Raw genomic sequence first — 105,964 nt, forward strand, 5'->3', positions numbered from 1 at the left:
GGTCACCACCAACTCTGGACCCGATCTCGGCCGCCCCGTCCTCGCCACCGCCGAATCCTACAATTAGCCAACGCATTTCAGGCGCAGAACACTAGCAGTAGCGCTTACGACGGTGCGGTCCGGTGGTGATCGGCTCGATGAACTTCACGTCGATCTGCACGTGATGGCCCGGCCGCTGCTTCTCGTAGCATTTCCACCGCCGCTTGTGACGTTTATAGCGTTGCGAAGCCGGCAGCCTGTTCATTGCCAGCCGCTTCAAGATCCGCCACACCGCGGACTGGCTGATCGAGACATCGCGGTAGCGCTGGAGATACATCGAGATCTCGAGCGGCCCGAAGTGGTTGTGCTGCCTCAGATGGATGATTTTGCCGACCACTTCGGGCCGGTCACATTCGGGCAGTGCAGCGGCGCGCTGGAACGGTCCTTCAGCCCCTCGAGGCCCTCGTCCTCAAATCGGCGTTTCCATCGATAGAAGACGTTGCGGCTGATGCCGTAGTAGCGGCACGTCGCGGCGACGTTGCCGCTGACCTCCTCGGCATGTCGTAGAACAGCCAGGCGCCGACTCACGCGCCTGATCAAATCCTCCTCACTCCAAACACGTTCGGACATGAGGACTCCTATTCACATTAGGAGCCCGAACTGTCAACAACCATTGTCAGTTTTAGATGACATTGCATTGGCGGAACCGGTTGGGCCCGATACAGATCGCTAGCCGACTCGCGATGTCGGCCTCGACCGTGCACGCAGTACCGGTGCGATGCCAAATCAACCGGTCGTCGTGCATCAACGTGTCACCGGTGTACCCCGGCTCGACGACGAATATGCCCACCCCGGCCTGATGATCCACGTCGATGTCACCAAGTTCGCCAACATCCTCGGCGGCGGCACCCGTTATCCGCTGCAGCCAGGGCAAAATGAACGCTGGCGCGCCCGCGCCCCTAATAGGTGAACGCGGCGCCGGCAACCGACCCGTCATCGGCACGGCCTACGTCCACATCGTCATCGACAACTACTCCCCGGCGAGAAAATCTGCGACTATCGCGTTAAAGGCGGACGGCGCCTCCAAACTCGGGGTGTGGCCGGCGTGGTCGATAGCGGCAAAGCGGCTATGCGGAATAACACTTGCGAGTTCCACCCCAAGAACACCCCGGTCAAAGACATCTTCAGCGCCCACGACAACAAGCGCTGGAACCATCAGTGCGCGAGCAGTATCTGTATAATCGCGACGAAATGCTCGACCACGCAATGCAGCAGCCGCGGCACCCGGATCAGCGCCGGTCATCATCTCGATTGCGCGGGCCGCGATCGTCGGACGCAACCGCGCAGTCCGGTCGCTGAGAACCTGCGGCAGGAATTCCTGAGCATACCGCTCTAGACCCTCCCGATCCAGCCGGTCTGCCAATGCCAGACGCCGGAGGCGCACCTCCGTGTCGTCAAGACCGGCAAAAGTGTCCGACAGGACCAGCGCGCCGACCTGCGTTGGGTAGGCTGCGACGAAATCCAGTACTACCTGTCCTCCCATCGAGTAGCCCACGAGAACTGCTTTATCAATACGCAGCACTGCCAGCACAGCTGCGATCGCTTCAGTGTGTGCGGACATTGGGATGATCGGCCCAACGATACCGGCGCTCTTGCCAAAACCGACTAAATCCACGCAGATCACCCGGAACCCCAGTTCCGCGAAATGATCGATTTGCGGTGCCCACATACTCTTGTCGAACAGAAAGCCATGGATCATTACAATCGCGGGGCCCGACCCGCTATCGGTATAACCCACAGGACCACGCGGAGTGTCAAGGACAGCCACTATCGACCCAATCAGATCTTGGACGGATGCGCGGCAAGTGGAGTTACCTGGATATCCATATACTCAAACAACGGCAGCGCCGAGAGCAGTTGGTGAAGTTCATCGTGCGATTCGACATCGAAGATCGAAAAGTTGGAGTACTCACCCACGATGCGCCACAGGTGTGACCATTTACCCGCTCGCTGCAACTTCTGGCTATAATCTTTCTCACGAGCGACGATTTCAGAACGTCGTTCGGGAGACAGATGGCTTGGGATGTGCACATCCATCCGGACGTGGTACAGCATGGGTGAATCTCCTTCTTGCCTTATGGATTTCAGACAGCGACCGGGTCCAGTACGAAGCCGTAGGTCACAGACTGCGCGCGGCCGTCTTCGTCGGTCTGTGGATCCAGCACCAACTCCGGCTTCACCGCGGAGGCGATATCGTCTTCGTTGTGCTCGTCACCAGGGAAATACAGCTGCGCGGTCAGCAACTCATGACCAGGCGCCGAGACCTTTACGTGCAAATGGGCTGGGCGCCAAGCGTGCCACCCTGCCGCATCGATCAAGCGGCCACACGCGCCGTCGGTAGGAATCTTGTAAGGCGCCGGTCGTACGGTGTGGATCTCGAATCGACCCTCAGCATCGGCAGTGAACGAACCGCGCAGGTTCCATTCGGGAATCCCCGGCGCGAACTGCGAATACAGACCATCGTCATCAGCCTGCCAAAGCTCGACGGTTGCACCGGCTAGTGCGACACCGTCGACAGATGTGACCGTTCCGCTCCATACTAGAGGAACACCCGGTTCATCATCGCGCATGGGAACCCATCCCGCGGAACCTATTTCGGGCGCACCGGGCACATAGTAGGGGCCCTCGATGGTGCCCTTATTCCCACGTCGGCGTTCCGTGGCAACCTGCTCGACGACATGCTCCACCCAGACGTCGAGAAACAACGGCCATTCGCCAGTCTCGCCGACGTCGATCAGCCACGCCTTGACAGCGTTATACTCACCGTAGGTCACCGAATGCTTGCGAATGGTAGCGTGGACTGCATCGATAACTTCGCGGGCGAGCAGGCTGACTCGCTCCTTCGGGGTGTCGACGACAACAGGCTTGTCGGACTTGAATCGGTCGGTAGCGTTCGCCCCGGATCCCGCCGCCGTCGGTGCCGGAATAATACTGGTCATAACAAACTCCTTTTTGCAGGGACTGTGTGGTATTCGGTCAGATGTCGCACCGAAAATGCGCGAGCTTGTCCAGGTCGAGATCCACACCCAGACCGGCGCCGGGACGAACAACTAGTTCGCCCCCTTGAATATTGAGCGGTTCAGTGAGCAAGTCGTCGGTCATGTCGAGAAAATTCGACAATTCACCAGCGCGCCGTGACGTCCTCTCGTAGGCAGCACCGAACGCGACCGTGCACGTGGAGCCCAGTTGGCCGTCGATCTGATTGCCCATGATGACCTCCACTCCGAGACCCTCGGTGTGATGATGGACCCGCTGCGAGCCGGTGAATCCAGTACGCGCTGTTTTGATGCTCACCGCAGTGGCGGCGCCAGCAAGTATCTCGCGCGTGATATCGGCCGCAGTTGGCACTGATTCGTCGGCGATGAAAGGCACGTCCAACCGCGACACCAGCCAGCGACGACCCAGAACATCATCGGCAGGGCATAACTCCTCGGCAAAGGTCAGTCCGAAGCTCGCCAGCTGTCGCATCGCGGCTAATGACTCTGTTGCCGTCCATCCACGATTACCATCGATATAGAGGTCGATTTCAGGGCCTAGATGCGTGCGCAGCGCTTCCACGACAGCCACGTCGAGGTCGATCGGCCGACGGCCGACCTTTACCTTGAACGTGTTGATGCCGTACAGATCTCGCATCTTCTCGGCTTCGGCAACCATGACCGCGGGGGCGTCGAACCCTAGCATGTGCGATACTCGCAAACGATCGGTGTAGCCGCCGAGCAGATCGGTCACGCTAACGTCAAGCGTGCGACCCAATGCATCCCAGATCGCCATGTCAATTGCAGCTTTTGCGACTGGATTTCCGACTGTTCGAGCCATGCGGCTATGCACTATCTCGCGCTGGAACAGGCTCAACCCCACCACTTGGGGGGCAAATATCTTACGGATAACCGCGGTCACGCTGTCCTGAGTCTCTCCGTAAGTGAACGGACGCGGCGGCGCCTCGGCGATCCCAACCACGCCTTCGTCGGTGCGCACTCGCACCAGCACATGCTCAGCTACGTGCACCTCGCCGGATGCGAATCTCAGCGGCTTGCGGTACGGGATAGCGAAGGGAATTGCCTCCACATCAACAATTTTCATATTCAATCCTCTGCGCGTGCGGGGGCTGGCCTCGGCAGTGCGGTACGGCCCTCAGTCAATGTTTCGACCACTGAACGGACGAGTGCGGACTCACTGTCGCGTCGCCACGCCAAGCCAAGTTCGACAGTTTCTGCGTCGACCAGGTCGCGGAAAACCACTCCAGGTAGCGAAAGTGCCCGTGCGGAGGAGGGGACCACTGCTATTCCGAGCCCGCCGGCCACGAGGGCGAGCAGCACGCCTGTCCCCGTTGCCACGAGTTCACGGTTCGGACTGAACCCTGCGTTCCGGCAGCTGCGCAATACTGCGCTGTTGACCACAGAGTCGGAGCCCGCGTAGCTGATGAAGCTTTCGCTGCGCAGATCCGCCATCGCAATCCGGGACTCCAGGGCAAGACGATGCTCGCTGTCCACGGCCAGCACCAAGGGTTCCACATCCAAGATGTGTACAGCGATACCCTCACCGCGAACCGGCGGCCGCAGCACCCCCAATTCGAGGCCGCCGGTCCGCAGTCGATCACATTGTTGTACCGTCAACAGATCCGAATGCACTTCGAGCGCGATTTCCGGAAGGTGTGTGCGTAGGGTGCGCGCAATTCTGGGCAGGTGCGACAGTATGGCAGTGCCGGTAAAGCCGATTCGGACCTGACCGAGCCGCCCCTCGGCGATACGCCGTACTCCGCGCACACTGTCGTTCACGGCGGCAAGGACCCGTAGCGCCTCACCGAGCAAAAATTCGCCTGCCGGAGTGAGCGCGACCTGGCGCGTTGTGCGCACGAACAACGGAGCTCCCAGCTCAGCTTCCATCGCTCGGATCGCTTGGGACAGCGCGGGCTGAGCAATATGTAACTGCTCGGCCGCGCGACCGAAATGACAGGTTTCTGCAACGGTCACGAAGTAGCGCAGGTGCCTCAACTCCATTGATGACCTCCATCCTTCCTGCTGCTACCGCGCCCGTGCATCAGCTACGGTAAGCACCAGGATTAAGTCGAGACAAATACTCATTTTTCACTCATTAATATGTACAGTCAATGAATCCCACCCTGGGTGATCACTGGCCATTCGCCTAGGGTGATCGGAGTCACAGTATGCGACGATCGTGACCAGTGTCGTGACGAGCAGAGCGCTCGTCACGAGCTTGAAACTCGTTCGAGGCTGCTGGAGGACGCCATGACCCCTACATTCGACCGTCTGTCGCAGGTGCTCGCTGATGCGATCATCGACGACCGCGAGGCCGCGGCCTTCCGGGCGAACCGCCGCATCTTCACTGACGAGGAGATCTTCGAACTCGAGATGAAGCATATCTTCGAGGGCAACTGGATCTACCTCGCACACGAGAGTCAGATCCCCGAACCGGGCGACTACTTCACCACCTACATCGGCCGGCAACCGGTGGTGATAACCCGTGGTCGCGATGGCGAATTGCGCTGCCTGATCAACGCTTGTGCTCACCGGGGCGCAATGATCTGCCGCCGCAAGACCGACAATCGTCTGACCTTCACATGCCCGTTTCATGGCTGGACATTTCGCAATGACGGTACGTTGCTGAAGGTCAAGGATCCGGAAGGCGCAGGTTACCCCGAGTCCTTCAACCGCAACGGATCGCACGACATGACCCGAGTCGTGCGATTCGACAACTATCGAGGGTTCTTGTTCGGCAGCCTGAACCCCGACGTTATGGACCTCCGCGATCATCTGGGCGGCACCGTAACCGTTATCGATATGCTCGTCGATCAATCTCCCGACGGACTCGAGGTGCTGCGCGGCTCGTCGTCATATACCTACGATGGCAACTGGAAAGTTCAAGCAGAGAACGGCGCCGATGGCTACCACGTGACCGCAACACACTGGAACTACGCAGCCACCACATCACGTCGCAACACCGGTGCATCGCAAAATGAGACAAAGACCGTCGACGCCGGCAAGTGGGGCAAATCCGGTGGTGGCTACTGGTCGTTCCCGCACGGTCACCTGTGCCTGTGGACCTGGTGCGCCAACCCTGAGGATCGCCCGCTATGGCCCCAGTTGGAACAGCTCAAGCACGAATTTGGCGATGCCCGTGGAGACTTCATGGTCAAGGGCTCTCGGAACCTTCTGCTCTATCCGAATGTCTATCTGATGGACCAATTCAGCACACAGATCCGTCACTTCCGACCGATCGCACCAGACAAGACCGAAGTCACTATCTACTGCATTGCACCCAAGGGGGAGAGCCCCGAGGCGCGCGCGTGGCGCATCAGGCAGTACGAGGACTTCTTCAATGCCTCAGGTATGGCCACCCCCGACGACCTCGAGGAGTTTCGGTCCTGCCAACTCACCTTTCGCGCCACTGCCGCACCCTGGAATGACATGAGCCGTGGTGCTGATCACTGGCTATCCGGCCCCGATCCGGTAGCCGAATCGTTGGGAATGACCGGCGTGGTGTCAGCAGGTGTGAAAAATGAGGACGAAGGCCTTTATACCGTTCATCACGGATACTGGCTCGAAACCATGCGTGCTGCACTCGCCCATGAGCAAACAAACCAGAGCGATACCCCGCGCATTACTGCCGAGGCCTGAGGAGATTACCATGTCTGCCATCGCAGATAATGTCGCCAGCACTGCAAAAATCGCCCACAATGACATTGAACAGTTCCTCTACCGCGAGGCGCGCTACCTCGATGACCGCGAATTCGAAAATTGGCTCGAGTGTTACGCAGACGATGTCGTCTACTGGATGCCTTCATGGGGCGACGATGACTTGCTCACCGAGAACCCGCAGACCGATATCTCACTGATCTACTACCCCAATAAGGGCGGCCTCGAGGATCGAGTCTTCCGCATCCGGACCGAAAGATCCTCGGCCACCTCGCTTCCCGAACCACGGACCAGCCACAACATCACCAACGTGGAAGTCATCGATCGCCGAGGCGACCTAGTCGACGTCCGATTCAATTGGCACACAATGTACTTTCGGTACAAGGCAATCGACCCGTACTACGGGACCTCGTTTTACACGATCGACTTCTCCGGCCCGACGCCACTGATCCGTCGCAAGACGGTGGTGCTCAAGAACGACTACATCCACCACGTCGTCGACGTGTATCACTTCTGACAGCTCCGGGAGTAGACCATGACCTACCGCGTCGCGTTATCGTTCGAAGACGGGGTCACGCACTTCATCACCTGCGCGGCAGACCAGACCGTCGCAGATGCGTCCTACCGCCATCGCATCAACATCCCGCTGGACTGCCGTGACGGCGCGTGCGGTACCTGCAAGGCGCGTTGCGATTCCGGCGACTACGACGGCGGCAACTATATCGATGATGCGCTGACTGCTGAAGAGGCGGCTGCCGGCTATGTGCTGCCGTGCAGTATGCGGCCGAGATCGGATCTGGTGGTGCAGATAGCGAGCACGTCCACAGCTGCTAAAGCTCAGGCAACAAGTTTTTCGGGCACGATCACGTCATTGGACCACTTGTCCCCGACCACGGTTAGACTGGCCGTCGAGATCACAGACCGTGACAAATTGGCCTACCTACCCGGGCAATACGTGAACATCGCTGTACCCGGCACCGAGCACAGCCGGTCCTACTCGTTCAGTAATGCTCTCGCCGACAAGGTGCTTACCTTTCTGATCAAGATCACTCCCGGTGGCGCAATGTCGAGCTACCTCGAAGAGCGCGCCGAAGTAGGCGACAAGCTGAGTTTCACCGGGCCCAACGGCAGCTTCTTTCTGCGCGAATCCGAGCAGCCGGTACTGCTTCTTGCCGGAGGTACCGGACTCGCGCCGATGCTGGCGATTTTGCGTTCGTTGCGTGACGCGGGCTCCCCCCGGCTCGCGCACTTGGTCTACGGGGTAAGCAGTGACGACGACCTGGCGGAATTGGACACGCTGCGCGACCTGAGCGAAGATCTGGGAACATTTACGTGGGAGTATTGTGTTTCCGACCCGGATAGCACAGCGCCGAACAAGGGTTACGTCACCACGCTGATCCGCGAGAAACACCTCTACGACGGGGATGTGGCGGTGTATCTCTGTGGGCCGCCGCCCATGGTGGACGCAGTGCGCACCCACTTTACGGAACGTGGCGTCAGTCCCACTGGGTTCTATTACGAGAAGTTTGCGCCGTCGGGGATCGCCGCCTCGGACTTGGCAAGCCATGTTTCGCCAGTCGGTGAACTGGCAGCGCGCTCATCGGTACTCGACCACGAGGTGCTAAAGCAAGCCGTGCCCATCGCTGCCCTTCCGGTAACAAAGTCGCATATCGAGCCGGTTGCCCCGGAAGGTGGTGTGTTTAGCAAAGATTCAACAGAACATGGTCGCCCCTCGACCGAGACACTGATTGGCGTCGGCCGCGATCTGGCAGGACAGCACATCTTCACTGCCGCGCCACTCAATCCACTACGAGTGGGTCGAAATTCTGAGCACGCAACGACGCAGTCTGCGCCGGGCTGGACAGCGCGGCCTTCAGCGCCCGACGCGAAGATTCGGATGATTGCGGGACAAAGGATCTGGCCCGAGAACGGCAGTAGATCACAAGCGATCGACCGTGGCGATCCGCTGCTCCCTGCAGGGTCAGCCCGAGCAATCGTGGGGCAGCAGATTCTTCCGCCAATTCCACCTGAACTCGTACCCACAATCACAAGCCTGGCGAATGAGACTGATAGCTCTCACACCAGAGGCTATGAGATCGGCGAGGAACATCCACCGATCAACCAATCCGACGCGGTGTTCGAGGCCCGCGAAGCCCTCGAACTCGGTGCTCTCGATATCACCATAGGTCGGTTGAATTCTCAACAGCTGGCCGGCTACCGGTTGCTGGCAGAATCTACACTGCGCTACGTAAACGGAGACCGTTTCACTGATGCTGCGGCATACACCGAAGCCAACGCCGCGTTCCACGATTACCTGTTCACATTGACCGGGAACACGCATCTACTCGAGGCTTATCGCGCGCTTGGCGTCCGGGCGCAAATGGAGGAAACCCTACGCAACGCGACCTGGTGCCACCCGCGATGCGCAAGGGACCATATCGATATCGTGGCCGCCTTCGAGGCGGGCGACCGTCAGGCGGCACGCCGACTAATCAGCGATCACGCCGAACGATCCAAACAAACCATGCGCCGCGCAATGGTGACCCCCGATGCGGCGAAGCGGCTCAAGTTCCTCAGCCCTGGGCGCTTCGACAACAAGGTCGTTGTGGTGACCGGCGCCGCTCAGGGTATTGGCGAGTTCGTGGCCCGTCGCATCGCCTCCGAAGGCGGCTCTCTGCTTTTGGTCGATCGATCCGAACTCGTCAACGAGGTCGCTGCCGATCTAACAGCCCAAGGCAGAAAGACCTTCGCAATCACAGCTGATCTTGAAAGCTGGGAGGGGGCTGAGCGTCTATCAGAATCAGCATTAGCCCATTACGGCAGGATCGATGTGCTGATAAACAACGTCGGCGGTGCTATCCAGTTCAAGCCGTTCACTGAGTTTTCTGCCGAAGAGATCCAAGCTGAGATCACTCGGTCGCTGATGACTACGCTACTGGCCTGCCGGGCCACACTGCCGACGATGGTCGAGCGTGGGCAAGGGGTTGTGGTCAATGTCTCGTCGGTAGCTACACGCGGCATTCTTCGGATCCCCTACTCGGCAGCGAAAGGCGGAATCAATGCTTTAACAGCATCTTTGGCAATGGAGTACGCAAATTCGGGAATTCGAGTCGTTGCGACCGCGCCCGGAGGCACCGAGGCACCGCCCAGACGCATACCCCGCGGGGGAACAGCTCCCCGGACCGATCGAGAGCGCCAATGGTTCTCAGCACACGTGGATCAGACATTGGACTCAGCCCTTCTCCACCGCTACGGCACCCTCGACGAGCAGGCCGCGGCGATCGCCTTTCTCGCCTCGGACGAAGCTTCTTACATCACCGGGACTGTGTTGCCGGTAGGCGGCGGTGACTTGGGTTGAAGGCGCGCACGACGCTGGGCGCCAGCGCTCGGAGATCGCAAGGCGGGTACAAATATGCAGGTGGGCCACAGCTGAGAGTACGGTAGCGGCATGGCACCCTCTGATACGGTGCACGCGCACCCGGTCGCTCTGAGCACCCTCGTCTCCAGGCTACACGGGGTACCCACGCCACAAGCCGGGCTTGTGGTGATCCGAAGTCGACACGGCATGGGCCGAACGACTCTCTTGCGAGAAATCGCGCGTGGCTACGGCGGTCCAGTATGGTGGGCGACCGCTGCCGAATGGGAGGCAGACACACCGCTAGCCGTTCTGGATCAGCTACTCCGGACCGCCGAAATCAACAACGATCTGGCTGAGGCGCCGTCCAGCGAAGCTACTGAAATGTTCGGCTGGCCTCTTTCCGAGTCAGATTCCGATCTCCAACCGAACGTGGAGCTTCGAACTCCGGCGACGCGACTCCTGCAACTCGCGGAGGGGTCCGCGCAAACAGTCCTCATCGTAATAGACGACGCTCACTGGGCAGACCGGCCGTCGCTTCAATCTCTTTCCACACTAATTCGGCATCATCCCAGTCTTCCTTTTCTGGCGATAGCATCAACCGCGACAGGAGACTCGACTGTAGATCCGGTCACAACACGCTTGCTGCAGCAAATCTGGACAGAGGAGATGGAGCTTCTGCCTCTCGACGCCGCCCATACGGAGAAGTTCGCAGCGGCGCGCGGAATCGAGCTCACCCCGGCGACAGCCGAGCGGCTTTCTCGACACACCGGAGGGGTGGTTCGATACATCGCTCAACTACTCACCGAGGTCGACCCGCAGGTGTGGCATCGATTCGATCCGGACCTGCCCGCACCGGTCGAGGTCGCGGCGCATGTTCGCCGGGTTCTAGATGCTAGCGACAGCTCGGTCCGGGCGTTGGTGCAGGCGATATGTGTCCTTGGCGGCGACACCACAGTCCAGGATGCCGCGCTGCTCGCCGGTCTGGACAGAGATCCGCTCGGCCCCCTCGACCAGGCGCTCTCGAGCGGCTTAATCGTCTTCGGCACACACAGCCCGACCGATATCGCCCCAGCCGACTCGATGGTTCGCTCCGCCGTGCTCGACGCGATGGGCACCGTGTCTGCAACCGTGGCTCGCCGTCGCGCCGCCGAACTGATCGACGATCCTCAGCGCAGGCTGGAACTGCTTGTCGCAGCTACTGCCGTCCCCGATCCCGAACTTGCAGATCGACTGGACGCTTTGGCAACCGAACGCGCCGCAGTCGGCGCGTGGGGCGCGGCGGCGGGGTTGCTACGTGCAGCAGGGAGGCTCACCGAGGACCGTCTGCGCCGCGAAAGTCGACTCACCCGCGCAGTCGATGCGCTGATCGGATCGGGTGATGTTTTCGCTGCCTCGGCGTTGGTTCCCGAAATGGAGAGTCTGCGCGAGACGCCTCTGCGCAACGCAGCCCTCGGCTACCTCGCCATCCTGCGTGGTCGACCGGCACAGGCCGAGACGCGGCTTTCGCGCGCATGGGAGCTGGTCAGCCCAGATCACGATCCGGACACCGCGGCATTGATCTGTCAGCGCCATGTACTGCACGCACTGTGCCGATGCCGCCCGCGATTACTGGTCGACTGGGCGGACCGCGCCATTGCCCTTGTCGGCGCAGATACCCCCGCTGGAGTCGAGGCAGCCGCAATTCGTGGGCTCGGTTTGGCCTACGGCCGCATGGATGAAGCCCGCCGCGCCTACGAGAACCTCACCGATCGAGTCCGTCACGGAGCGCAGGTCCAACGTATCGCCGTGGGTCGCGGCTGGCTGCATCTAATTGCCGATGAGCTCGACGAGGCACGCGCCGACCTCGAAAGTTCCGTACCCACGACCTATCTCGGTGGCTCCACTCGCATCTCTTTGTGGGCACGAGCCTGGCTGGCGCGGGCGCAATTCCTAGGGGGCGACTGGGACGATGCTCTGCGCACCGTCCGTGACGCGACGCCGCTGCTAGATCACAGCGGTATTGTGCTCTCTGGTCCGCTGCTGCACTGGACCGCTGCAGCTGTACACTCCATGCGCGGCGACTGGGACGCGGCCGAGGAGGCAGTGCGCCACGCTGATGCGGGCCCGCAAGACTACGAGATTATGCGGGTCCCTTCGGCTCTCGCTCGGGCTCATAGCTGCGAAGCGCGCGCCAACAGCGCTGGGGTGCTGCGGGCACTGCGTCCACTCACCCGGTCATGGGCGTGGGAGGGGATCGAGGATCCGGGTCAGTGGCCCTGGGCGGACATGTATGCCCACGCGCTGATCGCCGAGGGCTATTTCGACGAAGCGGAAAAGTTCCTCGAACATCATCTCCGGCGAGCGGATGAATTGGGCCGGATAGGCGCGAGAGCTCGGCTGAGCGCGGCGCGTGGCCATCTGTCGGGCGCCCTCGGCAATCTCGACGCGGCTCGTGAGGCTTTCGACGAGGCGCTGGATTTGCTAGAACGGAGCCCGTTGCGGTACGACCGGGCGCGCATCGGCTTCGTCTACGGCCAGATCCTACGGCGCGCCGGCAAACGCCGGGACGCCGATGCTGAGATTACAGCCGCTAGAGATATCTTCGTCGCGATGGGCGCTCATGCGTACGTGGTTCGGTGCGATCGCGAACGCAAGGCTGGTGGAGTTCGAGTTCCCCGAAGTGGACGGGGCGCGGATTCTCTCACCCCGCAGGAAGAAACTGTGGCTCAATTGGTCGCACGTGGGCTGTCAAATCGGGAGGTAGGCGCCGAGCTATTCATAGCCGACAAGACAGTTCAATACCACCTGACGAGGATCTACACCAAGCTCGGTGTCCGTTCCAGGACCGAGTTGGCCGCTCGTTTCGGTCCCCCGTAACCCTTACACTGATCGCGAGCCCTCCCGAATAGTTGGACCACCAACGGTTCAGGGCGTGAGTGTTAGAGATCTCGGCGTCCGCTAGCCTGTCGGTAATCTAACGACAAACGCGACAGACAACGAGCAGGCCAGTCCTGGACGGTCACCGATGCGCACCCATCGCGGATCCCATTAATCTATATATAGGCCTCTGAGGCCGCGACCACCATCGGGCAGCCATTGCTTCAGCTGCGGCAGAATGATCTAGCTTTCCGCACCTGAAATATATTGGATAAATCGGGCGAGGGAGCCGAGGACTTCTCGGCGGCCGCGGCGTGCAGACCGCGTTCTGGAGTCGTCGATCGATCGTGCCCGCCGAACTCGATGTCCACATGGCCGGCGACAACCTCGCCACCTATAAAAATCTCGACCGACTCGTGCACGCTTAACATGCCGCATTCACGGGCACCCTAAGGGCCAACGCAGAATCCCGCTCGTCGACCGCGATAATTGAGCGCAGCGCCGGGAGCTGGTGCGGGGTGCGCGGGCCGGCGACGTTACGCCAAACGAACGGTCGGGGGCTTTCGTTCCAGTGCTCGACTCGGGTAGAAATATGCGATGCCCACGATATAAATGCTATCTCCTATCGCATACCGGAACGGCCAAGTTTCAAGCATTCCAATGTCCATCATTGAGGAATTCGCAGGGCCCGAATCCTGTTATAGAGAGTGGTTCGACTGATACCGAGCTGCTCAGCCGCGCGTAGTTTATTACCGTCGCATGCTTGAAGGACTCTTACGATCGCATTATATTCAACTCTTTGTAGAATGGTACCAGTATGCCGCCCTCCAGGCCGGTATCGCTCAGGAAGATCGTTTGGAGTGATACATCCCGCCGACCGACTCTCAAGGGTTACTCGCACAACCGAGCGAAGTTCGGTCAAGTTTCCAGGCCATGGTTGCATGGCAAGCGCCGCAAGGGCTGCAGGTGTGAAAATCACACGATCGCCGGCGCCCAGATCATTGACCATTTCACTAATCAGGCGCGGCAGTTCGTGAGCGCGATCAGATAAATCAGCAAGCTCGACATGGCTCTCGCATATGGCCACAAGAGCTGCCGACGCCCCGGTGAGCTGACTAGCCGGGCATCCAGTAAGTACTACACAGTTCCTAGCAGGTCGCAGCATACGACGCAATCGATCTACGTGCGATTCACTCATAAGATGTATATTCTCTGCGACAAGAACGATCGAACGATCGGCAGAAAGGTTGTCAGACAAAGCCCGCCAATCAAATTCCGCCATCTCGGCGCCGTCCAGCGTAACGATTGAACGAGCGCCGGCTAAATGGAATGCGGTTGTCGTTCGACCAGTTCCCGATGATCCGCTGACATAGACAGGCTGTCCCTCCACCAGCATCGTCGTCTCTGATTTCAATCGACTCGCCTGCCCTGAGCTATCGACCTGTGGTCGTGGCTCCAATTCAGCCAGCACTGCATCGACACCGGGCTCTACAACTCGGAACCGCGCGACGACCGATTGCCCGGATGCCAAGGCGATCGTCTCGATGCGCTCGGCGATACGCTTACCAGGGCGAGACGTCATCTCGACAGCCATCTCACTCACGCGGGCATGGTCGGCAGGGGTAAGCAGCTCTGTCGCTGCCCGGTTCGCGAGTATCAAGTCGGCCGCCACACCGATAAGCGCCCGCTTACTGCCGCTGGCTGCTACCTGAAACTCGGAAAGCAGGCGCCGCTCAGAATAGCGCCCGATTTCCAACAGATTAAGCTCGATCTCCCGAACAGCTTGCGCCACAATTGGCTTCAGCAACTGTGTGGAATCCTTCGACAGACATGTTATGTCGAGGACTCCCTGCAGACGGCGCGTGGCTGGATGGAGAATCGGGTGGCCATAACAACTAAATGCCTTAAATGGCTCCAAGTAGTGCTCTTCCCCGTGTACGACAACACCATGGCGCAGCTCATATGCAGTAGCGATCGCATTCGTTCCGGTTGTTTCCTCTAGAAAAATTCCTCCCACAACAGCGCCCACACCCTCTAGCCGATTCTGAAGAGCAGGCGAACCGATCGGATGCGCAGCAATGCGCGAATCACGGTCAGAAATTAGTACGCAGCACGGTGCGTCGGAGAGCTGATCGGAAAGCCGGTTCAGTACTGGAGACGCAGCAGTCAGCAGGCGCGTCCTTCGGGGCACAGCATCGTGTCCGATCTGGATACTGGCATTATCGGGTTCCAGGCCGCTAAGCCGTGAACGATGCCAGGACAGAGCGATCTCCGGGCGCAACTGCTCGCCAACACCGGTGCGCAAGGCTACTTTTTCAGAGCACATGGGATGTCCAAATCACGTATTGGTGATGGGTACCTAAACGGTGCGTACACGCGGGCAATCGCACCAGTCCCACGCGGTGTTCGGAAGCAGTGATCCGGTTCGGAGATCCCTTTCCGGAGCCCTGTTGACCAAACGATGTCGGAGTTGACTGTGCGACTTGAAACAGCGGAGAAGTCAGTGCTGCCAGCCCGCTCTGACATCTCCGTCTGTGCCACGGCGTAGACTACTCGCTTCCAATCTCAGCCGGTCGCGCTGGCTCACCGGACGACTGGACTGCGTCGGCCGACGTACTGATTTCGTATGGACATCCGCCGGTCACCGACGAAGCTGCGCCACCTCTCGCCGCGGCCGCATCCCGAAGCTTCCTACTCCTGTCCATCTTTCGACGATCAAGATACGTTTCCGTCGGATCGGGTAGGATTTTCTCGCCCATCAAATACATTCCTGCCGTAATGAGCCTGAAGAAACGGATGGCTACACGATTGGGCATGTCGAGCCCAAATGCGTTGACCAGATGATCTGGCAGCAGGCTCAATCCCCACGCACGACCGAAGCCGTGCAGCGGCTTGGGGAAATTCTTGTCCGCAAATTGTTCGATAATCACCTCGGTACACGTCTTCCCGAGCTCGTGAGAAGGAACCTCCTGTGACTCGAATTGGTCCATGAAAGCCATGATGTCATCGAAGGTTTCCGGAAATCCGCTTACAGATTTGCCCGTGCCGATAACCTCGAAGTGCGCACAGATTTGGTTCCAGAATTTCTGCGACGCAGCTCTTTCTTTTTCTGTGAAACCAGGAAGTCCTACCCGGCGCATCAACCTATGAACGCCCGCGGCCTCATAACACAGCGTGTAAAGATAGGTTTTGTTCAGCTCGAAACCCTCGGGGTGCGTCTTCGCAACATGCGCGTGCAACCTGTTCACACCTTCGATGCTCTTAATTGTCAACTCGTGATTAGCCCCGTTCTGCCACCATATGTGCATCTTCCGCATCGTATCGTCAGCACGCTTATCTGGGTCGTTGAGTATCTTTCCGGCACCACTGGAATAGACCGACCTTGCCACAGATTCGAAAAGAAAAAAATGAGGGAAGGTTACAGTGTAGTGGAGATTATTGATGAAATCGTTCGACCGATACGAGGTCATGAGCTTCCAGATTTCATCATAGTCCACTTCAGGATCGAGCCCTGAAATACGATCCGCTATCCATTTACGCGGCATTTTATTACCCTACTTTCGGTAGTCACCGTCTCAAGTGATAAGAATTAATTTTGTCAACAATCCAAAATCAATGGATGACGATCCTCTCCTCTTACAGGAAGCCGGGGCACGCCTCGAAGTCGATTCGAGCATTGCCCTTACTCATAGGCTCCAGTAACTCGATCCGCGGCGATGGAAGCAGGGCTCAAAATGGGTTTCGGGCCACCATCGAAAACGCCCAAATACTTGCCAAAGCCAGGCAATATCGCACAAACCTCAGCATGCGTTTCATCGACTGAAAGCCTGCTCTACTGCAGGAAGGCGACGCGCAATCTTGACCCAACAGGGTTCAGAGAGCTTCTGAGAACAGGCAGCGGACCTGTTCAGTGCGTCCGACCAATCCATTATTGATCGACAGCCTGAGAGAACTTCTCGGAACTGCAAATTTGTGATGCATCATCGCACCCTCCAAGGAACACATCGTGTGACGCAACCGGCATGCTGTGTCCTAGATAACATCGCAGACATCGATCGTCCTGGTCACTAGTGCAGGAGCCGAATTTTCCAGTGCCGGTTAGTACTGGAGTACAGCACCTGCCCAATCATGTCACTGCGCGTCCAACACGACGGGTCCGGCGGAGTCGACCAGCATGAGGGCAATTTCTAGATCTGCGCATGCGTCCGCCAGCGATCGTCCAAGGATCTTCTCGATCCGATTCAGCCGATAGACAACCGTGTTGCGATGAACATGGCTCTGCTCCGCGGCCCGCAACAGGCTTCGCCCCGTGCGAAGGTACGCCCATAGAGTGGCTCGCTGTTCCGACGCTCCCTCACTGTCAGTTGCCAACGGCCCAAGCGTCGTCTTGACAAACCACGATGCCTTTTCAATGTCCGCGCCGAGTAGTGCGACCAGCGAGCGGTCGACCCACCTCACCAGGCGAGCTTCCGCGCGCTGCGCCTGCGCTTCGAAGGTGTCGATCGCTCTCGCCTGCAGATGACTTCGACGGAATCCTCGCTGGCCGGCGGCCAGCTCACCAATCGCACAGCGCAGACCATCCGGAGTCCCCGGTGGAAGGCTGAGGCGCTCAAGGTCCTGCCGCTTCGGCTCCGACGAGGTCGACAGCCACGCCCAGAGTTGATCGTGACCTATCCGAATCACAAGAGAGGATGCGTTGGACAGGTGGGCGGTCATGTCTTCGAAGACATGCTCCAAGTCACTTCCGTAGGTGCCTGGCCTGCAGAGGACGAACCCGATGTGAAATCTCTCTATTTCAACTCCAAGATCCTCTCGAATCTGACCTGGAGTATAGTCCTGCTCATCAATTATTGAGTCAATAATAGTGCGGCGTCGCGCCAGGACGCTATCCATCAGGAAATCGCGCTCTCGCATGTAAGCGACGACGAATCGATTGACATGCCCATCGAACATTTTGGAAACCAGCATCGCCAATTCGCTCGAAAGGGTTTCCTTCAAAGCTTTCGGCGATGCATCTACCAGGCGTGAAAATATGTCACGCTCAAGTACACGTATCTGCTCCATAATGTCTTCGAAGGGTACGTCCCTTTGCGCCGCCGCTGCCGCCATAGGCGGTACCGCGGACGGGCCGAGTAGCTGCTCGTTCGGGGCGAGAACGTCACTGATCATGTCAATAAGGAGCGCCTCAATAGAGGCCCCGATTGCGGCTACGGGCAAATCTGGAACTGTATCGAAGTACTGCGCTACCACCTCAGTGTTCTCCGCTGCGGCATGCAGGGCCCACCCGGCAGGACCTGATCCAATTCGCGATTTGGCGTTGATGACAACCTCTTGCGCCAGGTAGGAGTCAACTTCGCCCTCACGCGTCCAGGAGGGTGCCAGACTTCGGAAGATGCCCATCAAATCGGTGGACGACACCCTGTCACATTACCATTCGTGGGCCCGGAAGGCGCCATCGAAGCGACATGCCGCATCAGTGCGGTTCGCTTGAGGCCACTCCGGGGTTAGACTGAGCGGGCTAATTCCATTATTTTGGGATTCTTTAGCACCGCGGTGACGCCAGTCGGCTCAGAGGCTGAGATCATCAGCTCAGTTGCCGGGATACTGCAATCAACAGTCCGCCTGCGATATTTGCGCCATTCGAATAAATTCTAGGCCAGTTTCGATCCGCAGCGGTATCTAAATTTCGGTGAGAGTAGGTAGATTGTCGCTAGACGACACGATCCATTCGCTTGACCGGCGCCTATTCAGGGCGGGTATTCCAACTCACGCACGCACAGCTGCTCGAGCTTGAGCCAAGACTGCCAGACCTGGCGCCACTCACAGGAGTGACTGGTCCGGATCATGTCGCCAACGCGTAGCCTAATACCGCGCAACTCTCGGCTAGGCGCCGTCGAAGCGGGGCAGATTCAGAATTGGCGGTAGCTATCGCTCGACTGAAGGTTCACACATTTGCGAATGATCGGCTTTACTGCTCGCCGACTTGGCCCCGAGCGCGCGGGCGCCTGCTAGGACAAGATCGACTTGCCGTTCAGCGTCTCCGCGAGTGAAGCGTCGCCCGCCGAGTGTGATGCGGAAATGGACCGGTCCGCAGAGCTGCTCGAAGAGGACCTCTGCGTCTGTGGCGGGGAGTTCGCCACGCTCGATGGCCCGGCGTACGACATTTTCAGCTGCGGCGACGCGACTGCGCCATATTTCACGTCCCAGCTCTGCCACGTCTCGTGCGTCTTCCCGGCTGGATTGGGCGGTGCGCAAGACGGCTCGGCCGGCGTCACTTTGTAGCAACTTGGCGAGAGAAACAAGTATCCGAATAAAATCTTCTCTGACACTGCCGGTGTCAGGCATGGGGACCGCTTGCATGGTGTACTCGGTGATGGCATCACGCACCAGATCGGTCCGGCTGGGCCATCGACGATAGATTGTTGTCTTGTGGACGCCCGAGTCGCGAGCTACGTCCTCGAACCGCAAGCCCTCATAGCCGTTTTCTACGATGAGCGCGATCGTCGCCTCGAGCACCTGCTCACGCACCCGCTGAGTCCGTCCACCGGGCCTTGTCCGCTTCGGCTTGAACTCTGTCGACGTCCTCGTCATGGCAACCCACTTCCACTGTCGCAACGCAAGGCTGCAAGCTGACTGTATCAGCAGTTCAGCCTATGACATGACCCCAAGCCAAAACTAAAGATATAATCAGGGGGTTTCTCGCTGCGGAACTCTGGCCAAGTAATGGTTCTCCATTCGCCAGTGGACCAGGCTGAGAAAGTCAGATGCTTAGGGGCGTGCCTGAATCTTTCCAAGAGTGTGCGCCTAGTTTTCCGCACCTGAAATACACTGGTTGATTGTAGGCTTCGGAGGTGGCGAGGTCGAGGCGGCCGAGATCGGATCCGGAGTTGGTGGTGGCCGAGGCGCAGCGTCGGGAGTTGGTGCGGGGTGCGCGGGCTGCGACTTCGACGGCGTATGCGCTGCGGTGCGGTGCCGGCTCGTGCTGGCGTGCACGGAGCCAGGGACAGCGAATGCGCATGTTGCGGCAGCGGTCGGTGTCATGCCGGCGACCGTGGCGAAGTGGTGCAAACGCTTCATCGAACACAGTCTGCCTGGGCTGGCCGATTAGCCTCGGCCGGGCCGGTTGCCGTCGATCCTGCTGGAACGGATGGAACAGATGCTGGTGTTGACCCCGGGAACAGACACCGCGTGACGCCACGCGTTAGCCGCGGTCGTGGTTGCCCCGCGGACCGGCCTGCCGAAGTCGACGACCGGGCGGATCTGGCGGCGGTTCGAACCGAAAACTCATCTGGTGTACGGGTTCAAACTGTCAACCGACCCGCTGTTCGTGGGGAGAATGGTCGATGTCGTCGGCACGCACCACAATCCGCCCGAGCGGTCCGTCGTTTGTATGTGGACGAGAGACCACGGATGCAGGCATTAGGGTCGTTCCCAGCCGGTGATGCCCACGATGCCGGGTATGCCCGCGCGTCGCACCCCCTACTACGCCCATCACGGCACTACTAGCCTGTTCGCCGGTTGAATATCGCCGACGGCACCGTGGTCGGCGAGCTGCACTGTCCGCGCGGTCGCACAGGCACGATCGCTCGGCCCGAACCACATCGAAAATAACCGTCCGCGACGAGAGCAGGGAGTAGACAGCGATTTCTGCAGCTCCTACCGTGGCCGGAGAGGGTTTACGTTTTCGAACGCTGCTACTCCTCTACTTTCGGGCGGAGCACTGACTCGGACGACACTGATTTAAGTCCAACTTCAGGAATATAGAATTCTTCTCCATAGAAAATTCACTGCAAGAAAGACGCAATTTTCGCCTTGAAGTCAGCGATATCGAATGCATTTACGCTACAGGATCGAAATGACCCACAGTGGCAATTGAAATATAGTCGCGCGCCGCACATTTTCTGACGCCGCCATCGGGTTAGCCACCGATCTGAAAGAATTGTGGAAGCGTTGTTTTCCAACTACTTCAGCCCAAAAACCAGCTATATCGGAGCCCGGGCTCTGAGCGGTGTCTCACGTCGCTATGATTCATTCTCCGTGCCGGCCAAGTTCCTGTGTCGCTGTGCATTGAGCGGTAAGGAGGTCGTTGCCGTGTTCGAGCACCCATAGGCCGAGCGCTTTCATCGGTCCTTCGACCAGACTGGAGCCCAGACCGGTCAAGCAGTATTCAACGCGCGGAGGTGCCTGCGCGTATCTGTGACGCTCGACCAGGCCGTGGCCGAGGAGGCGTCGCAGTGCTTCAGTGAGGGCTTTGTCACTGACTGAGCCGATACTGTCGCGTAGTTCATGGCGGCGGCGCGGCCCGTCGCGCAAGGCCGCCAAGACGACCGGATCCCACATGTGAGCGAACAGGTCGGTCGCTGCGCGCAGTCGACAGTCCGCAACCCATTCCTGGCAGTCGTCGTATCCGCTCATCTCGTGATGATCCCACGTTCGTTGTGAACCGATCGGTGCGCATCGGTTTGTTTATCGTAGCTCTCTGTTGACATACGCAACACGGAGGAGCAACTGATGCGCATTGGGATATTGGGAACAGGCACGCTTGCCGGTGCATTGGGCAGTCGCTGGACCCACGCTGGGCACGAGATCCTGGTCGCCGGGCGTTCGCCGGTCAAAGCCCAAGAGCTGGCCGCGCGCCTAGGAGGCAAGGCACAGGCAGTCAGGATGCGGGAGGCGGTAACCGAAGCGGATGCGGTGCTGCTGGCTGTGACATGGACTGGAGTCGACGACATTCTGCGGAGCGTCGACGCCGCGTCCGGGACGCTGAAGGGCACCACGCTGATAGACCCGACCAACGCCATCGACCATGGTGTCGGCGTCCTGCGCACACCATCCGGGAGCTCGGGTGCGCAGTACATTGCCGACCGCGCCCCCGGCGCGCACGTGGTGAAGGCATTTCACATGTTTCCCGCTGCGCAATGGAATGACGCGACAAACCCTCCTGTGACAGTAACGATCTGCGGCGACCACCCGCCTGCACTGCGAATCACCGAGACCCTCGTGCGCGACGCCGGTGCGGAAACTGCAGTGCTGGGTCCGCTCGGCCGGGCGCGGCAGCTGGAAGAAGCAGCCGGTTTTGTCATCGGCCTCACTTTCAAGGGGTTCGATCCACGCTCCGCAGTCCCACGGGTGGTTGAAGCGCATGCGGTGACTGCAGCGCAGTGACCATCGGACGCCAAGCCGTCTTTCGTGGGTCACCGTAACAGTCTGTGCTGCAGATGTTTTGAAGTGATCAATAAGTTGGTCCAGCATCTGGGGCAAACGAACTGTGAGGGCTGACCGACTGTGTTGCCGAAGTTTCTCCCGCGCAAGCAACGTGATGGCACCACGCCGGTAGCCCAGCCGACTGCATTTACCGCCGTGGTGCATGTGCTTACCAGCGTTTGCGCAAGGCGATGTTGCCGCCGGCGCTCGGTGTGACCGTCCCGATAGCGCATTGCCAGTTTACTGGATGGACTCGCACAGGTCTCTGGCGGCGACGACATCGTGCAGCGCTAAACGACCCAGGCAACTATGACTTGATCGCAGGTCACAAGAGATAATCGACGCGGCGTCGGTACGAGCGAAAAGGGGAAGCGGAATGACCGGACCAAACCCGGTCGACGGCGGCGAGACCGAATACACACTGGCTGACCGTGGAGGAAGTTACTCTGTCAGTGAACATTCCGGCCCCAACTATCGATGTCGGCTAGACGCTGAACCCACTGATAGGCGCGGTCCCTTCAGCGTGGTCGCGAAGCGGGACGCCACGGAGCCGACCGGATGAACTGCATGCGGACAGGGCGCACTACAACTGCGCCACTGAGTCCGGTACAGAGGCATCGTGGTCCAGACCGCATGCAAAGGCAGCGGTCCGCAAACCACCTCAGCCGCCATGATTGGGTGATAGTCGGCACTTCTTCCTCGATCATCGAGGATCGCACAGTATGCGGACTGTGAACGGCTCGCGAGATGGACACTCGCAGTAACTATTTGCGCGCCCGTGCACGATCCGCCTAGCTTGAGTTTTAACCTCTAATCTGCTGTTCTGTGGACTTTCTACGGGGTCGCGGCTCGGCTGTTCGGAAAGGTTTCTTGTCGCTGGCGGTCTTGATGTGCACGTCGTACCGTGGCGCTGGCCGCTTGTTGCGGTGCCCGGCCGGTCGACTCGGTCCGGGGCGGGAGGGTTTCGGTGCTCTGGCCGGACATGCCGCTTTCCGGCGGAGGCGCCGAAACCCTCGACGGACACGTGCGGGTGTAAGCCGTTGCGGGGCTGAAGGTTTCTCCCAGGGTCGCCGGATATCGATGGTGAGTTCACGAGCAAGGCGCAGTTGGGTGTAAGCGGTGAGAAGCAGCCAGGTCCATCGGTCTGCAGTGGCGGGGTCGCGGAGTTTGGGGACGTTCCAGCCGAGGGTCTGTTTGAGCATGCGGAAGGTGTGCTCGATATCGAACCGCCGCAGAAATGCCTGCCACAACACCTCGACCTCGCCGGCGTCCAGGTCGACGACCGAATGCCACAACCACACCGGTGTCGGTATCGCGCCGATGGGAGCCGGTCGACGTCGAGCCGGATCTCCGTGCCTTCGATCACCGGCAGTTTCCCGGCTTGGGCGACCCAGGATGACCGATGTGTGAGCTTGGGGTGCAGGCGATTCCACGACCGTGCTGTGGCAGGGCCGTAGAGGCGGGTTCCGGTCCTGACGGCGGTGTCGGGTTCACCCCAGCTCGCCTGATCGCCGAAGGCGAACTCGTCACCGTGACGTGGTGGACGGCCGGCGATCCCGGGGTGCCATGCTGGTGCTCGGCGGCGCAGGACCCGGTCCGACCGCATCCGGCCCAGCACGGCAACGGGCAGATCGGCCAGCAGAAACGCCAGCCGGGGTGCGTCGTATCCGGCGTCGGCGATGATCCAGACCTCCGGGCCACCGGGGCACCAGTGCCCGGCTTCGATCAGGTTACCGATCACTGTGCGCAGCTGGCCGGCGGTGACGGTGGCAGCATCATCACCGGGCGCCAACCGCACTGCATCCAAAGGTGTGGTCCAGGAACTACGCCCCGATTCCAGAGCAGCGACCACCGAATACGGCCAGCCCGGAATCATGTGCGCGGTGTTCTTCGCACGCCCGCAGGTGTGACACAAGATCCGCTGCGGGCAGGTATGAGCTTCGGGCCGCAACCAGGAGGTGATATCCACCGCCAGCAACAGCCGGCCATCCGCGGCTCGCGGTAGCGGCACCAGCGCCCGCCGGCGGGCGATATCGATCCGTCCACGGTCCAGACCCGCATAGACACTGCCGTGTCATCGGCGATGCTCACCGATCAACGACAGCTCCGGCAGTGACCGCACCGAACCGTCCGCGCACAACACCGCATCAACCACATCGAACACCGCATCCGCCCGCTGAGTCAGGCACCGATACAACTCCCGCCGAAACCCCGAAAGGTCCCCGACCGTGTCGGCGGACCCGGTGTCGTGCACACTGTTCATTGACGCCCGTGGTTGTTGAAAGTCTTTCTATCGCAAGGAGACATGATCAACCAAGGGCTTCACCCCTGATCACCCGGGGTCACAAAACAGCAGCTCAGAGGTTAAAACTCAAGCTAGTACCGGCGGGGTTCGACCCTGGCGTCGTCGCCTCACACCTCACACCACCCGGCACTTCCTGCAGCTCCACCTGGTGGATTCACTGACATCGCGCAGTGCGCTCGCACAGGTGCCGCAAGGTGGTGGCCGTCGTAGCGCTATGAGCAGAAGCGTGACGGGCATTCGGGCTTTGCCGTGTCGGCTCCGGGCAGCAATGGCCATACGAAGAGGCCCGCTCAGCCGTGCTGTTATCGGGGAGATGCTGACGATAGCGGGTTCCAACAGGCATAGTCGGAACTGGCAGCGATCCGGGTGTATTTTGGTGTGGCTCTGGCGTCACAACTTCGGGCCGTTGATCCGGAACTTGCTGCCCCAGAGAGGATGTTGCCGCTCGCGAAGGCCGGCGGCTGGCGCCGAGCCCGAAACAACTCGGGACGTCACTTGCTCGGAGCCATGATCTAAACAAGCCTGGAAGAGAGAAGAACATGGGAGACAAACTCGAGCTGCTTAGCGCGGTGCTCCGGGTGACTGGTATTGCCGCTGGCGAAACCATTCGAGGCCGCAAACCAGTGACCACTCGAGACGAGGTGCCTGCCAGCGTACGACAACTGACTCCCGCGTGGCTGACCAATACGCTTGGGAGCGCGGTACCAGATGCGGCAGTGATCGACTTCGCATTTGGTGAAGGTTCGGACGGAACCAGCTCGCGGCGCGCATTACTGCTGTCCTGGAACGAGGCCGGACGGGCTGCGGCTTTGCCTCAGAGGGTCTACACCAAGACATCTCCGAGGTTGACCAACCGACTATTGATCGGAGTCACCGGCGCTGCCGGAGCAGAAGCGCTATTTTACAATATGATTCGACCACACTTGCCGATCGGTGCACCCGTGGGCTACTACTCGGCATGGAATCCTTGGACCTGTAGGTCAATCGTAATTACCGAGGATATCGCCGCAGAGCGCGGCGCAACATTCGCTGACGCGACCGCGCTCCATGTTGATCGCGCCTCGGCTGAGAGTATGGTAGCCGAGCTGGCGGCGTATCATGGTGCGCTGTGGGACGACCCTCGTCTGGCGAAGGTCTGGAAACTCGATACTGCGGAGATGTGGCAGCGCAAGTTTAACGCCAGGACGGCTTTCGACTCGGGCGCGTTGCTGGGGATTCGGTTGGCTGAGGAGCATGTACCTTTGGAACTGCATCGGCGAAGAAAGGAAATCCGGCCGGGTTTGATGCGCTCACTGAGCCACAACGTGAGTGGACCACACACGCTTCTGCATCAGGATGTTCATCCCAACAACTGGTTCCGGCTGCCTGATGGCTCGCTGAACCTCTACGACTGGCAAGGCATCGCCCGAGGTGGATGGGCACTCGACTACAGCTACGCCATCAGTGCAGGGCTGACACCGGAGAACCGACGAGCCTGGGAGCGCGAGTTACTCGCGTTGTATCTAGATCGTCTTGCATCGGCGGGTGGTAAGCCACCTACTTTCGAGGAGGCATGGCTTGCCTACCGCCAGCAGATGCTTCATGGCTTCATCTTCTGGACTTACACTTTCACGGTTGGAAAGATTGCACCGCTCCAGGCCGACGCGCACGTCCGCACTCTCATCGAACGGACCGGCCAGGCAATGGTCGATCTGGAAACACTCGATGCGCTCGAACGCACACCTCGCTGGAACTCATGACCGCGAATCTCACACCGTACACTCGCTGCAGATCAGTCAAACACTGTGCCAGCCACAACATCATCTCTGCAGCAAGCCCTGACCGTTTATAGGTCCTGCCCTTTCTCCGTCCCTAGCTTATGAAGCCGTGACATCGGTGACGCCGGCAGAGGGGCGGCTGGCCGGTTTCCAGCGGCCTAGTGGGGTCGATAGTAGTTGTAATGGATGTCCCAGATCTGTAGCGCAGGCCGGCGCTGCAGATCCGAGGTCCATTGGCGGGCGGAAGGAATTCTCTTCCAAGATCCGGTTGTAGCGTTTCACTTCCCGTTGCGCCAGGGCGTGGAGGGAACGGTCCGCTGCTGGCGGGCCCAGTGAAGTACCTTCGCGAAGCCATGGGCGGTGCAGCAAGCGCCGTTGTCGGTGACCATCCGCTCGTCCGGGTGATGCCGTGAGCGGCGAAAAATGCTCTGACCCGGAAATGAACGCGATCGCGGTGATCGCTTTCTCGTCGTCGACAGCTTCGGTATAGGCAAGGCAGAATCGCCGTCGACCGCGGTGTGCAGAAACGCATCCGCTAGCGTTCAGCTGCGGCCCGGGCTGCCAAGTCCTGGGCCGAGCCTCGGCCATGGACACGCCAGCCGCCGCCGTCGGGGATACGGTCGGCTTCTTGAAGTCGATATGCACCATACGCCCTGTTCGGCGGGCGATGATCCGGCGTGGTACCGGTTCGGTTCGCCGTTCGGGTCCAGGTAACGACGCCAGTTCAGCCCGAGCTGGGCCAAGTGCCGACCGGCGGTCCGCACCGATATGCTGGTGCCCTCGGCAGCCAGTTCCCGCACGCTTCTGTATGACGACCACTTCCTGGTCCTGCGCAGTTGCTCGATTCGGTTGACAGCTTGGGCGGGGTCGTTGTCAGCTACCGGTGCGGTGCCGGGAATCGGTCGGACAGGTCGAATTCGCCGAACCGGCGGAACCTGTTGACCCACTTCGATGCACATTGCCGAGAGAGACCCAGCTCGCCGGCGACATAAGCGATCGGGCGAGTTCGGCAGCGGTGCACGAGCCGGTGGCGACCCTCGACGGTGAGCGGGGCATTACTATGAGACACAGCGGTTCTTTCGGTCTGAGGTTGATGTGTGAGTTGGCGCTTCGCATCCTGCCGCCGAGAGAAGCACCCTTTCATCTCATCTCATACCCCGCGTCACCAACGTCCCTACACGCAAACACCTAGCACCGCTATAACCCCATCGGCACTATGGGTCCGAGCATGCGCCGTCAAGAGCAATTCTTCAGCCATGCCCGGATCGGGCAGTTCCCGCAGCGCACATGTCGGTTCCGACTGCAAAGAGAGACCTGGGCTGGACCGTTGATCCGCACAAGAAAGCATCGCGGACCGAAACACTGGTCCTTCCACGGCTAGTTACCTGCGCTGAGTGCGCGGTCCTCCGACCCCTGCTCCGAGTCTCAAACCTCAACAATCAATCACCCGGCGCGCACTTGCCTTCGCCACTTACCCCCCACATCGACCAGGCAGGGTTTTCTACGACAGCAACCACACGAAACTCAAGCTCAGCTCGCCCTTGAGTTTCAGCCCAATCAATCATCCGCTGCGTCAACCGAGGTAGCGCGTTATCGACGTGCTCCTACGCGCAGAGTCCCGGGCAACGGTCGGCTCGGGCGAGTCAATGTATGCCGAGAACAAATATGCGGGCCAACTCCGTTACAGAATTCCGAATTATCATCGAGATCAACTTGCCGACCGACGATATGCATCCAGTACGGCGGTCGGTATCCGGCCACGGTCAGGTACTTCATGTCCGTTGCGACGCGCCCACTCGCGCACTGCTTTCGCGTCCTTCTGCCGCCCAGCCGCAGGAGCCTTGCTCCTGTTGCGCCCGCCAACCTTCCGTGCAAAAGGGACCCACTTGTTGAGTCCAACGCGCAACTCTTGTGCATTCGCCTCGGATAAATCGATCTCGTAGGCCATCCCATCGATACCGAACGAAACTGTCTCGGCCGCAGCCGACGCACCGTCCACATCGTCGACCACAGTCACTGTCACCTTGCGCGCCACACGGCACCTCCTCTAGCTCAAGCCCTGCCCGACCCCCGCCCCGATTCGGCATCTTAGCAGGAGCACACTCATACGCTTTCCTCCAACTCGGTGAATCGGATAGACCACTCTGGAGGGCACCGAATGTCCGTATTTGGTTGGAACCTGGACGTGGGGGAACGCAATAGTCCTCGGGCTTGTCTCGAAGTCCGCTGAGACCAGTTCATCGTCCTGCCGAGCAACGGCCTCCCGCACGTTGTCTACCAACCATCTCTCAGTACGTTCGGCGGCTTGACAGGGTGATCAGGTGAACTACTATTTCATTGGCAGACGAACCAAAGGCTTTGCAGCCGTTGAGGACTGTTGGGGTAGCCGCTCATTTCGAGCGCCATACGCCTGCTTGCTTCACCAGCGTCTACCGGCGAACCAGCAAATTCAGTTGAATGTTGCTTTGTTCCGTCATCCAGGCTGTCCTCGCTGTACACCGCGCCAAGGACACGCGGTGGAGAAAGCTCGTTCGTTCACGATTCATGGAAGCTGGGAGATCAGCGATCGGATGTGGAGTAGCCAGGCTGGCCCTCCCTCACCCACTCTCGATCATGCCATCTCCGAACAGATCTCCTCAGCCATGCCATGCTCCGCGGCCGGATCTGTGGGTCACCGCAAACCAATGGAGAGCCCACAACCCGGCGAGGACGCTGTTGGGTCAGCCGTCTGAGCGGCAACCCCCGGTCCAGGGCCACGGTCGACCCTCATGAACACAGCATCCTCACCGGACAGCTCCAGCAGCGCACGTGGCGACCGGATCGAAGCCCACTGATCGGATGAACCACCCGAGCTCATCGCGGCGGCAGCCAAGGCACTACTCGCGCTGCTCCTCGATCATGGCCGCAAGCACCCCGACGACAGGAACAACGACGATGCCGACCAAGCCCAGCGCATGGGCCGCCCTCGACGACCTACTCGGGCTCGAACCCGAGACCAGCGATAACCGCACCGACCAGCAGTTAGCCTTCTACGGCCGCTACTCAACCGACCCCGACGACATCGCTGCCGCCGACCACATCGTCCCGTTGCGCCGCTCCCCACCCACCCCATCATTCGCTCCGAGAAGCCCGCCCACCCGGCCAATCATCACCGTGGACACCTTCGCCGAAGCCCAACTGCTGCGGCGCCGACGAGCGGGCACAGGCGATCGCAGCCGCGGCGCACTCGAACGGACCCGAGAGGGATCCTTGCTGCGCCCCTACCTGCCCAGGGACCGCATCCGATGCGACGCGTGCGGACGCGCCCGCACCCGGGCAGCCGATATCCTCGACGTGCCCGTCGAGTTCTTCGCCGTGGGCCGGCCCCTGGCCCATCCCGACGGCGCAGGCGCGCACTTCCGCAGTCTGCGCCCGACCAAGGCCGTGCAGCGCGTCAAGGCCATCGCCTTCGTCGATGCCGAGCGAGGCAGCCTCGACCGCAGCTGACGCATCAACCAGATCGTCGATCGCTGTGACCACAACCTTGCACACCCGCCTCCACTCCTCCACTAGCCAAACCCTGGCCATCCCACGCCTCGATCCGGCGCCCTGGCGGTGGCAAACACGGATTCTCGCTTCCTGCCGGAGAAGCCGTCAGTGCAGAAGTTCCGACAGGCCTCCTGACAACTACCAAGACCTGTGCCCGGGCATACGCCTGGACACGCGACAACGGAACACTCTCGGGGCACGTAGTGACGTTGCTGATAAGGATGAGTCAGGCTGCGGTACTGCAACTTCGACATTATCTACGCCCGCGAGGGTAGCCAGGGTCAGAAGACAAGAGTCAAGCAGTCGGTTTACTGTCGATGCACGGCGTCGCAATCACAAATTCTCCCCCTGCTTCACTTCCACGGGCCCGCTGATCTCCCGCATATCTACGGCAAGTGGGTGGGGTTGCCCGGTGAGTACCACCAGCGCTTCAGCGCACTCCACCAGAGTGGCCTTGGTGTAGATCGGTGTCGCGGTCGTCCCGGGGTCGCGATGGGCTGCGTACCTGCGAGCCACCGCTTCACCGCAGACTCGTTCGACGAAGGTCAAGGTGGTATGCCGCAGCCAGTGCACGGTCACTCCCTTGGCATCTGCCCACGCGAGATGCCGGTGAAACCGGGCGTGGAGGTTGTCGTAACGGCGATCGGTGATCGGCCTCCCCGACCGGGTCCGCAGTACCCGATGCCCCGCGTCTGCCGCCGCACCACCTCGATCGCGGACGTGCTCCTGTAATCGACGCATGAGAAGAGGGGTGATCGGATGCCATGCCTCCACACCACCCTTGTGACGCAGCAGAACAGTGCAGTCCTCGGCACTCAGGTCATCGACCCGCAGCTCGAGGGCTGCTCGGCGCCGGCAGGCGGTCTCGATGTGCAGGCGCACGATGAGCGAGTCCAGTTCGACATCGTTGCCGGTTTCCGAAGCAATACGCCCCAGCTCGGACACCTGGGCTGGGGTCAGGGCGTGGCGGGTGCTCTCCAGCTTGCGCGGCATCGGCACCCTCATCGCGGGGTTGGCGGCGGCGGTGATCAGGCCGTCCATCTCGGCTAGCCGATACAGCCGCCGGACACCATGAAGGAAGTTCCTCGCTGCGGCGCTGCCCCCGCGCCAGTTCGATCTGACCACCGCGCCGGCCTGGTAGCAGTGCATCAACGCCAGGATCTCCGTCGGAGTTGGTTCGTCCAAGCGACGGTCGCCCCACTGCGCCAGGATCATCCGCCAGTACGCGCCATAGGCTTCACGACGCAGCGCGGACTCCACAACGAACACCCGAGGAATGAACTCATCGAACCTCGGGGCCAAGGTCGCGAGGTTCTCCTCGGGTTGGCGCGCCACCGTCAAACCCATCCGGGACATGGCCTGCAGCAGTTCGGCGACTTCGGACTCCTTCATCGCCCGCGCCCCCAGAGATCGGGGCGGTGCTCCCGCAACGCCGCCGCCAGGGCGCGCGGCGGGTACACCACGAGCACCTCGTCCTTGAGTGACGCCGCGAGCAGCACTCGATCACCGGCACGCAGCCGGCACTGATTACGGACACCGGAGGGCAACACCACGAACCCGGCCGGGGACAACCGGCGGCCGTGGCGTGAACGACGTACCACCACAACACCGTGGTTCACACCGACCGAGACCTGCTGTCCCGCCGCCCATCCGAGTTGCCGCACGCTACCGCGGGCGGCCAATCGACCTCGAACATCCACCACAGTGACCGAACAATGCAACTCATACTCGACGACCTCGGAACCGTCGGGGAAGGCGAACTCGGCCGCGAGGATCTGCGAAGACGATCGTGGAGCGACCACCGCATCGAAGAGGCCCTCGAACAGGCTTCCGGCCACGCTGAACCCATCGTCGTTCACCGCCGACCCGTCCCGGCAACCACAGGGAACCGCATTGGCGGCTCTATCCGATCAACGGACACAGCCATGAGCAGGGGCATCGGGCGACCAGCAGCTTCGGCAACAAGAGTGACTACTTGCCTCGCCCGCGGCGGGGACATCGTGGAAAAGTGAGGATCAACAAAGGAGGTAGGCACAAGGCACCGCTTTCATGCCCCGCCTGCTGATCTTCCCAGTTTTCAGGTTACCTGGGCACACGCACAGTTTCTATCTTCTAATGCGCATATCACAGTACCGAAACTCTATAGGCTGCGGGTCTGGGCTGATTTGGCGCCCACTCCATCGAGCCTTCCGCCGTGGCTCGAATCCGCGAGCGCGCCTCCGAGACCAGCCGGATCGGCAGAGTGCAATCGAGCCCGAGACGGTTTCACCGCGAACGCTAGCGTGGGGCCATGCCCGGCCCACTCCCCCACCTGCAAGAGAATGGCACGCTGCTCGTGCTGCGCGGCAACTCCGGATCCGGCAAATCCACCGTCGCCTGCGCCCTGCACCAGCACTTCGACCACGGCCGATCCACCCTGATCGCCCAGGACAACATCCGACGCACCGTCCTGCGCGAACCCGACACCCCCGGGGCATTCAACATCGAGCTGATCGAACTCATCGCCACCACCTGCCTACCCCGTCGGCAACTGGTCATCGTGGAGGGGATCCTCGACGCCGACCGCTACGGGCCCATGCTCGAAACCCTCGCCACCCGAGCACAACGCGCCTTCTTCTACGCCTGGGACCTGACCTTCGAACAGACCCTCACTCGGCATGCTCAACGGCCACAAGCCACCGAGTTCGGCGAAACCGACATGCGGGCCTGGTACCACGGCTGGCAACCACTGCCCTTCGTCACCGAAACCCGTATCGACCACACCTGGGGCCAGAACGCCACCATCGAACGGATCCTTCACGACCTGCACGAATCAGAGCATCAGGACCGGACCGCGTCGAGCTGAGCTCCGAGCGAACCATCGGACTGCGCCCCTGGGGCCCAAGACCAAGTCTCTCGTAACACCAGTTCGTGGCCCAGGTCAACAGTAATTCATGCCCATACAGGCCGCCGGGAACACCCTGCAGCCCAACGGTATTTCCGCAGCCACCCGACCTGTCAGGCTCGTCCTGGAATCAGCTGCCGCACGCTGGTATGCCTGCAGCACCGTGGAGGGGATCCGGCCCCGCTCGGGCACATCATGCCCATTGCGGCGCGCCCACTCCCACACCGCCTTCGCATCCTTCTGCCGACCCGCCACAGCAGCCTTGACCCGGCTTCGTCCCCCGACCTTTCGCGCGAATGGAATCCACTTGTCCAGGCCCGCGCGCAGATCCCTCGCATTCGCCTCGGCAGTCAGCGGCAATGTCCTGACTTCGGGGGGTGAAGACGGCGCCGTGCGGTGTGTGGGACCTCAGCCGTTCAGGTGACCGCACGACCTGCACCTGGACGATTGACCACCGACACCAGCTCGTGGCCGGGGAGCAGCGACGATTCGCTGACCGTGTCCGCACGGTCTCCCGCCCCGCGGACCGTGTCGTCGGGGGGACCGAGGACGCGCACCTGCACGTCATCGACTCCGGACATCTGACCGCCGATATGGCGATGCCGCCCGGAGCCGACTGGATCCGCTCCACCGCCATCACAGACACGGGGGGTGTGATCGTGGCCTGCGAAGACGGCGCGGTCCGGTGCTGGCGTCAGGGCCACCTCACCACCATCGCCCCGGGACCAACACGGTGTGGTCGGTTACGCATACCCAGGACGGCTGCCACACTGTCCTGGGAGACAGTGTCGGCACACTCACCGTCGCCGACGAGTCCGGCGCCGCGAGCACACTGTCGATCGGACACGGACGCGTCTGGTCCCTCGACTCGGCAGCGCACTATATCGCCGCGGCCTGCGGAGACGGGACAGTCCGGCTCCATTCGACCGCCGAGACCGACCAATCGACAGTGCTGGTTACAGAGGCAAGCCGCATCTGGGCGGTGGCGATAGCACAGTCCGGCGACCGGCTCGCCGCAGCGGGCGACGACGGCCGGGTCCGCGTATGGAATCTTCCCACCGGCACGTTGGCGTGGGATGCCATCACTGATGCCGGGCGGATCCGCTCGCTGGCCTTCAACTCCGACGGCTCCGTACTAGCCGCAGCATGCGGCGATGGCAGCGCAAAACTGTGGAACAGCAACGGAGATCTCCTGATGCAGGCACAGGCCGGACAGGGCTGGAGCCGCACCGTCACCCTCGATCCCACTGGCACCCGCTTGGCTGTCGGCTCCGGTACCGGCGACATCGTCCTCCGCGACACCGCCACCGGCGAAGTCATATGCGAACTCGCGGGCCACACCGGTCGGGTTCTGATGCTCGGGTTCCTCGACGACCACTTGATCTCGGTCGCTGCGAATGGCACGGCGCGATGGTGGAGCCTGACCGGGGAACTCGACGCCGAAGTCCGGGTCGACGCGTCCTGCCAGGCGGCCGGCTTCGATGCTGCCAGCCGGCGTGTCACGATTGCCACCGCCGCCGGAGTGACAGCTTTGACCGTCCCCCCGCCAGTCCGCGAACGGAGCATAATGGCCGCCAGCACCACCACCGTCTCGACAATCGTGTCCACGGAACCGGAATCGTTCGCATGGAGCGTTCTGACTCACCGGCACCCTGCCATCATCAACCAGGTCCGCAACGCCCACCCCTACCCGCCCGACATCCAGCACCGCCTCGAAGCACTACGCGAACAGATCACCACAACCGTGCAGCCACTTCCCGAGGGCAGCCACGGAAAACCTCAATGGGACCAGTGGGGCGCCGAAATCTACGGCAGGCGGTGGCTGGACATCCCATTCCTCTGGGCCGAAAGCTACTTCTACCACCTGCTGCTCGACGCAGTTCGCTACTTCGGGCCCGGCCCCTGGCAAGGAATCGACCCGTTCACCCGAAAACAGGCCGAACTCGACGACCCCGCGCTCGACACCGAGCTGGCCGCAGCGCCGAAACCTGAAAGTCTCTCGCCTGAACAGCGCACTACCGCACTGATCCATGCAGCTCTCTGGGGAAACCGCGCCGACCTCGGGTTCCGTCTGTCCAGATCCCCCGGAGCCGCTGATAACGCGCCCGGCAGCATTTTAGACGACCAGACCGAGGCGGTGGTCGACTATCTCAACAACCACACAGCCGGCACACTTGTCCTCATCGCCGACAACGCCGGCCGCGAGCTCATCCCCGACCTCTTGCTGGTCGACCACCTCCTACAGAGGCACCCAGCGTTGATGGTCGAACTGCACCTCAAGCCACGGCCCTACTACGTCTCCGACGCCACCACCACGGACCTGCTCGCCGCCCTCACCCGCCTCGCGGGCATTCCCGGACACACCCGCTCAGCAGCCGAACGACTCAACGATGCACTGGCCCAGGGGCGCCTGCAGTTGCGTGTGCACGAGTTCTACTGCGCCCCTCTATCGTTCCACCATCTGCCCACCGACCTGCGCGGCGACCTCGCACGAGCCGACACCGTAATCCTCAAGGGCGACCTCAACTTCCGGCGCCTGGTCGGGGACTGCCACTGGCCGGCCACCACCCAGTTCACTGAACTCACCCAGCACTTCCCCACCCGGGTCATCGCGCTGCGCACCCTCAAATCCGACGTCGCGGCAGGCATCGACGGACGCGTGCTCGCCACCCTCGAAGCATCCGAACCTGGCTGGCGGACCAGCGGAGCCCACGGGGTAGTGCAGCTATGCGACAAACATCCGAGCACCTGCTGACCCGAAGGAGCTGTGGTGCCCGAAGCACTGTTCGTGGGTCTATCGACCCTCGATATTGCCTACGCCGTCGATCGATACCCGGGCGAAGATACAAAAACCCAAGCTTCGGATCAGTTCCTGGGCGCCGGTGGACCCGCCGCCAACGCCGCGGTCGCGTGCGCGATTGTGTCGGGCCAGCCCACGACGCTGATCACCGCGCTCGGCCGCCACCCGATCGCCGACCTCGTACGCCACGACCTCACCGACAGGAACCTCACCCTGGTCGACACGACATCTGAAAGCACAGACAAGCCGCCAGTGTCATCGATCGTGGTCGCAGTGGAAGCCGGTTCCCGCACGATCGTCGGTCTCGATGCAGCCCGAATCCAAGCGCCATACTCCCCCAGCCTCGATCGATACGTCGACGAGGCCACGATCGTCCTGATCGACGGGCACCATCCCGAACTGGCGATAGGCGTGGCACGCCGCGCCGCAGAGATCGGAACGCCGGTCGTCCTCGATGCCGGCCGGTGGAAGCGATCCACGACCAACTCCTGCCCTGACCGATATCGTGATCTGCTCCGCGGCCTTAACGCCACCCGGCTTCGAAGGTGGCACCGCAGCGTTAGTCGATCATTTTTGTTCGGCTGGGCCCAAACACGCCGCGGTGATGTGGGGCCCGCACCCGATCGTGTTCGCCGAGGACGGCCGGCAGGGCACCATCGACGTCACACCGGTCACTGATGCGACCGACACTCTCGGCGCCGGCGATATCTTGCACGGCGCGTTCTGCGTCCACTACATCGAAAACCGCGATTTCGTCGACGCGCTCGCCCGTGCGTCGGAGGTTTTGACCTTGTCGTGCCGCACGTTCGGCACGCGAAACTGGGCTACAGCATTTACCTGATCACAGCGTAGTTCCCACCCGTCTCGCGCAGCACAACGTCGGCGCAGTCACGCGTGTCTGCGACCAGACGGGGCGTTCGGCATATTCCTGTCGGCGATCTTGACCTGCGCCTGCTCGATCGTCCTGCCGCCGTGGAGATGGCGGGCGGTCAATCTCTACAAGCCGGACAACGGGTTCACTCCCCAAATATCGGGCTTATGAGAGGCTCTAGGCGGCGCGCAGATCGAACTCCTGCGCGTTGGCGCCTGCGGTGAACGCGGCCCATTCGGTGGGCGTGAAGATCATTGCGGACACCTCGGTGCCCGGACTACGTAGGACGACGTAGCGGTCTGTGCGCTGTTCGATTTCAGGGAGGCCGTCGCCGAGTGGGTGGCTGCTGCCTGCCTTCACCTGGTCGAGGAAGCGTGGCCAGAGGTTGATGTCGATGGCGACGATGGGTTGCGCTGCGGGATCGTTGGCGGGATCTCGGAGGTATCTGCTGTCGCGGATGAAGACCGTCTGGCTTCCGAAGGCGACCTGGACGCATTGGCCACCGTTGGTTCCGCTGTAGCTCGAGGTCCGCCAGTGCAGGCGGTCCCGGGAAGTCATTCCGTTCTCCCTCAAACGTGTAACACGACATAGTTCCCGGTGGATTCACATAAGCCGGAACCGACCACTGCGCAACGACAATGAGGGGACACGTTGACCAACCCGCACTATCCATCCCAGCCCCAGCAGCCCTACGGCACCTATCCGCAGCCTCAGCTGCCGAAGAAGAAGGCCGCGTGGCCATGGCTGCTGTTGATCCCCGCCATCTTCCTGCTGTGCGGGTTCGGTGGATGTGTCGCCCTCGTCGCCAACAGTGACGACGTAGCCTCCTCGGCATCCGAAGGGCTCGAAGACGGTGCCGCCGCTGCGGCACCCGACGCCGACTCCGATATCGCACCCGCCGGCTCGCCGGTGCGTGACGGCAAGTTCGAGTTCCAGGTCACCAAGGTTGAGCAAGGCCAGGAAGCAGTGTCCTGGTCCAGCCTGGTCCAGCGGGAGGCACAAGGGCAGTTCGTGCTGGTGCAGGTGACGGTCACGAACATCGCGAACCAAGCCCAATACTATTTCGGCCAGAATCAGAAGTTGATCGACCAGCAGGGCCGCGAGTTCGAGAACGACACGCTCGCGGAAGCGTACGTGAACGAACCCGGCGGCCATACCGGCGAGATCAACCCGGGCAACAAGATCGACGTCGTGCTCGTGTTCGACGTCGCTAAGGACGCGGTGCCCACCACGATCGAGTTCCATGACTCAGCGTTCTCCGGTGGCGCGCAGGTCGCGTTGAAGTGAGCCACTGAACCCACCAGACGAGGGCGCTCTCGCGGGGGCGCCCTCAGCTATTTGTCGACATCCAGGAGGCACGCATGTTCGGTCAGTTCATCATCATGCTTCTCGCACTCGCCGGCACTGTCTACAGCCTGTTCAACGGTTGGCCGGTGGGGATCCTCGTCGGGCTCATTATTGCGGTTGTGGCGTTCTTCCGACTGGTCGGACAGATGGCGAAGGGCATGGGACCCTCGTCCAACTTCTAACCCCGCTGGCCCTGATTCGCACATGCGTTCGGTGCGGTGGGTAGTGCGGAGCCGGGCCATCGAGCCCGGAAAGCTCTACCGCGCCCCCGAAGGCTGGTCCGATCCGCAGCCCGAGACCTGCCACAACGGGCACCCACTCGGGCCGAACAGGGTCCTTGTGGGTCATGACGCCTGGTGCGCACCGCTGCCGCGCCTACTATCGCTGCCGAATCGTCACACTGCCGCACTGCCAGTGGATTGAGCAGTGAGAGTGATTGGCCCGGTGCCATCTTCACCAGGCCATATCCGCATAAGCGCCCTCAGCAGTTCGATTGGAATGGGAAGCAACTATTATCGGCCGGCGCTGGAGCTGGCGGGAACTCTTCGGTGGGTGTGGGCAAAGGAGGATGCACTGGCTCTCCGATGACCGAGCTGATCGGCTGTTCGTTTCCGATCGGCTTGGGATCGGATTCACCGTCAGGTTGGGCCAACAGCCATAGCCCGCCGCCGAGCACTGCGATCGCGGCGAACGCCGCCGTGGTCTGATACACGCTCCGCCTACTGGCGGAGGCCGGAGTGGATTGCCGTGCCATCACTTGCCGTGGTGCTGTCTCGGTGGGCCTGGTCGGCTTCGGTGAGGCCGGTGGGCGTGGCGCCAAAGCCTTGGCGAGAACCGGTGGTTCCGGTCGTGCAGGACTGGATCGTGGCATCGTCGGCGACGCAGCCGGCGAAGGGGCGGCCTGCCTGCGCGGGAAGCCTTCGGCTGCCAGTTCGGCGACGGTGATGCGGTCGCCGCATTCGAGCGCATCGACCAGTGCGTAGGCCTGCTCCGCAGTCCAAGCGATGCTGCCGGAGCGATGGGCCCTGTGAAACCAGGCCCGCAGTGGACTGTGGTTCTCACACAGCAGCACGGCGCAGCCATCAGGCGCCGATCTCTTGTCGAGCCGCATAGTCGAGTTCCGCGGAGGAACGACAACCACCAAACCCGGGACATACACGCCGCTTCCCACTCGGCTGACCACACGCTTGAGCTTCAGCGCGCTGTCGCGGGCTTGGTCGTAGGGGGTGGTGTCGTTGACACGTACATGGACCGGATCACCCACATAGCCGGGGACCTGCCATCGGCTGTTCGACGTGCAGATCAGCACACCGTCGCCGGGTACGCCTGGCGCGGTGCCTTTGATCTCGACCGCGACGGTGGTGTGCGGGGTGATGATGATCAGGTCGACTTCTTGGCCGGCGACGTAAGCGTTGGTGATCGCGATGCCGGGGATCTTGAATTGCCCTGTCCACCCCTTCAGCCACTCGAAGACGCGCGATTCGGTACCGGATTTGGGTTTATTGGCGATGACGAGCATCATGATCACCCCTCCCTGCTACTGGTGATACCTATACGGTATCGACCGAGTCCGACACGTTGCAGGGAAAACCGTTGCGGCTCCGCCGCTTCCGGACCAACAGGGCGGGTGGGCGTAGCTCAGGGGGCACTGCCAGAGTGTCGGGTACACCAGCGAGGGCGGTGGGCTGCGGCGCGACATGCTTCTGTGGCTGGCTTGAGGCTGCTGAGTCCGATCGGGACCAGGTGGTCGAGCAGTTGAGGCTGGTGGAAAGACAGTGCAGGGTGGTGAGCGTGTCTGGAACTCATGGGGCTCTCGACGCCGCAGACGGCTCAGACGGCGCAGACAGCCCCTACGAGGAGATCGGTGCGCCGGCGCCCCGCCCGTGCCTATCGTGTCCGTACCGGCGGGATGTCCCGAGCGGGATCTGGCATACCGAGGAATACGAGAAGCTGCGCCGCTACGACCGCGAGACCGGCCTGCAACCGGACAGGGTGTTCCAATGCCATCAGGTCGATGCCGATAGCGACCGCCACCGCATGTGCGCGGGATGGGTCGCATGCCATGGCGAGGAGTTGCTCAGTCTGCGGCTTGCGCTGCTTTCCGGCAGGATCAGCGACGCCACCTTCGAGGCTGCGGTCACCTACCGTTCTCCGGTGCCGGTGTTCGATACCGGCGGTGACGCCGCCGACCACGGGCAGGCCGACATCGAGCGCCCATCGGAAGAAGCGCATCAGGCGATGACCAAGATCATCGGTCGGCGCTCCGACCTCCACGGATGAGCTGCTCACGAATTCACCGTTCGATATAGCGCCTCTGATGGCGGCGTCCGCGCTCGGGCAAGTTGGTGCGAGAGGCCTGTCCGCTGCCACCTCACGGAAGTAGCGCGGCGAGTTCTCGGCGGGCGCGTTCGGCGTCGGGCAATGCGAGTTGGTGGTAGATAGCTATAGCCTGTCGCAGCGCGGTGATTGCCTCGATGGTGCCACCGAGATACCCATGCGCCCGGGCGGCACCTTCCAGTGCGCGGGCGCGTTCGAGTTGGCTGTTGATGGAGTGGGCAAGGACTTCGGCGTCGGTGAACATTTGCAGGGCGTTGCGTGGGTCGCCGGTGTCCAGGAGCAGGTTCCCAAGGTTGCAGAGGGCCTCGGTTTCGCCGGTTCGGTGTCCGAGGTCGCGGTACAGGGCGAGGGCTTGAATGGCCAGGCTTGCTGATTCGTCGGTCTTTCCGGTTTCCATTCGTGCTTTGCCAAGGTTGGCGAGTGCCTTGGCTTCGCTGAGCCGGTGTCCGAGCTCCCGCGCATATTGCAGAGCCCTTTCGTGGAGTTCGACGGCTTCGATATGGTGGCCGGCCACTCGGCTGAGGTCCCCGAGTTCGGTGAGTGCGATCGCTTGTCCCAGGCGGTTGCCTGTTTCCTGGAAGATCTCCATCGCTTCCCGGTACAAGGTCACTGATTCGGTGCGGTCGCCAAGGATGCGCTTGACGCTGCCGAGAGTTATCAGAACATCCGCTTCGCCTGGACGGTGTCGGACTTCGCGGAACAGAGCCAGCGCCTGTTGATGCATGTCAACCGATTCCGAGAAGGCGCCGGTGCGTTTGAGTACTTCGCCGAGGTTGGCCAAAGTTCTGGCTCTGCCGATGCGATTTCCCAGTTCGCGAAAGCGCTCCAGTGCCTGCCGGTAGAGGTCGGCAGATTCGGTGTAGTCGCTGGTTTCGCTGTAGGTGAGCCCGAGAATCATCAGCGTATAGGCCTCGCCGACGCGGTTACCGAGAACCCGGTACTGGTTCAGCGCCTGCCGGTGTAGATCGGCCGCCCGCATGTAGTCACCGGTGAGCCGGCGCACGCTGCCGAGATTGGCCAGCGAGTTCGCCTCCCCGATCGGGCTACCCAGCTCACGGTAGCGGGCCAGCGCCTGCTCATACAGCCCAGTAGCTTGAGGATAGTCCCCATTCCACTCGCGCACACGACCGAGGTTGGTGAGGCAATTGGCTTCACCCAGCCGGTCCCCGAGGTGGCGGGCGGCAATCAGGGCGTATTCGTGCAAGGTGGCTGCCTGAGCGAGGGGGGGCCGTCACATTCGAACAGGCCTGCCAGCACTTCGGTCAGCTCCACCACGCGCCGAGGGGCGTGCTCGGCGGCGTAATCGAGACAGGCCAGCAAATTCTCGCGCTCGATCCGCATCCAGGCCAGCGCTTGGGTCTCGTTATCGAACTCGCGCGCTACCGGCGATCGGGGGGCGGCGGCTGGATGGATGGTGGGGCGGGTGCTGCGCGCCACGTACCAGTCAGCGGCGATTGCACTGTCTCGGTAGTAGTCCATCAGCGCTTCGATCACGGAGGCGGTGTCGTCGGCGTGGGCTTGTGTCCTGGCGTAGGCGCGCAGCAGATCGTGCAGGCGGTATCGACCGGACTGAGTTTCCTCTACCAGGTGATCGGTGTAGAAGGCTTCGAGCTGGAGTCGGGCTTCGCGGACCGAAACCCCGGACAGTGCGGCTGCGGCATGTGCGTCGAAGTCGGCTCCTGGGTGTAGGCCCAGACGCCGGAACATTCGCTGGTGCTCGGGTGGCAGGTCTTTATACGACGTCGCGAACGCGACCCTGACGGCCCGCGGACCCGCCTCGAGTTCATCGAGGCGGTCGTGCGCCGCGGTGAAGTTGTCCGCGAGACCGAGAATGTTCCATGCCGGATGGTGGGCCAGCCGCCCCGCTAGCAACACGATCGCCAGCGGCAGGTAACCACAGAGCGCGACGATCGATTCCACCGCGGCGCGTTCGTCGTCAGTGACCGCTTGGCGATGAGCGAGAGTGAGGAACAGGTCGACTGCTGCCAGGGGTTCGAGCACGTCCAATGCCAGCGGGACAGCGTTGTCGAGTGCAGTCAGGTGGCGCCTGCTGGTGATCAGCGTCAGGCACGAACCCGTCCCAGGCAGGAGCGGCTCGATTTGCGCATGGTCGAGAGCATCGTCGAGCACCAGCAGGATCTTCTTGCCGGCGACCCGGTCCAACCACAGATCCCGGCGCCGCACCACGGTCTCCGGCAGGTACCGGGAGTCGACACCCACAGCGACCAGCAGCCTCGCCAGGACATCGGCGGGGTCTGTCGGCGTCTGCCCGGGGGTGTGGGCATGCAGTTCGACGAAGTACTGCCCATCGGGAAACCACGGTGCCAGCTCGTGCGCTGCGCGCGTAACCAGCGCGGTTTTGCCGATACCGGCCATCCCGTCGACGGTATGAACCGATACCACCCGCCCTGGACCTGCGGCCTGGACGATCCGGGCCAGCTCGATGCCTCGCCCCACCAGCGTCCCTACGCCACGTGGCAGGGTGCCGGTCAGCCTAGAGAACGGCGGGGGTGGTTGCTGCACCGTGTAGTGAACCGCCAGGTCACGACCAACGTCGGCGCCGCGGATCGCTACAGCGGAGGATATTTCCGGCGCAGCAGGGTCCCGCCCTGCGCCTACCGCGCCGACGAAGGGAACTGGCGATACCCGCTGCCGGCCCGGACTCCGCTGATGGTCATCGTGCCATCGACCGCGGCGCTCTCAACCACCACACCGGTACCGTCGGAAGCGACATCGGTGATCGCCAGCTCGCCTGCGCGGATTTCGCGCAGTTCGACACCGACCACACCGGCGGCGTGGGGTGCGTGTCGATGAACGGCCACCAACAGTCGGCCCGCGATCGCTCGGAGTTCGTCGTCTTCGCCGGCGCCGGCGCCCTGGAGTTCTTCGGCAAGGACTGCTCGCCTGTTGAACGAATCCGGCGCCCGTTCCACCACATCGACATCCACCGATGCGTACCGTCGTGCGATCAATTGTTTGATCGCCTGATACGAATCCGCGATGGTCTGTTCGGCAGCGCCGCCCAACCCCGCTGCCGCACCTGCTGCGACGGCAGCCACGACCAACGTCACCGGTTCCATACTCGCCCCCTACACCGCAGACCACCCACATGCCCGACGGTGGACGGTCCGGGAGCTCGCTCGCGAGCTTCTCCGAACCAGATTGCTTGAACCTGAGCATATCCCGAAACGGGCCAAGCATTTGAGCTAACGCGAATCTGACCATGGTGAACTGGGTGGCGCCCCTGAGCCGATCCACTCGACATTCGAATTTCCTAGGAGCGCAAATTTGCCTGTCATAGTCGAGCTCGAGTCTCCCACCCTGCATATGCGCAGTACGCGGCTGTCGCACAGAGGCTCTCAGTGGACAGACCATGGCTACCGCATATCCATCTCGCAGTCGCGGCGACCCGCTACGGTGTGCCTCTACGTATCCGTACCCCTGGACATTTTGAATCCTGGAGACAGGCATGAGAGCGCTCCCAGCATTTGCACGTGCAGTGGTGGCCACTGCAGCCGCCATGTGGCTCACGCAGCCCGCGAGCGTAGTGGCCGAGCCGCCGGGCATTCCGACCCCTGACGCCGCTCGCACACTGCTGAATGGGCTTACGGTCGCCGAGGAAGGGTCGCTCAGCGGCTATTCCCGCGACGCGTTCCCGCACTGGAACACCTCCGGAGAATGCACCACTCGTGAGACCGTCCTGCAGCGCGACGGAGACAGCGTGACGGTCGATTCCCAGTGCCGCCCCACAGCCGGGAGCTGGCACTCCCTCTACGACGAGCAGACGACGACCGATCCCGCCGATATCGATATCGACCATGTCGTTCCGCTCGCCGAAGCCTGGCGGTCCGGCGCGAACGAATGGAGCGCCGACCAGCGGGAGCGGTTCGCCAATGACCTTGACAATCCCCAGCTGATCGCGGTCACCGCTTCGTCCAATCGCTCCAAGGGCGATCAAGATACCAGTCAATGGTTTCCGCCGAGCGCCGGATACCGCTGCACCTACGCACAAATGTGGGTGGCAGTGAAAGCCCAGTGGCAATTGACCCTCCAGCCGGCCGAGAAGGACGCACTCGGGCAGGTGCTGCAGAGCTGCTGACGCGGGTGGATGGGCTCGAAGGCTGCGCGTCGACACTTTCGATGCCGAAGAGTTGGACTCGACTGCGCCACCAAGCCGACGTCGTCGGCGTTGCAGTTCGTAGTGGCAGCCTGGCGGCGATCGGTCCTGTTCGGGGTGTGGGAGCCGACCCTCTACAGTCACGGTTTGCGGCCGACCCCCACCAAGATGAGCCCTTCCGCGATCGTCGGGAACTTGCGGACCGGTCCGGTCGGCCACCACTCCCCTGGCACTACCAGACCGGGTTCGAGTACGTGCAATCCATCGAAGAGGGCGGAGATCTCTGCGCGCGACCGGTACCAGCCCGAACCCATCAGGTCGAGATACCGGTCCTCACAGCCTGCGGCCGCAGTAGCCGACCGTGTCCCGTCACCGGGATTCCATTGGTGGGTGAGTAGAAAGTACGACCCGCCAGGTACCGCGTCGATCCAACCGCGCACCACAGCGGCGGGGTCGAGCCCCTCACCGACGTGATGCAGGACCCCGCACAACAGCACACCGATCGGGCGGTCCAGCTCGAGGTAGGTCGCGGCCTCCGACTCCGCCAAGTTTGGGTCGAGCAGATCTCCTCGCACGTAATGGGACTGGTCGGTGGTCTCCAGCAGCACGCGGCCGTGCGCGATACAAACCGGGTCGTGGTCGACATAGACGACCGTCGGGCGGTCCGCCTCCGGCAGCGGGTGCAGATGCGCGGCCGCCTGATGGGTGTTCACCTGGTGCGGCTCCGGGATAGGCAGGCCTGCGCCGATATCGAGGAATTGCCGCACCCCCGCAGTCTCGATGAGGTACCGCACCGCCCGCTGCTGGAACTGCCGGGACGCCCACGCTCCAGCCCGCTGACTGGGTGCGACCGCGTCGAGTTGCTGCCCGATTTCCCGTTCTCGGGCGTAGTTGTCTTTCCCGCCGAGCATCCAGTTGCACAGCCGCGCCATGCTCGGGCGGCTGGTGTCCACCCCGACCGGCGCACGCACCCCGAGCGCACGGGTTTCGGTCATGTCGCCACCGCCCCGATGAACCGGGCCGCCTCTGTGTAGCGGCCGCAGCGGTGCCCGACGTGGACGGCCATCACCTGATGGGCGTGCACGTACCCGCGGATCGGTGCGGTGCTGCGGCAGTGGTGCGCCGGGTAGGTGTTTGATGATGCCCTTAACCGGTAGGCGATCCGTTCCAGTAGTGCGCGGTTGCTGCGTCGGCTGGTGTGCCAGTACCTCAGCGGCGCGGCCTCTACCCAGCGTTTTGGTGGTCGTGTCGGCAGTGGTGGGAGAGTTTCGCCCATGGGGTCACCTCACGGGTCCAGGGATTGGTCGGGAGGTCACCCGGAGGTCGGCGACAGCGGCACGAGGCGACTACCGGGTGACTGGTCACCGACGGTAGAGAACCTCGACCATGCAGGTCCATGATCATGCTCCGACATGCTTGAAAAACTACTTCGCATTACATTACCGGCAACTTTGAGCGATCATCGAATCAGCGCGAGCATAAGCACGCATGACACTAATGGAGGTCACATCATGCGGTTACAGTTCCTCGGCAAAGGCGGCACCGAAGGCGGCGGCTGCCCCAGCCTGTACGCCACCGACCAGGGCAGTTATGTGGTGCAAGGGTGGAAGACCGACAGACCTGGAACGGTCGAGATTCCCCATCTGCTCACTGGTTTCGCCGAGCCCGACACCTATATCGGCGCGCTGCTGACCGACACCGGTCGCGGCACGTTCCATCTGAGTGGGGCGCCGGTGACCGACCCTGCGACGCTGGCTCAGATGGATGTCTACCCGGACGAGACCTGCATCGAGGTGCCCCGGACCGGAAGGGAGTTCTACGGCCATGCTGCTGACGCAGGATGATTCATTTCTGAACTTGTTCCGGGAGGCCAAGCGCGAAGCGTTCCACCTCGAGGTGAAGGACGACTACTATCCTGCGGACTACCCGCCGGTCGTGCGTTTCCTGGCGGGCGAGCCGGAGGACTACGAGTGGTTCCAGCCGTGGCTTGAACACGTCCGGGAGACGACCGCGCGGGGCGTGGCAGTCAACCGGGCCCGGGTCGTCTCTGTGCCGCACAACAACTACACCCGCTATGCCCGGCATGTAGCCCAGCTCAACGCTGAGGCCGGCGAAGACGTCCGCTACCTGTCACGGCATCTCATCGCGCCCGATGAATTGACCACCGATGACTGGTGGCTATTCGATGACTCGACTGTCGCGTTCACCGTGTTCGAACCCGGCGGGCGATGGGTTGGCGGTGCGGTCACCACCGATCCGCAGATCGTCGCCTACATTCGAACGGTGAAAGAACGTGTATGGTCGATGGCGGTGCCGCTACGGGAATACCCCGACAGGTGACGAATTCGATCGACGAGTCGAAGGAGGCTCTCGGAGCTCGGCTCCGGGAGCTTCGCCAGGATGCCGGGCTCACCGGGACCGAGCTGGCACGCCTCGCCGGCTGGCACCAGACGAAAGTCTCCAAAATCGAGTACGGCAAGACCAAACCCGCAGAAGCCGACATCAGAGCATGGTGCGCGCACACCGGTTCGGAAGGGCAGTTGGCGGATCTGATCGCCACGGTCCGCAATATCGAGTCGGCTTATCTGGAGTGGCGGCGGCTGCTCGGCTCGGGCACGAAACGTCGCCAGCAGGCCACACTGCGCATCGAGGCAGAAGCCGCGTTCATGCGGGTCTTCCACCCGTTTCTGGTGCCCGGACTGCTGCAAACCGCGGAGTACGCCGAAGAGATCCTGCGGAACGTGATCGAGTTCCAGGGCGTACCGAACGACGTGGACGAAGGCGTCTCCAAGAGGATGGAACGCCAGCAGATCCTGTATCGGCGCGACCACACATTCCATTTCGTGATCGGCGAGCAGGCTCTGCGCACCACCGTCGGTGACGACCGGATCATGACCGGGCAGCTGGACCGCCTGCTCGCCGTCCTGGGGATGCCTCGGGTGCACTTCGGCATCGTGCCCGGTGAGGCGAACTACCGAGTCCCCAGCTACAACTTCGCGATGTTCGACAACCGGATGGTGATGGTGGAGAACGTGACTGCGGAGCTGACAATCACTCAACCGCGTGAGATCGCGACCTACGGGCGGGCATTCGAGATCCTGGCAAAGCAGGCCATGACGGGGCGCGACGCTCGCGACCTGATCACGAAGGCTCTCGCTCATCGGTCTCGGGAGCAGTAGGTTCCGGAGCCTTGTGACGTTCGTCGACCCAGCCCCGCCATGCCTCGGAGCTGTCTATTGACACACTGCGGTCGCCGGTGAGCGGCGGCTCGTAGCGCAGGATCGGATGCATCTCGAATGTCATGCGGAAATAGACGTTCCGGCCAAGCAGCTGGTTCCGCAAGCTCATACTGCAATGTCGTACCGGGGCGATGTTGGCGCCCCGGTACGACTTTTTGGGTTCTCGTGGTCTTCGCAACACCCCAGCTCAAGGGGTGCGTTGGAATTCGAGATCCGGGAGGGCCGGGGCACCAGTTACGCGTCGATCCTTCCTTGCGCTCCTCCCATAGTCAGCGATCCTCCTTCTCGCGAGGCCCGTCACCCGGCCGGTATCCGCAGACATTGCAGCGGTGGGGTGCGGTGCCCGTGCCGGCCCAGGGCGACGCAGGCGGCCCTTCTGATCGTGGCGCGGCACTTCGCCGGACGATGGCACGTGGGCACACGCACGCTCAAGCCACCAGGAGTCTCACTCTTTGCTCCTCGTCGGGTCGGCGCCGAGATCGATGATCTCAGGCGGAGCCCACGTCAGGATATTGATGCAGTGGTCATCGACGAGGAAGTACTCGCGGATACTGCCCTGCTCGCCCCTCCAAAAAGTGGGGCGCGTGCGCTCAAGCTCCAGCCAGCCGCCTCGCTCGACTTCCCACAGCCATCCACGAGGTTCGCTGTAGGTGTTCCAGTACTCGATGAGGTCTCCCTCATCCAGCACCCGGAACCCCATCACGACCTGGGCGAACGAGAAGCCAGGGCCTTGAATAGCGATGGTGAGATCGCTGTTGTTGTAGCGCAGGTCCCGAACGACCTTCCGTGCATACCGACTCGACTCGGGTACCAGACGACACTCCGGCGTGAACCTCGGAGCGGATTCAGGCTCTTCTGGCCGGCCGACGGTAGGCATGTACTCGATCATGCCGTGGCCCGGGATGGCTCGGCCAAGCGACCAGCATCGACGGGTAGGGCGCACTCTGTCGCCTGGCACCGACGGCTCCAGTAGCGGCGCGACTGTCCAGCGCGAACGTCAGCAATGCCGACACTCGACTCGTCCGGAAGGTCATCCCGCACGCTGTCCTCGCCTCGACGAACTCATTAGCCAGCCGGTATCCCGACTCTGCGTGCCGGCTTCCTGGCCACCTATCACGTGACCGCCCCAGAAGGGACTCTCCAGTGCACGCCGACCCGACCACACCCGATCACGATCTCGATAGTCACCGTGCACAGCAGGCGGCAGTGCGGCCGCCGCGTACGCACACTTTCTTTTGGGCGGTACTCATCGCTGCCGCCGCGGTCAGTATCACCGGCAACGCTCTGCACGCCCTCCTGCACGCACCCACGCTGCCGATGCTGGCGGCCGCAGTCGCGGTCATCCCGCCTCTGGCGTTACTCGCGGCCGTGCACGGGGTGGCGTTGCTGTTGCGTGCACACGCCCGTGCCCGCGGCACGCACCTGGTCGCGACCGCCATGACAGCACTGATCGCCGCGGGCGCGTTCTGGCTCTCTTTCACTGCCCTGCGTGCGCTCGCGGTTACCGCCGGAATCCCCGCCCGAGAGGCATGGCTGTGGCCACTGATCATCGAAGGGTCCATGGCCCAAGCCACCGTTGCCCTGCTAGCGCTGGCACATTCCAACGCACGCACCACCGACACACAGCAACAACCAGGCGCCACAGGACCTAAGCCCGCCCACCCAACGTTGCCGACCACCAGCGGTTTCGGCGCAACGACATCACGAAGCACGCCTGTGCGCACCCCCGCACGCGGTCGGCGCACTCAGCACGCCGGCCGTACACAGCCCAAACGCGTGCTCACCGCCGAGCAGATCACTGCAGTCGCCTACGCCCTGTGCGCACGCGACCGAATCGGCCGCCGCGACCCCGACCTGGTCGCCAAAGCGCTGACCCACCATCACATCGACGGGTGGAACCCGACTCGAATCGCCGCTGAACTGGACCGGAGTCGCTCGACGATCAGCCGTATTCTCCGCGACGCGGATATCTGCGCTACAGAGAACATTCCCAGCTCGACAGCGTCCGACCCCGAGGCACTCGAGGACGGCAATTTCAGAGTGCCGACCGCCCCCGTCGGCACCACCGAAACCGATTCGACGCAGCCCGCAGCGGACCATATCGTCTCCCCCACGACCAGCTTCCTCATCGAATGAGCGCGCGTCGAGACTCGCATGGCATGCAATTCGAGTCTCGACATCGACGAGCGAGCGGTGTTGGATGGACAGGACCAGTGTTCTTCCGAGTGCCCTGAGGTCTGCTTCGCTTCGCTCCCGTTTTTCTGGTTGCCCAAGCGGACAAGGGGGAGGCCCGCATGGAAACCGATATCACCTGCCCGCACTGCAGCAGCCTTGAGCTTGTGCAAAGCGTTCCCGCCCTGCACGCCGACGGAGTATCGACCAGCTACAGCAGCAGCACCTACACCGGCGCCGGCGTCACCACCCACGGGCTTGTCCCTATGATCGGCACCTCCGACACCGAACACAGCCACACCAGTGCCCTCGTTCGCGCCCTACCAATGGGGCCCTCAGAACAACCAATAGGCCGACTTATCCGATGGGGCCTGGTGTTATTAATCCCAGGACTGCTGTGGTTTGCCCCGGCGACAGCAGGAGGGTTTTCCTCAGGGGAGGATCTGTTGAGCAGTCTCCTGTTTGTTGTCTGCTTCCTCGGAATTCTGACCCTTCCAGCCGGAATCCTTTTCATTCTCGCCGCGCTTCGCGCCCACGACAACGCAAAGATTCGACGGGGACGCCCCGCGGCGTGGGCGGTGTGGAGTTCGGCCTGGTACTGCCACCGCTGCGGATTGGCATACTGGCCCATCTCCCCCTCACCCGCGGTGCCGGCCAGGCAGGGGTTCGCCCCACCACAGTTCCAGTGGTTTGTCTGGAACGCCGGACGCTACGCGCGCGCCTGAACGGATCCGACGCCGAACACGGCGCAATCTGGCATCACATCCTGTCGGTGCGGTTTGCACCGTCCGCCTCGGTCGCTTCAGGCTGACCTGTCCTACCTTCACCACTGTCTACATGAGGCACAGACTCCCGCCGCTCCCCTATATCGACCGGTTTCTGCTGTCTTTCAGTACGCTCGCCGCCGGTACTCGTGCGCGCCGCCGTCAGGAGTTGACGGACCTCCCGGGTGGTGATTTCGAGCAGCTCGGCGATCGCCTCGTCGGATTCACCATACTGCTTGATCGCGGCCGCAGCCGTCGCTTGCCGGGCACGCTGAAGCGCCACTTGATGCGCGCATGCATTTTCGAGTTCGGCGATCTGGGTGCGTAGCTTCTCGATCTCGGTGTCACGCCCTGCTATCAGCGCCTTGGTCGACTGCCATGCGTCGATGTATTGCGCGACGGCGGCCTTGATCTCGTTCTCCCGCTGACGCTCCCGCGCCCGCCGTTGAAGTAATCGGTCCCGGGAGCGCTCCAAGCGCTCAACGACTTCCGGTGCGCGCCCACCGCGTTTCTGAGTGGCCATCACGAGCTCCTGCCCAGCCCGCCAGCCTGATCATTCCCGCCTCCCAGTCTACGCCGACGTACACACCGGCGATCTCTCCACCGCTGCGCGCCGCAGCGCTCATCCCTTCCGCTCCTGCTCCGACACATCTGTGCCCAACCCCCGCCCCCTGGAGAGGACCCATGACTAATCAGAACCAACCCGCCAGCGCCGCACCAGACCGAGTTCCGCGGCTCGATGATCCAGGCGAGTTCATCGCTTCGATTCCCGCAATGCTCGGCTTCACCCCACACCGATCCTTGGTCGTGGCTGTGCTGAGCATGCAACCCGACCGGCGGGGTGGCCTCCTCGAAGCCATCATCCGCTGCGACCTCCACGACGCACAGCACGTGGTCGACTCCGTCGAGCAGGCGTGCACCGCCAATGGCGCCGACGCGGTCCTGGCCGTCGTCATCGACGACCGGCGTCGCCCGCCCACTCCTGTCGACCTTGTCCTGCTCGCGCTTCAGGATCGGCTCGAAGAGAGCGGTATCGAGGTCAAAGGCGCCTGGGCAGTGGGTCGCATCGCTACCGGGCAACGCTGGCACAGTCTGCGACCGCCACACCGCGACGGGACTCTGCCCGACCCGACCATGACCCTGGTCGCGTTGAATCGCGTCTACGCGGGCCGACAGCTCCATCCCGACCGTCGTGCGATCGAGGCGCTCCTCACCCCGCTCCCCGACTTGACCGCCGACATCACCCGGCACCTGAGCGATGTCGATGTCGGCCAGGGTGGTGACCCGCAGGTGCGTAGCCGTGCCGGTGTCCAGACCGTGCTCCGCACAGTGGCCGCACTGCACTCCGGCACCGAACCGACCCCACGCAGCCTCGCCGACGTCGCCGTTGCGTGGCACGAGAGCACAATCCGCGATGCCACCCTCGCTTTGGCCGGCACCATCCACGCCGATGCTGCCGAACAGCTGGCCACGACGCTGACTCGCGCCTTGACCGGCGCAGACCGAGCTCACGCCGCCGCAGTCCTGGCGTTCTTCGCGTACCACCGCGGGGACGGTGTCCTCGCCGCCATCGCGATCGATACCGCCCTCACCGCTGACGACAACCACACTTTGGCCGGGCTGTTGCGCGCGGCGTTGGACTGCGCCTTGCCCTCTGGCCGGATGCACACCCTCGCCCAACATGCCCGTGAGGCCATGGCAGCAGACGGCATCGAGATCCCGCCGCTCAGCACTGGTCCTGGCCAGCAGTGAACTGCAACGGCATGTCGCTCAACAGCCCGTCCTGCCGACCCTGCCGTACGGACGTTTCCAATCAGCGGCTTCAGACGTGCGCACGCTGACCCGAGCCACGAACTCTGATCCTCCTAAGAGCTGGGATAAACGACCACCACTTGTGCATACAGCCTTCACCTGTTGTGCTGCAGCCCTTCTCGCCGGCGAGGCACCCCACGCGGGTCGGGGCCACAAGTGTCCCCGACCCGCATCTGGCACACAAATCGACCACCGCGTGCGACAAGGCCCCCGTCCCTACTCGAACCCGTCGAATCTCCCGGGTCTCCAGCTGTTGTGCACCCGTCGGTCTTCTTCAGGACCGGTCGCTGCCCGACCGGCTGTCCGTGTCGCCAGCACGCAACCACGCAGGTGGCCTGGCGTCTCATCGTCTTCCGGAAGGCGCATTACACATGCCCGACACCATGTCCTCGATTCCCTGCCCGGTCTGCCACCGGGCAGACCGCCTCGCGGTGTGCCCGGTCGGATCCGGCACCGACCCCGTCTGCCGCCCCTGCTTTGCCGAACTGCGTTACTGCGCCGGGTGCCGCGAACCCGCACTCACCCTCACCTCGACCGCCGGCAATATGCAACTGTGCGGCCGCTGCGTAGCCGGCTACCTGCCGTGCGTGTCGTGTGAAGAACTCACCGGTCCCGGGGCGCGGACCGACACCGATGAGGCGGTCTGCCATCGATGCGCCGACAGCTTCTTCGACTCCTGCTTCGGATGTAACCGATTCAGTATTTCCAGCAGGTACCTGTCCGGCGGCTTCCGCGCCTGCACCCGCTGCGCCCAGACCCGCTACACCGAATGCCCTCGGTGCGAGACATTGCTGCGCGCCAACGGATCGTGCGACCTGTGCGCATACCCGCAGCGGGTGCGGGCCTACAGCTACAAACCCGACCCCCGCTTCCACGGCGATGGCCCGTTGTATCTGGGATTGGAGCTCGAGGTCATCGTTCCCCAGAACCGCTACAACGATGCCGTCGCCGCGGCCACGACCCGGTTGGGCCGGCTCGGGTACCTGAAGAACGATTCCTCGATCCACCCCACCGGATTCGAGATCGTCAGTCATCCCTTGTCGTATCAGTACGCGGTCGACGAGTTCCCCTGGATCCTGCTCAGCGAACTCGATGAGCTCGGGTGCTGGACCGATGACACGGTGGGGCTGCATGTGCATGCCAGCCGTGCCGGGTTCGACTCCCCGGCCCATGTGTACCGCTGGATGAAGCTGTTGTATCGCAACGAGGACGCGGTCTCCATTCTTGCGCGCCGGCGGTCGCGGTATGCGCCGTTCGATAGAGCCGCTCGGGCGCGGGCGCGCGACACCGTCAAGGACCACAAGCACGCGGCCGGGTTGGACCGGTACCAGGCGATCAACCCCCACCCTCGCCACACCCTGGAGCTGCGGGTGTTCGCCAGCTCACTGGACCTAGGGCAGGTGCACGCGGCTCTGGCCTTCACTGCCGCCTCCATCGACTACACCCGCCACCTGCGCATCCCCGACATCCGGGCCGGCGCGTGGGAGTGGCCACGGTTCGCCGCCTGGGCCGCCAATCGCCCCGAGTACGCGCCACTGGCCGCGGAGATGGAGGCCCTGGCATGTGCCTGCTGACCTACTTCCCCGCCGGCATCGCGCCTGACCCGATGCCGTTGCGGCTCGGAGCGGCGGTCCACCCGCACGGGCACGGGTTCGCCGTGATCGCCGAATCCGAACATCGCATCATCGTCGGCCGCGGGATGCGCGCCGACAAGGTAATCGACCGGTTCCTCACCATCCGCGAGCTCTACCCCACAGGACCGGCGTTGTTTCATTCCCGCTACGCCACCCGAGGAGTGCACGGGGTGGACAACTGCCATCCGTTCCGGCTCGGCGGCGATGCCCGCACAGTGCTGGCGCACAACGGGACCCTGCCCAAACGGGTGTGGCCTCGATCCTTCGACCGGCGCTCGGATACCCGGATCGCCGCGGAGGACTATCTGCCCGCGATGCCGTTCGGGTCGATCGACACCCACCGCGGTGCCCGGGGCCTGGAGTCGTGGCTGGGTTCGAGCAAGCTCGTGCTGCTCACCATCGACCCCTCCTACGAACACTCCGCCTACATCTTCGGGGAACAGGCCGGAGTCTGGGAGTACGGGATCTGGTACTCCAACACCACCTACAAGACCGCCTACCGGATCCGGATGCAACGGGCGGTGTGCCGGTACTGCCTACGCCTGGACCTCGACCGGGTCGGCCGCTTCTGCACCCGGTGCGGCTGGTGCTTCGCCTGCGAAGCCGCATTCCCGCACTGCGCCTGCACTCGGGTGCTCGCGCCACACGCCCAGCCCCACTGACATCGCTTGCGACTCGCCGCACGCACCCTCCCAGCGTTCAGCAACAACCCGCATTTGTTCCGAACCGATCGCAAACCCACGGCCCCGCCGCCACCGCCCACCCCGGGCTTGGCAGCGGGGCTTTGTCAGCTCGGCGCCCCTTCGATCCGCACACCCGAAAGGTCGTGATCTGCCCATGGCCGCATCATTGCTCACCCCGGTCGTCTGTGACGACTGCTCCCACGCCATCCCTCCTGACCAGGACGCGACAGTAATCGACGGTGAATCGTTGTGCCCGGACTGCGCTACCGACGCGGTGTATTGCGACCAGTGCAGCGAACGCACCCGCGAGCCGCTGCGCACCGTCGTCGACACCCAGCTGTGCCCGGACTGCGCCGGTGACTGGTCGGAGTGCGGTGACTGCCATCTTCACACCCGCTCCGTCACCGCCATCATCGGCGGGGGCGACGTCTGCGACGACTGCGCCGACGACTACCCGGTCTGCGACGACTGCAACGACCGCTGCCACGACACCACATCGGTCGAGGGCGGCAACGACGTCTGCAGCACCTGCCGACGCGACGACTACCACGACTGCGAGGACTGCTACACCCTCATCCGGTGGAGCGAGGACTACTGCTCATCCTGCGAACTCGACCACCCCAGCCACGACGAGATCCGCAGCTACGACTACAAACCCGCCCCCGTCTTCCACGGCCGCGGCCCGCTGTTCCTGGGCCTGGAACTGGAACTGAAAACCCCCAGCCGCGGACTCACCGACGCCGTCGAGGCCACGCTCGCGGAACTCGGGGATCTCGGCTACCTCAAAACCGACTCCTCCATCGGATCCTGCGGATTCGAACTCGTCACGCACCCGATGGACTACGCCTACGCGCGCACCGAGTTCCCATGGTCACTGCTACCTCGACTGCGGCTGCTGGGTGCCTACACCGACGACGAGGTCGGCATCCACGTCCACGTGTCCCGAGCCGGATTCGACTCCCCCGCCCACATCTATCGGTGGATGAAATTCGTCTACCGCAACCAGGTCCCCGTCACCACCCTGGCACGCCGCAGCTCCCCCCAGTGGGCCGAATTCGGCGACCACACCCGTGAGCAGATGGCCGGCTATGCCAGGGGCGACCGTCACGGCCTGCGCTACGAGGCCATCAACGTCCAACCCGAACACACCTTCGAGCTGCGGATCTTCGCCAGCTCACTGCACCGCCAGCAGGTTATGGCAGCACTCGCCTTCGCTGACGCGTCGGTCGAATACACCCGCGGGCTGACCGCAGCGCAGATCGCGCGGCGCCGCGGCTGGGAATGGCCCGCGTTCACCTCCTGGATCGCCACGCGCCCGCAGTACGCCGCCCTGTCTGCCGAACTCGAGGACCTCGCATGTGCATCCTGACCTTCATCAAACCCGGTATCACCCCGGACACCGACATGCTGATGCGCGGCGCGCTGGTCAACCCCGACGGCCACGGCTACGCCGTACTCACCGACACCGGAATCGGCGCCGGGCACGGTCTCGACGCCACCACCGTCATCGCCGAATTCGCCCAGCTCCGCGACCGCTACCCCGACGGACCGGCCTTGTTCCATTCCCGGCTGGCCACCCACGGCGCCCAAGACCTCACCAACTGTCATCCTTTCCGAGTCGGTGGGGACGAACGCACGGTGCTGGCGCACAACGGGATCCTGCCCAAACAGGTGCACCCGGCGAACGGCGATCCGCGTTCGGATACCCGCATCGCCGCCGAGGACTTCCTCCCCACCACTCCGTTCGGATCGCTGGACTCGTGGGCCGGCCGCGAACGACTGGAGCGCTGGCTGGGCAGCGACAAGATGGTGCTGCTCACCGTCGATCCCGCCTACAAACACCAGGCTTACATCTTCAACGAGCACCGCGGGCACTGGGTCGAGGGCAGCTGGTACTCCAACGACTCCTACCGATGGGGCCTGTGGGAGGAGTCAGGAGACCGGTGCGAGGCATGTGGGGAGTTCGACCCCGACAAGTTCGGGTCGCACTGCCCCTCCTGCGGGCACTGCGAGGACTGCTGGCGCGAATTCCCCGCATGCGTGTGCCCTGATCTCGACGGCGTGGAGCGCTACGCCGACCTCGACGTGCGCAACTGGCTCAACGAATACGACGCCGCCTGAACTCACACCCGCGCCGGGCGGGTATCGATGCCCGCTCCGGAGCGCGTGCGTTTCCTCTCATCGGATTTGAGGTGCTCATGAATCCCTCGTCCTCTCAACCCACTGACGGTCCCGAGACCGTCCCGGAGCGGTTGGCCTCCGCGCCATCCGCTCGAGGCATGGTCGTTCCCTACGTCGCTGTGGCTCACCGTGACCGGTCGCGGCCGGTGTGGGGTCAACTCGACCGCGCCCGGCTGCTCACCGCCCTGCTCGACCGACTGTGTCAGATATGCGGCGGACCGCTCGAAGACCCCGTGGTGTTGTATCTGCGGCCTGCCGACTACCTGCGCGGTATCGCGGTAGAACCCGCGACCCACCGTGAATGCGGCACCTACTCCACCGCGGTGTGTCCGATGCTGGCCGGACGCACGCACCGCTACAACCCGGTCGCTCGCGACCGGATCACCCGCTGCGACGACCCTGCCTGTGGCTGCCGATACTGGAGCCGCAGCGACCCCGATCCCGGTGAAACACCGCGGGTCGGCCAACCGGCCGAGGCCTGGTATGAGATCGAGATCGGGTTGGCAGACTACCGCCTCGTCGACGACCCCGGCACTGAACGCGCACCAGCGGGAGTCGGGATCGATCTGCGGCACCCGACTTTCCGTAGGATCCGCCGAGTCCGTGACGCTGCGCCGGGCACCGCCGACCGCCAACCAGCAGACCTGCTCGCCACGCTGGTAGCACTCAGCACACTGTTCGGTGACGGCGACGCCTTCCCGTGACCACCGCACTGTGCCGTGATCGTCACCGCGAGCCTCGACTTGAGCTCACACACATTCTCTCGTCCACCGCCAGTCACGCGACCCGCATTGACCCCACCTGCTGGCGGCGATCACAGGTGTTGTCGTCTTCGATGAACTCTGGAGCCAGAATGGCCGATTCTCTTCTCCCGCCCGCCGTCGATCCGCGCCGTCGGGTGGCGTGGGCGGCCGTGGCGCGCGCCGCGCTCACCCATGCAGACGCCGTGCATGCCTTACTGCGCGCACACCCTATCGAAGAAGTCGCGTTGCGCCTCGACTCCGGCGCGGTGCCCGGCCTCTCCGCCGGGGCGGGCGAGCACGCCGAACGCGACCTCGACCGCGCCGACCGCTGTGGCGCCCGGTTGCTGACCCCCGATGACCAGGAGTGGCCTGGTGAATCGTTGGCAGTGCTCGACGCGGCCGGCACGGCCACGACCAGTCCGCTCGGGCTGTGGGTCCGCGGCAGTACACGGCTCGATCTGATCGCGCGGTCCCGGATCGCGGTCGTCGGTGCACGTGCTGCCAGCGGCTACGGCATCCAGGTCACCGCCGGTTTCGCCGGGAATTTCACCACGGCAGGCTGGATCGTGGTGTCTGGTGGGGCGTTCGGTGTGGATGCGGCTGCACATCGGGCGGCGCTGGTGCGGCAAGCGCCCACGATCGCTGTCCTGGCCACCGGCGTGGACCGCACCTACCCCGCCGCCCACACCGAACTGTTCGATCGGATCACCGAGCACGGTCTGCTCATCTCGGAGTATCCGCCCGGCACCATCGCCGCCAAACACCGCTTTGTGCACCGGAACCGGCTCGTCGCCGCGCTGTCGCGCGCGGTGGTGATCCCGGAGTGCGGGCTCCGCAGCGGTGCCCGCAACACCGCCCTCTGGGCCGCCACGCTCGGGCGGCCTGTGTTCGCCGCGCCCGGATCGGTGTTCTCCGCGGCGTCGGCCGGCTGCCACCACATGATCGGCGACGGCACGGCGCGGCTGGCCACCGACTCCGCCCAGATCATCGACGCCCTCACAACCTTCACCACCGCGTCCACTACGCCGCCAGCTTGACCACACCCGGACACGACCCCACCGCGATCCGCCCGCCCATCCCCCGAAATCCGGAAACGGAGGCTAGTTACTGTGCCCGATCCAACCCTCGACACCCTGACCCGCACCGACTACGACCGGCTCGAACACCTCGGTTCAGCCGGTGCCGTCACCACTCTCCCCGACACCTCGACCATCGACCGGTGGCGTGAGCAGTTCCCCGGCTGGCAGGCCCGGCACTGGGTCTACCGCGACAGCAACGACGGTGTCCTGCGCCTGGCGCCGGTCAACGTCGCACGTCGAACGGCCGACCGCGCCGCCGCCTGACACGCACCCGTCCTCCCGAAACACACGCAATGGCCTCACCAGATCCGACGAAACCACCGCACGTCATTCATTCGAAGCCAAGGAGCCCGCATTGAGTTCGACCATCGCCACTGTCCTCACCGACCCCGACGCCACCTCCACCGTCACCCAGTCCGCGGCGGCCGGCGCTGCGTCGCCGCGGCCCGAAGCCGCCTATATGCATCCGGCCGACGTGCTCATCGCCGACAATGTCCGCAAAACGTTCGACCTGGCCGACCATCCCGACGAGGTGGCCTCCATCCGGGAGTTCGGTGTCGGGTTGCCGGTCCGTGCCGAGCGTGAGCCCGACGGCACCGTGTACGCGATCGACGGGCAGCTGCGTGTCCTGATCGCCCGTGCGGTCGGCCTCACCGAGATTCCGGTGTGGATCGTCGAGGCCCCCACCGATACCGACGACAACCAACGGCGCATCAACCGGACGTTGATGCAGATCAACCTCAACGACCGCCGCGTCCCCTTGAGCGATGGCGATCGTGCGGCCGGGATCGCACAGATGCTCGACCTCGGCGCATCGGTCACCCGCGTCGCGAAAGGGCTGCAGCGCAACCGCGCCGAGATCAAGAAGGCCGCGGCCATCGGCCGCTCGGCCACCGCCAAAGACCTGCTCGGCAATCGCCAGTACAGCCTCGACCAGCTCGCCGTGATCGCCGAATACGAAAACCTCGGCGACACCGACGCTGTCGAACGCCTGTCCCACGCGCCCCGCTACAACTTCACCTACATCCGCAACCGGATCGAAGCCGACCGCACCGAAACCCGCGCCCGACTGAACGCGGCCCTGTCCTATGCCGCCTACGGATTCGGCGTACTGACCGAAGAACCCGACACCAGCGGTCCCGCGCCCGCCTACATTCCGGCCGCGAATCTGGCCACCGCCGACAGCAGCGAGGTCGACGAGTCCACCCTCGTCGCCGACGCGCACCGTTGGGTCGTCTACCTCACCGTCGAAGAGAACGCACTGCTGGTCGACCGCACCAGCGGCGAGATCATCGACCACGCCGACGTCGACTGGAGCACTCGCGGCGACAGCGCCGCCGCACCCGTCGACGGACTGCGTCACGCCGACACCGTCGAATACACCGACCGGTGGACCCCGCACTACTACCTGCCCGCCCTCCAGCTCGCCGACAGTGGCCTGCACTATGCCACCGATCCCACTGCCGAGGCCGCCAAAAACACCCGCCTCGCCGCGGAACAGGCGCGCGCCGAACAGGAACAGGCCCGCCACGAGCGGCGCATGGTGCGCGAGCTCAACAAGCGCGGCCAGGGCGCCAAAGACCGCCGCCTCGAGACGCTGCCGCGGCTGGTCGCCAAAGCGACCCCACCCACCGGAGCGACGATCTTCCTCGCCCAAGCCCGCGCCCACACCCTCGACACCAAAGCCCTCGACCTGGCCAGCACCCTGCTCGGACTTTCCGCCGGCCGCGGCACCCTGCTCGCCGCAATCGAGGCCGCCTCGCCGAACCGGGCCACGACGATGCTGCTCGCGATGGAACTCGCCGCCCACGAAACCGACATCGACAAAACACTGTGGCGCCACAGCCCAGACGCCACCAGCCGATACCTGCGCTACCTCGACACGGTCGGCCCCGAATACGACTTCAAGCTCGTCGACGTCGAACAGGCCGCTGTCGGCGACATCGACCACCACGACATCGACATCGCCGCCTGACCCAACACCGTCGCCACAACCTGCACCGCGCTCCAGCCCTGCACCGTGCAGCGGCCAGAGCGCGGCGCGCCATTCGCCCCGCACGCGACAAGACCCCCGCGCCATCCCTCTACGTGCCCACGACATCAGGAAGGGTCGGCGAACACCACCCGTCATTCCCGAAGTAAAGGAGATACACATATGAACGGAGACACAATCCTCACACTGACCGGGAATCTCGCCGCCGATGTCGAGCTCCGTTTCACCCCGGCGGGACATGCGGTAGCGAACTTCACCGTCGTCTCGACCCCGCAGTACTTCGACCGCGCCGCCGACGAGTACCGCGATGCCGAGCCGGTGTTCATGCGCTGCACCGCCTGGCGAGAGACCGCGGAGAACCTGGCCGAGTCGGTGACCCGCGGCTCGCGAGTGATCGTCACCGGACGGTTGAAACAACGCCGGTGGCAAACCCAGGACGGGCAGAACCGTAGTACGACCGAGCTCGAGGTCGGCGAGGTCGGCCCTTCGCTGCGGTATGCAACAGCGAAGGTTCATCGCACCAGCCGCCGCAGCACTGGTGAACGCAATGACAACAGCGGCAGCACGTCACGGAAACCGGTCGGTGCCGCAGGAAGCACCGAGGCCTGGAGCGGCGCCGCAGGGTTCTGAGAACCCGGGTTGTGGTGAGGGGAAGGTAGGGCTGGCCGTCTGGCCGGCTGTCCCGCCTTCCCGAGTGCTACCGGGGTGTGCTCCCGCCACGGCTGCGGGCCCGCGCCCGGGCACCACCGAATTTCCTCAGGGCCCAGCCCGCCACAAACCCACCGGTAGGGCCGGGAGTGCACGGAAATTCGGTGGCGCCCGCATGGGCGCGTTCCCTGCGCCGTGTCGGAACCCCACCCCGGTCGGCCGCACTCAGGCGGGTCAGCCGACCAGCCACCCAGCCCCGTGCCGGGGTTCGTGCCGTTGTGCGCGAGCTGACCGGCGCGGGGCGGTGTCGTTTCTCCGACCAGACAGGACATCGTGATGACCGCTGCTCTCACCCCAACCCACACCATCTCCGACGGCCTTACCGGCTCGCGGTTCGCCGACGCGTTGTGCGAGGTCGACTACCTGCTCGACATCGACCCCGACCGAGCCCGCAAACGATTCACCGACGCACTGGCCCTGACAACACTGGCCGAACGGGAGGTCCTGGAGCGGGCCGCCGACTTGCTGGCCCGCCATCCATGGCCGGTGGCGGCGCGCCAGCTCGGGTGGCTGGCTAAAAGCCGTCCCGAACTGCGGGCCATGGTGATCGACTACACCACCGACACCGACCCAGGCCTGCACTTCCCAGGTATGCCGGGGATCAGCGAGGTCTCGATCGAGGCCGCCGAATGGGTGCGCCGGTCCATCCGAGAGCGCCGCGAGCGTGAGCGCCTTACCGCGACCCCCTCCCCGGCTACCGATGCTGCACGATTGCGCCCCGAGGCCATCGGCTACCGGCGTGCCCGCTCTCCCCAGGCCCCGGCAGAGACGATAAGCCTGCGCCACCGCGAACGCGACCTCCGCACCGCGCGGCGCGGCGAGGCCGAATTTGCCGCCTACGCCGCCGAGCGATGGTTCGCGGTCGACACCGAGACCGACATCCGTGACAGCGCCCTGACTCCGGATCCGCAGAAACCCAGCCACCTGGTGTGGGGCCATGTGCAAGCCGACCTGTGGGATCGCAGCTACTTCCTGCACGTCGCCGAAAACTACACCGACCGCGTCCGCGAGCTCCTCGACCCCGAAACGGCCGACGCCGAGCAGGCCCGATACGGCCGCCACAGCGCGCTCGACGCTGAAGCATCGGAGTTCCTGCGCGCCCACGGCATCGACGCAGGCCCGGTCGATGGCCATCCTTCCCGCTCACGCCGTCGGCGCACACCTGCTCAGAGGCCGCGGATCAGTCCCGCCGACCAGACACGGTTCGCAGCACACCGGACCGGACTCGCGGCCCCCAGAGACTACGACATCTTCCTGCCCTACAGCGAGCTCGATGTTCCCGAGTCCACGTGGCAGGGCTCCGGGTTGGACTACGACCTCGCCGCGATGGTGCCCTACCTCGGCTGGCCGTGTGTCGGGTGCTGGATCGACCGCCCCGAATCCGACCGGCGGGCGGTTCACATCCATGACGGTCGCACGGTCAGCGACGACGGGCTCTGCGATGTCTGCCGCGCCGACGGCCACCCCGGCATTCCCGCACTGCCCACACCGTGGGGGACGCGAGAGTTCGTCGAATCCCGCTGTGCCTACATCGCCGCCACCCACCCTGCGCAGGCGTGGGCCCTGCTGGACCGGATCCGCGCGGCCGCCGCCAACACCGGACCGACCTGGCGGCTCATCACGCGCTGGATGGCGAGGAACCTCAAGGCACCCAAGCGGCGGCCCGTCGCACAGCTCAGCGCAGTCCGCCGGCGGCGGCCTGCCGCACTGGTCGCGGGACAGCGGAGCGGCCGCTGCGACGCCTGCGCGCGGCCAGGGATCGTGCATGCCGATAACTACTGCACACAGTGCCGCCTCGACCTCGGCGTCGCCGCCCCGCGCGCACACGGGCACCGCGCCGCCTGACACCGCGGCCTTCCCTCCATTGACTCCGGTCCGCCGCGGTGTCGACCCCTGCGGCGGACCGGCCGCCACCTGCCACCTGATCGTCAGGAGAACTCGTTGCGTCACCATCTCACTTCCCTCGGCTCCAGAATCTTGTTCCTCCGCCGGCGCACACCCGCCCTCCTCAATCGGCACGTGCGGGTGTTCCTCAACCAGAGTCGCGTCGCCTTCGCCGGATACCAGCCGGGCGCGCCGCTCGCTCTCGCCTACACGCTCACCCTGAACACCGCGCTCACAGCCAGCGACCCCCATGCCCTCGACCGTGTCTTCGCCATGTTCAATGGCCACCCGCTGCGCGACGAAGACGCCGAGCACACCCGCGCCTGGTACGACAGCGGCCTGCGGTCGCTCTCGGTCGGTGACGTCGTCGCCCTCGACGACCGCTCGTATGCGTGCGCGGCCGTCGGCTGGCAACTGCTCGAGCCGCGATAGCAGCCCGCGCCGCCCGGCGACGGGCCCGAGTCCACTCGCGATCCCGGGCACGGACACGGACACGGACACGGACACGGACACGGACACGGACACGGACACGGAACCATCTTCCGTATCCGTGCCCTCCCTTCTCTCCCACCATCCAGCTTCGCCGCACACACCCCGACCCCGCACCTTTCACACCACCCCTTCGCCGCACCTCACCCCAAATCACCTCCTCCACCCGTATTTTCACAAGCAGACCTCTTTCATCTTGGATAACCATTTGGTAACAACCAGAAGGTTTGGCGGAGTTACCACAAAATCAGCGAACTGGGCCCCTTAATTTCATTGCAGGATTGTGCGCTTCATAGGGGTATGACCGCGACAATCCATAAAGTCGTGGCAGGCAACGGCTACGAGTATTACCTGCGCAATGTAGCCGCGAATGACGATGGCTCTCGCGGCCGGTCCAGCCTGGCCGACTACTACTCCGCCGAAGGCGAATCCCCGGGCCGCTGGTTTGGCACCGGTTTGGCCGCGCTCGGCCTCACGGCAGGTAGTGAGGTCACCGAGGATCAGATGAAGTCACTGTTCGGACTGGGGAGGCACCCGAACGCCACCGTGATGGAAGCCGAGGTCTACGACGAACAGATCCGGCGCGGCGCCAAACACAAAGACGCCGGCCGCGCCGCCGAGAAAGCGACCCGATTAGGCAATCCGTTCGCGGTGTATTCCGAGGTACCCGCGTTCCGGAAACGCTGCGCGAACGCGTTCCACGAATACAATTTCGCGCACGGTTTTGACGCGCACGACGCCATTCCCGAGGCGGAAAAAATGCGGATCCGCACCCATGTGGCGTCCGATATGTTCACCGACCAGTACGGTCGAGCGCCGCTGGATGCGCGGGAACTCTCGGGATGGGTGGCCAAGAACTCGCGCCCGAAAACCGCCGCGGTCGCCGGGTTCGACATCACGTTCTCTCCGGTGAAGAGCGTGTCGGTGCTGTGGGCGCTGGCGCCGCGGTCGGTGTCGGAGAAGATCGAGGACGCACACCGGCGCGCGATCACCGACGCGCTGCAGTGGCTGGAACACCACGCGGTCAGCACTCGACTGGGACGCAACGGGGTCCGCCACGTGGATGTCGAAGGCATCGTGGCGGCGTGGTTCACCCACCGCGACAGCCGCGCCGGAGACCCCGACCTGCACACCCATGTCTTGATCGCCAACAGGGTCCGCACGCTCGACGGGCGGTGGCGCACTCTCTTCGGCGCCGACATCTACCGCGCGCTGGTGACGGTCTCCGAGATCTACAACACCCGCTTGGAGCATCATCTCGAACGTCTGGTCGGTGTTCGGTTCGGTACCCGCGCCGATACCGCGCCCGGTAAGCGCCCGATCCGGGAGATCATGGGGATTCCGGTGCAGGTGATCCATTCCTGGTCGCGGCGCGATGCCGATATCACCCGTCGGCTTGAGGAGCTCTCCGCACAGTTCCAGCGGGAGATCGGGCGGGAACCGATGCCCGGCGAGGTTTACGACCTGGCCGAACGCGCCACCCTGGAAACCCGGCCCGCCAAGCACCAGCGTCGGTCCTTGGCCGCGCAGCGCCGTGCCTGGCGCGCCGAGGCGATTCAGATTCTCGGAGGCCGGGAACCTCTCGCGCGCACTATCGTCGCCGCGCTGAATCCCGTCCGCCCGGCTCAAGTGCGAGCTACCAGCGAGTGGATAGCTCGCACCGCCGATCAAGTTCTGCAGGTGGTGTCGACACAGCGCTCGACCTGGCGCTACCACAACGTGCGCGCCGAAACCGAACGCCAGCTCCGCGGCCGGATCGACCTCGACGAATGGGAATGGGTGACCGAAGCAGTCACCACCGAAGCGCTGTCCCCCACCCGATCCATCCCACGCGGTGACCTCGATATCGCCGACGAACCCGAACTGGCCGCGGTGCCGGCACTGCTGCAGCGCCGCGATGGCGTCAGTGTGTACGCCGATTCGGCGCGCCAGCCCTATACCTCGGCGACCGTGTTGTCGGTGGAGCGGCAGCTGATCGAGCTGGCCGTGCAGCCCGGTGGGCGACAACTGGCGCCTGGCCTCGTAGCCACGCACGTACAGCAATTCAACAACACGCACCCGGACAAGCCACTCAACGCGGGCCAGGCTGCAGTCATCGAAGGATTCGCTACCTCCGGTTTACGGGTCCATGCCGCCAACGCGCCTGCAGGATCGGGCAAAACCACCGCGATGCGGGTGCTCACCGACGCTTGGCACGCCAGTGGCGGCACCGTCCTCGGTCTGGCACCTACCGCCGCAGCCGCGGCGGAACTCGGCGCGGCGATCGGAGCGCGGGTAGAGACCGTCGACAAGGTCCTGCACGTCCTAAACCAGCATCGCCCGCACCTCGACAACGCTGCGCGTGAATTTGGTACGCGACCGCCGTTGCCGCAGTGGGTTATCGATATCGACGCCAGCACCCTGGTGATCGTCGATGAGCATGTCAAAGTCGGCAACACCAAGCGCCTTCAATTGCTCCGATTCCTCGCCGATCGGAGCGCGACGGTTCGCTGTATCGGCGACGACCGGCAGCTCCCGGCGATCGACGCCGGCGGCGCGGACGCCGATATGCACGCCGCCGCCCCCGAAAACACTCTGACTCTCAGCCATGTGGTGCGGTTCGCTTCGGTCGGGGAAGCCACCGCCAGCGTCCAGCTACGCGAGGGTGACCCGGTTTCGCTGGGCTGGTACCTCGACCACGGCCGTATCCACGGCGGGCACCCGGGGTCGACCCACGATGACGCCTACACCGCGTGGATCGCCGACCACCTCGCCGGCCGTGACACCATCATGCTCGCCGCCACCCACGACACCGTCACCACTCTCAACGCCCGCGCACGCGCCGACCGCCTCACCCGCACCGGCCCCACTACCGGCACGGAAGTGGGGTTGGCCGATCAACTTCGAGCCTCGGTCGGGGACACGATCCGCACCCGCCGCAACGATTCGAAGCTACGACTCGGTGCCCGGGACTGGGTGCGTAACGGCTATGTCTGGACAGTCACCGCCGTTCACGACGACGGGAGTATCACCGCGACACGCCCCGGCCCAAGCGGGAAACACAGCGGAAGCGTGCGGCTTCCCTCCGACTATGTACGCACGCATGTGCGCCTCGGGTACGCGACAACGATCGATTCCGCACAAGGCATCACTGCCGACACCTGCCACGTCGCGCTTACCGGCCACGAAACCCGCCAGCAACTCTATGTCGCTCTGACGCGCGGCCGACAGGCCAACCATGCCTATATTCCGACGGCGTTGGACGGCAGCGAAGGCTCTTTCTGGACTGAACCGGCCCTGTTCCCGCGCACCGCCGTCGAAGTCCTGCTCCAAGTTCTGGATCGCGATGGGACACAGAAATCCGCGCACACCGCGCTGCGCGATGCCCTCGACCCGCATCGGCGGATCGGCCGCGCCCTCGATGTCTACCTCGACCAGGTCGGTGAACTCGCCGAAGACGCACTCGGTACCGAGGGCCTCCAACGCTTGGACGCCGCTGCGGAAACCGTGCGCGCCCACCTCACCGACAGCCCCGCCTACCCCGTCCTACGCCAGCACCTCGCCCTCATCGCCCTGTCGGACCGCGACCCTGTCGAAGCGTTACGTACTGCTGCTGCGGAACGCGAACTCGACACAGCTGACGACCCCGCAGCAGTGTTGGACTGGCGTCTTAACCTCACTGGCACGCACGCCTGGACGCCCGGACCTCTGCCCTGGGCGCACGGCCTGGCATCCGGACTCGACCATCATCCACTCGCCACCCACGTGCTGGCCCGTCAACGGATCGTCGCCGACCTGGCCACCCAGATACGCGCCGATACCCGCACCTGGACAGCGACGACAGCACCGCACTGGGCGCGCCTTCTGATAGGCGTAGACCCCGTATTGGTAGCGGACCTCGCCGTATGGCGCGCCAGTCTCCATCTCGGCGAGCGCGACCTGCGCCCCACCGGGCCCCACCGCTTCAGCAATATTGAACGTGCGCACCAGGAAATTCTCGACGGCCGGCTCACCGCGTGTCTCGGCGACCGCCATCTGCCGCGCAACAGGTGGTCTCCGATCGTGCGAGAGATCGACCCGCGGATCACTACCGACCCCTATTGGCCAGCCATCGCCGACAAGATCGACGTCGCCCACCGCGCCGGAATCGACATCGCCACGATGCTCACCGACGCTACCTCTACACGTCCGCTACCCGATGAAATGCCCGCCGCAGCTCTGTGGTCACGGCTCGAACTCGAACCTTCCGCCCTCGACAACACTCTCACCGCACGAGGCCTACAACCCGACTGGCTACCGGACCTGCGCGCAATCCTCGGCAACGAAACCACCGATCGGATTGTCGACGACCCGGCATGGCCCCGCCTGGTCGCCTCCATCGACCGCGCCACCAGCACCGAATGGACTCCAGCCGAACTCCTGGCCACCGCGCACGAGCTGCTCGAGAGCGCCCAACCCGACGGCGCCCCCGGGCTGCGGCCCGACCAACTCACCGCCGCCCTCGCCTGGCGCATCAACGCACTGCTGCGCCGTCTCCCCACCCACACACCACCTGTATTCCCGCACACCGACCGCCCTACCGACACCGATTCGACCCCCATCACACCCATACCGTCCATACCTGATCGCGAGCAGGAGCGCCCCATGGACCCCGAACCAGAACACAACCCGCCACAGGATGCCGAAGCCACGACTGCTGCTTCTTCGCGCGATCCCAAAGATGCAGACCTGCCTGATGCCATCGCCGAGGTAATCGCGATTTTCGCAGCCGGCCGAGTCGACGACGCCGTCGCAGCCTTCCGCGAACTCTCCGACACCGCCACCGTCGAGCAGAAATGGGTGATCAGCGCAGTCGCCGACACCCTCTACCACCACGCATATCCCATCGCACTCGCCCGACTGGACTGGGCCGCCAGCCAGTATCCGAACCACGCTGCCCTTATCCGGGCCTGCACACCGGCCACCGATCCCCACACCTACCGACCCGACACCAGCGCCCCCGCACGCCACCGCGAACCACGACGCGAAGCCCCACGCGATCACGAACCCACCGATTCCCGTCCACGACGCGAACCGCTCTCCCCGACACAGCAGGCCGGTCGAGGCCTCGTCCACACCTACCTCGACGACCGCGCCGGCATCGACGACCAACCATCCGTCACTCCCAACCGGGAAAGCCTCGACACCAACTCCTACCGCTACCACGAAGCCCAAGACCCAACCCCCGACGCATACACCCTGGACTTCGACCGCGCCGCCCTACCCGATACCCGCGGATTCGGCTGCGTATCCTGCGGGATCGAACGCGCCCGCGCCGACGCCACCCCTATCCGACCCCGCCGTAGCGACGACGGGCTCTGCGGCGACTGCCGCGACATCGGCCACCCCGGAATCCCCGACCACGAACCCGCCGACCACATCCACGCCCGCTGCACCCACATCGCCCAAACCCATCCCCCAGCCGCCGCGCGCACAATACTGCGCCGCGACTGGCTCGCCACCCTCACACACCGCGCAGCCATCGAGAACTGGGTTGCGGCTTACCCATTCCCTGAGCGGCCCAACCACTCGCCCGGTGAACTCGACAAAACGAATCCCCTGTTGACTCTTTCCGACCAACAACTCAACGAGCACATCGATCAGCTCGAGCTACGCCTGGCCCTCGCCGATACCGAAACCACGATGTACCACCCCAACAACCGGCCAGAAGAACACAATGACGAGATCGACAGCCGCGTCGGCGATATCCACCAGCAACTCGACTCGTACCGCACCGAACAACAACGTCGACTAGACCGCAACCCGGTCCACGGGCCGAACAAACAATGCGAGCGCGAAACTGCCGATCAACGCTACGACGGTGACAATGAACTCATCGAGGTGAACCCACCCGGTCTCAACGATGGCCTCGGGCTGTGACCACTGCCAACAACATCAGCATGCGAGCATCAGACGGATCACTTACTAGCAGCAGCCGCCGCATAGATAGGTCGGATTCGTGGGACTGTGGATTTAACGGTGTTTCCGGCCTGATTCGCTGACCGGATGGTCAGCGGGAAGGTGCCGTAATGACGGCACTTGATGCCGTGGCGAAGAAGAAGGCCGACGCCTCGGCCGAGCAGCCCCTGCTCCAGTCGGCCGTCTCTTCGTTGCTGTCGTCATGGAGTCCGCCAAGGTCGGCATTCGCATCGAGGTGCTGGCGGCACATCGATTTGGGTCGCGGTGTCTGTGTGCGCTATTCCTCGTCCGGGGGTCCGAAGGCCGCATCGATCGCGCAATTGCCGCTCTGACTGGTCGTACGCGGGTCGTCTTTGCCGGAGCCGGGTTCACCACTCTCGGTGCGCGGCCGAATCTGGTGTGGACGTGCTTCGTAGAGGGTGAGGAATTGGTGCATGGCCAGCGAACTCGTGATCATTCTCGCGCGGTGGTGTCACGGGGCGGGAGGGTGATGGGCGGTGCGGGGTGGAAGGTGACCGGCAGTGCGGTCAACGCTCGGTGGAATGGCCCGGGGCGCCATGCCAATTCCTCAGGCAGGACCCTGAGTTCCATATCCGGTACCGCGTCGAGGAGTTGGTCGATCGCGTCCTGCGCAATGACGTAGGCGATGGTGCGGGCCGGGCATGCGTGCGGTCCGGCGCTCCATGACAGGTGGGAGCGGTTGCCGGTGGGGTCGCCATGGGCGACTTTCGGGTCGGTGTTGCTGGCGGCGAGACTGATCAGTACGGGTTGATGGGCGGGCAGCCAGGTCTGGCCGATGAGGGTGGGTGTGCGGGGGTAAGTGGTACAGAAGTTTGCAATCGGTGGGTCGTGGAACAGCACATCGTCGAGCGCATCCCGGGTGGACAGACTGCCGCCGAGGAGACCGCCACCGAACCGGCCGTCGGTCATCATCAACGCCAGCGTGTTGGTGATCAGGTTCAGTTGTGCTTCACCGCCTGCTCCGTAGAAGCTCATCAGCTGAGCGAGTACCTCGGCTTCGTCGAGGTTTTGGGGGTGGGTCAGTAGCCCGGAGGTGGCGTCGTTACCAGGGTGGTGTTGTTTGAGCGCGATCAGTTCGGTCAGCGCGGTTCGCAGCATCGCCATGCCTTCGGCGGCGCGGATGGTGTCGAAGCGGGCGGCCATTCCCGCGGTGACCTGGGCTCCGATCTCGGGCGGACAACCCATGATCTCGTTGAGGACTGTAACGACGAGTGGACGAGCGTAGTCGGCGACGAGGTCCGCGGCCCCGGTCTCGCAGAAGCTGTTGATGAGCGGGATCGCGATTTCTTCTACGGTCGTGTGCAGGGCGTGGCCGTCGATTGCGTCGACGCTGTCTTTCGACGCTTGTCGGTAGCGCTGGTGGTCGGTGCCGCTGCTGTGGCGGGCTGCCGGGTGCCAGCACATCATCGGCAGCACTGGCGAATCGGCGGGCACTGTGGTCTGCCAGGTGCGGGGGTCGGTGGGAAAGTGGTCGGGATCGTGCAGGATCCGGACTGCGGTCTGGTGGCCCAGGACCAGGGTCGCTGGTACTCCGGGGGCGAGTTCGACCGGTGCCAGATCACCGAACTCCGCACGCATCTCGTGGTAGACGCGGTGCGGATCGGCCGCGAATTCCGGGGAATACAGGGGCACGCGGCGACTGGCCGAATCGTGTGGTGCTGTTTTTGCGACCGGGCCTATGCCCAGAGGCGCCGCAGGCGGATAGGAGATTGATGGCGACGTCGACATGTTCCATTTCTTTGAAGAAGGCCAGTGGCTAGGCGTTTCTTGCGCGTGAATAGCCCAGGGATGGCCGGGAGTGGGGTGCAGCAGGTGAAGCCTGCTTGTCAGGTCAGCGTGTTTCGCAGTGTCGAGAACAGTGCGGGCAGCTCTGCGAGGTGGCGACGGCTGCTGATGTAGCCATCGGGTCGGATCACGCACACCACATCCCGATCGGGCGCACCGTAGATATCGTAGACTCGCCGGGAATCAGCGGGGATGGCGCCGGCCGGCGCGGGCCCGTGATACCCGGGTGGAATGAGAACCACCGTCTCGATCCCGCAGCCGAAGGGCTGTGGGGCTCGCGTGAGCAACGCCGAGATGTCCATGGTGGTGTCGGGGTTTCGGTGGCACACAAGCAGGGTGTGTTCGCCGTGGCGCAGTAGTTCGTGCAGCCGCAGTCGTGGAGTGATTTCGATGTCGGGGGCGCGGTCCCCGGCGGCCAATCCGTCCAGTGACGGTTGCGGCGGTGGGCCCGGATGTCCAGTGTGGCGGTAGCCGAAGGCGATGGCGGAGATGTGGGCAACCGCTCGCTCGGTGAATCCGGCTTCGCGGGCGATCGCCAGACGCTGAGCGACCGGGCGTCCATGGTCCATCAGCACCGAGTGCAGCTCATGGGTACCCGCGATCACCTGCTCGGCGATCGGACGCCGCTCGGCCTCGTAGGTGTCGAGCAGCGTGTCCTGGGCGTGACCGTTGACGACTGCGGCCAGCTTCCAGCCGAGGTTGAACGCATCCTGCATCGAGGTGTTCATGCCCTGCCCGCCGGCCGGCGAGCGCTCGTGCCCGGCGTCCCCGCACACGAAGATGCGGCCGTTGCGGTACCGCGAAGTAATCCGCCGCCGTGTCCGGAACACCGTCGTCCACTGCGGTGTCTCCAACCCGACCGCGCCATGGAAATGCTCGACGAGCACGCTCTGGAACGCTTGCGCGGAAGCATCGACGGTGCGAGCGTTACCGGTCTCGCTGATCAGCACCCGCCACAGTCCGCCCGGTAGCGCGGTTGTCAACAGCATGTGATCGTCGGCGACGCGGTATTCCACTCCCCCGACCTCGAGCGGACGGCCTCGGAGCCGCAGCCCCACATCCATCATCCGCATCGCAGTATCCACATACTCGGTGCGGCTGACTTCCGCACCCAATTTCTCGGCGACGGTGCTGTGCACCCCATCGCAGCCGATCAGCCACTCGGGGTGAACAGTGTTGATATCACCACTGTTCGTATCGCGCACGGTGGCGATCACCTCACCGCCCTGATCGAGGGTCACCGAGACCAACTCGGTATGCCAATCGATTGTCCCGCCCAGGGCTGTGAAGTGCTGGCGCAGGATCTCTTCTGTGTCCTTCTGGCTGATCGTGCGGTAGTAGGGGTAGCGGCTGTCAAGACCGGTGAAGTCCAGTCGCACTTTCTCGCCGAAGCCGTGGAAGTGGTAGTCCATCCACTCGCCCCGCAGGCCCCTGTCCTGGAACTCCTCGACGATCCCGACCTGTTCCAGTAGTTCCAGTGTGCGGGCGTGCACGGTGAACGATCGCGACGTCATGACCGGGGCAGACAGCTTGTCGATCACGCGGCATTCCACACCACGGCGTAGCAGCTCGATGCCGAGGGTCAGCCCGGTCGGGCCGGCGCCCACGATGAGAACAGAAACCCGCGTCGAACGCGAAAAAGGCATAGTTGACAACACTCCAAGCAGATCAGAATGAACGATGTGAGCGTCCGTCCCCCAGCGACAGACGCTCAGTGGGCGCCCCAACGCTCGCACCAGGCACGGGTGGCCTCGACGGCATCCAGGCAGAACGGACTAGAGGTCACCGCAGCGCGGCGAACTACCGACAGAAGGGACGAATTCGCATTGGAGCCGGCATGGGCTTGTAGCCGACGCCGCCCAGCATCAGGCGTTCCTCGGGCGACTGCGCACCAGCCGCCGGCCCCGCTGGCCACCAGTTCTCAAGCTCGGTCAGACCAGGCGCGATGAGTTCAAGCCCCTCGAAATACTCGAGCTGCTGTTCGCGGGTGCGATACCAGCCCGAACCCAATCCCATCTCGGTGAATGCACGCTCCAGGTTCCGCGCCAGCTCATGGAGTGCGGGTTCCTCCTCGGCCGGATCCCAAAAGTTGGTAGCCGCCACGTAGGAACCGTCCGGCAGCCGCTCGATGTACTCACCCATCACCCCGGCCGGTTCCAAACCGTCGTCGAGATGGTGCAGCAACCCGCACACCACCAACCCGACCGGCCAGCCCAGATCCAAATACTGCAGGACATCCTTGTTCCCCAGCAGGGTGTTCTCCGCAAGGAAGTCACCTGAGACGTAATGGGTGTTCTCGTTCTGCTCCAGCAGGACCCGGCCGTGCGCGTTGCACACCGGATCGTTATCGACATACACGACCGTGGCCAGTGTTCCTGCTGAACCACCTCATGGGTGTTACACGCCGTCGGCAATCCCGCTCCGACGTCGAGGATCGGGCCGATGCCGCCTGGACCGGTGAGATAGCGCACTACACGGTGTAACCAACGTCGATTCATGCGGGAGACATCGCCCTGCCGTGGTGCGAACTGCCGGACCTGCTCGAATGCTGCACGATCGACGCTGTAGTTGTCCTTGCCGCCTAGGCTGTAGTCATAGACCCGTGCGATGCTCGGTCTCGTGGTGTCGACTCCGGCCGGGGTGCGAACACAAGTCAGCGGTTGTGGGGACATCAACTCCTCCTCTTCGGCCTTGAGGCGTGCAACCGTCGAAGACGCCCGTCGCGTCAGAGATCAGTGGCGAATACCGCTTCGGCACTTCATATGCCGGATGTCGAAGGAGCCCGGAAGCGGAGTAAGACGACCGTATGGCAGCGAAGTGCAGGCGTGGATCGGGTTATCGGCGGCTTCGATTCGCATATTCGGAGATTCATATATTGTTGTCGGCTTGCCGACTCGGAGTGTTGAATCACACTGAATCGACTGATACTCGGGGGTGCATGCATGTATATGACGACTGGCGAGATCATCCGTCGGATCCGCCGGTCTCTAGGTATGACGCAGGCCGAGATGGGAGCCTTGATCAACTTCTCTCAGCCGGCCGTCTCGGGCCTGGAGAATGGAGGCCCGGCCTCGCACGACGTTCGCGTATTACGTCTTGTGGCCCGAGCTCTGAAGGTTCCGCTTGCCATACTGGTAGTGGAGTCGGATGAGGAGGCGGACGTGGATCGTCGCAATTTCTTCAGAGCAGGCGCACTCGGCGGCGTAGGAGCAGCCATGATAGCTGCGCACCCTGACCAGGCACCGATGGATGGGATCAAGGTCGCCGCCGACGACGTAGCAGAAATCAATGAGAGCGTGCAACAGATCCATGAGCTCGACCTCGTCGTAGGCGGCGACCGGCTGTGCCACCTCGCCACCGGTCAGGTGCGATACGTGCGTCAACTGCTGGATGCCGGCAGCTTCAGCGACAGAGTCGGTGAAGCATTGGCCACAGCAACAGCGGAAACAATGACCGCGGCCGGATGGGTGCACTACGACGCCGACCGCCGGGAGGATGCACGCCGCTTCTACGCCGACGCCGTGCAAACGGCCAACGAAGCAGGCGACGGTGTATCCATTGCGCACGCTCTGATGAACTCGAGCGCCCTCGACCTCGACACGACCAGCATGGTCGCAGAGACCGGTTCGGCTCGACGCTCCCGACCACAGCGGGCCGCGCACCTGGCGCAGGCCGCCCAAGATGCCGCGCGCAGGAAGGGCGGACCCAAAGTACGCGCACTCGCCGCTCTGCGTGAAGCACAGGCTCAGGGAGCGATCGACAAGAAGGCCATGGGGCAAGCCATCGGTAGGGCTTACCGCGCATACGAATCCGGCCGGGGTTTCGACCCTGACTGGGCCTGGCTTCCCGAATCAGAGTTGAACGCTCTGATCGGAATCTCCCACATGTTCGCCGGAGAGTACAAGCAGGCCGAGCGACACCTCAGCACCGCCGTGGACTCAGCCGCGAGCTGGCCACGCGAGCAAGTGGCCTGGCAGCTGTACCTGGCGCATTCCTACCTAGCCGCTGGCGAACCGGCGCAAGCGTGCGGACTACTCAACGACAACGCTGTCACTATCGAGAGCGTGTCCTCCACACGTATGCAACGAGAGCTGGATGCAATTGCTACAGCCGTCCGGCCACATAACACGATTCCCGAGGTCAAAATGTTCCTGACGCCGAGATCGCGGCGCGCATGACATCAGGCCGATTGATCCACCTGAGTTGCCAGCAGGATCGCGTAATGGTTCAAGCACCTGGAACACCACTCGCGCCCGTAGGCACCTTCGCCTCAAAGCTGGATTCTTCTTCGCCGAAACCAACCCGATTGCCCTCAGCTGATACGCCTTATCGACTCAGCGCCGGTGTCGTCGCGTGCCTCTGACCCCGCCCGCGTGTGCGTGTGTAACCTCGAATCCACTGGCGTCCCTGTCCTCTGGGTGTTCGGCTGGACAGTTCGGTCCTTCGAGATCGCCGAGCGAACGGCGGTGTGCGATAAATTGAGTCACGCAGGGCCAAGGACAGGGACCGTCGCACTCGGATAACGGCACATACCTTCTGCCAGTATCCACCTGCCGGTCGGATATAGGGAACTCCGACCGCGCTTACGGCTTACAGCCGACACCTCCATAAAATCCGACTTTAGCGTCCATCACTGCTGGCGGCGGGCTCACGGGGTTGCGCCACCGGTGCGGTGGCACAACCCCCGGAGCGACAAGGTCGAGGCCGTCGAAGAATCGTAGAGTCTCTGCCCGGGTGCGGGGTTGAGGGTCCATACCGCTGGCGCGGTAGACCTGCACTGCCGCGCTGGTCGTGCGGGGAGCGAAATCGGCGGTGCTGTGGCTGAGTACCAGGTAGGAGCCGGGAGCGAGGGCATCGAGCAGGGTCGCCACCGCTGTATACGGATGGTGGCGGTCGCTGATGAAATGCATGACCGAAATCAGCGAAAGCGCGACCGGCTCGTCGAGATCGAGCATCTCATGCAATGTCGGGGCGTGGAGGATCGTTGTGGGTTGGGTGACGTCGGCCTCCAGGATCGCCGTCGCGCCTTGCGAATCGCTGGTCAGCAGGCCGCTGGCCCGGGCCAGTACGCCCGGGTCGTTGTCGACATAGACGATCTTGGCTTCGGGTGTCACAGCCTGGGCGATCTGGTGGAGGTTCGGTTCGGCGGGGATGCCGCTTCCGATGTCGAGGAACTGCCGGATTCCGTGTTCGGCGAGGTAGGCGATGGTGCGGTGCATAACTCCCTGTTGACGCGTGCCATGGTCCGCACGGTCGGAGTGACCTTCTCCACCTCAGCGGCCGCGACGCGATCGACCTCGTCGGATCCGGTGCCGCCGAGAAAATAGTGGTAGAGCCGCCCGGGATGGGTCTGAGCCGGCGCGGTGTGGGGGATATGGGACATGACTGCTCCTTCGAGGTGGCGGGTTGAGGGGGTTTGAAGTTGCCGGTGATCAGCGAGAAGGCTCGCTGTGGCAGAGGGTGGGCCAAAGCGGGCTCCGCCGAGGGGTGTTGGTCAGGTGAGGGCGCGGAAGTCGGGGGCGAAGCCGAGATGGTGCACTGGTGTGCTGGCGCCGGGGATGGTGAACCAGTTGTCCGGGACGGGTGCGGCTGGGAGGCCGGGAAGGTCTGTGTGGTGGTCGGGTGTGCAGCGGTGCAGGGGGCCGTTGGCCGCGTCGAGGATGTAGCGCATGTGGGGGTCGATGTGGCGGACGATCAGGGTGGAGATTGCGGTGTGGTCGTCGCTGGTGGCTGCTGCTTCGAAGGCGATGTGGAGTCCGGCGAAACGGACGGCGACGGCGTGGTGGTGCCACCATCGGAGGCACCAGGTGAATTGGCCTTCACGCTGGTTGGCGGCGACGCGTACGGCGGTGACGGGCAGGAGCCAGTCCTCGACGAAGTCGCGATAGTGGCCGAATCGCTTCTTCGACTGCTTTCCTTGGGGTGATGGCGTTCTCGTGGCCGCAGCGGCGGTGAACCAGCCTGCGGGTACGGGCGCGAACGGTAGTGACGGTGTGCTGATGTGCTGCGTGCGGGTGCAGCGGTGTAGGGGGCCGTTGGCGGCGTCGAGGATGTGGCGCAGATGGGGATCGATGTGGTTGAGCACGAGGTTGCTGAAAGCGGTGCCGCTGCGGCTGCGGCGGGTGGCTTCGAACGCGCGGTGCAGGTGGGCGATCCGGACGGCGACGGGGCGGTGGGCCCACCATTGAGCGCACCAGGTGTGGGTGTTCTCGCGGTGGGCTTCGGCCAGTCGGAGGGTGATGAAGGGGAACAGCCAGTCTTCGGCGAAGTCGACGAAGTGGGAGTACCTCGGCGGCGTCGGCGGGAGCGCGGGTGTAGTAGGGGCGTTCATGAGGGGTCCTCCGGTGAGGGTGGTGAGGTGGTGGGGAGTTCGAGCGGCGCGACTGCGGCTTTGGCGAAGCGGGCCAGGGAGGCGTGGATGATTGGCGCGTATTCGGTGTGTTGCCACCAGACTTTGCGGACCAGAACGGGGCCGTGGCCTGGGAGGCGGACCAGGGCTCGGTCTTTGGGGAGGGCGGCGAGGAGGGCGATGTCGAGGATGGGTTCGGGCCGCCAGGTCAGGGTGCGGTTGACTCCGCCGGCGCCGTGGCTGCGGGAGCGGTCGGCCACGTCGTGCTGGCCGGTCATCGCCTGCCAATGTTCGAGGTAGCCGGTGTCGGCGATGCCCCCGCCGTAGACCTCGATGGATTGGGCGCGCATCGTTTTCAGCCCGTGGGCGCCCCAGAGGTCTTCGCCTTGTTCGAGGACCTGGAGGATGGTCATCAGGATGATTCCGCAGCCGCCGGCGTAGGTGTAGTAGGAGGGGAGTTCGCCGATGCGGGCGCAGTTGGCGGCCTCGTCCAGTACCGCCAGCAGCGGCACGGCGAGGCGTCCGTCGGGGCGGGCGCGGGCGGTATTCAGTGCGGCTTCTAATATTTGGCCGACCAGCGCGGAGGTCAGTGGCGTCGCGCCGTCGGGGCCCGCCATCGACAGCGCGTACAGGGTGTCGGTCGAGGTCACGAATTCTGTGGGTTTGAATTCCGGCAGCGTGTGGGTCGCGCCCGTTTCCTCGTTGGCCTCGAGCTTGGTGGTCATGGTGCCGCTGCTGTCGGTGGCCGGTACCTCGCTGACGCGAAGTATCTTGCGGTGGGGTGGGGTGACCATACGTGCGTAGCCTTCGTCGGAGGTGACGTTGAGGAACCTTCGGGCCATGTCGTAGAGCCCATCTCTTTGCCGGGCGTAGAGGGCTTGGGCTTCGAGGATCCGTTCGGCCGGCCGTGGGTGTTTGTAGTGGCGCAGGATCAACGCCGGGGTTTGGTCTTGGTCGCGGCCCAGCCATTCGGCGACGTGGAGCAGGTCGCCTCCCACGCAGGCCGCCGCGAATGCGTAAAGGCTCAATAGTTCTTGGGCTCCGCCGTCGAAGTAGGAGTCGACCTTGGCGTTGGCGGCTTGTGCCGCGGTCCCGGTGGCAGCGGAGACGAAGAACGAGGTCAGTTTCCGCGCGGCCGGCAGCGCGTCGACTTGGGCGAGCAGATCCACCCAGAATCCGCACTCCGCCTTCCCGGTGACTGCTTGCAGGTCGGAAAGCCAGATCTGGCCGCGTTGTTCGCGCCCGAACATGGTGTGCCTGAAGAGATCTGGTTTGTTCGAGGTGGCCAGGCACGGTCCCCATGCGGCCAGCACGGCGGGGATTGCCCATGCCATTGTTTTGCCGCTACGGGTGCCTGCGGCGATGGTGACGCCGAGTTCGGTGGGGACATGCAGCGCGACGCCTGCTGTCACTGTGACACCGAGTGGTGGGCCGGGGGCGGCGCGGATTTCAGCGGGGGCGTTGTGCAGGAGTCGCTGGTTGGCGCGGATGTTGTCTTCGCGGCGCGCCAGCCGGATCTCGCTGGGGCGTTGCATGGTGCGTGCCGCGGCGTCGATCTCCGAGCTGGTTCGCAATGCCCGCCACACCCAGCTGCCGCCAGCGGCGCCCACGGTAGTGAGCAGGGCGAGTATGACCGTGGCCTGCCAGGGCCAGCGGCGGCGCCCGGCTGCGAGGTCGAGCAGGGCAGTGATCGGGTGATGACCGGTCCCCGACAGTCCCGCCCACCACGACCCGAGCGTCAGCGCCATCCCGGCAGCCAGTCCCAGGGCGACGAGCACTATTGCGATCAGCAGTAGTGTGGTCTCCTCCCCCATACCGCGTTTGGTCCGGCGGCGGGTTTCGCGTGCGGAGAACATGGTCGCGTTACCTAGAACAGCTCGGCGCTGTGCTCAGCAGTGACCGGGCTGGCGTCGAGATGGTCTGCCTCCAGCTCCCAGTCGCCGGCACGTTGCCCGGTTGGACCGACTACCGCAGCGATCGCCGCGTCGACGCCGTTTCCTGTGAATTCGTCACCGATCGGTAGGTCGTCGGCCGGCACGTCGATTTCACCGCCTGACGCGGCCACCGCGGGTGACGCAGAGTTGGTGTGCTGTATCCCGGCGTGCACGGCGTCGTCGCGTTCATGTGCCAGGTGCGCGACACGGGCGGGCGGCGGGTGCCGGGGCTGTTCGTGCCAGTGCGCGCCGGTGAGGCCGGCCTGGTAGGTCTGGTCGATCTCGGATGAGGATGCACCGGCTCGTGCGGCGTCCCTGCGCGCGGTCCGCGCCGCGGCGAGTAACTGTTCCAGCCGCAGAATCTGCCTGCCGGGCGGGCTGTCCGTGCTCCAATCGTCGGCCAGCCGACTGTGCGCAGCGGTGGCGTCCTGCAACCTCCGCAACGCATCGACACGCTGGTCTAGCTGCTGTAGCTCGTCCGCTGTGGGAGCTTCTGTGGCGGGGTCGAGGAAGCCCGGACCGAAGGCGCGGCGGAGCAGCGATCCCGGCTCGGCCTCGACCACCACATGCGGGCCGGGTGCACGTGCTGCGCTGTGGGCAGCGTCTTGCTCGGAACCGGTGATCGGTTCGGGGCCGTGCCCGGTGATGTCGCAGGCCTGCACGAAGGTGCGCCAGGTCATGTCGTCGATCGGGAGGCCGCCGAGCTGACGGGATCGTGCGACGCGGTCGAAGGCGCGTTGGGTGGCGTGTGGGCGCGCTTCCCACCCGGCGACCGCACCCTGAAGCTGATACCACACCGTGCGCCAGGTGCGGTTTTCGTGGTGAGCCCATCGGTCGGCGAGGGCGCTCGCGTCCCGGTACATCCGGATTGTGTCGGCTGGGGTTTCGCCGTAGGCGGCGATCAGGCGTAGCTGGTAGTGGTGGGTGAAGTCGGCGCGCAGTTGGGCCTCGGTCGCCGATTCGGCGTCGACATAGTAGGCCGGGTCGGTGCGGGTCGGGGGTTGGGCAGGCCAGGTCACGACTCGGCCCCCGTCCCGCGAGCGGTGTCGCTGTCGCGGGAGGCTTCAGGCGTGGATTCCTCGACGGGCTTCCACAGCTCCGGTGTGGTGTCGACGTCGGGTAGGGCTGATCCGATGGCCGAGTCGATAGCGGAACCGGGTACACGATCTCCAAAGCGGGCGCCGGGTGCTGGATCCGCTTCGGGATCGGTGAGCGGCGTCAGGCCTTGGGGTAGTTCTGGCAGGACGGTCAGGGACTGGCCGAGTTCCCATTCCGCAGCGCTGAGCGTGTCCCAGATCGACCGGATGTAGTTGTCGGTGTGGGCGAGTTCCTCGGCTTGCCGGGCGACCGTGGACTCGGCGGCCGCTGTGCGTTCGACCATGCTGGACAACAGCTTCTTCTGCAGATGCAGGTTCTCCTGGACGTGGGCGAGTTCGTCGGTGAGCTGCTCGATACGACCCAGCCACCGATGCGCCGGAGCCTCCATCCACGTAGCGCCGCCGGCGCCGGCGGCTTCGGCCGCGGCGATATCGTCGGCGGCGACGCCGGCGTCGCGCGCGAGGGTCCGTGCTTCGGTCAGCGCGGTATCCAGGCCGGTCGTGTCGAGCTTGCGGACCGTTGTCCTGCCGGTTCCTTGACGGCCGGCCTGGGAGCGGACGGCGGCGAGGTTTTGTACCTCCCGTAGCCGGGCGGCGTGCCGTGCGTCTTCCAGCGCGCGGGCACCGTAGTCGGCGGTGACGGGACCGGTGCGCATGTCGTGCGGCAATGTCCCGATGCGGCGCATTTCCCGGAGCGCGGACAGGAGTTGGCGGGTCTTCTCCGGGGTCGGCGTATTGTGGCCGGTTGGTCGTTGTGGGGAGTCGGTAGGTGGTGTGGGGTTGTCGTGGTTGTTGTCGGACATCGCGCTATGCCTTCGTCGTGCCGCAACGGCCGGAATCGGCGGGTCGCGAGCTACGGGTGTGGATGTCCCTGGCAGAAAGGTTCGGTGAGCGCAGCTGTACCCGTAGCCGGTCACCGACAGAACGCAGTGTTATCGGTGGGTTCAGGGGTCGGCGCCGACGTCTCTATCCGGGGCAGGGTCCCTCGGCTCGGGGCTGATCTCGGCGGGGCCGGCCATCCAGGTTTGTTCGCCCGGTAGCGCGGCCTGCACTGCTTCGGCGATCACAGCAGGTTCGGATCCGCGTGAAGCGACAGGAGCGGTTTGGCTGGAGAAGATTTCGGTGTGCAGGGTGGCGGTGGCGGCGTCGATCATCATCTCCGGGGTCGGGGGTGTGAAGCCGGGTGCTGCTCGTTGCAGGTCGGGGACGTAGGGGGGTGTGGCCAGCTCGGCGCTGGGTCTGCTGTAGGTGTGCCATTCGGCAGCCAGGTCCAGGTCGCTGGTGTGTTGGTGGGCTGCGGCGTGCCAGTACCGCATGCTTATGGCTCCCGGACCCCATAGGGCGGCCGCTTCTGCATCGGTGACTCGCAGGGTGTGGGCGAGTGCGGTGATGCGCTGGGATCGCAGAAGCATGTTGGTGTGGAACGCGCGCTGTGCTGTCGGTCCGGCGTGCAACTCGGTGTGGCCGAGGGCGGCGCGGTGCGCGCGGATGGCGTGCAGGCTGGCCATCCGTTCCAGATGCCACAGGTCGACGCCGAGCATGTCGAGGTAGAACTCCTGCATCGGCCCGGCGCGGTCGATCCCGTCGCGTACCGGTGGTTGCTGCGGCGGTGCGAGCCCGAAAAGGCCTCGCTGGCGGGCGTCGTCGACCTCGCTCGGGTGCACACCCGCGGTGACCGCGACTTGCTCGGCATGTTCGCGGGCGGCTTCGAGCACATCCAGATGCGCGCGCCATCCCTCCTCCGGCTCCGAACCGACATCGTGGCCTGCATAGTTCTGCGGGCCTTGGGCGTAGATGCGGGCGTACTCACCGGCCAAGCGGTGGATCCGGCGCAGTAGCTGTGCCTGCCAATCCCCCACCGTCATCGGCGGGCGCTGTTCGGGTGATGTCATGGCGTGAACCTCCAGTACCCAGGTGTTCCGGTGAACGAGGCAGGGGACGCGGGCCGCTGTCCGTCGTCGAGCGGGGTGGTCATGGCTCGGCCCCGAGATCGACTGCGGCCGAGTCCGCAGCGGTGATGGGGGCTGGGTCCGTCGCGGCGAGCGGCTTCGACGATGTGGTGAGACCTGCGGAATCGATTGCTGCACTGATGCGGGCGCCGTCGTGTACGGCAGTCTTGATGGTGGGATCGACGGTTGTCGGCGAGGGGGCGCTGGGTAGGGCGATGCTGACGTGGTCGACCATCTGGTCCGGCGACAGTGGTAGTTGCCGGGCGATGTCGTCATGGGTGATACCCGCTGCCTGCATGACCATGATCGGCATGGCCAGTGGCGTGAAGTCGCGGGTGTGTATGTCCTGCCAGCGCTTTGCCAGTGCCGTGTCGTCGAGGGCGTCGAGTGTGGCGGCGACGGCACTTGTCCATTGCTGAGGGCCGGGCTGCCAGCACTGCTGGCGTTCCTCGCGGGTCAGGGCCAGGACGTGCCCGATCGCGCCAACGCGTTGCCAGGTGATCCCGATGACTTGACGCACCTTCGCCACGGTCTCGGGTTGTGCGCCGACGCGGCGGGGGTAGGCCACTGCGGCGGCGGTCATCTCCTGCAGGTCTCGGATGCGGGCGGTGTGGGCGGTGAGCAGTTCACCGCGCGCGGGATGTTTACCGGTCAGCATCTGCTGCTGCGGGTGCCAGCGCTGCCCCTGGCCGCCGGCGACCCGGGCATAGTCGATCCATGCTCTCGGGATACCGATGGCCACCGCGACAGCCTCGATCTGTTCACCCGCTGCGTCACCGGTCGCGATTTGCGCGGCCAGCATCGGCGTGCGGCGGGTCTGGCTCCGTTTCTCAGCAGTGTCGAACGCCAGATTTTGCACCGCCCGCAACAGCTGCCCTTGGAAAGCGGTCGGGGTGTACACGAGCGCACCTCACATCCCCAGCCCGCTACCCGGCCCCGTCCTCGACGGGCTGTCCAACGCCGGCGAAAGTTCCTGGGCCTCGGTCCACGTCAGCGCTTCCGCCGCAGCAGCCTCCAGCCCCGGTCCAGGTTCGGATCCGAGACGCCCACTAGAAGGCTGTTGATCCAAGGCGTGAAGAGCGTCGGTGGCGGATTCGATGAGTTGGTAGGGCGTGGGTGGCGCGGTCCCGATGCGCACGGCGTGATCGATGTGGAAGGGGTCGGGGCCACCGAGCCGGCGCAGGGTGTCCTCGATCTCCGGTGAGGCGAAACGGTGGAGCCGTTGACGAAGACCGGTGTCGTCGTAGCCGCGCACGAGCTGGGCCAGGGGCAGCCACCGGGCAGGGTCGCGTGTCCACAGATCGGTAGCATCGGCCACCGTGAGGCCGGCGAAGTCGATGCCTTCGGTGATCCCGTACCACGAGGCGGTCATGGCGCGCTCGACATCGCGGAGCAGCTCGAGGTCCTGCACGATCTGACGGGCGTCGGTGCGATAGCTGTATTCGACCAGGACAAGGCTCGTGTGCTCGAGGTGCCATACTTGGTCGGCCAGCGCGTCGATCATGGTTTCGCCGATCAGGGCATCGACATTTTTGCGCAATCGATATTTCGGGAAAGACGGTCCGCCGCGTTCCCCTGCCCTAGCATGCTCGATCGCAGCGTTCGGTATTCCTGCCGCGGCCGCGCGGGCCTCAAGCTCACAGCGATAGCGCTGTAACGCCGTCACGTCCGTGCTGACCTTCTGGCTGGTCGATCCGGTGCTGGTGGGGTCGCCGCGCCCCAGGTAGGCGCTGTCTGTATCCACTGTGTGGGCCAGGTCGGCGGTGTGGGCGACGCTGTCCCGGATGCGGCCGAGCAACCGAAGCTTCCAGCCGGACATGTCGTCGAGTTCGGGGGACGGGACGCTCATCGTGATCCTTCCGGTTCGGTGGCTTGATGGGGCGAGAAGCTCACAGGTCCGGCTCGGCTTCCGGGTCTGGAGTGGTGGTTGGTCGCTCCTGGCCAGGTGCGGGCTCGGGATGGTCGGTCCATACCGGGTGGTGGTGTGACTCCGTGGAGGACCTGAGGGTGAGTAGGGCTTCGGTGGCAGCTTCCGACAGCGGGACCGGCCGTGGGGGTGCGGTCGCGGCGCGAAGAGCCTGCAGGATGCGGTCGGCGCGGCCGGTGGCAGGCAAGTGCTCTCCGAGCTCGAGCGCGGCATACCCGTGCAGGCGAGCATGCAGTTCCGTGTCGTCGTAGTCGTGGATCAGGGTTGCGCAGTGCCGCCAGCCCCGCTCGTCCAGACTCCATAGGTCTTTCGCCTGGTCGATATCGAGGCCGGCGGAGGCGATGTCGTCGGTGACCGACGCCCACAGGGCGTCCATGTTGTGGCTCAGCTTTGTGATCGTCGTGAAGTTTTCGCGGATGTCGTGGTCGGAGGACCGGATGTCGTATTCGGCCAGTACCAGCGCCATGTGGCGCAACCGCCAGACCTGATCGGCCAGCACATCCATCGGCCCCGTCGACGACGGCCCGGAGCTCATCATTTCGCCGGGGCCGTCGGCCCTTGTCTGTCGTTGCGCACAGCCGGCTGCGCGCGCCGAGTCGATTGCCGCCTCAGAGAGTCCCGCCGCAGCGGCCCTGGTTTCCAACTCGCGGCCCACAGCAATTCCGGTGTACGTGGTTGCCGGGTCATGAGGTCGGTCCGCCGGTGATCGACCGGTTGTAGGGCCGGGGGCTCCGTCTTCGGCCGTCGACGTCGCCTGGTCGGCGTAGTGGTCGTGGATCCGGTCCAGCAGCCGCAGCTTCCATCCGGCCACGGCGTGTGCCGGCAATCGGGTGCTCATTGCCCGGGCTCCGGCTCGACGGTCGGCGCAGACACCAGCTCTGGTGGCAGGTCGTCGTCAATGGCGGTCGTGTATTCGATCGACGCGTCGAGGCCGGCGTCTGCCACAGCAGCCTCGATCCGCTCGCCCCACCTGTATTCGGGTTCGGGGTCTCGGTCAATGAGGCCCATCGGCAGGAGGTGGGTGGCGAAGCTGAGTTCTGCGGTGAGACCGGCGATCTCGCGCAGCGACACCCGACTCTGCTTCGTTCCCGTAGCAGTCGTTGAGCTGGCCTTGCGAATGAATTCGCGGGCATCGGCGCCGGTGTCCTCGACGAAACGTCCATGGAAGGCTTCGGAGTCGCGGGCCTGGCGTGTCGACATCTCTGCTGAGGCGTCGGCGGCGGCGAATGCTGCCGCCGAGGACGCTGTGACCGCAGCGCCTGGGCCAGTCTGTTCGGCCAGGGTCTCGGTGAACACTGCCGCGCGGCGCCGGATATCGATCAGCAGCTGTTTGTATTCGACGTCCAACTCATGAAGTTCCACCGCGCGGTGCTCCCGGTTCGTATAACCGGCGATCTGATTGTCGTGAAGGATCTGTTGGTGCTCGCGGTCGAGGTCTCCGGCGCGGTCGCGGCGCTCGAGGTCCTTGTCCGCGCGCTCGATCTGTCCTTCGAGACGTCGCTGCTCGAGGCTGTGCAGTTCACCGCCACGAAAGATGCGGGCACGCACCTCGTCGACGCGGGCTTGGTTGAGCTGCCGATCCCAGTACCTCGCTTCCAATTCCTTACCGACGCGCACCTGGTGTTCGACGACCGAACGCCCTTCCTTTGCCGCGCTGGTCGCGAGCCGCTGCTCATGCTCCGCCCGCGACCGAGACTCCCCTCCCCAACGACCCATCAGAGCCTGAGTGGTGTGCGCGGTCTGCATGGCCTGCACAAAACCGGTCCGCAGCGCCTGCCCGCTTTCCTCGACAGGATCCCCGGCGTTCACGACGCCACCCCCAAGCGCGACAGCCGCCAACCGGTAGTCGCCGCGGTACGTCTTGCAGCGGTGTGCACCACCAACTCGACCGGTGCAGCCGCCCTCGCCTGCCACAACTCGACCACCACGATCCGCTGGACGGTGGTGGCCGTGTCAGGCGGGTGGTCATCGACAGCGACTCGGACCGACTGGACACAGCTGCGCTCCGGAGCCGGCGGTGCCCACATCGACACTGCATCCTGCGCTGCCCGGTCATATGTCGGCTCGATCAACGGACGCGCGGCGTGAAACGCCTGTGTCGGACCCCCGTATCGGGCGTAGTCGAAAATCGTCCTGACGGCGGCCTCGAGAACAGCGACCGGATGACAGGTATCGAGGTTCTCGTATGGCGGTTCGAGTTGATCGGTCTGGCACTCTCGTACACGGGTGTGGGGTTGTTGCACGCTCGTGCACCCTGTCGCTACGAGAGAGAAGGTCACCAGTACCAAGGGCAACAGGGTGCCGAGAGGGTGAATCCGAGCGCAGACCTCCAAACCATGGCCTCGTGATGCCGATCGGCTGGTGCTTGCCGGCTTGAGATGCGGCGTGCTCGGGTATTGGTCGCGGCGGTCTTCGGGAAGGATTGTCGGTTGTGACAAGCAGTGGCTACCGGCCATGGCTTACTCCTCGAGAAATGGGGCGGGTCGGCATCGCGGAGGCCAGGGGCGAGGTGTTCGCGTGCGCGTCTGGCGTCGTCGGTGTGCTGTAGCGGCGCACGTCCATGCGTTCGCCCTCCCAGCCCGACAACGGGGCCACGGTGACGGTTTCACCGGTTTGGGGTGCGTGCAGTAGCAGGTCGCGGCCCGTCTCGTCGCGGCCGTAGTAGATACCGACATGATGGGAATCCGTATCGCCCGGGGCGGTGAAGAAGATGAGGTCCCCCGGTGCGCGGTCGGTGAACGGCACTACCTGTGCGGTGGGGTGGTCTTGCTGGGCCTGGGTGTAGTGCGGGAGTCGGATCTGTCCACCCGAGGCGTGATAGATCGCATACAAGGTCAGCCCGGAGCAATCGAACCCACCGGACGTGGGGCCGTGTACGTCTCCACCGCCCCACACATACGGGGTACCGATCCAGCGGGCAGCCTGGTCGATCACCGCCTGCCCGAACCCGGTCGCCTCCGTATTCAGCGGTGTACCGGATCCGTTCGCCCCACAGCCCGCTGCGGGGCTTCCGGCCGGAGTGCGTGGCATCGAGGCCGGATCGAGGTCGGCGAACATCGCATACAGGCGCTGCGCCAGAGCCAGGTGCTGGTTGTAGGCAGCCGGTTCCGAGCGCTCGATCGCCTGCGCCAGTTCCGGCGCGGACATCCTCTCCGCGGACGACAGTTGTTCGGCCTGGTCGTAGAACCAGTTGATCTGATGAGCCGGGGTCATCAGCGTCGCGATCCCGACCCGCCCCCAGACACTGACCCGCATCTGGTGCGGTCCGACCGAGTCGTGATCGTCGCCGACCCCGTCGTTGGCGTAACCCAGAGATTCCGGCACGTTCGAGTTGGCCAAATTCCGGAAGCTGGATTCGGTGGCCTGGGCGGCGAGCTCAGCAACGATCACTTTCTCGGGCATGCCGCGCTGCAGGCCGATCGCGACCCCGTCACGTGCCAACCGCAACTGTGCCTGCGACAACCCCTCCACACGATCACTGGAGGCACCCTGCTCAGCGCTGCCCGCAGCAGACGAAGTGGCTGCACACGATAATCCGGGATCTGCGCTGACGAGCAGCATGATCAACAGCAGCAGCACCACAAGGCCCGACCCAGCCGCCATCTCCATGGCTTTCGCGCTACCCATGACCAGCAGCCCCTCGGCCCGGAAGGTGATCGAATCGGCGGTTGGTGTTGTGCACATCGGCCGCGCGTTCACTGGCGGTGAAGGTGAGCCGAAACGGGATCCCCGGTTCTTCGGCTTCCCCGCTCTTGAGCAGAAAACACCCGGTCCCAGGCGGGGTATCGCGGCGAGCCGGGTCGAGATCGTCGTCGCTGGGTGGGCGCGGCGCCGCCCACGACGTGAGCAGCAGCTTTTCGGTCTCGGTGATGCCCACCGCGGCCCGCAGCCGATCGACCTCCTCGGGTCCGACCGGGCCGATGATCTTCGCGCGAGCACGCTCGAAAAAGCCCAGTGCTTTGGCCTGCGAGGCCGGGGAATCGAAGGCAGAAAGGTCCTTGATGGTGTGGCTGCACATGAGCAGCCCTACACCGATCTGGCGATGTAAGCGGGTCAGTGCGTCGACGCGGTCGACCATGAAATCCCCCACCCCGAGCACCCGCCAGATCTCGTCCATCACCACCTCGAACGTGCGGTGCTGAGCCAGCCCGGCATCGGCGAGTGCGTGAGCGGCAGCGACCGCGCCGAATCCGTCGGACCAGCACACCATCAGCACCGCCGCCAGCAGCTTCGTGTCCCCTTCCGGGATACGGGACACATCCACACACACCGCCGGAGCATCCAGATCCACCCGGACGGTGGTGGGGCGGTTGAAGACCGCGCCGAACGGTCCCTCCACCAGGGCACGCAGTGAACGGCGCAGTGTTTTCGTCGCGGTCCTGTAGGACGCCTCGTCGTCTTCTTCGGCGAATTCTCGGAGTCGGTGCCCACCGTCGCCGATCACCGCGAGTAGATCCGACAGCAGCGGCGCCTGCACGTAGGTGAAACCACCCGCCGAGCTGTAGAGTTCACGCAGTCCGGCGGAGATAAGCACTTCTTCGTAGTCAGCCACCCGGGATCCCCGCACCAGCTCGATCAGGCCGGCGACGATGGTGACTTGGCCGGCTTCGACCCGGGCAGCGACGCGACGTTGCTGATCCGGGTCGGCCAGGCGATCGACTACCGCACCCAGCGCACCGACATCAAGAGGGTTGAGGCTGCCATACCCGTAACCGAGGTCGATGACCTGGCCGCCGAGACGACACACCAGATCGCGGTAGTCCGGTTTGGTGTCCCCCATGCACAGCACCGTCTCCCCTGCCGCGACCGCACCGGTCACGATCCTGCGGATCAACGACGACTTCCCGAAACCGTTGAGTGCCAGTACAAAAGCAATCGGCGCGGTGATGAAACCACGCAGAAACCAACTCATCGGATCGAAATGCACCGGCGCACCGGTGATGTAATGCGAACCCACCGGAGTCCCGACGACCGGGGCACTCGCCCCCACAGCGAAAGGCCACAGGCCCGCCACCTGCACAGTGGTGGCACGCCATTCCGGCGTCGCCGCCACCACCGCGGCCCGGCCCCCACCCAAACCCCGATAGCCGCGATCCGAGGACGTGGACAGAGGACGCTCGACGCCGCAGTCCTCGCCACGTCCAGCCCGGCGGGCGGCCGTGGCGCGCCGGTGATCATCACTGGAGAGCTGCAGTCGTGCCCACCACCCCCGCACGCCACCGCGGCCGGCCGCGGCCTCAACACGCGCCCGGGCCTGAGCAGTGAGCACAGCGATCCCGAAGACACTTTCGGTGCGGGCCGGCTGAAGTGGCTTCTGTGGCGAGACCTGGCGCGGATTCATGCCGACACCTGCCTCGAGATCGACACATGCTCGGGCAGGATCAACCCGATACCCAGGGAAGCAGCAAACGCAGCCGCTTGACTGCCATAGCAACGGCGCACTGATAGCCGTGACGCCGCCGCCATCCCCTTGACCGACGCTTCGATTCCCGGCAGGTCCGCATCAAGGTGGTCGGTGACCGTGACCAGCAACCCGAACCGGGTCAGACCCGCACCCCGGGCTTGTTCTTCGCGAGCGGCTTGAGTGTTGGCCACCCGAATCCGCGCCGACGCGGTAGCGATCCCTCGTTCGGTCTGCTCAGCTGCGACCGCATCCCGGAAATCGGAATCCACCAACTGGGTCGCCTCGGCCGCCGAGTGAAGCCGATAGACGATCGCCACCCGCTTGCGCGGCACATCCGGCCTCGGTCGCAGCAGCTCCGCGAGCACCGTCTCCATCACCGCGCCCCTCGGCGCCGCATCCATCTCCCAGGTAATCGACCGCGCCCCGTCATGGACGTAGTGATCCCAACGGTCCTCATGCGCAATCGGGCCTACCGAATCCCACGACTGTGAATCGGTGATATCCGCGGCAGCAGCCTCGACATCACGTTGGGACGCCAGGTCGTATCGGGTACGCACCAAGCCCAGCACTTCCCACGCCTGCAACGGTGTCGCCGCCAAACCCGCTCGCGCGAGCTGCGACAACACCCCCTGGAGCCGTTGCCCGATCTCCCGGGCCTGCTCGGCTTCATCACCCCGGATCCGTCCACGTCCGATTGCGCGGTAGGTGATCGCGACCCGCGCCTCGATCCGCACCCCTACCCCACCTGTATCCGCGGCGGCTTCCCGCATCACCGCACGCGCGAACTCTGGCGCCTCCGGCCGGATCAGACGCGCAACTTCCTGGGACTGCTTCAGGCGTGTCTCGACAACGTTGTCCAGCACAGAGGTGACAGTGACAACTTCACCGCTGCGGCTCTGAGCGGCCAGAAAATCACCGTAGGCCTGCACCCACGCGTCGATCTGAGCTTGATCAACCAGCTCTTTACCGCGCGGAATGACCCGTACGATCACCGTGTAACGCCCGCTTCGCCGAACGGTGACCATCGCGAACCGTCGCCCGCCCGGCGTTTCGTACTCTGTTAGCCGCGAATCCGCTAAAAGGCCGGGTAGTTTCGCCACGCCAGGGATGCGGGCGAAGCGACCGGACCTGTACACCTGCTCGCCCCGAGAACGCGCCACGGCGAACTGGACCCGCAGCGCCGCAGTCTCCCAGCCGGTGCGGCCGTTGCGCACCACAGCCATCGGCACAAACACAGCCGCCGACACCATCAGCGCCACACCCGCCACCACCATCGACCGGGTCACGGTGAAGACGACCATCACCGCGATGATCAGACCGAGTCCGAGAAGCGACACACCCCACGTCAAACCGAAGAAGCCCGCAGAGCGCGGACGCTCCCACCGGCCATACATCCGCGCGGTCACCGCCGCACCACCCCCGGGCCTAACGCGTCCGGATCCGGTGGCACAGACGACTCCACCTGACGATCCAGCGCCGACGACCCCTCCTTCGCCAAATCGACGCCGGCCTTGGCAACCATCGCGGCCGCCGCAGCTCCGCTCCCGGTACTGGCGCGAGACGCCGCCCCGCCGCCGCTAGTCGATCTTTTCGACGCACCAACGGAGCTGGAGCCTCGAGATGGTGACGGACCGACCTGCCCGGCCCGAGCGTCAGCTGGCTTCGAAGAACTACCCCCGCCCTCGGGCATCGGGCGGCCACCGCTTGAAGAGCCGGACAAACCAGATGCCGCACCCTGCTCTCGGGGAGCACTCGCAGCGTTATCGCCCTCGCCGACCTTCCGAGCACTGGATCGGTTACCGATTGCTGACATTGCAACACCGGCCGCCCCGCCTGCCAGAACTGAGGACGCCCCGCCACCACTACCCAGCGCTGCCACAGCAGGTGCTATCAGCCGGATTAACGCTGGCAATGCCACCACCGACAAGACCAGCAGAATTAGCCCCAGCAAGACCAACTGTGGGTCGTCGTGATCATGGCCGGCGATGGTAAATGCGACCGCATAGATCAGCGCACCAACGGGCTTCCACAATGTGAAAGCGAGCGACCACGCCACAAGGCGCTTGTAGGCTTGTGAGCCTGGGCCAGTGCCGGAGGCTGCCGCCGCGATAGGTATCACTGCTACCACTACGAGCAGCAGCGCCTGCCGAACAACCAGCATTACCAACTGGATCAGCATGCTGATAACGCCCAAAAGTCCGATAACAACGAGCAGCCCCGGGCCCAGATCCACCAGCCCATAGGCGTCGAGGGCGGTGATCTCGACAATCAGCGAATACACGTCACCGCGGGCGGCATCGAAAAGGACCCAAGTAGCGAATTCATCTCCGGCGCGCGTACCTGCTGTAATCACCGCCGCAAACGCCATCGCCCCGAATACTGCACGCCCGAGCATCAAAAGTGCTTCTTGTGCCTCCCCAGCAACACCTCCACGCTTCGCAAGGGCCAGCCGAGCGCCAGCGAAAAGGACCCCGGCCGTCAAAAACAGCACTTGAAGCCCGCTCGTGTAACCTCTGATCTGCGACAGAACCGCGTTCATACCGTTGGAAGACAACTCTGGCGAAGGAAACTCGACCCACCACCCCAGAGCTAAGCGCAGGCTGTCGCCAAATCCGGTGATGAACTGTTCCGCCATGCTGTCCAGGGCTGATTCGCCGAGGCGGGATGCTCCCTCTTGGATCGCTCGACAGGCCAAAGCCGGCGGAACAGGAAGATCGCACGGGTTCGGTATCGGGAGCTGAGCGTGCTGAGCTTCACTCACGCGGGCCAGCGCCGTCATGGTCATCCCTGCCGCCTCCATTGCCCGAATCCAGCTAGGGACAAAACTCGTTCTCCTGGCCCCCAGAGACTGTTGAGGTCTGCTGGTGTTCGCACAAGCCAGTCACCCTCGACCCACGCCATGGGCCAGGTGGCGATGCCGTACCCGTCATCGGTTCGAGCAGCGACTTGAACGACGGCGAAGTCGTCGCGGTAGCCGGGTTGGATCCGGACGCCGTCGGGGACAGTGACATAGCGGCCGGGGTCGGCGATGCCGGCGCGGGAGCGGGCGAATCGGTCGATGAGGCGATCGGTGTCGCCGTAGTAGCGGGCACGTACGACGTGTTGCCAGGTCCCGTCGGGAGCAGCGAGGGCGCGTCCCAACGCGTCCAAGGCTGCCAGCGCGGCGCCGCGGGGCGTACGGGCGAACCCTGAGGCGATGCCGTCGTGGATGCGCGTGGGGCCGTCGCTGGCCGATACCGGTAGGGCAGCCCCGCCCCATCCCCGCTGCCATTGCAGCCCCTCAGGTGCCGCGGTGAGGTAGTCGGGGTGGCCCGGGTCGAACGTCGGGCCGGGTCGTTGGGGCAGCACGGCACCGGAGGGTGAGGCGGGGACTTCGAGTCGGTTGCCGAACAGGTCGGTCGTGGGCGGTTCCGCGGAAGTAGTGGAAGAGGCCGCTGGGTAATGCGTTTCGGTGGCCGAGACGGTGCTGTGGTCTGTGGGGGGATCCTGGTCGCCATCATCGTGGGCGACGGTGAGGACGAAGACCGTGATGGCGACTGCGGCCAAGATAACGAGCAGGAGGGTCAGCAGCTGCTGAGATCTCATCGGGGAAGCTCCTATCGCGGAGTGAGCGCAACCATGTCGTGCGGGGGCAAGGTCAGGACGCGGACCGGGCTGGTCGCCGGGTTGTGGGGCAGCTCGAGCCGCCAGTCCTCTGCGTGCCAGCGGACGTGGCTGGTGTTGTCGGTCAGGGAGTTGTCCGGGTGCAGGGTGTAGATGTCGAGGTCGGCTATGTCCGGGGTGTAGCCGGTGATGCGGTAGCCGAGGATCGCGGGGGGATCGACGGTGATCGGGGTGGTGATCGAGATCTGGGCGCGGGCGGTGGCCCAGGTGTCACGTCCAGGCCCGGGGGCGAGCATGTGCTGCACGACTGCGCTCCACTGGGAGTCGGTGGCCACCGACATGCGGACGGTGGCGTGGATCGCGGCGAGTGCGGCGCCGGCCGGGGAGCGGTCGAACCCGGCGGCGACCGCGCCGTCGATATGGGTCGGCCCCTGCTGGGCTCTGGGCAACCGGACCCCTTGGAATGCCTCCCAGCGCAGCTCGCTCGGCTTCGTCGCCGGCGCCGACGGCGTCACTGTGGTCTGGGTGTGGTGGGGGGTGGTTTCGCAGCCGGCGACGAGGGCTGCGGCGAGGCACCCGAGCACCGCGAGTGTCATTGGTGGGCGTCGGCGTTTGGATGCGCGGTGCCGTGTGTTGAGCGTGGTGGGCACGGGTGGTTCTCCTGGACTCAGGTGGGCAGGACTGCGAGGGCGATGGAGCTGGCGGAGCCGACGAGGGCAGCGGCGGTGAAGGCGCCGATGAGTCCTTCGAGGCTTTCGTCGCGGTACATGCGGATCGCCAGGAGTCCGGCGACCCAGAGCAGGCGGGCGATGCACAACAGCAGCACCAGCCAGGCCAGGTAGCCGAGTAACAGCGTCAGTGGCGACAGCACTTGCGGTGGTAGTGGTTCGGCGAGCATAATCACGCGCCCTCCCGCAGCTGGGTGTCGTGGGCGACCTGCAGCGCGGCCAGGATCGGGTCGCTGGCGGCGACCGGGAGACCGCACTGGAGGTGGTTCGTCGGCTGGGTGATCACGTCGTGTTCGGCCCACAGCAGCTCCCCGAGCATGCGGGCCACGTCGGTGTCGTTGGGATCGGCGGTGTGGGTGCTGATCACCCATGTCGGGGTCGCGCGAAGCCTGTCGAGGTCGAGACCGTCGAGGATCTGGTGCCCGCTGGCGGGAGGGTCGAACAGGACGAGTCCAGTGATCGCTGCTGCTCGCTGCGGCGCGCTGGCGGCCCAGCACAGAGCGGGGAAGACTGCCTGGCCGCGGGTGACAAGCACACGCGCGCCCGCGGTTTCGGCCAGCCGAGCATCCAGGTCCGTGGCGAGCGCTCCCCTACGAGAAGCACGGTCGACCATGTCGGGGGGCGTGTAGGTGAGCTGGGCGATGCGTCCGCCGAGGTGTTGGTGCAGGTGGGTGATGACCGCAGTCCAGTGTCCTGGTGAGGGAACGGTGTCGAGGTAGATCACCGTGGCGGGTGCGTCGGCGGCGCCGGTGCGGGCGCTCGCGCGATGGTGGGTGGCTGATGGCTGGTGGCGGTGCATGGGTTATCCGCCTCCGCCGGTGACGACGGCGTTCATGATCGATCCGGCGCTGGTGGCGATGATGCCGCCGACGAGGGCGCCGAGGATGATCTTGGGCGACTCGATGGCTCCGCCGTGGAAGCGTTCCCACCCGAATTTGCCGCCGGCGTAGATGAGGGAGGCGATGCCGGCCAGCATCACGATCCAGGACAGGTAGTTGACGAGGTTCACCAGCCGGTCGGCGCCGGGTGGACTATGTGGGGTGATCGTGATCTGTTGCGCCACAACCGCGGCGGCCTCGGCCGTTATCTGCATCGTGCTCATGGCGAGTCCTGGGAGTCGGGGGTGCGTTCGGCGGCGAGCCGGGCCAGCAGGTCGGCGGCGATGCGGTGGACCTCATGGGGGACTGTCCGTGTGAGGGCTGTCCGGCCCCGGTGCGTCGGTTCTTCGTCGCCGGGGAAGGTTTGGGCGAGTTCGCCGAGTTCGAGGCAGGCGAGGTCGTCGTGCCAGCCGATGTCGTAGATCGGGGTGATGAGGGCGGCGACGGTGGCGCGGTAGCGGCGGACCGTGGCGGGCATGCGTCCAGTGCGCACGGGTGTGAGGGCCAGTCCGATGACGGTCACCTCGGGCGGGGTGAGGCCGGCATGCCATTCGCGGAGCCGGTCTGCGGCGGCGATCAACCCGGGTAGGCACAGGCGCGCGGCGAGAAGTACTCGTTGGGTGGTGTGCTCGGATCCCGGCCACTGGGTGCCGATGTCGGCGGCCGGGGCCCACCAGCGGGCCAGTGTCGAGGTCCCGGCGCCGCCGTGGGCCCCCATCACCGCGAACAAGGGAGGGAACCGTCCGGTGGTGGGCAGAGGTGTCGTCCGCACGGTGGCCCGGTGTTCCGGTGGTGGTGCGATGATGGTGGACGGGTCCAGCCGGCGGTGGTCGTGGCCGGACCGGTGCTGCAGGGAGATGGGTGCGGCGGTCATGGGTGGCTTCTGTTCTGGATGTTGGTGATGACCGGGCCGTCGGTGGTGTCGCGGAGGTTGATCAGTTGCAGGTAGTCGATGCGGTGACCGCCCGGACGTGTTTCGGCCAGGTGGACCTCGGCCACACCCGTGGCCAGGGGGGTGATGGCCACGCAGTGTCGGGTTCCGGCGGGGATGGAGGCGATTCCCGCGGCCAGTGCGTCCGGGCGGATTCCTGCTTCCGGCGCGACCAGGCGTAGTGCTGCGCTGGCGTCGCGGTGGCGGTAGTAGGCGTATTCGAATGCTGCGATCACTCCGGCAACGCTGTCGGGCCAGCTGTTGCTGTCGGTGACCGTTTCGCCGGTCAGCCCTTCGCACGCCGCCGCCCCCACGGCCGCGGTCGTTGTGGAAGGTGTGCCAGCGGGTGTCGGGGCCGGTGCGGCGACCCGGGTGTCGTGGTGTCCGGTGACATGAACGATGCCTGCGCCGGTGATGATCGCGGCGGTCGCCAACACCACACCGAGCGCAGCCAAGACGCGTCGGCGACCACTGGGCAGCGGTTCGGGTTCGGCGGGTGGTGTGTCGTCGAGCCAGGCCCATTCTCTGGAGCCGTTGTCGTTGTGGTCCCCGGCGAGGGGGTGCAGGGTGGGCCGGCCGGCGGTGTCGAGCCATTGCCAGCCGAGGTCGTGGTCGGTGCTGGTGGTGGGGGACATTGGGTGTCACCTCCTCGGTCGGGTCATGGGGGCGGGTGGTGGGGTTGGGCCCTCCGAGCGGGCGCCGCCAGGGGAAGATCAGCGGACAGGCTGGTTGGGTACGTCGGCTGATCAGGCGACCGCTCGAAGGGGTTCAGGGAGCTCCACTGGTCGGTGGGGTGGAGCTGTTCTCACCAGCGCGCGGTCGGGCGGCCGGCGGCGTGGCCGAGCGCGGCGGGGTGGTTTCGGTCGGTGAGGTGGTGCCGGTGGCGGCGAGGTCTCGCGCCAAGGCGGTGAACCAGTGCGACACCGCGGAGAACACCGAAGACTGCCCTGGTGTGGCGGTGTCGGTGCGGTAGGAGCCGCGGCGTCCGCTGGTGGAGCTGTAGGTGGCGGTGCCGGCAACGGTGTAGAGGTCGCTGGGGTCGGTGATCAAGCTGGTGGCCGCATCGAACGCGTCATTGACCCAGCCGAGAGCAGTCTGCGGCGGGACGAGCTCGACTACGGCGGCCGCGACTTTGGCGCCCAAGACTGCGACGGCGGCGGCCGGGTTGGCGAGGCCGACGGTGGCGAGTTCGGCGACCGTGGCAGGGGTGAAGACCGTGCGTGCGACGGTCACGACCGCGCCGAGGCCGAGGGTGCCGAGTTTGAACAGTGCGGCCAGCGCCTGGTCCGGTCCTGGTGGCACCGCGGTCGGGGCGGAGGCGTCTGCGAGACGCTCACCCAGGGTTTTTGTCGGGTTGTAGGCGAGTTGGTCGAGGCTGGTCCCGGTGAGATCGTGAGTGATCACCTCGACGCCGGTGGTGAACACGGTGCCGGCGAGGGCGGCCGCGAGGGTGGAGATCGCGGTGACGGGATCGCGGTGGTCGGTGCGTGCGATCACGTGGGCGACGGTTCTGGCCAGCGGCGAACCGGGGGTGGTGTCGCAGGTAGCGTCCCCTGCGACACACAGGTCAGCGACGCGGCCGGTCAAGGACCCGAAATCCGGTGTGTGTGCCGCGGCGTCGATCCCGGCACCGGACACGCCGCTGTTGTTCACCGTGACGGCGGCGAGGTGTTGCCCGTGAGTTCCCGGTGCCGATGCCGGCGTGGTGAGGGTGGGGCGGCCGGGTATTGCCGGTGTTCCCATGGCCCGGGTGGGGTTGGCGAGCAGAGCGATCCCGGCGACCCGGTCGGCGGGCACCGCGCTGTGGCCCGCGCCGATCTTGTGGGCGAAGTCGGCGACGGCGGGGGCGCCGTGGGCGTATCCGGCCACGGCGATCTGGGTGGCCGGGCAGCGCTGGACGAGGCCTGTTGCCTGCGTCTCCAGTTCTTGTGCCGCGTCTATGATCGCCGTGCGGTAGGTCGTCCCAGCAGGGCTGGTGTCGGCGAATGGTATGTAAGTGCGCCCCACCAGTTCTCCTGCGGCAGCTTGCAGGGGCCCGAACAATTGGCCGAGCGCACCGGTATCGCTGGTCGATACCGCCCCGGGGCTGGATTCCTCTGAACCCTGCACTCCGAACACCTGCAGGCGCGGGCACGAGCCCTCGGGTGCCTCCACGGCGGTGCCTGGGACTGCGACCGCCACCCCCGCGGCCGCGAGCATCGCTGTAAGCGCGGTGGCGCCAGCACGCACCGGGGGACGCCACATTCGCTGGCGTGTGCGGTTCGTGAGGGTGCGATGCATGAGATGGCCCTGCCCTTTCTATGGTGTGGGGCGGCTGAGGGGGTTCAGGCAGCAGTTCCGGGATCCGGGTGGTCGGGCGATGTCGGGCCGGCAGGGCTGCGGGAGAGAAATGCGGTCGCGCGGTCAAGCGCATCCTCGGCCGCGGCGTCGGCGGTGGTGGTGTGGTCGCTCGCGTAGTCCTGCCAACTGGTCTCGACACCGAGGTCGCGGTAGTGCTGGGCGACGGCTCGTCCCATGGCGGCGGGGATGACGGCGTCGTCGGTGCCGTGATAGAGGTGCACCGGCACCTGCGGGGTTTCGCCGCTGCTGAGTTCATTGGTCAGGATGTAGCGCCACATCGGGTCGGCCCAGGGGTCCGGACGCTCGCACCACTCCCCTAACGGCGAGCGGAACCGCTGCAGCAAACTGACCAGATCGAGTTCCCCTGCCAGGCCCGAGGTGAGTCGGCCTTCCGGGGTGAGGATGTGATCGACCGGCAGGTGCGAGTACGCGCGTCCCAACCCGACCATGGCCGCCAGCACCACACCCGCGCACGCCGTCCCGTCCAAGTCCTGGGCGAGTTGGCGCAGGTCGCTGAACACCGCCCCCGCGACCACGCCCCGCAGATCGATGTCCGGGGCGTACCGGGGTTGTAGTTCTGCCGTCCACAAGGCGGCACGGCCGCCATCGGCGTACCCCCACGCCACGGTCGCGGCGCCTGCCTGGTGGTCGAGAAGTTGCGTTGCCGCGCGGACTGCGTCGAGCCCGGCATGCGCGGCCGCAGCGCCGGCCGGCCACAGGTGCGGGCCGATTCCGTTCATTCCCAGGCCAAGACCGTCGGGAATGACGACGGTCCAGCCGCGGGCCACTGCTGCGGCGATCCGCGATGTTTCGGGATCGGTGCCGAAGGCCAGCTGGAGCGAGGGCGCGCAGCCGCCACCGAGGCCATGAAAGATCGGGCAGTACAGCAGGAACCGCTCGCAGTCGGTTGCGGCGGCGGGGTCGGGCACCAGCACGGTGGCCGAGGCGGGGATCGGTGCGCCGAATCCGGTGCGGCTGGCATACACGATCTGCCAGGCGGTGCTCACCCTGGGTATGTCGGGCAGGAGGACCGGGCGGCGGCGCAGGATCCCGCCGGGCCGGGGGTCGAAGCCCAGCGGTGGGGCGTCGAAGAAGTCATCGTGGCTCGGGTTCTCGGTCATGAGGGTGCTCCCGCGATGTCGTGGGCCAATGCGGTCAGCCACGCCGTGCCCGAGGCGAGCCGGCCGGTGACCGCGTAGTCGGTGTGCGCGGCGACTGTGCCCACGAACTGGGCCCAGACCGCCGGATTCAGCAGGTCCGCGTTCTCGGCCACCAACTGCCCCCACGCCGCGCTCAGCTGACCCGCCAGCGCAGGCAGCACAGCAACCGGGTTCGCGACCACCGCGGCCGTGATCTCGTTCCAGCGCATCCCGGCCGCGGTGTGCTCGTCAGGAGTCGGATCCGGCAACCGAGGATCGGCGGCATCGATCAAGCGCTGTGTCAGCGGCAGTTCGGGGACATAGTCGGCCCGGCCTGGTGCGAGCTGGAAGTCGTGCAGCAGCACGGTGGTCCACGTGTCACCGAGGGCTGCCGACAGCAGCGCGCCGAGTGAGTTCACTGCAGCGAGTGGGTCGTGCAGGGCGGCTTGGGCGGCGATCTCGGCTCCTACACGCAGTACTGCGGCCCGATCCGGTGCCGAGCACGCGAGGTCGCCCTCGACGCAGATATCGGCGACCCGTCCTTCCAATGCGCCGTAGCCGGTGTCCCGTTCGGCGATACCGGAACCAGACACCAGCCTCGCGTCGAAACGGACCCCGGCGACGGCCGCGCCTGCCGTACCGGGCGCGGGGTCCGGGGCCGTTTGGCCGGGACGTCCGGGGAATACGGGGGCGGCGGGGCCGCGATCGGGGTTGGCGTACAGGGCGATGCCAGCAATGTGGTCGGCCGGGACGGGCCCGGTGCCGACGCCGATGTCGCGGGCGAACCAGGACATCGTCTGAGCGCCTTGGGAGTACCCGACACCTGCGATCAAGGTGTCCGGGCAGTCGCGGTGCAGCTGCGCGACGGCGGTGTCGAGGGTGTGGCGCGCTTCGGACACCGACACGGTGTAGGGGGCTGCTCCGCCGCCGGGAACGGCGCCGCCGAACCCTGCACTGTAGGGGATGTAGCTGCGGGTCACCAGGTCGGGCGCGGCTGCCATGACCGGGGCCAGAAGTGCGCCGAGCACACCGGCGTCCGAGGTGGGGTCCGCAGTGGGTGAGGATTGGCCGGTGCCCTGCACGCCGAAGACATGTAACCCGGGGCACGCTACGGGCGCAGGTGTGGCGACAGCAGGTGTCGCGGCCAGGGTGAGCGAAGCGGTCAGGGACACCCCTACCGCAGTGACAGCGCTGAGAGACCGGTAGAGCGTCGAGTCGATGCCGTTCACTGTCCGACTCCGACACCCGCACCGAATCCGGCACCGATCGTTGCGCCTGCCACTGCACCCGCGACGGCGGCCGGTATTCCGGCGATCGCCGCGCCGGCGGCGGCACCGGCGGCGGCACCGATCGCCGTACCCGCGACACCGGAGGTCACTGTGCCGATCACCGGCACCGCGACCACCGCTCCCACGGCGGCCCCGGCGATTCCCCCGATCGTGCCTCCGATCAATCCACCGGCTACCGCGCCGACCGCGGCGGCAGGAGCACCCGTCGCTTTGGCGCCAATCGCGCCGCCGATACCGACGCCGGCCAACGTGGCCCCGCTGACTCTGTCGGAGCGTCCTGCCGGGATGCCGATCGAATCCAAGGCCGTCGCCATGTGGGCTTCGGCCGTGGCCGCAGCGCCGTTGATCGTGTCGCGGACCTCCGGCGGCACCCACGGCGGGGTGGGGGTCTGCCACTGTCCGACCCGGATCGTGTCCGGCGGCGGAGCCACGGGCGCGACCGGCGGCACCGGGGCCGGTAGATGCAGTTGCTCGATCCGCACCGGCTCCACCCGTTCCTCGACCGAGGGCGCCGGCCGCGTCGCCGACTCGGTGCGAACCTCCGGAGGTTGCGCGTAGTACACCGGCGGCGCCGGAGCAGGGACGGGAGCCGGCGGAGGCGAGGGCGCGGTCGTCCCCGGCTGGACCGGGCTTGTCACGCCGGGTTGGTCGGCGACGGGCAGCAACGGATCGGCCGCAGACGCCGTCCCGGTCGCCGCCACTATCACCGCCAACGGCAACGCCGCGGCTAATATCATTCGGCTGCTGGAAGCTATCGGTCCATACCATTCACTATGGCGTTCGCCGGGCAGGAACTTCCTGGCGGAAAAGTCGGGGTGAAATCCGGATATAAGGATCGAACGTCTGGAAAAAGGCATGCGTGGATAGCCCTTCATCAAGAGATTGAACGAGAGATCAGAAGAAAATGAGTAATTCCCCTCGAACCGCTCTACCGGCGCCGCAGCAGCGCCGATAGAGCGGGCGCGCTGGCGAATGGGTCAGATGAACGCCAGCACGATGCCGGCCAGCTGCGAGGCCACCGACAGACCGTGCGACAGCACAGAAAGCCCGGTATCCACCCAGCTCAGGACAATGTAAGGATCCATCGAATTCCTTCCGGTGTTTGAATTGACGCCCCTATCCAAACCCGGAAACAACAGCCCACGAAAGGGCTCCAACACACCTAAATTGCGTTAATGCAAGATTTTCACACTCGGACACCAGCGCTGCGCTGCACGAACACGCACCAAGACAAATTTTGCGTCCACGAGAAGAGTCTGAGGCGCGCGGCATGGCGATCTGCGCGACAGTCAACCGCCGACTCATCGGCGTCGGAGAAACTGACTTTTAGTGTTGCCGCGACCTTTCGATTGTGATAGTTGTGAGTGTCCACTCGGGGGCGGAATTCACGGCAGCACTGTGCCGTCCTCGTCGATCCACAACCATTCGGGGGGAACCGCATGGCCACGACCACACACCGACCCAAGCCGAACTCTGGACCCACGCCCAAGGCGCGGATCCCCGACCTACCCAGCACGCTGCTCGCCATCCGCGAACACCTCGGGTGGAGCCGCGCCAGGGCCTACTCGAGTCACGGTGTCAGTGGCTCCTACCTGAGCCAGATCGAAGACGGGACTCGCACTCCCAGCCTCGACCTGCTGCAACAAATGATCACCGGCTACAACCTGAACTGCGCACAATCGCAGTACCTACACGACCTCCGCGCGCCCTCCCGCCACCTCTCCCCCACCCCAGACCTGCGTGAATTCATCGCCCGGAGCCCGCAGCTCGTTCGGCATCTCGACGACCTCGACCAGCGCAGCGTTCCCGCCGCCTACCTCGATCCGCTCAAGCAGATTCTCGCCACCAACCACACCTGGCGCCGCACCCTGCCCGGCATGTACGAGATCGGCTGCATTCCCGCCTGGATGTTCAGTCCCGCGGGCCACGCCACCGTCCTCGACTGGCACAACGAAGCCCAATACAGCGTGGCGAGCATCCGGCCCGGACTCGCCCGTTACCGCGACACCGAGCAAGCACACACCGTCTTGGCCACGCTGGCAAACCACCCTGCCTTCAATGAGATCTGGTACGCCAGCATCGATGTCATCTACGGCCGAGATACCAGCAGTCCCCTGCAATGCCATCACCCTGATAGCGGGGAACGCTACTCGTTGACCCTGTCCCTTTCCTCGGTCACTCAAACCCAGGAGGTCCTGCTGGTGACCGCAGTCCCACGAGCTTTCGAATCCGCCTGACGACCATCGTCGGCGCAGGCATCTTGTTCGCAGGGGACGGACGGGCACAGCGGAACATAGGTACATCGGTACCGCCATCGAGCCGAAACGCCCACCGGCCTGACTGAATGGTCAGTTGGCCACACCACCCCGAGTTTCCGCGCGTCGGATTCCCTCGGGGCTGGTGATGCCCGTCCCCTTGCGACAGTTTTCGCCTGCAAATAGCCGAGCGGGCATGGCCCGACCTGGAACTGACCCTGGCGGTCCCGTGAAGGAGAGCGGGCCACTGCTGGGTGTCCAGATAGACACCTGGACACTCGCGGCGTTAACTCGATTGCGATCGTCATGAGCTCATCAGTCTGGCAAGGATCCAAATCCCGGACGCCGGGTACCACCGCGAGAGAGGACTGTGGTCAGCACCGCAGACCAACGGATCGAGAACACCCTCCGCGATATCGGCACGGACCATTACGAACTGCGCAGACCGGTCCGGGTTGTCCGAGTTCGCCATCGCATCGTCATGCCAGTCACACGATCAGTCGATGAGATGATCATCTGCCGTCCCTCCAGGTATTGGCGAGGTCGTCGAGTTGGTCATGCGGAGCCCTGACGACACAGGTCGATAAGGCTCCTGGCGGTACTTGATGCGCTTACTGATGGGTATTGCATCCGGCACCAAGGACCTATCGGTCGGGCGCATCCGGCACAGATGTCTCACGCCTGCGGATACGCCGACCGAGTCCTCCGACTGGATTGAGAACTCAGGGGCACACCGCTGCCACAGCACACCAAGCACCCCGGCTGACCGTCTCCGTGAAGTACTCCCAGTACTCCCTGATGACCTTCCCGCTCGCTTATTCCGAAGATGCTGGCGAGGTAGATCAAAATATGACACCTAGCTGCAAAAACATTGATTTCATAACCTTCAGGGCGGCTGTTCCACCCCCGCAGCACTGCCTTTTGTCTGCCGCAGACTGATAACCCCTCTGTTGTTTCTCTGGTGTTGGCGGCCTACGGTCGCAGGGGTCCGAGACACGGACCCCAGGACGGAGGGGCAAGACACCATGTTCGTTGACGAGTTTGTCTCACGGGCACGACTCGCCGACATGGCCGGCGTCAGGCGGCCGACCATTACCACGTGGTCGACCCGACACCACGACTTCCCCCGACCGGAGCCCGGCTCTCGCCATGTACGACTCTCGGCAGCGATCAAATGGCTCGACCGGCGTCCGATCCCGCCCAAGGAACTTAAGGATGGCGAACCCGCCGGGTTCACCTACGGCGCCCGCGTCCTCGCCCGGGTCTCGACGCCGAAGACGAAGGAGACAGACCAGAAGCAGGCCATACCAACCGAGAGAAAGGATGGACGCGAGGTCGTCGATGAGCTCGTCGGCCCCGACGCCGCCAGGATCCGGGGCAATGGATCACACGCGAATTATCTGGAGTTCTTGGCGTGCTTGATCTTTCTGCTGCGGTTCGAGACCCCGGACAGCATTCGTGACAAGATGTTCTACCGCCCTGCTAGCACGGGCGAATTCCTGGAGATTCTCGAACGGCTTACCCACGAGCTGATGCTCCAGCGCGCGATTCCCGCTGGGCTGGAAACAGCGTTCCGGCGCGTCCAGCCCGCCAACAGCAGTGAACTTGAACGGATAGTCGAGATCTGCTCGACCCTGGGAAGCAACTCGCTCCGCTATCTGCTCGACCTGCTATCGCAGGAGAGAAGCGCATCTGGCAGCGAGTTCTTCACTCCGCCACGGATCGCCGCCCTGGCCGGAGCGTTGCTTGTCGGGCCAGGGGCCGAGCCGGGCAATGTCTATGACCCCTACGTCCGGGGAGGCGAGCTACTCGCAGCGGCCGCCTCTAGGTTCGTCCGCGAAGCCATCCCGATGGCGATCGGCGAAGGGCCGAGCGTGACCGACATCGGGATCGCCGCCTTCCACCTGAACATGCGTGGCATGACCGTCGATGCTCGCAAGAGTTCGGGCACCATCTGGGACTACCAGGACGAACATGCACCGAAGGCGCGGTATGTTCTCACGAACCCACCCTTTAACGCACGAACCGAGCCGGGTAGGCGGTCGGGCAGGCACGATTGGATCTTTGGCGAGCCACCGCGGAAGAACGACAACTACGCCTGGGTTCAGCACACGATGTCGAGCCTCGGACCGGACGGTCGCGCCGTGATCGTGATGCCCACCACCGCCAGCGCCTCACAAGACCGGCAAGAACTCGATATTCGCCAACAGATGATCGAACGAGGATCGGTCGAGGCCGTCATCCTGTTGCCGGGTCAGTTGTTTCCGAACACCGATATCAGCGTCTCGATCTGGGCGCTAAAGGTGCCGGCAGGAATCCCGCAAGACATCCTCTTCGTCGACGCCAGCTCGATGGCCGAGCCTCAGGGAGGCGGTCGCGGACGCCCCCGGCGGAATCTGAACCCGACAGCTGCCTCGCTCATTCCCGACATCTTCCATCAGCGCCACACCATGACAAAAGGCCACGTGGTTTCGATGGAAGCCGGCGGACGCGCGATCCTGACCGACATCGTCACCGTCCGCAGGCTCGGCTACTCGCTCGCTCCTACCGACTATCTCGCAGCATCGGAGGGCGACTCCCCTGATACTGGGCGCGCGGTCGAGCAGTTCGACGCACTCGGGCAACGGATCACCGCGACCGCTAACCACGACGCGCGCCTCGCTTCGCTGCGTCCGATCCTCCGGACTCGTACTCGGCAGGACTCCATCCCATTGAAGGAACTATGCTCGATAAAGCCCGGGCCTTCCCACCGCCGACTCCGGACCGAACACCGTTCTGTCGACGGCACTGTTCCCGTGGTGATGCCTCGACACCTGCGGGAGCGGCGGATCGAAGCGGCGGATGCCGACCGCACCACCGCTCGCGTCGCTAGAGAGTGTCCTCAAAGTCTGGGCGGTTGAGGTGCCGGTTTGATTTGATGTGTGGTCGTGGTGGCACGTAGGCATGAATTGACCGAGGACC

92 protein-coding genes and 4 pseudogenes are annotated in these 105,964 nt (G+C 64.4%); 38 read left to right on the forward strand and 58 right to left on the reverse strand.

Annotated features, from left to right (window positions below):
• Nucleotides 1–91: 91 nt before the first annotated feature.
• Together ACWCPQ_RS24800 and ACWCPQ_RS24805 are read right to left on the reverse strand one after the other, a co-directional pair.
• Nucleotides 92–376: a hypothetical protein gene (locus ACWCPQ_RS24800; RefSeq protein ID WP_449902897.1), complete on the reverse strand. Its 285-nt coding sequence runs from the start codon at nt 374–376 to the stop codon at nt 92–94.
• Complete coding sequence (locus ACWCPQ_RS24805; protein WP_449902899.1) at nt 352–609, reverse strand: helix-turn-helix domain-containing protein; 258 nt, start codon at nt 607–609, stop codon at nt 352–354. Before ACWCPQ_RS24805 ends, ACWCPQ_RS24800 begins: the two co-directional genes overlap by 25 nt.
• A gap of 62 nt (nt 610–671) precedes the next feature.
• On the opposite strand from ACWCPQ_RS24805, the pseudogene ACWCPQ_RS24810 reads away from it, so the two are divergent.
• A pseudogene (locus tag ACWCPQ_RS24810) lies at nt 672–890 on the forward strand (IS481 family transposase); the annotation flags it as partial.
• Nucleotides 891–1,009: 119 nt separating this feature from the next.
• Here the strand turns inward: ACWCPQ_RS24810 and ACWCPQ_RS24815 are convergent.
• From ACWCPQ_RS24815 to ACWCPQ_RS24835, 5 genes are read right to left on the reverse strand one after another with little or no spacing between them, the layout of a single operon-like run.
• The gene (locus tag ACWCPQ_RS24815; RefSeq protein WP_449902901.1) at nt 1,010–1,777 is read right to left on the reverse strand and encodes an alpha/beta fold hydrolase; all 768 of its coding nucleotides are present in this window, start codon (nt 1,775–1,777) and stop codon (nt 1,010–1,012) included.
• A 41-nt stretch (nt 1,778–1,818) separates the two neighbouring features.
• The gene (gene catC, locus ACWCPQ_RS24820) at nt 1,819–2,094 is read right to left on the reverse strand and encodes a muconolactone Delta-isomerase (RefSeq protein WP_449902902.1); all 276 of its coding nucleotides are present in this window, start codon (nt 2,092–2,094) and stop codon (nt 1,819–1,821) included.
• 29 nt (nt 2,095–2,123) lie between these two features.
• The gene (gene catA / locus ACWCPQ_RS24825; RefSeq protein WP_449902904.1) at nt 2,124–2,978 is read right to left on the reverse strand and encodes a catechol 1,2-dioxygenase; all 855 of its coding nucleotides are present in this window, start codon (nt 2,976–2,978) and stop codon (nt 2,124–2,126) included.
• Between the two features lie 37 nt (nt 2,979–3,015).
• Nucleotides 3,016–4,119 (reverse strand): mandelate racemase/muconate lactonizing enzyme family protein, encoded by a 1,104-nt coding sequence (locus ACWCPQ_RS24830; protein WP_449902905.1) that lies wholly within the window; start codon nt 4,117–4,119, stop codon nt 3,016–3,018.
• 2 nt (nt 4,120–4,121) lie between these two features.
• Nucleotides 4,122–5,036, reverse strand: a complete 915-nt coding sequence (locus tag ACWCPQ_RS24835; RefSeq protein ID WP_449902908.1) for a LysR substrate-binding domain-containing protein — start codon at nt 5,034–5,036, stop codon at nt 4,122–4,124.
• A gap of 249 nt (nt 5,037–5,285) precedes the next feature.
• Between ACWCPQ_RS24835 and benA the strand changes: the two genes are divergently transcribed.
• From benA to ACWCPQ_RS24855, 4 genes are all read left to right on the forward strand, one after another.
• Nucleotides 5,286–6,674 (forward strand): benzoate 1,2-dioxygenase large subunit, encoded by a 1,389-nt coding sequence (benA, locus tag ACWCPQ_RS24840; RefSeq protein WP_449902910.1) that lies wholly within the window; start codon nt 5,286–5,288, stop codon nt 6,672–6,674.
• A gap of 10 nt (nt 6,675–6,684) precedes the next feature.
• Nucleotides 6,685–7,209, forward strand: a complete 525-nt coding sequence (gene benB, locus ACWCPQ_RS24845) for a benzoate 1,2-dioxygenase small subunit (RefSeq protein ID WP_449902912.1) — start codon at nt 6,685–6,687, stop codon at nt 7,207–7,209.
• An 18-nt stretch (nt 7,210–7,227) separates the two neighbouring features.
• The gene (benC, locus tag ACWCPQ_RS24850; RefSeq protein ID WP_449902913.1) at nt 7,228–10,050 is read left to right on the forward strand and encodes a benzoate 1,2-dioxygenase electron transfer component BenC; all 2,823 of its coding nucleotides are present in this window, start codon (nt 7,228–7,230) and stop codon (nt 10,048–10,050) included.
• Nucleotides 10,051–10,140: 90 nt separating this feature from the next.
• A complete protein-coding gene (locus ACWCPQ_RS24855; RefSeq protein ID WP_449902915.1) occupies nt 10,141–12,906 on the forward strand; it encodes a LuxR C-terminal-related transcriptional regulator in 2,766 nt (921 codons plus the stop codon).
• Nucleotides 12,907–13,573: 667 nt separating this feature from the next.
• Here the strand turns inward: ACWCPQ_RS24855 and ACWCPQ_RS24860 are convergent.
• Both ACWCPQ_RS24860 and ACWCPQ_RS24865 read right to left on the reverse strand, forming a co-directional pair.
• A complete protein-coding gene (locus tag ACWCPQ_RS24860; protein ID WP_449902917.1) occupies nt 13,574–15,232 on the reverse strand; it encodes a sigma-54-dependent Fis family transcriptional regulator in 1,659 nt (552 codons plus the stop codon).
• A 223-nt stretch (nt 15,233–15,455) separates the two neighbouring features.
• Nucleotides 15,456–16,451: an oxygenase MpaB family protein gene (locus tag ACWCPQ_RS24865; protein ID WP_449902919.1), complete on the reverse strand. Its 996-nt coding sequence runs from the start codon at nt 16,449–16,451 to the stop codon at nt 15,456–15,458.
• A gap of 74 nt (nt 16,452–16,525) precedes the next feature.
• On the opposite strand from ACWCPQ_RS24865, the gene ACWCPQ_RS24870 reads away from it, so the two are divergent.
• Nucleotides 16,526–16,729, forward strand: a complete 204-nt coding sequence (locus ACWCPQ_RS24870; protein WP_449902921.1) for a hypothetical protein — start codon at nt 16,526–16,528, stop codon at nt 16,727–16,729.
• Nucleotides 16,730–17,037: 308 nt separating this feature from the next.
• Here the strand turns inward: ACWCPQ_RS24870 and ACWCPQ_RS24875 are convergent, their stop codons facing one another.
• From ACWCPQ_RS24875 to ACWCPQ_RS24885, 3 genes are all read right to left on the reverse strand, one after another.
• Nucleotides 17,038–18,324 carry a PucR family transcriptional regulator gene (locus ACWCPQ_RS24875; RefSeq protein WP_449902922.1) on the reverse strand — a complete coding sequence of 429 codons (1,287 nt, stop codon included), beginning with the start codon at nt 18,322–18,324 and terminating at the stop codon, nt 17,038–17,040.
• Nucleotides 18,325–18,831: 507 nt separating this feature from the next.
• Entirely contained in the window at nt 18,832–19,434 is a 603-nt protein-coding gene (locus ACWCPQ_RS24880) for a TetR/AcrR family transcriptional regulator (protein ID WP_449902925.1), read from the reverse strand.
• Between the two features lie 1,500 nt (nt 19,435–20,934).
• Nucleotides 20,935–21,321: a winged helix-turn-helix transcriptional regulator gene (locus ACWCPQ_RS24885; protein WP_449902927.1), complete on the reverse strand. Its 387-nt coding sequence runs from the start codon at nt 21,319–21,321 to the stop codon at nt 20,935–20,937.
• 96 nt (nt 21,322–21,417) lie between these two features.
• Between ACWCPQ_RS24885 and ACWCPQ_RS24890 the strand changes: the two genes are divergently transcribed.
• Nucleotides 21,418–22,071 carry an NADPH-dependent F420 reductase gene (locus ACWCPQ_RS24890; protein ID WP_449902929.1) on the forward strand — a complete coding sequence of 218 codons (654 nt, stop codon included), beginning with the start codon at nt 21,418–21,420 and terminating at the stop codon, nt 22,069–22,071.
• A gap of 742 nt (nt 22,072–22,813) precedes the next feature.
• Here the strand turns inward: ACWCPQ_RS24890 and ACWCPQ_RS24895 are convergent.
• On the reverse strand, nt 22,814–24,163 hold the full coding sequence (locus tag ACWCPQ_RS24895) for a transposase (protein ID WP_449903078.1): 1,350 nt from the start codon (nt 24,161–24,163) through the stop codon (nt 22,814–22,816).
• Between the two features lie 791 nt (nt 24,164–24,954).
• On the opposite strand from ACWCPQ_RS24895, the gene ACWCPQ_RS24900 reads away from it, so the two are divergent.
• Nucleotides 24,955–26,154 (forward strand): hypothetical protein, encoded by a 1,200-nt coding sequence (locus ACWCPQ_RS24900; protein ID WP_449902931.1) that lies wholly within the window; start codon nt 24,955–24,957, stop codon nt 26,152–26,154.
• Nucleotides 26,155–26,333: 179 nt separating this feature from the next.
• Here the strand turns inward: ACWCPQ_RS24900 and ACWCPQ_RS24905 are convergent.
• Both ACWCPQ_RS24905 and ACWCPQ_RS24910 read right to left on the reverse strand, forming a co-directional pair.
• A pseudogene (locus ACWCPQ_RS24905) lies at nt 26,334–27,241 on the reverse strand (IS481 family transposase); the annotation flags it as partial.
• Nucleotides 27,242–27,880: 639 nt separating this feature from the next.
• On the reverse strand, nt 27,881–28,207 hold the full coding sequence (locus ACWCPQ_RS24910; RefSeq protein ID WP_449902934.1) for a histone-like nucleoid-structuring protein Lsr2: 327 nt from the start codon (nt 28,205–28,207) through the stop codon (nt 27,881–27,883).
• Between the two features lie 899 nt (nt 28,208–29,106).
• Between ACWCPQ_RS24910 and ACWCPQ_RS24915 the strand changes: the two genes are divergently transcribed.
• Nucleotides 29,107–29,658 carry a hypothetical protein gene (locus tag ACWCPQ_RS24915; RefSeq protein ID WP_449902937.1) on the forward strand — a complete coding sequence of 184 codons (552 nt, stop codon included), beginning with the start codon at nt 29,107–29,109 and terminating at the stop codon, nt 29,656–29,658.
• A gap of 375 nt (nt 29,659–30,033) precedes the next feature.
• On the opposite strand, the gene ACWCPQ_RS24920 is transcribed toward ACWCPQ_RS24915, so the two are convergent.
• Together ACWCPQ_RS24920 and ACWCPQ_RS24925 are read right to left on the reverse strand one after the other, a co-directional pair.
• Entirely contained in the window at nt 30,034–31,092 is a 1,059-nt protein-coding gene (locus ACWCPQ_RS24920; RefSeq protein WP_449902938.1) for a tyrosine-type recombinase/integrase, read from the reverse strand.
• Entirely contained in the window at nt 31,089–31,559 is a 471-nt protein-coding gene (locus ACWCPQ_RS24925; RefSeq protein WP_449902940.1) for an AbrB/MazE/SpoVT family DNA-binding domain-containing protein, read from the reverse strand. The genes ACWCPQ_RS24920 and ACWCPQ_RS24925 overlap by 4 nt, the downstream gene beginning before the upstream one ends.
• Before the next feature lie 431 nt (nt 31,560–31,990).
• Between ACWCPQ_RS24925 and ACWCPQ_RS24930 the strand changes: the two genes are divergently transcribed.
• Nucleotides 31,991–32,545 (forward strand): AAA family ATPase, encoded by a 555-nt coding sequence (locus tag ACWCPQ_RS24930; protein ID WP_449902942.1) that lies wholly within the window; start codon nt 31,991–31,993, stop codon nt 32,543–32,545.
• A gap of 75 nt (nt 32,546–32,620) precedes the next feature.
• Here the strand turns inward: ACWCPQ_RS24930 and ACWCPQ_RS24935 are convergent, their stop codons facing one another.
• Nucleotides 32,621–32,839, reverse strand: coding sequence for an Lsr2 family DNA-binding protein (locus ACWCPQ_RS24935; RefSeq protein WP_449903080.1), 219 nt, complete (start codon nt 32,837–32,839; stop codon nt 32,621–32,623).
• Between the two features lie 161 nt (nt 32,840–33,000).
• Nucleotides 33,001–33,165 (reverse strand): hypothetical protein, encoded by a 165-nt coding sequence (locus ACWCPQ_RS24940; protein WP_449902945.1) that lies wholly within the window; start codon nt 33,163–33,165, stop codon nt 33,001–33,003.
• Between the two features lie 152 nt (nt 33,166–33,317).
• Here ACWCPQ_RS24940 and ACWCPQ_RS24945 point away from each other — a divergent pair, with 152 nt between their 5' ends.
• From ACWCPQ_RS24945 to ACWCPQ_RS24955, 3 genes are read left to right on the forward strand one after another with little or no spacing between them, the layout of a single operon-like run.
• On the forward strand, nt 33,318–35,339 hold the full coding sequence (locus ACWCPQ_RS24945) for an ARMT1-like domain-containing protein (RefSeq protein WP_449902946.1): 2,022 nt from the start codon (nt 33,318–33,320) through the stop codon (nt 35,337–35,339).
• Between the two features lie 15 nt (nt 35,340–35,354).
• On the forward strand, nt 35,355–36,062 hold the full coding sequence (locus ACWCPQ_RS24950; RefSeq protein WP_449902948.1) for a PfkB family carbohydrate kinase: 708 nt from the start codon (nt 35,355–35,357) through the stop codon (nt 36,060–36,062).
• Nucleotides 35,989–36,225 (forward strand): PfkB family carbohydrate kinase, encoded by a 237-nt coding sequence (locus ACWCPQ_RS24955; protein ID WP_449903083.1) that lies wholly within the window; start codon nt 35,989–35,991, stop codon nt 36,223–36,225. Before ACWCPQ_RS24950 ends, ACWCPQ_RS24955 begins: the two co-directional genes overlap by 74 nt.
• A gap of 207 nt (nt 36,226–36,432) precedes the next feature.
• Here the strand turns inward: ACWCPQ_RS24955 and ACWCPQ_RS24960 are convergent, their stop codons facing one another.
• On the reverse strand, nt 36,433–36,813 hold the full coding sequence (locus ACWCPQ_RS24960; protein WP_449902950.1) for a DUF397 domain-containing protein: 381 nt from the start codon (nt 36,811–36,813) through the stop codon (nt 36,433–36,435).
• Nucleotides 36,814–36,906: 93 nt separating this feature from the next.
• Between ACWCPQ_RS24960 and ACWCPQ_RS24965 the strand changes: the two genes are divergently transcribed.
• A complete protein-coding gene (locus tag ACWCPQ_RS24965) occupies nt 36,907–37,542 on the forward strand; it encodes a DUF4352 domain-containing protein (RefSeq protein WP_449902952.1) in 636 nt (211 codons plus the stop codon).
• A 74-nt stretch (nt 37,543–37,616) separates the two neighbouring features.
• A complete protein-coding gene (locus ACWCPQ_RS24970) occupies nt 37,617–37,784 on the forward strand; it encodes a hypothetical protein (protein WP_449902954.1) in 168 nt (55 codons plus the stop codon).
• 299 nt (nt 37,785–38,083) lie between these two features.
• On the opposite strand, the gene ACWCPQ_RS24975 is transcribed toward ACWCPQ_RS24970, so the two are convergent.
• Nucleotides 38,084–39,124: an NERD domain-containing protein gene (locus ACWCPQ_RS24975; protein WP_449902955.1), complete on the reverse strand. Its 1,041-nt coding sequence runs from the start codon at nt 39,122–39,124 to the stop codon at nt 38,084–38,086.
• A 221-nt stretch (nt 39,125–39,345) separates the two neighbouring features.
• Here ACWCPQ_RS24975 and ACWCPQ_RS24980 point away from each other — a divergent pair, with 221 nt between their 5' ends.
• Entirely contained in the window at nt 39,346–39,882 is a 537-nt protein-coding gene (locus ACWCPQ_RS24980; RefSeq protein WP_449902957.1) for a DUF6283 family protein, read from the forward strand.
• Between the two features lie 91 nt (nt 39,883–39,973).
• Here the strand turns inward: ACWCPQ_RS24980 and ACWCPQ_RS24985 are convergent, their stop codons facing one another.
• The 3 genes from ACWCPQ_RS24985 to ACWCPQ_RS24995 all read right to left on the reverse strand — a co-directional run bounded on the left by ACWCPQ_RS24985 (nt 39,974) and on the right by ACWCPQ_RS24995 (nt 43,010).
• Nucleotides 39,974–41,143, reverse strand: a complete 1,170-nt coding sequence (locus ACWCPQ_RS24985) for a tetratricopeptide repeat protein (protein ID WP_449902960.1) — start codon at nt 41,141–41,143, stop codon at nt 39,974–39,976.
• Nucleotides 41,125–42,462, reverse strand: coding sequence for an NB-ARC domain-containing protein (locus ACWCPQ_RS24990; RefSeq protein ID WP_449902961.1), 1,338 nt, complete (start codon nt 42,460–42,462; stop codon nt 41,125–41,127). The genes ACWCPQ_RS24985 and ACWCPQ_RS24990 overlap by 19 nt, the downstream gene beginning before the upstream one ends.
• 92 nt (nt 42,463–42,554) lie before the next feature.
• Nucleotides 42,555–43,010 (reverse strand): hypothetical protein, encoded by a 456-nt coding sequence (locus ACWCPQ_RS24995; protein WP_416566153.1) that lies wholly within the window; start codon nt 43,008–43,010, stop codon nt 42,555–42,557.
• Between the two features lie 431 nt (nt 43,011–43,441).
• On the opposite strand from ACWCPQ_RS24995, the gene ACWCPQ_RS25000 reads away from it, so the two are divergent.
• Nucleotides 43,442–44,038 (forward strand): HNH endonuclease family protein, encoded by a 597-nt coding sequence (locus ACWCPQ_RS25000; protein WP_449902964.1) that lies wholly within the window; start codon nt 43,442–43,444, stop codon nt 44,036–44,038.
• A gap of 158 nt (nt 44,039–44,196) precedes the next feature.
• On the opposite strand, the gene ACWCPQ_RS25005 is transcribed toward ACWCPQ_RS25000, so the two are convergent.
• Complete coding sequence (locus tag ACWCPQ_RS25005; RefSeq protein ID WP_449902966.1) at nt 44,197–45,051, reverse strand: SAM-dependent methyltransferase; 855 nt, start codon at nt 45,049–45,051, stop codon at nt 44,197–44,199.
• Nucleotides 45,048–45,332, reverse strand: coding sequence for a hypothetical protein (locus ACWCPQ_RS25010; protein WP_449902968.1), 285 nt, complete (start codon nt 45,330–45,332; stop codon nt 45,048–45,050). The genes ACWCPQ_RS25005 and ACWCPQ_RS25010 overlap by 4 nt, the downstream gene beginning before the upstream one ends.
• A gap of 235 nt (nt 45,333–45,567) precedes the next feature.
• Here ACWCPQ_RS25010 and ACWCPQ_RS25015 point away from each other — a divergent pair, with 235 nt between their 5' ends.
• The 3 genes from ACWCPQ_RS25015 to ACWCPQ_RS25025 are packed head-to-tail and all read left to right on the forward strand — an operon-like array spanning nt 45,568 to nt 47,235.
• The gene (locus ACWCPQ_RS25015; RefSeq protein WP_416566149.1) at nt 45,568–45,900 is read left to right on the forward strand and encodes a hypothetical protein; all 333 of its coding nucleotides are present in this window, start codon (nt 45,568–45,570) and stop codon (nt 45,898–45,900) included.
• Nucleotides 45,881–46,396, forward strand: coding sequence for a DUF6879 family protein (locus tag ACWCPQ_RS25020; protein ID WP_416566148.1), 516 nt, complete (start codon nt 45,881–45,883; stop codon nt 46,394–46,396). The genes ACWCPQ_RS25015 and ACWCPQ_RS25020 overlap by 20 nt, the downstream gene beginning before the upstream one ends.
• Nucleotides 46,393–47,235, forward strand: a complete 843-nt coding sequence (locus ACWCPQ_RS25025) for a helix-turn-helix domain-containing protein (RefSeq protein ID WP_449902973.1) — start codon at nt 46,393–46,395, stop codon at nt 47,233–47,235. Before ACWCPQ_RS25020 ends, ACWCPQ_RS25025 begins: the two co-directional genes overlap by 4 nt.
• Before the next feature lie 505 nt (nt 47,236–47,740).
• Here the strand turns inward: ACWCPQ_RS25025 and ACWCPQ_RS25030 are convergent.
• On the reverse strand, nt 47,741–48,172 hold the full coding sequence (locus ACWCPQ_RS25030; RefSeq protein WP_449902975.1) for a hypothetical protein: 432 nt from the start codon (nt 48,170–48,172) through the stop codon (nt 47,741–47,743).
• A gap of 266 nt (nt 48,173–48,438) precedes the next feature.
• Here ACWCPQ_RS25030 and ACWCPQ_RS25035 point away from each other — a divergent pair, with 266 nt between their 5' ends.
• Both ACWCPQ_RS25035 and ACWCPQ_RS25040 read left to right on the forward strand, forming a co-directional pair.
• Nucleotides 48,439–49,431: a DUF2637 domain-containing protein gene (locus ACWCPQ_RS25035; protein WP_449902977.1), complete on the forward strand. Its 993-nt coding sequence runs from the start codon at nt 48,439–48,441 to the stop codon at nt 49,429–49,431.
• Between the two features lie 158 nt (nt 49,432–49,589).
• Nucleotides 49,590–50,192 (forward strand): hypothetical protein, encoded by a 603-nt coding sequence (locus tag ACWCPQ_RS25040; protein ID WP_449902979.1) that lies wholly within the window; start codon nt 49,590–49,592, stop codon nt 50,190–50,192.
• A gap of 34 nt (nt 50,193–50,226) precedes the next feature.
• On the opposite strand, the gene ACWCPQ_RS25045 is transcribed toward ACWCPQ_RS25040, so the two are convergent.
• The gene (locus ACWCPQ_RS25045) at nt 50,227–50,754 is read right to left on the reverse strand and encodes a hypothetical protein (protein ID WP_449902981.1); all 528 of its coding nucleotides are present in this window, start codon (nt 50,752–50,754) and stop codon (nt 50,227–50,229) included.
• A 161-nt stretch (nt 50,755–50,915) separates the two neighbouring features.
• Between ACWCPQ_RS25045 and ACWCPQ_RS25050 the strand changes: the two genes are divergently transcribed.
• The 13 genes from ACWCPQ_RS25050 to mobF all read left to right on the forward strand — a co-directional run bounded on the left by ACWCPQ_RS25050 (nt 50,916) and on the right by mobF (nt 69,335).
• Complete coding sequence (locus tag ACWCPQ_RS25050) at nt 50,916–51,983, forward strand: DUF4192 domain-containing protein (protein WP_449902984.1); 1,068 nt, start codon at nt 50,916–50,918, stop codon at nt 51,981–51,983.
• Between the two features lie 431 nt (nt 51,984–52,414).
• Complete coding sequence (locus ACWCPQ_RS25055; RefSeq protein WP_449902986.1) at nt 52,415–53,617, forward strand: hypothetical protein; 1,203 nt, start codon at nt 52,415–52,417, stop codon at nt 53,615–53,617.
• Nucleotides 53,605–54,339, forward strand: a complete 735-nt coding sequence (locus ACWCPQ_RS25060) for a class II glutamine amidotransferase (RefSeq protein WP_449902988.1) — start codon at nt 53,605–53,607, stop codon at nt 54,337–54,339. The genes ACWCPQ_RS25055 and ACWCPQ_RS25060 overlap by 13 nt, the downstream gene beginning before the upstream one ends.
• 175 nt (nt 54,340–54,514) lie before the next feature.
• On the forward strand, nt 54,515–55,729 hold the full coding sequence (locus tag ACWCPQ_RS25065; RefSeq protein WP_449902990.1) for a hypothetical protein: 1,215 nt from the start codon (nt 54,515–54,517) through the stop codon (nt 55,727–55,729).
• Nucleotides 55,717–56,481: a class II glutamine amidotransferase gene (locus ACWCPQ_RS25070; RefSeq protein ID WP_449902992.1), complete on the forward strand. Its 765-nt coding sequence runs from the start codon at nt 55,717–55,719 to the stop codon at nt 56,479–56,481. The genes ACWCPQ_RS25065 and ACWCPQ_RS25070 overlap by 13 nt, the downstream gene beginning before the upstream one ends.
• A 158-nt stretch (nt 56,482–56,639) precedes the next feature.
• On the forward strand, nt 56,640–57,245 hold the full coding sequence (locus tag ACWCPQ_RS25075; protein ID WP_449902995.1) for a hypothetical protein: 606 nt from the start codon (nt 56,640–56,642) through the stop codon (nt 57,243–57,245).
• A 149-nt stretch (nt 57,246–57,394) separates the two neighbouring features.
• Nucleotides 57,395–58,321 carry a DNA-processing protein DprA gene (dprA, locus tag ACWCPQ_RS25080; RefSeq protein ID WP_449902998.1) on the forward strand — a complete coding sequence of 309 codons (927 nt, stop codon included), beginning with the start codon at nt 57,395–57,397 and terminating at the stop codon, nt 58,319–58,321.
• A gap of 72 nt (nt 58,322–58,393) precedes the next feature.
• Nucleotides 58,394–58,627 (forward strand): hypothetical protein, encoded by a 234-nt coding sequence (locus tag ACWCPQ_RS25085; RefSeq protein WP_449903002.1) that lies wholly within the window; start codon nt 58,394–58,396, stop codon nt 58,625–58,627.
• Nucleotides 58,628–58,718: 91 nt separating this feature from the next.
• A complete protein-coding gene (locus tag ACWCPQ_RS25090) occupies nt 58,719–60,338 on the forward strand; it encodes a ParB/RepB/Spo0J family partition protein (RefSeq protein ID WP_449903004.1) in 1,620 nt (539 codons plus the stop codon).
• A gap of 180 nt (nt 60,339–60,518) precedes the next feature.
• Nucleotides 60,519–60,986 carry a single-stranded DNA-binding protein gene (gene ssb / locus ACWCPQ_RS25095; protein WP_449903006.1) on the forward strand — a complete coding sequence of 156 codons (468 nt, stop codon included), beginning with the start codon at nt 60,519–60,521 and terminating at the stop codon, nt 60,984–60,986.
• Between the two features lie 354 nt (nt 60,987–61,340).
• Complete coding sequence (locus ACWCPQ_RS25100; protein ID WP_449903008.1) at nt 61,341–62,909, forward strand: hypothetical protein; 1,569 nt, start codon at nt 61,341–61,343, stop codon at nt 62,907–62,909.
• A gap of 174 nt (nt 62,910–63,083) precedes the next feature.
• Nucleotides 63,084–63,380: a hypothetical protein gene (locus ACWCPQ_RS25105; RefSeq protein ID WP_449903010.1), complete on the forward strand. Its 297-nt coding sequence runs from the start codon at nt 63,084–63,086 to the stop codon at nt 63,378–63,380.
• 357 nt (nt 63,381–63,737) lie between these two features.
• The gene (mobF, locus tag ACWCPQ_RS25110; protein WP_449903013.1) at nt 63,738–69,335 is read left to right on the forward strand and encodes a MobF family relaxase; all 5,598 of its coding nucleotides are present in this window, start codon (nt 63,738–63,740) and stop codon (nt 69,333–69,335) included.
• Nucleotides 69,336–69,651: 316 nt separating this feature from the next.
• Here mobF and ACWCPQ_RS25115 read toward each other — a convergent pair whose 3' ends face one another.
• The 5 genes and pseudogenes from ACWCPQ_RS25115 to ACWCPQ_RS25135 form a co-directional block, all read right to left on the reverse strand.
• The gene (locus ACWCPQ_RS25115; RefSeq protein ID WP_449903015.1) at nt 69,652–69,831 is read right to left on the reverse strand and encodes a hypothetical protein; all 180 of its coding nucleotides are present in this window, start codon (nt 69,829–69,831) and stop codon (nt 69,652–69,654) included.
• Nucleotides 69,828–71,123 carry a cytochrome P450 gene (locus tag ACWCPQ_RS25120; RefSeq protein WP_449903085.1) on the reverse strand — a complete coding sequence of 432 codons (1,296 nt, stop codon included), beginning with the start codon at nt 71,121–71,123 and terminating at the stop codon, nt 69,828–69,830. Before ACWCPQ_RS25120 ends, ACWCPQ_RS25115 begins: the two co-directional genes overlap by 4 nt.
• Before the next feature lie 98 nt (nt 71,124–71,221).
• Nucleotides 71,222–72,826, reverse strand: coding sequence for an FAD-dependent monooxygenase (locus tag ACWCPQ_RS25125; protein WP_449903017.1), 1,605 nt, complete (start codon nt 72,824–72,826; stop codon nt 71,222–71,224).
• A 154-nt stretch (nt 72,827–72,980) separates the two neighbouring features.
• Nucleotides 72,981–73,538, reverse strand: coding sequence for an SAM-dependent methyltransferase (locus ACWCPQ_RS25130; RefSeq protein WP_449903019.1), 558 nt, complete (start codon nt 73,536–73,538; stop codon nt 72,981–72,983).
• Nucleotides 73,539–73,615: 77 nt separating this feature from the next.
• A pseudogene (locus ACWCPQ_RS25135) lies at nt 73,616–73,852 on the reverse strand (SAM-dependent methyltransferase); the annotation flags it as partial.
• Between the two features lie 276 nt (nt 73,853–74,128).
• Here ACWCPQ_RS25135 and ACWCPQ_RS25140 point away from each other — a divergent pair.
• Complete coding sequence (locus ACWCPQ_RS25140) at nt 74,129–75,358, forward strand: helix-turn-helix domain-containing protein (RefSeq protein ID WP_449903020.1); 1,230 nt, start codon at nt 74,129–74,131, stop codon at nt 75,356–75,358.
• Between the two features lie 405 nt (nt 75,359–75,763).
• Here ACWCPQ_RS25140 and ACWCPQ_RS25145 read toward each other — a convergent pair.
• From ACWCPQ_RS25145 to ACWCPQ_RS25265, 25 genes and pseudogenes are all read right to left on the reverse strand, one after another.
• Nucleotides 75,764–76,563, reverse strand: a pseudogene (locus ACWCPQ_RS25145) (SAM-dependent methyltransferase).
• Between the two features lie 111 nt (nt 76,564–76,674).
• On the reverse strand, nt 76,675–77,511 hold the full coding sequence (locus ACWCPQ_RS25150; protein ID WP_449903022.1) for a DUF4913 domain-containing protein: 837 nt from the start codon (nt 77,509–77,511) through the stop codon (nt 76,675–76,677).
• Nucleotides 77,508–79,385: a type IV secretory system conjugative DNA transfer family protein gene (locus tag ACWCPQ_RS25155; protein WP_449903025.1), complete on the reverse strand. Its 1,878-nt coding sequence runs from the start codon at nt 79,383–79,385 to the stop codon at nt 77,508–77,510. The genes ACWCPQ_RS25150 and ACWCPQ_RS25155 overlap by 4 nt, the downstream gene beginning before the upstream one ends.
• A gap of 11 nt (nt 79,386–79,396) precedes the next feature.
• Entirely contained in the window at nt 79,397–80,482 is a 1,086-nt protein-coding gene (locus ACWCPQ_RS25160) for a hypothetical protein (RefSeq protein ID WP_449903028.1), read from the reverse strand.
• Nucleotides 80,479–81,363 (reverse strand): hypothetical protein, encoded by an 885-nt coding sequence (locus ACWCPQ_RS25165; RefSeq protein WP_449903030.1) that lies wholly within the window; start codon nt 81,361–81,363, stop codon nt 80,479–80,481. Before ACWCPQ_RS25165 ends, ACWCPQ_RS25160 begins: the two co-directional genes overlap by 4 nt.
• A gap of 141 nt (nt 81,364–81,504) precedes the next feature.
• Entirely contained in the window at nt 81,505–82,452 is a 948-nt protein-coding gene (locus ACWCPQ_RS25170; protein WP_449903033.1) for a hypothetical protein, read from the reverse strand.
• A gap of 79 nt (nt 82,453–82,531) precedes the next feature.
• Nucleotides 82,532–83,410 (reverse strand): hypothetical protein, encoded by an 879-nt coding sequence (locus ACWCPQ_RS25175; protein ID WP_449903036.1) that lies wholly within the window; start codon nt 83,408–83,410, stop codon nt 82,532–82,534.
• A gap of 9 nt (nt 83,411–83,419) precedes the next feature.
• On the reverse strand, nt 83,420–84,328 hold the full coding sequence (locus ACWCPQ_RS25180; RefSeq protein ID WP_449903038.1) for a hypothetical protein: 909 nt from the start codon (nt 84,326–84,328) through the stop codon (nt 83,420–83,422).
• Between the two features lie 70 nt (nt 84,329–84,398).
• Nucleotides 84,399–85,274 (reverse strand): hypothetical protein, encoded by an 876-nt coding sequence (locus ACWCPQ_RS25185; RefSeq protein ID WP_449903040.1) that lies wholly within the window; start codon nt 85,272–85,274, stop codon nt 84,399–84,401.
• Complete coding sequence (locus ACWCPQ_RS25190) at nt 85,271–86,245, reverse strand: hypothetical protein (protein WP_449903041.1); 975 nt, start codon at nt 86,243–86,245, stop codon at nt 85,271–85,273. Before ACWCPQ_RS25190 ends, ACWCPQ_RS25185 begins: the two co-directional genes overlap by 4 nt.
• Before the next feature lie 636 nt (nt 86,246–86,881).
• Nucleotides 86,882–88,120, reverse strand: coding sequence for a C40 family peptidase (locus ACWCPQ_RS25195; RefSeq protein WP_449903044.1), 1,239 nt, complete (start codon nt 88,118–88,120; stop codon nt 86,882–86,884).
• The gene (locus ACWCPQ_RS25200) at nt 88,056–89,777 is read right to left on the reverse strand and encodes a hypothetical protein (RefSeq protein ID WP_449903046.1); all 1,722 of its coding nucleotides are present in this window, start codon (nt 89,775–89,777) and stop codon (nt 88,056–88,058) included. The genes ACWCPQ_RS25195 and ACWCPQ_RS25200 overlap by 65 nt, the downstream gene beginning before the upstream one ends.
• Nucleotides 89,774–91,246: an SCO6880 family protein gene (locus ACWCPQ_RS25205; RefSeq protein ID WP_449903048.1), complete on the reverse strand. Its 1,473-nt coding sequence runs from the start codon at nt 91,244–91,246 to the stop codon at nt 89,774–89,776. The genes ACWCPQ_RS25200 and ACWCPQ_RS25205 overlap by 4 nt, the downstream gene beginning before the upstream one ends.
• Nucleotides 91,243–92,625: a hypothetical protein gene (locus ACWCPQ_RS25210; protein WP_449903050.1), complete on the reverse strand. Its 1,383-nt coding sequence runs from the start codon at nt 92,623–92,625 to the stop codon at nt 91,243–91,245. The genes ACWCPQ_RS25205 and ACWCPQ_RS25210 overlap by 4 nt, the downstream gene beginning before the upstream one ends.
• Complete coding sequence (locus ACWCPQ_RS25215) at nt 92,622–93,425, reverse strand: hypothetical protein (protein ID WP_449903052.1); 804 nt, start codon at nt 93,423–93,425, stop codon at nt 92,622–92,624. Before ACWCPQ_RS25215 ends, ACWCPQ_RS25210 begins: the two co-directional genes overlap by 4 nt.
• Nucleotides 93,426–93,436: 11 nt before the next feature.
• Nucleotides 93,437–94,093 carry a hypothetical protein gene (locus ACWCPQ_RS25220; protein WP_449903054.1) on the reverse strand — a complete coding sequence of 219 codons (657 nt, stop codon included), beginning with the start codon at nt 94,091–94,093 and terminating at the stop codon, nt 93,437–93,439.
• Nucleotides 94,094–94,110: 17 nt separating this feature from the next.
• A complete protein-coding gene (locus tag ACWCPQ_RS25225; protein ID WP_416566090.1) occupies nt 94,111–94,341 on the reverse strand; it encodes a hypothetical protein in 231 nt (76 codons plus the stop codon).
• Between the two features lie 2 nt (nt 94,342–94,343).
• Entirely contained in the window at nt 94,344–94,970 is a 627-nt protein-coding gene (locus tag ACWCPQ_RS25230) for a hypothetical protein (RefSeq protein WP_416566089.1), read from the reverse strand.
• A gap of 3 nt (nt 94,971–94,973) precedes the next feature.
• Nucleotides 94,974–95,273 carry a hypothetical protein gene (locus ACWCPQ_RS25235; protein ID WP_449903057.1) on the reverse strand — a complete coding sequence of 100 codons (300 nt, stop codon included), beginning with the start codon at nt 95,271–95,273 and terminating at the stop codon, nt 94,974–94,976.
• On the reverse strand, nt 95,270–95,923 hold the full coding sequence (locus ACWCPQ_RS25240) for a DUF6668 family protein (RefSeq protein WP_449903060.1): 654 nt from the start codon (nt 95,921–95,923) through the stop codon (nt 95,270–95,272). The genes ACWCPQ_RS25235 and ACWCPQ_RS25240 overlap by 4 nt, the downstream gene beginning before the upstream one ends.
• Nucleotides 95,920–96,615 carry a hypothetical protein gene (locus ACWCPQ_RS25245; protein WP_449903061.1) on the reverse strand — a complete coding sequence of 232 codons (696 nt, stop codon included), beginning with the start codon at nt 96,613–96,615 and terminating at the stop codon, nt 95,920–95,922. Before ACWCPQ_RS25245 ends, ACWCPQ_RS25240 begins: the two co-directional genes overlap by 4 nt.
• A gap of 133 nt (nt 96,616–96,748) precedes the next feature.
• Nucleotides 96,749–98,260 (reverse strand): cutinase family protein, encoded by a 1,512-nt coding sequence (locus ACWCPQ_RS25250; protein ID WP_449903064.1) that lies wholly within the window; start codon nt 98,258–98,260, stop codon nt 96,749–96,751.
• Nucleotides 98,261–98,304: 44 nt separating this feature from the next.
• Complete coding sequence (locus ACWCPQ_RS25255; protein WP_449903067.1) at nt 98,305–99,441, reverse strand: lipase family protein; 1,137 nt, start codon at nt 99,439–99,441, stop codon at nt 98,305–98,307.
• Nucleotides 99,438–100,688, reverse strand: coding sequence for a cutinase family protein (locus ACWCPQ_RS25260; RefSeq protein ID WP_449903069.1), 1,251 nt, complete (start codon nt 100,686–100,688; stop codon nt 99,438–99,440). Before ACWCPQ_RS25260 ends, ACWCPQ_RS25255 begins: the two co-directional genes overlap by 4 nt.
• Nucleotides 100,685–101,485: a hypothetical protein gene (locus ACWCPQ_RS25265; protein WP_449903071.1), complete on the reverse strand. Its 801-nt coding sequence runs from the start codon at nt 101,483–101,485 to the stop codon at nt 100,685–100,687. The genes ACWCPQ_RS25260 and ACWCPQ_RS25265 overlap by 4 nt, the downstream gene beginning before the upstream one ends.
• Nucleotides 101,486–102,187: 702 nt before the next feature.
• On the opposite strand from ACWCPQ_RS25265, the gene ACWCPQ_RS25270 reads away from it, so the two are divergent.
• Both ACWCPQ_RS25270 and ACWCPQ_RS25275 read left to right on the forward strand, forming a co-directional pair.
• A complete protein-coding gene (locus tag ACWCPQ_RS25270; protein WP_449903073.1) occupies nt 102,188–102,985 on the forward strand; it encodes an MmyB family transcriptional regulator in 798 nt (265 codons plus the stop codon).
• A 1,043-nt stretch (nt 102,986–104,028) separates the two neighbouring features.
• Nucleotides 104,029–105,903, forward strand: coding sequence for an HsdM family class I SAM-dependent methyltransferase (locus tag ACWCPQ_RS25275; protein WP_449903075.1), 1,875 nt, complete (start codon nt 104,029–104,031; stop codon nt 105,901–105,903).
• Nucleotides 105,904–105,964: the final 61 nt, after the last annotated feature.

The organism is Nocardia sp. NPDC001965, assembly GCF_053594175.1.

Excerpts from the sequence above, each read along its gene's own strand:
- ACWCPQ_RS24805 (WP_449902899.1), bottom strand. The coding sequence starts at position 609 with ATGTCCGAACGTGTTTGGAGTGAGGAGGATTTGATCAGGCGCGTGAGT.
- catC (WP_449902902.1), bottom strand. The coding sequence starts at position 2,094 with ATGCTGTACCACGTCCGGATGGATGTGCACATCCCAAGCCATCTGTCT.
- catA (WP_449902904.1), bottom strand. The coding sequence starts at position 2,978 with ATGACCAGTATTATTCCGGCACCGACGGCGGCGGGATCCGGGGCGAAC.
- ACWCPQ_RS24830 (WP_449902905.1), bottom strand. The coding sequence starts at position 4,119 with ATGAAAATTGTTGATGTGGAGGCAATTCCCTTCGCTATCCCGTACCGC.
- ACWCPQ_RS24835 (WP_449902908.1), bottom strand. The coding sequence starts at position 5,036 with ATGGAGTTGAGGCACCTGCGCTACTTCGTGACCGTTGCAGAAACCTGT.
- benA (WP_449902910.1), top strand. The coding sequence starts at position 5,286 with ATGACCCCTACATTCGACCGTCTGTCGCAGGTGCTCGCTGATGCGATC.
- benB (WP_449902912.1), top strand. The coding sequence starts at position 6,685 with ATGTCTGCCATCGCAGATAATGTCGCCAGCACTGCAAAAATCGCCCAC.
- benC (WP_449902913.1), top strand. The coding sequence starts at position 7,228 with ATGACCTACCGCGTCGCGTTATCGTTCGAAGACGGGGTCACGCACTTC.
- ACWCPQ_RS24855 (WP_449902915.1), top strand. The coding sequence starts at position 10,141 with ATGGCACCCTCTGATACGGTGCACGCGCACCCGGTCGCTCTGAGCACC.
- ACWCPQ_RS24860 (WP_449902917.1), bottom strand. The coding sequence starts at position 15,232 with ATGTGCTCTGAAAAAGTAGCCTTGCGCACCGGTGTTGGCGAGCAGTTG.
- ACWCPQ_RS24865 (WP_449902919.1), bottom strand. The coding sequence starts at position 16,451 with ATGCCGCGTAAATGGATAGCGGATCGTATTTCAGGGCTCGATCCTGAA.
- ACWCPQ_RS24870 (WP_449902921.1), top strand. The coding sequence starts at position 16,526 with ATGACGATCCTCTCCTCTTACAGGAAGCCGGGGCACGCCTCGAAGTCG.
- ACWCPQ_RS24885 (WP_449902927.1), bottom strand. The coding sequence starts at position 21,321 with ATGAGCGGATACGACGACTGCCAGGAATGGGTTGCGGACTGTCGACTG.
- ACWCPQ_RS24890 (WP_449902929.1), top strand. The coding sequence starts at position 21,418 with ATGCGCATTGGGATATTGGGAACAGGCACGCTTGCCGGTGCATTGGGC.
- ACWCPQ_RS24900 (WP_449902931.1), top strand. The coding sequence starts at position 24,955 with ATGGGAGACAAACTCGAGCTGCTTAGCGCGGTGCTCCGGGTGACTGGT.
- ACWCPQ_RS24915 (WP_449902937.1), top strand. The coding sequence starts at position 29,107 with ATGCCGACCAAGCCCAGCGCATGGGCCGCCCTCGACGACCTACTCGGG.
- ACWCPQ_RS24920 (WP_449902938.1), bottom strand. The coding sequence starts at position 31,092 with ATGAAGGAGTCCGAAGTCGCCGAACTGCTGCAGGCCATGTCCCGGATG.
- ACWCPQ_RS24930 (WP_449902942.1), top strand. The coding sequence starts at position 31,991 with ATGCCCGGCCCACTCCCCCACCTGCAAGAGAATGGCACGCTGCTCGTG.
- ACWCPQ_RS24940 (WP_449902945.1), bottom strand. The coding sequence starts at position 33,165 with ATGTCCGGAGTCGATGACGTGCAGGTGCGCGTCCTCGGTCCCCCCGAC.
- ACWCPQ_RS24955 (WP_449903083.1), top strand. The coding sequence starts at position 35,989 with ATGTGGGGCCCGCACCCGATCGTGTTCGCCGAGGACGGCCGGCAGGGC.
- ACWCPQ_RS24960 (WP_449902950.1), bottom strand. The coding sequence starts at position 36,813 with ATGACTTCCCGGGACCGCCTGCACTGGCGGACCTCGAGCTACAGCGGA.
- ACWCPQ_RS24970 (WP_449902954.1), top strand. The coding sequence starts at position 37,617 with ATGTTCGGTCAGTTCATCATCATGCTTCTCGCACTCGCCGGCACTGTC.
- ACWCPQ_RS24975 (WP_449902955.1), bottom strand. The coding sequence starts at position 39,124 with ATGATGCTCGTCATCGCCAATAAACCCAAATCCGGTACCGAATCGCGC.
- ACWCPQ_RS25005 (WP_449902966.1), bottom strand. The coding sequence starts at position 45,051 with ATGACCGAAACCCGTGCGCTCGGGGTGCGTGCGCCGGTCGGGGTGGAC.
- ACWCPQ_RS25010 (WP_449902968.1), bottom strand. The coding sequence starts at position 45,332 with ATGGGCGAAACTCTCCCACCACTGCCGACACGACCACCAAAACGCTGG.
- ACWCPQ_RS25015 (WP_416566149.1), top strand. The coding sequence starts at position 45,568 with ATGCGGTTACAGTTCCTCGGCAAAGGCGGCACCGAAGGCGGCGGCTGC.
- ACWCPQ_RS25020 (WP_416566148.1), top strand. The coding sequence starts at position 45,881 with ATGCTGCTGACGCAGGATGATTCATTTCTGAACTTGTTCCGGGAGGCC.
- ACWCPQ_RS25030 (WP_449902975.1), bottom strand. The coding sequence starts at position 48,172 with ATGCCTACCGTCGGCCGGCCAGAAGAGCCTGAATCCGCTCCGAGGTTC.
- ACWCPQ_RS25040 (WP_449902979.1), top strand. The coding sequence starts at position 49,590 with ATGGAAACCGATATCACCTGCCCGCACTGCAGCAGCCTTGAGCTTGTG.
- ACWCPQ_RS25045 (WP_449902981.1), bottom strand. The coding sequence starts at position 50,754 with ATGGCCACTCAGAAACGCGGTGGGCGCGCACCGGAAGTCGTTGAGCGC.
- ACWCPQ_RS25050 (WP_449902984.1), top strand. The coding sequence starts at position 50,916 with ATGACTAATCAGAACCAACCCGCCAGCGCCGCACCAGACCGAGTTCCG.
- ACWCPQ_RS25055 (WP_449902986.1), top strand. The coding sequence starts at position 52,415 with ATGCCCGACACCATGTCCTCGATTCCCTGCCCGGTCTGCCACCGGGCA.
- ACWCPQ_RS25060 (WP_449902988.1), top strand. The coding sequence starts at position 53,605 with ATGTGCCTGCTGACCTACTTCCCCGCCGGCATCGCGCCTGACCCGATG.
- ACWCPQ_RS25065 (WP_449902990.1), top strand. The coding sequence starts at position 54,515 with ATGGCCGCATCATTGCTCACCCCGGTCGTCTGTGACGACTGCTCCCAC.
- ACWCPQ_RS25070 (WP_449902992.1), top strand. The coding sequence starts at position 55,717 with ATGTGCATCCTGACCTTCATCAAACCCGGTATCACCCCGGACACCGAC.
- ACWCPQ_RS25075 (WP_449902995.1), top strand. The coding sequence starts at position 56,640 with ATGGTCGTTCCCTACGTCGCTGTGGCTCACCGTGACCGGTCGCGGCCG.
- dprA (WP_449902998.1), top strand. The coding sequence starts at position 57,395 with ATGGCCGATTCTCTTCTCCCGCCCGCCGTCGATCCGCGCCGTCGGGTG.
- ssb (WP_449903006.1), top strand. The coding sequence starts at position 60,519 with ATGAACGGAGACACAATCCTCACACTGACCGGGAATCTCGCCGCCGAT.
- ACWCPQ_RS25100 (WP_449903008.1), top strand. The coding sequence starts at position 61,341 with ATGACCGCTGCTCTCACCCCAACCCACACCATCTCCGACGGCCTTACC.
- mobF (WP_449903013.1), top strand. The coding sequence starts at position 63,738 with ATGACCGCGACAATCCATAAAGTCGTGGCAGGCAACGGCTACGAGTAT.
- ACWCPQ_RS25115 (WP_449903015.1), bottom strand. The coding sequence starts at position 69,831 with ATGATCACGAGTTCGCTGGCCATGCACCAATTCCTCACCCTCTACGAA.
- ACWCPQ_RS25120 (WP_449903085.1), bottom strand. The coding sequence starts at position 71,123 with ATGTCGACGTCGCCATCAATCTCCTATCCGCCTGCGGCGCCTCTGGGC.
- ACWCPQ_RS25125 (WP_449903017.1), bottom strand. The coding sequence starts at position 72,826 with ATGCCTTTTTCGCGTTCGACGCGGGTTTCTGTTCTCATCGTGGGCGCC.
- ACWCPQ_RS25140 (WP_449903020.1), top strand. The coding sequence starts at position 74,129 with ATGACGACTGGCGAGATCATCCGTCGGATCCGCCGGTCTCTAGGTATG.
- ACWCPQ_RS25150 (WP_449903022.1), bottom strand. The coding sequence starts at position 77,511 with ATGAACGCCCCTACTACACCCGCGCTCCCGCCGACGCCGCCGAGGTAC.
- ACWCPQ_RS25155 (WP_449903025.1), bottom strand. The coding sequence starts at position 79,385 with ATGTTCTCCGCACGCGAAACCCGCCGCCGGACCAAACGCGGTATGGGG.
- ACWCPQ_RS25165 (WP_449903030.1), bottom strand. The coding sequence starts at position 81,363 with ATGTCCGACAACAACCACGACAACCCCACACCACCTACCGACTCCCCA.
- ACWCPQ_RS25170 (WP_449903033.1), bottom strand. The coding sequence starts at position 82,452 with ATGACATCACCCGAACAGCGCCCGCCGATGACGGTGGGGGATTGGCAG.
- ACWCPQ_RS25180 (WP_449903038.1), bottom strand. The coding sequence starts at position 84,328 with ATGTCCGGCTGGAAGCTTCGGTTGCTCGGCCGCATCCGGGACAGCGTC.
- ACWCPQ_RS25185 (WP_449903040.1), bottom strand. The coding sequence starts at position 85,274 with ATGAGCACCCGATTGCCGGCACACGCCGTGGCCGGATGGAAGCTGCGG.
- ACWCPQ_RS25195 (WP_449903044.1), bottom strand. The coding sequence starts at position 88,120 with ATGTGCACAACACCAACCGCCGATTCGATCACCTTCCGGGCCGAGGGG.
- ACWCPQ_RS25200 (WP_449903046.1), bottom strand. The coding sequence starts at position 89,777 with ATGAATCCGCGCCAGGTCTCGCCACAGAAGCCACTTCAGCCGGCCCGC.
- ACWCPQ_RS25210 (WP_449903050.1), bottom strand. The coding sequence starts at position 92,625 with ATGACCATGACGGCGCTGGCCCGCGTGAGTGAAGCTCAGCACGCTCAG.
- ACWCPQ_RS25215 (WP_449903052.1), bottom strand. The coding sequence starts at position 93,425 with ATGAGATCTCAGCAGCTGCTGACCCTCCTGCTCGTTATCTTGGCCGCA.
- ACWCPQ_RS25225 (WP_416566090.1), bottom strand. The coding sequence starts at position 94,341 with ATGCTCGCCGAACCACTACCACCGCAAGTGCTGTCGCCACTGACGCTG.
- ACWCPQ_RS25230 (WP_416566089.1), bottom strand. The coding sequence starts at position 94,970 with ATGCACCGCCACCAGCCATCAGCCACCCACCATCGCGCGAGCGCCCGC.
- ACWCPQ_RS25235 (WP_449903057.1), bottom strand. The coding sequence starts at position 95,273 with ATGAGCACGATGCAGATAACGGCCGAGGCCGCCGCGGTTGTGGCGCAA.
- ACWCPQ_RS25240 (WP_449903060.1), bottom strand. The coding sequence starts at position 95,923 with ATGACCGCCGCACCCATCTCCCTGCAGCACCGGTCCGGCCACGACCAC.
- ACWCPQ_RS25245 (WP_449903061.1), bottom strand. The coding sequence starts at position 96,615 with ATGTCCCCCACCACCAGCACCGACCACGACCTCGGCTGGCAATGGCTC.
- ACWCPQ_RS25250 (WP_449903064.1), bottom strand. The coding sequence starts at position 98,260 with ATGCATCGCACCCTCACGAACCGCACACGCCAGCGAATGTGGCGTCCC.
- ACWCPQ_RS25255 (WP_449903067.1), bottom strand. The coding sequence starts at position 99,441 with ATGACCGAGAACCCGAGCCACGATGACTTCTTCGACGCCCCACCGCTG.
- ACWCPQ_RS25265 (WP_449903071.1), bottom strand. The coding sequence starts at position 101,485 with ATGATATTAGCCGCGGCGTTGCCGTTGGCGGTGATAGTGGCGGCGACC.
- ACWCPQ_RS25270 (WP_449903073.1), top strand. The coding sequence starts at position 102,188 with ATGGCCACGACCACACACCGACCCAAGCCGAACTCTGGACCCACGCCC.
- ACWCPQ_RS25275 (WP_449903075.1), top strand. The coding sequence starts at position 104,029 with ATGTTCGTTGACGAGTTTGTCTCACGGGCACGACTCGCCGACATGGCC.